The following is a 109,482-nucleotide window of genomic DNA, read 5'->3' on the forward strand; positions in this document are numbered from 1 at the left end:
CCGTTCACGCAGATCGGCATCGGCAGCTGGTACGGCAAGAAGTTCCACGGCCAGCGCACCTCGTCCGGCGAAATCTACGACATGTACAAGATGACGGCCGCGCATCCGACGCTGCCGATTCCTTCCTACGCGCGGTTGACGAACCTGGTGAGCGGCGCGGTGGTTATCGTGCGTATCAACGACCGTGGGCCGTTCCATGCCAACCGCGCCATCGACGTGTCGTACACGGCGGCGCTGAAACTGGGCCTGCTGGGCAAGGGCAGCCACGAGCTGCAGATCGAACGCATCCTGCCGGATGAAGTGGACCGCATGCTGGCCACGCGGGCCGGCGTTTCGGGCACGGTGTCGCCGCGCCTGCAGTCGCAGTCTTCGTCGCAGAAGGCGTCGTCGGGCGGCCTGGGTGGCGGTCCGCTGTTGCTGACGCCATCGACAACCTTGAGCGGCGAGCCGCTGGTGCTGGCGCCGAAGGCCATGCCGGCAGCGGCATCCTCCGATGCTGCTGCGGCGGCGGTGATGCTGACCGACCGCGCACCGGCCGATGCCGAAACGCTGGCCGCCAGCACCGCAAAGGGCGGCTTTTATTTGCAACTAGGCGCCTACTCGCGCGCCGAGAACGCGGAAGCGGTGCGCGGAAAATTGTCCGGCAAGGGATTGAATGGACTGGAAGTGACGCAGGGCGGCACCGTGTACCGCCTGTTCACCGGCCCGTTTGCGACCCGCCAGGAAGCGCTCCAGGCGGCGCAAGGGCTGCCGTCAGCGTTGCACCTCAAGCCCATCGTCGTCCAGCGCTGATCCGGTTACAGGACCGGCCACAATACGGCGGCTGTTGTCGCCACCTCAACCAGGTCGACGACCAGCATCCAGGCGGCCGACAAGCGTCCCTGCATGTATGCGCCCAGCGCCCAGAAACCTCCCATTGCCGCCGTAATCGCCAGCGCGGAACGCGCGTAGGACAGCGCCGCCGAATGCCACAGGCACCCGGCGGCGGCCATCACGCACAGGCCAAACTGCGCCGCCGCTATGCAGCGCTTCCGCGTAGTCAGCGGCGGATCGTAGCTTTGCTTGGCGGCTTCGAGGTCGAATGGCTTGCCTGGCAGTGCGAGATCGGCGGGACGCCAGCCCGGATGCATCAACCAGATCTTCACTTTATCGGACCAGCGCTTTGCCTGCCGGGAGAGGTTCAGCAAGACCCAGTACTCCGACACGATGGCCCAGGCAGGGTCCCAGCTGTTCAACGGACTGCGCGTGCCGTACACGCACGGCTCCCGTTCCTCGGCGAAGGTGCCGAACATGCGGTCCCAGATGACCAGCATGCCGCCATAATTCTTGTCGAGGTATTGGTCGTTCACCGCGTGATGCACGCGATGGTTGGAGGGCGAGGAAAACACGCGGTCGAACCAGCCGAGTTTTCCGATATGTTCGGTGTGTATCCAGAACTGATACAGCAGCACGATCAGGCCGGCCACCGCGAACTGCTCCGGCGGCACGCCCAGTAGCGCCATCGGCAGATAGAAGGCCCAGCCGATGAAGATCACCGAGCTTTCCTGCCGCAGCGCGGTGGAGAAATTGAAGTCCTGGCTTTGATGGTGGACCTGGTGCGCGGCCCACATGACGGCGCACTCGTGGCCCATGCGGTGCAGCCAGTAGTCGCAAAAATCGAACAGCACGACGGCGGCGACCCAGCCGTACCACGCCGGCCAAAACTCGGTGAGCGACACCAGGCGGACCTTGTCGAATGCCCAGGCATAGAGGCCGATCTGAAACAGCTGCGTGAGCACCGCGACGAGTTGGCTGATCAAGCCCTGACTGAGGCTGCTCAGCGCATCGTTGAGGCGATACGTATTGCGCCGTTTCGCCCACCCATACGCGAATTCCGCCACCATCAGCAGGAAAAATACGGGGAAGATCAGGACGATGAATTGTTCCATATAGAAGGCGGCATTGAAAGTAAGCCGATAGTTTGCCAGATTATTTTGAATGCGGCTGGAGGCTAATCCGCCGACAGCAATTGCGCCAGCCGCTCGGTGCGGAAGCGCTCGACGACAAATTCCACGAAGGCCCGCGTCTTGGCCGGCAGTAGCTTCTGCGCCGGATAGTAGATCGATACGTCGCCGCCATCCACATGCCAGCCTGGCAGCACGCGCACCAGCGTCCCCGCTTCCAGATGCGCGAGCGATTCCGAGTAGTTGATCAAGGCGACACCCAGGCCCAGGGCCGCCGCGTCGCAGGCTGCGCCGGGATCGCTCATCGTCATGCGGACGCGCAGCGTGATGGGCGCCTGCTGCTTGCTGCGATTGGTCAGCGCCCACGGACGTATCCGCCCCGTTTGCGGTGAGCGGATCAGAATGCCGTCATGCTCATGCAGGTCGGCGGGCGATTTCGGCGCGCGATGTTCGGCCAGGTAGGCCGGCGACGCCACCAGCACCCGGTTGGCCGGCGCCAGTCTGCGGGCCACCACGCCGGGCGACAAGTCGATCCCGCCGCCCAGCGCGGCGTCGAAGCTTTGCGCGATCAGGTCCACCGGGCGATTGTCGAAAGCCCAGTCGGGCGAGATGGCGGGATAGCGCTGCAAAAAATCGCCCAGCATCGGCACGATGTACTGGCGGCCAAAGTTGACCGGCATGCTGACCCGCAGCGTGCCGGCAGGCTGGCCGCCGGCGCTGGCCAGGTTGGCGACCGCGTTCTGTATCGTCGACAGGCTGCCGCCCACTTCATCGAGGAACTGCTGTCCCGCCTCCGTCAGCGACAGGCTGCGCGTGCTGCGCTGGAACAGGCGCACCCCCAGCCGCGCCTCCAGTCGCGCGACGTTCTTGCCGACGGCGGCTGGCGTCAGGCCGAGCCGGCGCGCGGCTTCGGAGAAGCTGCCCGCGTCCGCGCTGCGCACAAAACACTCGATGCTGATCATGGTTTCCATGGTTTTCATTTTAAACCAATTGGATCAACTGCTTATAGCAATTACCGTCTAGTCACGACATAATCCGAGGCGGATACTGAAGGCTCCAAATCACCAACAGGAGCATCACATGAACAACGGTAAAATCGCATTTGTACAAGGCGGCTCGCGCGGCATCGGCGCGGCCATCGCAAAACGGCTGGCGCGCGACGGCGCCACCGTCGTGTTGACGTATTCCAGCTCGGCCGACAGGGCCGCGCAAGTCGTGGCGGAGATCGAGGCCGCTGGCGGCAAGGCGCAAGCCGTCAAAGCCGACAGCGCCGACGCCTCCGCGCTGAAGGCCGCCATCCGCAACGCGGCGGAAGCCCACGGCCGCATCGACATCCTGGTCAACAACGCCGGCGTGCTGGCGATCGCGCCGCTGGAAGACTTCACGCTGGAGGACTTCGACCGCACGCTGGCCGTCAACGTGCGCAGTGTGTTCGTGGCGACCCAGGAAGCCGCGCGTCACATGGGGCAGGGCGGACGCGTGATCACCATCGGCAGCACCAATGCCGATCGCGTGCCGTTCGCCGGCGCCGCGACCTACGCGATGAGCAAGTCGGCGCTGGTCGGCCTGACCAAGGGCCTGGCGCGCGACCTCGGCCCGCGCGGCATCACCGTCAACAATGTGCAGCCAGGCCCGGTCGATACCGAGATGAACCCGGATGGCAGCGATTTCGCCGGCGCCCTGAAAGCCATGATGGCCTTGCCGCGCTATGGTTCGGTGGAGGAGATCGCCGGTTTCGTGTCGTACCTGGCGGGGCCGGAAGCCGGCTACATCACCGGCGCCAGCCTGTCGATCGACGGCGGCTTCGGCGCGTGATGCGGCAGCGCGGCGGCCTTGGGGGACCATGTGCTACATCAATGGTCCCCCCGAGTTCGCTGGCTAGACTGGAATTCCACTAACGATGGAGGTAATCATGGAAATCCAGGACGATACCGATGCACTGCGCAAACTGTTTGCTGAAATGAATCCGGACTCGGGCGAGGTGGAGTCGGTCCACCGGGCCGAGTTGGATCCGGAGATGGCGCTGGCGCTCATGGCCAATCCCAAGGCCGCGCTCAAGGCGATGAATATTCCGGTCAGCACCGAGTCGCGGGTGGACCTGACGATGAAGAACCGCGCCGACCGCGCAACGATGGAACTGGGCTTCACGTCCATGGCGCGGCTGCGGCGTATCTTCATCATCGTGATCCACTACCGGAACTGCGATTCTGACATTATCATCATCGCTACCCGTTAAGCGATCACTCCAGGGCGGATTGGGACGCACAGATAGATGAAAGCGAATTTTGATGGAGATTCTTGAAGCTACCCAGTCCGAACTTGGGGATGTCGCGAGCTTGTATGCCGAAGCAGGCTATGGCGCCGCAATCGATCCGGCGGATATCGTCATCGTCGCGAAAGATTGTGGTGCGTTGGTTGGTGCGGTCCGCCTTTGCACCGAAGAGGGAGTCACGGTCCTGCGTGGCATGCAGATTCGAGGCGCGTTTCAACGGCAGGGCATCGGCGCCCGATTGCTGGCGGCTTGCCTGCCTGTCCTTGAAAGGCGGCAGGCGTTCTGTTTGCCGTATGCGCATCTGGTTGGCTTTTATTCAGCCGCCGGTTTTGAGCTGGCGGTCGACGCTGAGCTACCGGATTTTCTCAAGCGTCGCCGCGATGTCTACAACGCCCAAGGCCAGAACGTCGTCGCCATGCGGCGGCGCTGATCTTACTTGCAGGCGTGGCTTTGCGCGTTCGGATAGCCGGCGCGCAGTTGTTCCAGTTTGGCCTTGAGTTCCATGTCCACGTCGCGGAACTGGAAGGCCAGCAGTTTGCTGCCGCTCATGCGCGGCGCCACGCGCGCGGTGCGTACGCCTTGCTTCATCAGCGCCGCCAGCTGGTTCTGCGCCGCGCCTTCGGTCTTGAACACGCCCAGCGAAATCCCCCAGCGCAGCGGCGAGTTGTCGTTCATGATGAAGTAGTTGGTCACGCCCAGCGCGCGCAGTTCGGCCGCTTTCTTGTCGGCGCCTTCCTTGCTGCCCTGCGGCGGCATATAAACGATATAGCTCGATACCTCGGTGCCCGGCAGGTTGTGGCGCGACTGGCGGTCGCCCAAATTCAGCGGCGCCAGCTGGGTTTCGAAACGGCGCGCGTCGGCCAGCACGAAGCTGCCGATTTCCACGCAGGCCAGCACCTCGGGCGCCGGCTTGGCCGCCGCGGCGGCGCTGGCTGCGGCGGCCGTCGCGGCCGAGGCGTCGTTGGCCTTCTCGGCGGAGATGATGGCCAGCTTGCCGGCGTTGAGTTGGTTGAGCATGCGCTCCGGCTCGCGCTCGTTGCCGCTGAAATGGCCGAGATAACCTTTGCCGTACGCGAACAGCGCGGCATTGATGGCGACCAGCGACCAGAAAATAAATTTCAGCACGAAGCTTCCCTTGCGAGCTTATTCGGCGCTGCCGGCGGCAGCATGCAAACCGATTAACACGATGTTCTCGACGATACGGTAGGGCACCTTCAGCATCGGCGCGATATATGGCGCCGCGCCGCCGGAAATGATGCACTCGCTGGCGCCATGCCGCGCGTACGCATGCTCGATGGCGCCGCTCTGCGCGGCCAGGCAGCCGCTCAGGATGGCGTCGTCGGTATTGTCGGCGAATCCGTCCGGCAGCTTACCGTCTTGCGCAATTTGCGGCAACTGCGCCGTGTTGCGCGCCAGTGAGCTGGCCATCAGGCCCAGTCCCGGCAGGATCATCCCGCCCAGGAACATGCCGTCGGCCGTGATGGCGTCGATGGTGGTGGCGGTGCCGCAGTTGGCGACGATGACTTCGCGCCCGGCCGCCAGCGTGTGGCCGGCGATGGCGGCGGCGAAGCGGTCGCACCCCAGCTGCGCGGGATTCCGGTAGCCGTTGGTCACGCCGGCCAGCGCCGGCAAGGAGGCAAACCATTCGATGGCGTGCTCCGGCAAGATCATGGCGGGGAAGGTCCGCTGCAGCACATACTCCAGCTGCACGCGCAGGGCGCCGCCGGCCACGTTGGCGATGACGATGCGGTCGACGCCGCGGTCGGCCACCGCTTCGCTCAGGTGCAGTTCCAGCTGCTGCAGGTCGGCGTGCATGACGGCGCCGTGGGCGATCCATGTGCCGGGCGCCGTGCCCAATTCGGCCAGCGCCCATTTGACGCGGGTGTTGCCGGCGTCGATCAGTAGAATCATGATAGTCCGATAGAGGTGGCGAAGGTTGACGATAAGCGCAGCGAGACATCACCGGACAGCACTTCGGCGCGGCCCTGCTCCGTGTCGAGCATCAGGCGGCCGATGGCGTCGACGCCGGCGGCGCGGCCCTGCTGCAGCACTTTGCCGTTGTCGAGAATGACCACGTCCTGGCCGCGCCACGCATGCAGCGCGTTCCAGCGCTCGGCGAAGGGGGCGAAGCCGGTGTCGTCGAATTCGGCCAGCACGGCGGCCAGGCGGCTGAGCAGCGCGGCCATCAGCTGGTTGCGGTCCATCTTGGCCAGCCATGGCGCGGCGGCCACTTCGCGGCCGATCTGCGCTTCCAGCTCGTCCGGCATGATCAGGTTGATGCCGACGCCGATCACGGCCCAGATGGCGTTGTCGTGGCGCGAGGTCTGGGTCTCGACCAGGATGCCGGCCAGTTTTTTACCGTCGCGCAGCAGGTCGTTGGGCCACTTGATCTGCACCGGCACGCCCAGCGAGGCGATGGTCTCGGCCAGCGCGACGCCGACCGCCATCGGCAGGCCGGACATCCGGTGCAGCGGTCCCTTGAAGCGCCAGGCCAGCGAGAACATCAGCGCGGCGCCGGGCGCGGACAGCCAGCTGCGGCCCGCGCGGCCACGGCCCGCCGTCTGGTTGTCGGCGATGCGCAGCACGGGGCCGGCCAGCGTGTCGACGCGGGCCAGCAGGTCGGCGTTGGTGGAGCCGGTTTCGGCGACGGTTTCTATCGCCACGTGCGTGGCGCTGGTGGCGCAGTGGCCGTGGATGGCGGCGGCGTCGAGGCTCATGGCGCGGCCTTGCGTGGCTTGTGCGGCGCCTTGGCGAAGGCCAGGTCGTACAGTGCATTCGGCAGCATGCGCAGCACCTTGGCGACGATGCCCATCTGCCACGGGATCACCTTGTAGCTGCTGCCGGCGGCGATGGTGCGCGCGGCCTTGGCGGCGAATTTGTCGGGCGCCATCAGGAAGGGCATCGGGTAGGGATTCACCTGCGTCATCGGCGTGTCGATGTAGCCGGGGCAGATGGTGACGACGCGGATGCCGTGGGGCTTGAGCTCCAGCCGCAGCGATTCGCAGTAGCTGATCACCGCCGCCTTGGAGGCGCTGTACGCTTCGGCGCCGGGCAGGCCGCGTATGCCGGCCACGCTGCCGATGCCGACCAGCCGCGCCGGCCGGCCCTGCGTTTTCATCTGCTCTTTCATCGCCGGGATGAAGGGCGCGAAGGTGGCGGCGGTGGCCACCACGTTGGTGGCGATGACGGCTTCGAACACGGGGATGTCTTCGGCGAACTCGGTGAGCGTGCCGACCGAGATACCGGCGTTGGCGATCACGACGTCGATGCCGCCGGCGTGCGCCATGAAGGCTTGCGCGGCGGCGGCGATGCCGGCGTGGTCGCGCACATCGGCCGCGTAGGCGCGGTGGCGTTCAGGGTTGGGAAGGGAGGCGATCAGCTGGTCCAGCATCTCGCTGCGGCGGGCCAGCAGGCCCAGTGTGGCGCCTTGCGCGGCGTATTCGGCGGCGAGGGCCGCACCCAGGCCGCTTGAGGCGCCGGTGATGAAGACCCGCTCCGGCCCGGCGCCTTGCTTGTTCATCTTTATTTCTTTTCCGCTTTCGCCTTGGCGACCAGGAAGTCCATCACCTGCACGGCCTGCGCGTGCAGCTCGGCTTCGGTGGTGGCGGACTTGGAGCCTTCGTTGGCCATGGTCGGCGAGGTGACGTATTTGCCGTCGATGGCGATCATCGGCCATGAATCGACGCCGTAGGCATCCATCATCGATGCCGAGCGGCGCACGCTGCCGGCCACGCCCAGGCCGCGATAGGTCTCGATGAACTTCTGGCGGTCCACACCCTGCTTGGCGACGAAGTCGAACGCCATCTCGTCGCGGCTCATGCGGTTATGGTTGACGTGCATCTCGGTGAAGATCTTGGTGTGCATGGCGTCGGTCAGCTGGCCCATGGCGCTCAGCGTGAAGAACATTTTCTCCTGCGGCAGGTCGGTGCCGCTGCGCGAGATGTGCACGCGCTTGAAGACGATGTTGTCGCCCTGTTTCTTGACCCACGCCGACAGCGTCGGATCGAAGGCGAAGCAGTGCGGGCAGGCGTAGTCGAAGAACTCGATGACTTCGACCTTCTTGCCGCTGTCGACCGGCTGCGGCGTGGCCAGCGTCTTGAATTCGACGCCGTTCTGCGGCGCGGCCGGGGAGGCCGACGACAGGGTAGCTACGCTCAACATCAATGCACCAACCACGAATTTCATGAATCGCATCTGGATACTCCTGGCTTATTTTTGATTGCGCACGACTGCGACGTCGACGCCGTTTTCAGACAACTTGCTACGAACCTTGTTCATCGTTTCGACCTGGTTGAAGGGGCCAAGGCGCACGCGATGCAGCACGCCGGTGTCGGTGGCGCGGTCGGAGACGTTGGCCTCGAAGCCCAGCAGGGCAAGCTTGGCGCGGGCGCTTTCGGCGTCGGCGATCTCGCGGAAGGCGCCGGCCTGCAGGTAGTAGATGAATTTGTCGTCGCCGCTGTCGGCCGCCGGCTTGGCTGGCGTTGGCGCCACGTTGGCCGCACCCGGGGTGACGGCGGCGGTGGCAGCGGGGGCGGCCTTCGGCTTCTCGGCCGGAGCCGGCGCCGGAGCGGCCGGCGCGGGCGTGCCCTGGATCTTGTCGACCACCGCCTGCAGCGGATCGGCCGGAGGCGGCGCTTTTGGCGGTTCCTTCGGCGTGTCCTTGGCAAAGTCCTTGGCCGCTTCGCGCACCGCGTCCTTGTTGCCGTACATAGGCTTGTTCGGATCGGCGGCCTGTCCCGCGGTCGGTTCCACCGCCTTGCTGCTACGCCCCTTGTCGGTGAAAGGCGTCGCGCCCTTGTTGATCACCAGGGCGACGACGACCGCGATCGCCAGGCCGATGATCAGGCCGATGACGATGCCGATGATGGTGTTGCCGTGCTGGCGCGAACGTGGGGTAAGGCGGGAGCGGAAATTCATTGTGCGGGATGTCCTTCGCAATTACATTTTGTTGGGAGCGGAGACGCCGATCAGCGCCAGGCCGTTGCGCAGCACCTGGCGGGTGGCGACCATCAGCGCGATACGGGCGGCCTTCAGTGCCTCGTCGTCCACCAGCACGCGCTCGGCGAAGTAGAAGCTGTGCAGGTTGGCGGCCAGGTCGCGCAGGTAGAACGCGATCTGGTGCGGACCCAGCTCCGCTTGCGCGCGCGCCAGTGTTTCAGGGTAGGCGGCCAGGGTGGCCAGCAGCGTCGCTTCGGTCGGCGCGGTCAGCGGCGACAGGTCGACGTTGGCCAGCGAGGCTTCGTCGCCGGTCCACTGTTCCAGCATGCGGCAGATGCGCGCGTGGGCGTACTGCACGTAATACACCGGATTCTCGTCCGAGGTTTTCAGCGCGACGTCGACGTCGAACACGAATTCGGTGTCGGCCTTGCGCGAGATGAGGAAGAAGCGCACGGCGTCGCGGCCTTTTTCGATGTCGCCGCCGCCCGACCATTCGATCAGGTCGCGCACGGTCACGTAGGAGCCGGCGCGCTTGGAGATCTTGACCTCTTCGCCGCCCTTCATCACGGTGACCATCTTGTGCAGCACGTAGTCCGGGTAGCCCTGCGGGATGCCGACGTTGACCGCCTGCAGGCCGGCGCGCACGCGGGCGATGGTGCCGTGGTGGTCCGAACCCTGGACGTTGATCGCCTGGGTAAAGCCGCGCTGGAACTTGACGATGTGGTAGGCCACGTCCGGCACGAAGTAGGTGTAGGTGCCGTCCTTCTTGCGCATCACGCGGTTCTTGTCGTCGCCGTAGTCCTCGGTGCGCAGCCACAGCGCGCCTTCTTCCTCGTAGGTCTTGCCGGATTTGTTGAGCATGTCGACGGCCGCGTCGACCTTGCCGTCGGCGTACAGCGACGATTCGAGGTAGTAGTTGTCGAACTTGACGCCGAAGGCTTGCAGGTCGATGTCCTGCTCGTTGCGCAGGTAGGTCACGGCGAAGTGGCGGATCGATTCGATGTCTTCGACGTCGCCCGAGGCGGTGGCCGGCGAGCCGTCCGAGGCCGATACGGTTTTCTTCAGCTTGAAGTCTTCGGCGATGTCGGCGATGTAGTCGCCGTTGTAGGCCGATTCGGGCCATTGGGCGTCGCCCGGCTTGTAGCCGCGCAGGCGCGCCTGCACCGAGTTGGCCAGCGTCTGGATCTGCACGCCGGCGTCGTTGTAGTAAAACTCGCGGGTGACCGCGTAGCCCTGGGAGCCGAACAGCGACGACAGCGCGTCGCCCAGCGCCGCCTGGCGGCCGTGGCCCACGTGCAGCGGGCCGGTCGGGTTGGCGGAGACGAATTCGATGATGACGCTCTTGCCCTTGCCGGCATCGGCGGTGCCGAAGGCCGCGCCTTGGGCCAGCACGGTCTTGACCACGGCCTGCTTGGCGGCGGCGCTCACGCGCAGGTTGATGAAGCCCGGGCCGGCGATGTCCGCCGATTCCACCAGGCCCTTGCCGGCCGGATTGGCCAGCAGCGCGTCGACCACTTTGGTGGCCAGTTCACGCGGGTTCATTTTCAGCTGCTTGGCCAGTTGCATGGCGATGTTACAGGCCACGTCACCATGCGACGGGTCGCGCGGGCGCTCCAGCACAACGTTGGCGGCGACTTCGGTGCCGGCCAGGATGGGGGCGAGGGCGGCCTGGAACAGGGCGGTGATATCTTGTTTTTGTTGGGCGAGCATGAGCAAATTGGCGGCTGAACCGCGAGTATGAATACATCCGAAAGCGAAAACGGCCGGCGCGCTGGCACCGGCCAAACAGCGGTAATTATACTGGTTTGCCGCAGCCGGGTCACCGCAGCGGGGCGCGATCGTTACAAGCGTTACAATCAGCTTCGTCCCCTAGTCATATGCACTGCTGTATACTGCGCGATCACGCCCGCACGCCAGACCTGGAATTAGCATATGAACAAGCGCCCGACGCTCTCTTTGAAGTCCCCCGCCAAGGCGGCAGCGCCCAAGCTGCGCGCCAGCCATGCGCGCGACCTGAAACCGGCGCTGCAAACCAGCTTCCAGACCGGCCTCAAACCCGATTCGCTGGCCTATAGCCTGATCGGCGCGGCCCAGGCCGTGGCCCAGGTCCGCACCGGCACCAACCTGCCGCAGGCGCTGGCCCAGGTCTGGGCCAAGGGCGACGCCACCCCGCAGGCGCGCGGCGCGATGCAGGACATCGCCTACCGCTGCATGCGCCAGCTGGGCCAGAGCGAGGCGCTGATCGGCCTGATGGCGCCCAAGGCGCCGGAGCCGCTGGTGGCGGCCCTGCTGGCTTGCGCGCTGGCGCTGATGACGGCGCCGGACGAGGTCCAGCCCTACGAGGAATTCACCGTGGTCGACCAGACCGTGACGGCGGCCGACGCCCATCCGGACACGGCGCGCGCCAAGGGCATGGTCAACGCCGTGCTGCGCCGCTTCCTGCGCGAGCGCAAGGCGCTGCTGGAGTCCGCGCTGATGCAGCCGGTGGCCAAGTGGAACTACCCGCAATGGTGGATCGACGCGGCCAAGGCGGCCTGGCCGCAGGACTGGCAGGGCGTGCTGGCGACCGGCAACAGCGCGCCGCCGCTCACCCTGCGCATCAACGCCCGCAAGACATCGATGGAACAATACCTGGCCACGCTGGACGCGGCCGGCATGGCGGCCACCCAGATCGGCCCGTACGCGGTGCGCCTGGCCAAGCCGGTCGGCGTGAGCTTGATTCCCGGCTTCGCCGACGGCGTGGTGTCGGTGCAGGACGCCGGCGCCCAGCTGGCCGCGCCGCTGCTCGATGTCCAGGACGGCATGCGGGTGCTGGACGCCTGCGCCGCGCCCGGCGGCAAGACCTGCCACATCCTGGAGCTGGCCGACGCCCGCGTGACCGCGCTGGACGCCGATCCCAAGCGCCTGGCGCGGGTCGGCGAGAACCTGGAACGCCTCGGCCAGCAGGCCACGCTGCGCACCGCCGACGCCCAGAGCGCCGGCTGGTGGGACGGCGTGCCCTTCGACCGCATCCTGGCCGACGTGCCGTGCACCGCGTCCGGCATCGTGCGCCGCCACCCGGATATCCGCTGGCTGCGCCGCAAGGGCGACACGCTCCAACTTGCAACACTTTCGTCCAAAATCCTCGACAACCTTTGGCAGATGCTGGCACCGGGTGGTAAATTGCTATTCGTGACATGTTCCTTGTGGCCGCAGGAATCCGAGGCGCAGGCGGCCGCGTTCGCAGTACGCAACCAGGCCGTGCGGCTCGACGCGCCGGGCCAGTTGCTCCCCGCCGGTGGCACAGGGCAGGATCACGATGGCTTGTTCTACGCGCTGTTCCAGAAAAATGCGTAACCGCTTTGCCTGTTTAGTTGCCGACTTAGGCGCCTCTTTGCTACCGACGGACCTTTTGAGCACCGGCCCCCACGTGACATCACGATTTTTCCGCCTCCTGATCGGACCCTTGCTGCTGATGATGGCCTGCCTGCTGCCGCAGACGGCGGCCGCGGCCGACGGCGTGGAAATCCGCCGCTGGCAGATCGAGGCGAGCGACGAGGGCTACCGCCTCAACGCCAAATACAGTTTCGAGCTGACCCACGACATGGAGGACACGCTGCAGTACGGCGTGACCCTGTACTTCACCACCGAGATCGAATTCACGCGGCCGCGCTGGTACTGGTTCGACGAGAAGGCCATCGTCAAGCGCCAGACCATCAGCCTGTCCTACAACGTGCTGACCCGCCAGTACCATGTGACGGTGGACGGCAACGTGCGCCAGACCTTCTCGTCGCTGGACGACGCGCTGTTCCTGATCCGCAGCCCCAACCGCTGGCTGGTGGCGCAGCGCGGCCAGCTGGAGGTGGGCAAGACCTACAACGTCAAGCTGAGCATGGGGCTGGACCCGAACTATGTGTCCAAGCCGCTCAAGGTCACGGCGCTCAACAGCAATGCGTGGCGCCTGGCGTCCGACAAGAAAATCTTCCAGTACAAGGCGGAGTAAGTGAGCACTGCCTTGCGGTACTTCTCCGTCGTCGGCGGCGCCATTGTCAGTATCCTGCTGTTCCTGCTTGCTTCGGCGTCCGACAATTCCGGCTTCTTCGACCGCTACTACGCCTGGCTGCTGGGCCTGAACGCGGCGGTGGCCGGCGCGCTCTTGCTGCTGGTGGCGGTGTCGCTGTTCCGCCTGTACGGCCGCTACAAGAGCGGCAAGTTCGGCTCCAAGCTGATGACGCGGCTGGTGCTGCTGTTCGCCGCCATCGGCGTGCTGCCGGGGCTGGTGATCTTCCTGGTCTCGGTGCAGTTCGTCTCGCATTCGATCGATTCGTGGTTCAACGTGCCGGTCGAGGAGGCGCTGGAGTCCGGCATCAACCTCAGCCGCGCCGGCCTGGACGCGGCCCTGAAGGAACTGACGGCCACCGCCAGCCAGACCGTGCAGCAGCTGTCCGAACAGCCCTACGGCACCGAGCGGGCCGCCCTGGCCGGCCTGGTCAAGGAGCATGGCGGCATGCAGAACGCCATCATCGTCGACGGCGACGGCGGCCTGATCATCAGCGCCCGCGCCAGCCGCAGCGGCAACCTCAGCGCCGACCTGCCGACCCGCGAGATGATGGCCAAGGCCAAGGACGGCGACGGCTACGGCGCGCCCGAGGGCGGCAGCGAGCTGCGCAGCAACCTGATCAACGCGCCGGTCAATCCGCAGGACAACGCCACCCAGCTGCGGCTGCGGGTGGTGATGGCCATCCCGGACCGGGTGCAGGCCAACGGCACGCACCTGGCGCCGCGCTACCTGCAGCTGATCCAGCTGGCGCCGGCCCAGCTGGCCGCCGACGGCGAGACCATCCGCAGCGCCTATTCGGACTACAAGGAACGCTTCGTGGCGCGCGTGGGCCTGCGCAAGATGTACATCGTGACCTTGACGCTGACCCTGCTGCTGGCGGTGTTCGGCGCCATCGCCAGCGCGTTCCTGATCGCCAGCGACCTGGCCCAGCCGCTGCTGCTGCTGGCCGAGGGCACGCGCGCGGTGGCCGAAGGAGACCTGTCGCCGCGCCCCATCGTCGCCACCTCGGACGAGCTGGGCACATTGACGCAATCGTTCAACACCATGACGCGCCAGCTGTCGGACGCCCGCAGCGCCGTCGAGCGCAACCGCGCCGCGCTGCAGAACGCCAAGGCCCACCTGGAATCGGTGCTGGCCAATATGTCGGCCGGCGTGATGGTGCTGGACCACGAGTTCCACCTGATCAGCTGTAACGACTCGGTCGAGCGCATCCTGCAGCAGGCCGGCGTGACAATGATCGGCCAGAAGCTCGACGAGATCGAGGGCCTGCAGGAATTCGGCGGCGCCATCGTGGCGGCGTTCGCGGCGCAGAGCGCGCAGTCGGCGGCCGGGCGCAACCTGCAGCGCATGCACTGGCAGCGCCAGATCGAGGTGCCGCGCCGCTCGGCCAGTCTGGACGACAACGACCTGACCCTGCTCACGCGCGGCTCGCGCCTGCCGGTCGAGGGCGGCGGCAGCGGCTACCTGGTGGTGTTCGACGATATTTCGGACGTGATCTCGGCGCAGCGTTCGATCGCATGGGGCGAGGTGGCGCGCCGATTAGCGCACGAGATCAAGAATCCGCTGACGCCGATCCAGCTGTCGGCCGAGCGTTTGCAGATGAAGTTGGACGGCAAGCTGTCGGGGGCCGACAATGAATTGCTCAACAAGGGCACGGCCACCATCGTCAACCAGGTGGCGGCGATGAAGCGCATGGTCGACGATTTCCGCGACTACGCGCGCACCCCGCCGGCCGTGCTGGAACCGCTGGACCTGAACGCGCTGGTCGAGGAGATCCTGCACCTGTACCTGCGCGGCGAGGGCGACGACATCATCCATCCGCAGCTCACGCCCGGCCTGCCGCTGGTGATGGGCGACGCCACCCAGCTGCGCCAGGTCATCCACAACCTGCTGCAGAACGCGCAGGACGCCATGGCCGAGCTGCCGCCCGGTTCGCCGCAAGCGCGCATTGACGTGATCAGCGAAGCCATTCATTATCAGGGCGCGGACGGCACCACGCGCACGGCGGTGCGGCTGGCGATCTCCGACAACGGTCCGGGTTTCGCGCCCAAGATCCTGGCGCGGGCGTTCGAGCCGTACATCACCTCGAAGGCCAAGGGCACCGGCCTGGGCCTGGCGATGGTGAAAAAAATTATCGATGAACATGGCGGACGGATCGATATCCAGAACCATGTCGATAGAAGTGGCGCGTCGGTATTGATTTTGCTGTTAAAGTTAGCACCGGCGTCGCAAAATACCTGAGAAGCACTGATTAAAAAAATCATTGCCGGCCATGAGCCGGCGAAATGAGGAAGGCAAGGGAAGATGGCAAACATTCTGGTAGTGGACGATGAAATGGGTATCCGCGAGTTGCTCTCGGAAATCTTGAGCGACGAGGGACATGCGATACAACTGGCGGAAAACGCCCAGCAGGCGCGCGAGGCGCGGGCCGGCGGCGCGCCCGACCTGGTGCTGCTCGATATCTGGATGCCGGATACCGATGGCGTCACCTTGCTCAAGGAATGGCAGCGCGACGGCTTGCTGACCATGCCGGTGATCATGATGTCGGGCCATGCGACTATCGATACGGCAGTCGAGGCGACCCGCATCGGCGCGCTCAATTTCCTGGAGAAGCCGATCGCGCTGCAAAAGCTGCTCAAGGCGGTCCAGCAGGGCCTGACCCGCGCGCAGGAAACCGTGCGCGCGCCGGCGTTGGCGCCGCGTCCGGTGGCGGCGGCCCAGCCCGAGGAAGCGCAGGGCTTCAACCAGCCCAACCCGGCGGCGGCGATCTCCGTGCGCGGCGGCGCCACCGTGGCCGGCGCCGACAACCACATGTTCAACCTGTCGTTCGACCTGCCGCTGCGCGAGGCGCGCGACGCCTTCGAGCGCATGTACTTCGAGCACCATCTGGGCCGCGAAGGCGGCAGCATGACGCGCGTGGCCGAGAAGACCGGCCTGGAACGCACCCACCTGTATCGCAAGCTCAAGCAATTGGGCGTGGAGCCGGGCAAACTCGCAAAAAAGGGCGTCTGAGCCCGTGACCGGACCCATGTCCACCGGCGCAGCCCCAGTCAAGCGGGCGCCGGTGTCGACCTGGCTGGTGACGGGCTCCCGCGCCGCCGAGCGCGAAGCTGCCATCGCGGCACGCCTGGAAACGGGCGTGTCCTGCGTCGCTATCCTGGAAGGCCTGGCCGACGGCGGTTCGGCGCTGGCCTTCGACGATCCCATCCCCTACGATCCCGCGCCGCAAGTGTTGCGTATCGCCCCCGGCTGCCTTCATTGCAGCGGGAATCTCATTTTGCGAGTAACATTGAACCGAGTGCTGCGCCATCCACCCGCGCGGCTCTACATCAGCCTGGCATCCGCCGAGCACCTCGAACTGCTGCGTTCCTGGTTGTCCGAGGCGCCCTACGGTGACTTGCTGGATTTGCAATCCGACATCGCGGCCTAAGCCCCGCCCGCTGATCGGCCTTGATTTGGCCTTGAATCGTCCGCTTTCAGCCCCATTTCGGTACTGAAGGCGCAACCGAGTAGTGTTACGCCCCCTTGTGAAAGGAAGCAACATGAACCTCATCTATAACAGCGAGCAATATAGTGTTGTCGAATTTGGCGCGGACCGTACGCTGGACGCGCTGCGTTTCGGCGGCTACGAGATTGTCGACAAAGGCGGCAAGCGCGAGATCTTCATCAACGGCATCCTGGCGCAGCATTTCCGCCGCGACGTCAACGAGTTGATCGCGGGCGAGCCGACCATGGCGGAAATCGATGAATTCCTGGGCAGTTACGATGAGCTCATGAGCCAGCCGGTGCTGCTGCACTAAGCAAAGCAGGCGGCGCATGGTATGGTTCTGCTGTAACAACAGAGAACCCGACCATGTGCCAACTTCTAGGAATGAACTGCAATGTCCCGACCGACATTGTGTTCAGCTTTACCGGCTTCGCCATGCGCGGCGGCCAGACCGATACCCACCACGACGGTTGGGGCATCGCCTTTTTCGAGGGCGCCGGCGTGCGCCACTTCGTCGACCACCAAGCCGCGATCGCCTCGCCCATCGCCGAGCTGATCAAGCGCTACCCGATCAAGTCCACCAACGTCATCGCCCACATCCGCAAGGCTACCCAGGGCCAGGTGGCGCTGGAAAACTGCCATCCCTTCGTGCGCGAGCTGTGGGGGCAGTACTGGGTGTTCGCCCATAACGGCGACCTGAAGGAGTTCGCGCCCGTGCTCAACGGCGGCTACCGCCCGGTTGGCAGCACCGACAGCGAGCTGGCCTTCTGCTACATTTTGCAGCACCTGCGCGCCCGCTTCGGCGAGCAGCGTCCGCCGCTGGCCGAGCTGCGTGCCGCGCTGGCCGACATGACGCGGGAAATCGCCGGCTACGGCACCTTCAACATGCTGCTGTCGTCCGGCGGCGAACTGTTCGCGCACTGCTCGACCAATTTGTACTACCTGGTGCGCCAGTATCCGTTCGATACGGCCAAGCTGTCGGACGAGGATGTCAGCGTTGATTTCTCGCAGGTGACCACGCCCAACGACCGCGTGGCCATCATCGTCACCCAGCCCCTGACCACCAACGAGCAGTGGACGGCCTTCGCCGCCGGCGAGCTGAAACTGTTCATTGACGGCGTTCCGCAGGCCGAAAGCTGAGCCAAATTATCCAAGACAGGGCTAGACATTGCTGTCAGAATATTAGTACGGCGAAATATCAGCCCCATGTTTTGTACTGACAGAAGCGATGATCGATCTTACCCTACACGATACCGGCCCCCGGAGCCTGCGCGTGCGCGAGTTCTATCTGGGGCGCCAGCCTATCCTGGACCGCAATCAGACCGTGTTCGGCTACGAGTTGCTTTTCCGCAACGCTCCGGTCGGCCCGGCGCACATCACCAATGAATTGTCGGCCACGGCCGCGGTGATCGCGCACGCCTCGCAGCTGGGCATGGAAAAGACCATCGGCGACGCGCTCGGCTTCGTCAATGTGGATGCGGACGTGCTGATGACCGACATCTTCTCCTTCCTGCCGCGCGAAAAAGTGGTGCTGGAAGTGGCCGAAAGCATGCCGCTGACGCCGCAGGTGCTGGCGCGCATGACGGACCTGGCCGGCCACGGCTTCCGTTTCGCGCTGGACGACTTCAGCGGCGAGGGCGCCAACATGGCCGCGCTGCTGCCGTTGACCGACTATGTGAAGATGGACATGCGCGCGCTGCCGCCGTCCACGCTGGCCAGGCTGGCGCCGCGCTTCCAGCAGGACAAGAAGAAGCTGGTGGCGGAAAAGGTCGAGACGCGCGAAGAATTCAAGAGCTGCCTGGACCTGGGCTTCGACTACTTCCAGGGCTATTACTTCTCCAAGCCGGTCATCATGAGCGGCAAGAAGCTGTCGCCGTCGCAGCTGGCGGTGATGGAGCTGATGACCCTGGTCACCTCGGATGCGGACAACCAGGAAATCGAGCGCGCCATCAAGCGTGACGTGTCGCTGGCGCTGAACCTGCTGCGTCTGGTGAACACGCCGGCGGTCGGCGCGCGCCAGCGTATCGATTCTCTGAGCCAGGCTGTGACGATACTGGGCCGCCGCCAATTGCAGCGCTGGCTGCAGATCATGCTGTACGCCGAGCCGAGCAAGCGCGGCCACAGCATGACGCCGCTGCTGATGCTGGCGACCACGCGCGGCCGCCTGCTGGAGCTGTTGGCCGGCAAGCTGCGCCCCAGCCACCGCCATGTGGCCGATATCGCTTTCACGGTCGGCATCATGTCGCTGATGGACACGCTGTTCGGCATGCCGATGGCCGAGATCCTGGCGCAGATTCCGGTCAACGACGAGGTGTCGCAAGCCTTGCTGCACCGCGCCGGCTTTTTCGGCGACCTGCTCAAGCTGGCCGAATGCATCGAACGCATCGAGGACATGGACGACCAGATCATGCCGGCGCTGAACGACCTCGCCATCTCCACCGATGAACTGGTGGAGCTGGAGATGTCGGCCTTCGAATGGAGCGACAACGTGGTGCGCTACGCCTTGTAACGCACCACCGGATCAGCTCACCACCTGCGGGCGGGTCACGTTGCGTGGCCCGCGCCCGGCCAGTGCTTGTGCAGCTCGGGATCGGTCTGCATCTCCCACAGCGCCAGCACCACCACGGCGATGCCCACCACCACCGAGTTCCACATCAGCTCGCGGTTGTCGGCGATCCGCAGCACCCACGGGGACACCGCGATCCATATCCCCACCAGCAAATTCAGCACCACAGCCCAGAAGTAGGTCTTGTACAGATCGAAGGCCGCCAGGATCGCCACCACCGCGCCGGAAATGAACGCGGTCCACGCCTGGATCGACGGTATCGGATATGCAAACACCCACGGTGAAATAAAGAACCACAGCCCTAGCAGCAGGATCACCTGATCCTGCCAGCGTTTGACGGTTGGATTGGTTGCCATATGCGCCTCCCTGGTCACAAGTCAAAATGCCGCCGGCTGGCGACGTTCATTCTTAGGCCGCCCGCAAACGTAAAAGTTCACTCTCCCGCGTCGATGGGCTTGCCATAAAAGTATCGCACCGCTATGCTTGCCGCTTATCGAAAATACACGACGGGATGGCGTATGGCATCGGTTTTACTCAGCGTGAATCAGGTCTCCAAATCGTATGGCGCGCGCAAGGCGGTTGACGGCGTGTCGTTCCAGGTGCAGCAGGGCCAGACCGTCGGCCTGATCGGCCCCAACGGCGCCGGCAAGTCCACCACGGTCGGCATGATCTGCGGCCTGCTGCGCAGCGACAGCGGCGGCATCGTCATGGATGGCGAGGCCATCGGCCAGGGGCCCAGCGAGGCCAAGCGCAAGATCGGTTTCGTGCCGCAGGACCTGGCGCTGTACGAGGACCTGTCGTCGCTGGAAAACCTCAAGCTGTTCGGCGCGCTGTACGGTCTCAAGGGCGCGCTGTTGAAGCAGCGCTGCGAGCAGGCGCTGGCGCTGGTCAATCTGGCCGACCGCGCCAACGACAAGCCGTCCACCTATTCCGGCGGCATGAAGCGGCGCCTGAACATCGCCGCCGCGCTGCTGCACGATCCGCAATTGCTGATCCTGGACGAGCCCACCGTCGGCGTCGATCCGCAAAGCCGCAACGCCATCTTCGATACGCTGGAAACGCTGAAGGCGCAGGGCCGCTCGCTGATCTACACCAGCCACTACATGGAGGAAGTGGAGCGGTTGGCCGACCACATCGTCATCATCGACCACGGCAAGGTGCTGGCCGATGAAACCCCGGCCGCGCTGTACCGCCGCTTGCCGGCGCAGGCCGCCTTGCACGCCGAGCTGTCCGCCGCGCCTTCGGCCGCGCTGCTGTCGGGCGTGCGGGCGCTGCCCGGCGTGACCGGCGTGCAGGGCGAGGGCAACGCGCTCGACATCGGCCTGGCCGACGCCACGCACGCGCCGGTCGCGCTGGCCTGGCTGGTGGAGCAGGGCGTCACGCTGCTGCACTTCGCCACCGCCAAGACCTCGCTGGAAAACATCTTCCTCAACCTGACCGGCCGCAGCCTGCGCGACTGATAGGAATACCATGACTGCATTGATCGCCCTGGTCCGCAAGGACCTGATCCTCTATATCAACGACAAGCGCGCGCTGATGCTGCACCTGCTGATGCCGGTCATCCTGGCGGCGTTCTTCGGTTCGCTGTTCGGCGGCGGCTCGGAAGCCAAGACCAGCAAGATCGACGTGGGCCTGGTGCAGCTGGACCAGTCCGACAGCGGCAAGAAAATCGCGGCCGGCCTGAAAGCCGACAGCGCGCTCAATATCGTCGAGCTGAGCGCCGACGACGCCAAGGCCAGGGTCCGTGCCGGCAAGCTGCCGGTGGCGGTGGTGATTCCCGCCGGCTTCGGCGAACAGGCTGCCGACGCGCTGTTCGGCGGCCAGAACAAGCCGCAGCTGCCGGTCTACTACGACCCGTCGCAATCGACCGTGCTGGCCATGGTCAAGGGCCTGTTGACGCAGCAGGTGATGCAGGTGACCAGCGCCGCCGTCATCAGTCCCAAGGGCACCAGGACCACCGAGAAGCAGCTGGCCGCGCTGCGCGCCCGCACCGACAACAACCCCGACAATGCGCAGTTGAGCGACTTCCTCACCAGCCTGAAGAAATTCCAGGACCAGCGCGCCGCCGCCGAGGCCGAAAAGGAAGCCGCCGCCAAGGCCAGCGGCAAGCCGGCGCCGGCCGCCGAGCCGGTCGGCATGACCATGCCGTACACCACGCAGGACCAGGCATTGAGCAGCGGTCCGAAGTACAACGGCTATGCGCACTCGTTTGCCGGCATGGGCGTGCAGTTCATCCTGTTCATGGGCATCGACATGGGCGTGGGCATTCTGCTGGCGCGCCGCACCGGCGTCTGGAACCGCCTGCTGGCGGCGCCGGTGTCGCTGACCACCGTGCTGGGCGGGCGCGCCATCTCCGGCGCCCTGATCGCGATGGGCCTGATGTGCGCGATGTTCCTTTGCGCCATGCTGATCTTCAAGGTCGAGATCGGCAGCCTGGGCGGCTTCCTCGGCCTCGCGGCCAGCTTCTCGCTGATGACGGCGGCGTTCGGCCTGCTGATCGCCGCCTTCGGCAAGACGCCGGAAGCGGCGCGCGGCATCGCCACCTTCGCCACGCTGATCATGGTGATGCTGGGCGGCGCCTGGGTGCCGTCGTTCGTCTTCCCGGAATGGGTGCAGCAGTTCACGCTGGTGGTGCCGACCCGCTGGGCGATCGACGGCTTCGACGCCGTCACTTGGCGCGGCCTGGGCCTGGAAGGCGCGCTGATGCCGATCGCCGTGCAACTGGGCTTCGCGGCCGTGTTTGGCGGTATCGCCGGTTGGAAATTCCTTCGCGACCACAAGTAGCATGCCATGCTAAAGTTTCCGTAAATCAATCCGATACATAAGGATACAAACCGTTTCGTGAGTTTTTTGAATGGCGTTATCCGTCAGAGCCCTGATCGCGCATTGCGTGAACCAGGTGATCCGTCAGTACTACCCTGAGCAATATTGTTCGTTGTGCCATGTTTACGCCGTTATCGGCTCCAACCTGGCCAGCATCGTGCTGGGGCGGGTGTACCGGCCGGTGGCGGGACTGGCCGCGGTCGATTGCGGCGGCGGGCAGTTGATGCGCATGATGGATAACTCGGCCTTCGCCAATCCGGCCGGCGGCTCCTATCACTGCTGGATCGAATCGGCCGACGACCTGATCGCCGAGTGCGAGGTGATTGATTTGACGTTCCGTCACAACCACGTCTACGCGGTCAAAAACGGCTACGGCTGGCAGCGCGAACTGCCGCCGGATTTCCTGTGGGGCCCGCGCAGCGGCATCGTGGTGCAGGCGCCGCCCGACGCGATTCCGTCGGCCTTCCCGGACGGCACCGTATGGCTGCATGAAACCGACGAGGGCTGGCAGTGGATGACGCAGCAATTGCTGGCGCATCAGAACGCCTTCGTGGCGCTGACGGCGGAGGCACTGAAACTGTTCCAGGCCAGCCTGCCGCCGCAGTCCACATTGCTGGCGCAGCCGGCCAGCGCGCCGGCCGCCATGGCGATGGCCGAACTCTGAATCAGGACAGGTTGGGCGCCAGCCAGCGTTCCACCTCGGCCTTGTCCACGTGGCGGCGGGCAGCCATGTCATTCACCTGATCCTCGCCGATTTTCCCCACCACGAAGTACTTCGATTCCGGGTGCGCGAAGTAGAAGCCCGACACCGCCGCGCCGGGATACATCGCGTACGACTCGGTCAGCACCATGCCGATTTCCTCGGCCTGCATGGTGTTGAACATGTCGCGCTTGACGGTGTGCTCCGGGCAGGCCGGGTAGCCTGGCGCCGGGCGGATGCCGACGTACTTCTCGGCGATCATGTCGTCGTTGCTCAGCGCCTCGCCGGCGGCATAGCCCCACAGGTCGGTGCGCACGCGCTCGTGCAGGTATTCGGCGAAGGCTTCGGCCAGGCGGTCGGCCAGGGACTTGAGCATGATCGACGAGTAGTCGTCATGCGCGTCCTCGAAGCGCTGCTCGTACTTCTCGATGCCCAGGCCCGCCGTCACGGCGAACATGCCGATGTAGTCCTTGATGCCCGACTCTTTAGGCGCGATGAAGTCGGCCAGGCACTGGTTCGGACGCTGCACGCCGTCCACCACCGGCTTGACGCCTTGCTGGCGCAGGCCGTAGTAGGTGAAGTCCACCGTGCTGCGGGTGTCGTCGGTGTAGATCTCGATATCGTCGTCGTTGACGCTGTTGGCCGGCAGCAGGGAGACCACGCCGTTGGCGGTCAGCCAGCGGCCGTCGATCAGCTTCTTCAACAGCGCCTGGCCTTCGGCATACACCTTGGTGGCCGCTTCGCCCACCACTTCATCCTTCAGGATGGCGGGGAAGGGGCCTGCCAAGTCCCAGGTCTGGAAGAACGGGCCCCAGTCGATGTACTTGGCGATGGTCGCCAGATCGACGTTCTTGAACTCGCGGCGGCCGATGAACTTCGGCTTGACCGGCGCGAACGACAGTTTCATCTTGTTGGCGCGCGCGTCCTTCAGCGACAGCATCGGCAGCGCCTTCTTGTTGGCGTGCTGCTCGCGGATGCGCACATAATCCTGCTCGATCTCGTCGATGTACTGCTGGCGGCTTTCGGGCGTCAGCAGCGACTGCGCCACCGACACAGAACGCGATGCGTCCGGCACGTACACCACCGGGCCCTCGTAGTTGTGGGCGATCTTGACGGCGGTGTGCGCGCGGCTGGTGGTGGCGCCGCCGATCAGCAGCGGGATCTTCATCATGCGGAAATGCTCGTCGCGCTGCATTTCCTTGGCCACGTGGGCCATCTCTTCCAGCGACGGCGTGATCAGGCCGGAGAGGCCGATGATGTCGGCGTTTTCCAGCTTGGCGCGCGCCAGGATCTCGGAGCAGGGCACCATCACGCCCATGTTCACCACCTCGAAGTTATTACACTGCAGGACCACCGAGACGATGTTCTTGCCGATGTCGTGCACGTCGCCCTTGACGGTGGCGATGACGATCTTGCCCTTCGGTTTGGCGACGATGCCGGTGCGCGCTTCCTCGGCCTTCTTCTCTTCCTCGATGTAGGGGATCAGGTGGGCCACGGCCTGCTTCATCACGCGCGCCGACTTGACCACCTGCGGCAGGAACATCTTGCCCTGTCCGAACAGGTCGCCGACGATGTTCATGCCGTCCATCAGCGGGCCTTCGATCACGTGGATCGGACGGCCGTTGGCGGCCAGCACCTGCTGGCGCATTTCCTCGGTGTCCTCTGTGATGAACTGGGTGATGCCGTGCACCAGCGCGTGCGCCAGGCGCTTTTCGACCGGGGCGTTGCGCCATTCGAGGTTCTGTGCGTCCTGCTTGCCGGCGCCGGCCTTCAGCGTGCCGGCGATGTCGATCATGCGTTCGGTGGCGTCCTCGCGGCGGTTCAGCACCACGTCCTCGACGCGCTCGCGCAGCTCGGCCGGCAGGTCGTCGTACACGCCCACCATGCCGGCGTTGACGATACCCATGGTCATGCCGGCCTTGATGGCGTGGTACAGGAACACGGTGTGGATCGCTTCGCGCGCCGGGTCGTTGCCGCGGAAGGAGAACGACACGTTGGACACGCCGCCGGAGATCTTCGCGTGCGGCAGGTTGTCCTTGATCCAGCGGGTGGCGTTGATGAAGTCCACCGCGTAGTTGTTGTGCTCTTCGATGCCGGTGGCGATGGCGAAGATGTTCGGGTCGAAGATGATGTCTTCCGGCGGGAAGCCGACCGTGTTCACCAGCAGCTTGTAGGCGCGCTCGCAAATTTCGATCTTGCGTTCGAAGGTGTCGGCCTGGCCTTTTTCATCGAAGGCCATGACGATGACGGCGGCGCCGTAGCTCAGGCACAGCTTGGCCTGGCGGATGAACTCCGCTTCGCCTTCCTTCATCGAGATCGAGTTGACGATGGACTTGCCCTGCACGCACTTCAGGCCCGCCTCGATCACCGACCATTTGGACGAGTCGATCATGATGGGCACGCGCGAGATGTCCGGTTCGGAGGCGATCAGGTTCAGGAAGCGCGTCATGGCGGCCTGCGAATCGAGCATCGCCTCGTCCATGTTGATGTCGATGACCTGGGCGCCGTTTTCCACCTGCTGGCGGGCCACGCTGAGCGCCTCGTCGTACTGCTCGTTGAGGATCATGCGCGCGAAGGCCTTGGAGCCGGTGACGTTGGTGCGCTCGCCGACGTTGACGAACAGCGAGTCGTCGTCGATGGTGAACGGTTCCAGGCCGGACAGGCGCTGCGCCACCGGCACGTGCGGCACGGTGCGCGGCTTGACCGGGGCGAGGATCTCGCCGATGGCCTTGATGTGGTCCGGCGTGGTGCCGCAGCAGCCGCCGGCGACGTTGATGAAGCCCGCCTCGGCGAACTCCTTCAGCAGCGCGGACGTATCGGCCGGCAGCTCGTCGAAGCCGGTGTCGCTCATCGGGTTGGGCAGGCCGGCGTTGGGGTAGATGCAGACGAAGGTGTCGGCGATCTGCGACAGCTCTTCGGCGTAGGGGCGCATCAGCGCCGCGCCCAGCGCGCAATTGAGGCCGATGGTCAGCGGCTTGGCGTGGCGCACCGAGTTCCAGAACGCCGGCACGGTCTGGCCGGACAGGATGCGGCCGGAGGCGTCGGTCACGGTGCCCGAGATCATCAGCGGCAGGCGCGGCACGCCGGGGTTCTCTTCGTAGAATTTGTCGATCGCGAACAGCGCGGCCTTGCAGTTCAGGGTGTCGAAGATGGTCTCGACCAGCAGCACGTCGACGCCGCCTTCAATCAGGCCCTTGGTCTGCTCGTGGTAAGCGTCGACCAGCTGGTCGAAGGTGATGTTGCGGGCCGCCGGGTCGTTCACGTCCGGCGAGATCGACGCGGTCTTGGGCGTCGGCCCGAGCGCGCCGGCCACGAAGCGCGGCTTGTCGGCGCTGGTGTACTTGTCGCAGGCTGCGCGCGCCAGCTTGGCCGCTTGCACATTCATCTCGTAGGCCAGGTGACCCATGTGATAGTCGTCCTGCGCGATGGTGGTGGCGCCGAAGGTGTTGGTTTCGATCAGGTCGGCGCCGCCGGCCAGGTAGCGCTCGTGGATCTCCTGGATCACTTGCGGCTGGGTCAGCGTCAGCAGCTCATTGTTCCCTTTGACGAACAGCTCGCGCGCGCCGCTGTCCGCTGGCGCCGTGAAGTCGATGAACCGGCCATTGGGGCCGCCGCGGTAAGCGGTTTCGTCCAGCTTGTACTGCTGGATGATGGTGCCCATCGCGCCGTCGAGGATCATGATGCGGCGCGCAAGGATCTCGCGCAGCTGGGCATCGGTCTTGGACATGACGGGGCGGGACACGTTGTTATTCATTTGTTACTTTCTGAGGTCGTGGGCGAGCGCGCCGGGGATTGCTGGCGGCCTAAAATTATACGGCATCACGGAACTTGCTTCAGCGGACCGCCGCAGCGCAGCAACAATCTGCCAAATTTGGTTGTTTTTACATCGCGCAGCTTTGGCGAGATCTTGTGCCAAGGTGTCTGACGCGTACCGCTGATCCACCGCAAGCGAACATCCCGCCGCCACGCGCACACTTCGATGGCGCGCGCATGTGCTGCGCGTTCTATACTGTGACGGAGCGGCTATGCTCTATGAATGGGACGAGGGGAAAAATCAGCGCAATATCAAGAAGCATGGGGTCAGCTTTGAAGACGCTTCCGCCATCTTTGAGCATACAACGCTTACCTATTTTGACCCCAATGCCGGGCACGACGAGGACCGCTACATCGCCATCGGACTCAGCGGCGTTCGCATGTTGACGGTTGTTTTTACAGAGCGGGGCGACGATACCGTCAGAATTATCTCGGCCAGAAGATCGTCGCCATCCGAGGAGAAGCGATATGAACGAGGCTATTGATTTCAGCGATATTCCCGAGCTTGATGACGAGTCTTGCAAGGACGGGAGGATGCGGCCGCCGCTGACGCAAAAAGACACGATACTTTTGGATCACGATATCTACGAGTGGTTCAAAAGTAAGGGGCCGGACTATCAGCAGCGGATTAATTTACTTTTGCGTAGCCACATGAAGCAGTAAAGGTCCGGACGAAGCCGCCTATCTCGGCTTTGCGCCGGCGAAGAACATTTCGTTGGCGCGCTTGACCATCGCGCGGATTTCCGGCGGCGACAGCGGGGGCGGGTTGCGCTGATAGAGGCGCACGTCGGCCTCCGCCGTCAGCAGCGCCAGGAACTGTTGTGCGGTCACTTGCGGATCCGCCCGGCGGATGTCGCCGCGCTCCATGGCGCCCGACAGCACCACGGCCAGCGTTTCGACCGAAGTCCTGGGGCCGGCGTCGTAGAACAGCTGGCCGACATCGGAGCGGCCCGCTTCGGCCACCACCATGCGGTAGACCGCCAGCGCGCTCTTGTCGTTGCCCATCACGCCCAGCATCCGCTCGCCGAAATGCTCCAGCGCCGCCTCCAGCCCGGCCAGGCTGGTCGGCGCGGTCGACAATTCCCGCGTCGCGTCGGCCAGGTGGCCGGTGGCGCACGATTCCACTACCGCCATGAACAGCGCTTCCTTGGACGGGAAGTAGCCGTACAGGGTGACTTTCGATCCTCCCCAGCGCTTCGCCACCTCGCTCATCGTCGCGCCTTCATAACCTGCCTCCTGAAACAGCGCATCGGCTGCCTCGACGATGGCCTGGCGGCGCGCCTCGGTACGTACCTTCATTCCTGCTCCATATCTGAACCCCGTCGTACATTTTATGCGCAAAACACGCTTGACAGTAGTGGCTGATCATTCAATACTGTACTCATGTGTTCAGTTTTGGAAATCCTGGACGTCCGCCTTCCTTCTCCCTTAAATAAGGTCTCGCCATGCACTCATCGCTCAAATTGCAGCTTCCGCTCGTCCTCGTCCTGTGCGGCGCCGTCGCCGGTTGTGCCACCACCCAGCCGGTTCCATACGGCGGACTGGCGTCCGTGGAGCAGCTGCGCCCCAACGCCGGCGACAAGACCGGGCGCGTGCCCTACAGCTATTCCACGGCCGTCACGCTGCGCGATTATTCGAGCATCATCATCGATCCGGTGCAGGTCTATCGCGGCCAGGACAGCCAGTTCGAAGAGGTGACGGACGACGAGAAGGCCATGCTGGCCGCCTACATGCAGGGCGAGTTCGAATCCCGCCTGCGCAACCGCCTGCGCATCAGCCGCGACGCGGGCTGGAAAACGCTGCGCCTGAAGCTGACGCTGACCGGCGCCAAATCCAGCACGCGCTTCCTCAGCACCGTCTCGCGCTTCGACCTGGTCGGCGGGCCATACAACATCGTCCAGAGCATCCGGGGCAAGGAGGGCGCGTTCACCGGATCGGTGAGCTATGCTGTGGAGCTGTACGACGCCAGTACCAACCTGCTGGTGAGCGCCTACATCGCCAAGCAGTATCCAAGCCCGATGAACATCCCGGCCAGCCTGGGCACGATGGACGCGTCCAAGGCCGGCATACGGAACGGCGCGGACGAGCTACTCGCCGCGTTCAATTGAAACCATCTATACTTGCCGTTTGAAAAATTGAGGACATCCAATGCGCATTTCCCTCCCACTCCGCCTGATCGCCGCCGCCGGCGCGCTGGGCCTGGCCCTGCAGGCTAACGCCGACAGTTTCGTCTCCTCGGCATCGAGCGCCGGCTCGGCGTCCAGCGGCAGTATTTCCGATTCGCTGAACGGTTCAAGCAACAGCTCGGGCGGCGACAAGCGCAAGGTCGCCGACGGCGAGTACCGCATCATCCAGATCGCCGCCACGCCGGACCGCGCCGACCGCACCCGCGTCACGATGCAGGCGAACGATCCGCAGCAGCGCGTGGTGCTGGATCTGCCGCAGGTTACCTTCGACAAGCAGGGCCTGGCCGTCGGCGACGCGATGTACGCGCAGAACCGCGCCTACGGCATCGAGTTCGGTCGCGGCGATACGCACCAGCCGTTCTACCTGGTGCTGGCCGACGAGTGGTACGGCGAGCTGGCTTCGCGTCCGGTTTCTCTTTGAGGCCAGTCCGCGCGCTGGCGCTGGCCGCGCTGGCCTGCGCGGCGCTGTGCGCGGCGGGGGCGGCGCAGGCCGGCGGCTCGTCCGGCGCGTCGCGCTTCTGCGATCGCGGCCAGCCGCTCACCGCCGCCGAGCAAGACCGCCTGTTGCGCTTTGCCGCCGTGCTGCGCGAGGAGCTGGCGGATGTCGGCGACGGCGTGGCGCTGGTCAGCCGCTCGGGCCTGGACTTGTCGCGCTTCGATATCCGTTACTCGCATGCCGCGCTGGCGTGGCGTTCGGACACCGGCGCCTGGTCGGCGCGCCAGCTGTACTATGCCTGCGATGAAAGCCGTCCGCGCATCTTCGACCAGGGGCTGGCCGGTTTCGCGCTCGGCACGGACGATCCGGCGCTGGGTTATCTCTCCATCGTGCGCCTGCCGGCCGAGGCGATCGCGCCGTTGCGGCCCGCGCTGCTCGACGGCCCGCGCGTGCAGCATCTGCTGGCGGCCAAATACAGCGCCAGCGCCTACGCGTTCAGCGTGCGCTATCAGAACTGCAATCAGTGGGTGATGGAGATGCTGGCCGCCGGCTGGGGCGATCTGGCCGACGGCGACGACCTGCGCGAACGTGCGCAGGCCTGGCTGCGCGAGGAGCGCTACACGCCGCAACCGGTGCAGGTGGGCTCGCGCTTTTTGATGCTGGCGTCGCACTTCGTGCCGTTGCTGCATCTGGACGATCATCCGGACGAGGACCGCTCGGCGATGCAGCTGCGTGTTAGTTTGCCCTCGACGGTGGAGGCGTTCGTGCATCAGCGTTATCCGGCCAGCACGCGCGTGGAGCTGTGCCATGACGATGAGCAGGTCGTCATCCATCGCGGCTGGACGCCCATCGCCGCAGGCTGCAAGCCGGGCGAGGGCGACCAGGTAGTATCGCTACGAGATTAAGCGATCTCGGTGATCAGATTCGGGCGCGAACGGCGCACCTTCTTCAGGTTGACCAGCCAGTCGCCTTCCGGCTGGCGGTAGCCGATCGGCAGCAGCACCACGCTGCGCAGCTTGCGCTCTTTCAGCGACAGGATCTCGTCGACGGCGGCAGGATCGAAGCCTTCCATCGGCGTCGCGTCCACGCCTTCAAACGCGGCGGCCACCATCGCCACGCCCAGCGCGATGTAGGCCTGGCGCGCGGCGGCGTCGAAGTTGGCCTGCTCGGTGCGCGCGGCCACGATGCCCAGCAACTGCTTGCGATAGGCTTCCCAGCCTTCGTTGATGAAGCCGCGCTGCTCGTTGGTCAGGTCGAACATCATGTTGACGCGGTCTGCGGTGATGTTGTCCCATGCCGCGAACACCAGCAGGTGCGAGCTCTCGCTGATCTGCGCCTGGTTCCAGCCCACCGTCTGGATCTTGGCGCGGATTTCCGGGTTGGTGATGACGAAGACTTCGAACGGCTGCAGGCCGCTGGAGGTCGGCGCCAGGCGGATCGCTTCCAGGATGCGTTCCAGTTTTTCGTCGGCCACCTTCTTGGCGGGATCGAACTTCTTGGTGGCGTAGCGCCAGTTAAGCTTGTCAATTACATCGGTCATGTGTGAACTCCAAGTGATAAATCGTTAATGCGCCCCCAGCCAGCAAGCTCTGGAGTACCGATCTATAATAAGTTTCAAGCTAACTTGAGAGTCAAGGCAGAAATGAAAATTGGTGAATTGGCCCGCATATCGGGTTTGGCCCCCTCCACGATACGGTTCTATGAGGAGCAGGGTTTGCTGTCTCCCGCCTCGCGCACCGCCAGCGGTTATCGCGAGTACGCCAGCAATGCCACCGAGCGGCTGTATTTGATCCAGGCGTCGAAGCGGCTGGGATTCTCGCTTGATATCATCCGTGGCATGTTCACGGAAAGCGGGCAGTGTTCGAAACCGAAGACGCTGGCGCTGACGGAGATCCGCCTGCGCGAGATCGAGGAGCAGCAGGCCATGCTGGCGCAGCAGCGCAGCGACCTGCTGGCGCTGCGCGTGCTGCTGCAGGACGACAGCGTCAGCGCGCCGTGCCGGAAGAATTTTGCGGTGAACTAAGCGTCATCGCTCGCGCATCGTCCAGGCGGTCGTTCCCCCAGAACATGGCGTCGCCGACCAGGAAGGTGGGTGCGCCGAAGATGTGGCGGGCCTTGGCCTGCTCGGTGCGTTCGCGCAGCCTGGCCTTGTTCTCGTCGGTCTGCGCGGCGCGCAGGATGGCCGCGGCGTCCTGGCCCAGCGCGGTCAATATCACCGCCATGCATTGTTCGCTGCTGATGTCGCGGTCCTCGGCGAAGTTGGCCAGCATGGTGCGTTCGCAGAAGTCGGTCATCCACGGCTGTTCTTCGCACAGGATGCCGATGCGCGCGGCCAGCAGCGAGTTGCGCGGGAAGGTGGACGGCTGCCGCCATGGCAGGCCGTATTTGGCGCACTGGCGCGGCATGTCTTGCCACACGTAGGCGCCTTTGTCCTTTTGCAGAACGAAGGGCGAGTTGTTCCAGCCGGCGTCCTTGAAGATGGGGCCGAGCAGGAAGGGACGCCACACCACACCCTCCGGCGCCAGCTGGCGGATGCGCATCACGCTCAGGTAGCTGTAGTTGCTGGCGAAGTCGAACCAGAATTCCATTTTCATTTTTATCTCCCTTGGTAGATCAGCAGGCAGCGGATTTCGATGCTTTCCCTTGGTGGCGCATCCGGTGGTGCGTCCGCATGCTCAAACGCGGCGTGCGGCGTGTAGCGGGCCACCGGGCCGGGCGCGGAATCGAACTGCTTGAACACCAGTACCTCGTCGCGCGTCATCGTCGGGAAGTAGGACCATGCGTGATCCGTATTGTGCACCGCCTGGTAGATTTCGCCGTTCCGCTCGGGATAAAAAATGTCGCTGGCCACCAGGTCGGCGGGCGTGGCGCTGCGGGCGTCGCACAGGGCCAACGGTGCGTCGAGCACCGGATGGCGGATCGGACGCCACAGGTTGACGATGCTGTAGCGCTGGACCTGCGCGGTGTCGTCTTGCAGTTCAAGCTCCAGCCGGCGCCGCGCGGATGCGGGCGTGAAGTCGCAATGCACGCGGCCCGCCGCGCCGGGGCGCTGGCCTTCGATGCGGCCGAACGCCTGCGGCGTGCCGGGCATGCGCTTGCGCACCAGATGGTCGAACACGAAGGCCTGGCTGGCGCCGGTCAGCGCCAGGGCCAGTTCCGCCACTTCGGGATAGTAGAGCCGCACGACTTCCTCCTTGTCGGTGAAGTCGCGCACGGCGCTGGTGGCTGGGCGCAGCAGGTAGCCTTCGCGGTCCAGCGACAGCTGCGCGTCGGCGCGGGCATCGCGTATCGTCACCGGCACGCGCTCGTAGCTGGCGTTCTGCCACGGTTGGCCGTCGGGCGGCGGGTACATATAGGTGTATGGACGCTCCGGCGTCGGGCATAGATACTCCAGCGTGGCGGTGGTGGTGTGTGTCATCGCGTTCTCCCTGAAAGCTCCATTGAATCCGATCGCCGTGCCGCGCTCAAACGATATATCCGGCGGTTTCGCATTCCTGTTTCGCATGCGTGATACATTCATGGAATGGCTAATCGTCTTCTGGATCTTCCTCCGCTGGACTTGCTGCGCAGTCTGGTCGCAGTCGGGCGCCGCATGAGTATCACGCTCGCCGCGCAGGACATGTGCGTGACGCAGTCGGCGCTCAGCCGCCAGATACAGGCGCTGGAGGCCACGCTCTGCTATCGCGTGCTGGTGCGCGGCCATCGCTCCATCGAGTTCACGGCCGAGGGGCGGCGCCTGTTCCGCCATGCCGACGCGATGCTGGAGCAGCTGGGCGAGGTGGTGGCCAGCCTGCGGCCGGGCTATGCGCGCCAGGCGGTGACCATCAGCGCCAGTATCGGTGTGACGGCCTTGTGGATACTGCCTCGCTTGAACGCCTTCCAGCAGGCCGCGCCGCACATTGATGTGCGGGTGGCGGCCAGCAACCGCTTCGTCGACCTGGAGCGCGAGCAGGTGGATTTGTCGCTGCGCTATTGCCGGCCGCAGGATGCGCCGGAGGGCGCGCTGCGCTTGTTCGACGAGGCGTTGGTGCCGGTGGCGCATCCGGCGCTGGCGGTGTCCGCGATCGAGGATGCGGTGCAGTTGCGCAAGCAGGTGCTGCTGGAGTTTGACGATGTATCACGCCCGTGGCTGCAATGGCACGCGTGGTTGCGCGGCGCCGGCGCGGGGCGGGTCAAGCCGAAGGGCGTGCTGCGCTTCAATCAGTACGACCAGGTGGTGCAGGCGGCGTTGGCGGGGCAGGGCGTGGCGCTGGGCCGGCTGGAACTGGTGCGGCCCTTGCTGGAGCAGGGCAAGCTGGCGCTGGCCAGCGCGCTGCCGGCGACGGCTAGCGATTACGCGTATTGGCTGATCGCCCGCGGCGCGCTCAGCGCGGATGCGGTGGTGGTCCGGGATTGGATCGTGGAGGAGGCGGCGCGCAGTGGCGGTCCGCTCAACGCCCGTCGCGCGGCGCGACGCAAGGCACGCGCCGGCTGAGTTATCAGGCGAAGCTCAAGCCTTCGAGCGGGAAGCCTTTGATGAATTCCGTCGCAGGCAGGCGTTTGCCGCCCGGCTTTTGCAGCTCGGTCAGGCGCAGCGAGCCGCTGCCGCACGAAACCACGATGCCATGCTGCGCATCGGCGGCCAGCACCTGGCCTGCCGGCGCCTTGCTATCGGCTTCCAGCACCTCGGCGCCCCACAGCTTGACGTTGACGCCGTTGACCGTGCCATGTGCGCCAGGGAAGGGATTGAAGGCGCGGATCTTGCGGCCGATCTCCACCGCCGGTTGCGAGAAGTCCAGCGCCGCTTCTTCCTTGCTGATCTTGGCGGCGTAGCAGACGCCCGCTTCCGGCTGCGTCACCGCTTCCAGCTGGCCGTGCTTCATCTTGCGCAGCGCTTCGACGATCATCTTGCCACCCAAAGCGGCCAGCTTGTCGTGCACCGTGCCGGTGGTGTCCTGCTCGCCGATGGCGATGCGCTCGATCAGCAGCATCGGGCCGGTGTCCAGGCCTTCTTCCATCTCCATGATGGTGATGCCGGTTTCGCTGTCGCCGGCCTCGATGGCGCGGTGGATCGGCGCGGCGCCGCGCCAGCGCGGCAGCAGCGAACCGTGGATGTTCAGGCAGGGCTTGATGTCCAGCGTGGCGCGCGGCAGGATCAGGCCATAGGCCGCCACCACCATCACGTCGTACGGCGTGGACAGCAGGCGCGCATGCGCTTCCTTCGCCTGCTCGGCGCGCACCGGATCCTTGCTGTCGGTGCGCAGCGACAGCGGCTGCAGCACTTCGATGCCCTGCGCCAGCGCGTACTGCTTGACGGCCGACGGCTGCAGGTGCATGCCGCGTCCGGCCGGGCGGTCCGGCTGGGTCAGCACCAGCGGAATCTCAAAGCCTGCTTCGTGCAGGGCTTGCAGCGCGACTGCGGCAAATTCCGGCGTGCCGGCGAAGATGACTTTCATGCGGTTTCCCTGTGTGGCTTAGAAGCGGCGGCCGGCGGCGCGCAGCTGTGCTTCGCGCGCCATGCCGCGCTCTTCCTTGACCAGCTTGGCCTTGATGCGGTTGCGCTTCAGCGGCGACAGGTATTCGACGAAGACCTTGCCCAGCAGGTGGTCCATCTCGTGCTGGATGCAGACCGCCAGCAGGCCGTCGGCTTCCACTTCGAATGGCTGGCCCTTGACGTCCAGCGCGCGCACCTTGATCTGGGCGTGGCGTTCGACGCCGTCGTAGATGCCCGGCACCGACAGGCAGCCTTCGTCGTAGACCTGCTTCTCTTCGCTGGCCCAGATGATTTCCGGATTGATGTAGGCGACCAGCGCGTCCTTGGTTTCGGAGATGTCGATCACGACCAGCTGCTCGTGCACGTCGACCTGCGACGCGGCCAGGCCGATGCCGGGCGCTTCGTACATGGTCTCGGCCATGTCGGCCACCAGCTGCTCCAGCTTGGCGTCGAAGACGGTGACTGGCTTGGCGACTTTATGCAGGCGCGGATCGGGGTAACGCAAAATATTTAAGATGGCCATATGCTGTGACTGTGTTGATAACTATGTGAAAACTAAGTGACTGCCTTGATAACGCGCGCCGCACCGTGGGCGTCGTCGCCGTCATTTTCCCGATCAAAAACGCAACAGCCGCGCCGGCTACCGTTGCGCGGTTTCTCTTGCTAGTTCAGGGTTTTATGGGCAGAATTTGATTCAATTTAGCAAGCCTTTTCCGTCGAAGGGCGCTTCTTGCTAGCGTGTGCCTGCGCAGTTGTTTGCGCATTTACTGGATCTACTAATGAAAAATTTTAGCACAGTCGGCACCCGCTTAGTATTGGCGGCGCTTTTTTCGGGCTGGACGGCGGCCTCCGCCGAGCCAATCAAATGTGAATTCCGCGCCGACGCGCCGGACCAGCACCAGGTGGTCAAGGGCGATACGTTGTGGGATATTTCCGGCCGCTTCCTGGAGCGCCCGTGGTGCTGGCCCACCGTCTGGGGCATGAACCGCGAGGAAATCGCCAATCCGCACTGGATCTATCCGGGCCAGATCATCTGGTTCGACCGCGCCGCCGGCCGCCTGCGCCTGGGCAACCGGATCGAGGCCAGCGACGGCAGCAACAGCGCCTCCAACCTGCGCCTGAAGCCGCAGCTGCGCACGGAGGGCCTGGGCAAGGATGCCGTGACGTCCATCCCGGCCGGCGTGATCGAACCCTTCCTGACCCAGCCGCTGATCATCGAAAACGACGAACTGGCCGGCGCGCCGCGCGTGGTGGCCACGCAGGACGGCCATGTGTTCCTCGGCAAGGACGACAAGGCCTATGTGCGAGGCGACCTCAAGGGCGGCAGTTCGTTCCAGGTGTTCCGTCCCGGCAGCCCGCTGAAGGATCCGGTGACCAAGGCCATTATCGGCTACGAGGCGTTCTACCTCGGCACGCTGAAGTTGCAGGCCGAAGCCCAGCCGGGCAGCGGCAGCGATGTCCACACCTTCATCGTCGCCAGCGCCAAGGAAGAGATGGGCAAGGGCGACCAGCTGCGCGCGATTCCGCCGATGCCGATGCAGAACTACGTGCCGCATCCGCCCGAGCAGAAGGTGGGCGCGCGGGTGGTGGCCATTTACGGCGGCGTCACGCACGCCGGCCAGAACCAGGTGGTCAGTATTAATCGCGGAAAGCTTGATGGACTCGACATCGGCTCCGTGCTGCAGTTGTACCATGCGGGGAAGACTGTCAGCGACACCACGGCCGCCAAGAGCTGGCTGGGCATGCGCGAACAGCAGGTCAAGCTGCCGGACGAGGAAGTGGGCAGCTTGTTTATCTTCCGCGTGTTTAAGCATATTTCCTACGGCTTGATCATGCAGGTGTCGGCGCCGGTGGAAGTGGGCGACGTCGCCAAGTCGCCGGAGTGACCCGCGCCGTGCAAGCCACGGATACCCCCAACATCCCGTTCCAGCCAGTCAGCGCCGCCGCGCTGGCCGGCTGGCTGCGTTTGCAGATGACGGACGGCGTCGGCCTGGGCAGCGCCCACCGGCTGCTGGAGCGCTTCGCCACGCCCGAGGCGGTGTTCAGCGCCGGGCGCGAGGCCTTGCTGGGAGAGGTCAAGCCCGCTCAGGCCGACGCGCTGCTGCAAGCGCCGTCCGCCGAGCTGGCGGCGCTGGTGGACGCCACGCTGGCCTGGCAGCAGCAGCCGGGCAATCTCCTGCTGAGCTACGACCATCCCGATTATCCCGAAGCGCTGCGCCACATCGCCGCCGCGCCGCTGTTGTTATACATCAAGGGCCGGGCCGAGTTGCTGGCGCGGCCGTCGCTGGCGGTGGTGGGCGCGCGCAATGCCAGCGCGCAGGGCGTGCTGAACGCCGAGCGCATGGCGCAGGCGCTGTCCGAGGCGGGGCTGACCATCGTGTCGGGGCTGGCGCTGGGCATCGACGCGGCGGCCCACACCGGCGGGCTGAACGGGCCGGGCAGCACCATCGCCGTCATCGGCACCGGGGCCGACCGCATCTATCCGGCCCGAAACAAGGCGCTGGCGCGCCGCATCGCCGAGGAGGGCTGCATCGTCAGCGAATACGCGCTGGGCACGCCGCCGCTGCGCGACAACTTCCCGCGCCGTAACCGCGTAATCAGCGGCCTGGCGAGCGGCGTGCTGGTGGTCGAGGCGGCCGCCAAGTCCGGTTCGCTGATCACGGCGAAGCTGGCGGGGGAGCAGGGCAAGGAGTTGTTCGCCATTCCCGGTTCCATCCACGCCACGCTGGCCAAGGGTTGCCACAAGCTGATCCGCGAGGACGGCGCCAAGCTGGTCGAATCGGCGGCCGACATCCTGACCGACCTGGGCCGGCTGACGCCAGGTGGGCCCGGTTGCCGGCCGTTGTTGGACGACACCTTCGTCGACCGCGTGCTGGACGCGCTGGGCGACCATCCGGCCGCGCCCGACCTGCTGGCGTTGCGCCTGAACCAGTCCGCCGCCGAGCTGCAGGGGCAGTTGCTGGCGCTGGAACTGGCCGGGCTGGTCGAGCGTTTGCCGGGCGGTATGTTCCAGCGCTTGCGCAGGTAATTGCCTGAAAAAAAGGCGATCTGTGCGGCACTTGTGCGCGATCTGTTTTAGCTGATAGAGTAGAGCCATGTTCGACATCCTTGTTTATCTCTACGAGACCTACTACCGTCCCGATGCCTGCCCTGAACCGGCGGCACTGGCCAAGAAACTGTCGGCGGTCGGTTTTGACGATGTCGAGATTTCCGAGGCGCTGGTCTGGCTCAACGACCTGACCGCCATGGCCGGGGTGGAACATACGCTGACCGCCGCCTCGACCGGCACCCGTTTCTACGTGGACGAGGAGCAGGACGTGCTCGGATCGGCCGCCATCGGTTTCATCCAGTTCCTGGAGTCGGCCAAGGTGCTCACGCCGCTGCAGCGCGAAATCGTCGTCGAGCGCGCGCTGGCGCTGGAAGAGGCGCCGGTGTCGCTGGGCAAGCTCAAGGTCATCGTGCTGATGTTGCTCTGGAGTCAAGGCAAGGAGCCGGACGCGTTGATGTTCGACGACCTGTTCGGTTCCGATGAAGACCAGGCGCCCCGCCTGTTGCACTAATATATACGCGGCCGCGGGGCCGCACTTCCTCTAAAGTAACAATTTACGCAACAATCGGTCGTGCGATACGCCGTATTGCGGCCGTATTGCGCTGTTTGCTTGCGGTGTGGCCGGCAAGGCGCTTATCATTTGCGCTTTGACAAGACTGTCACGTGCCGGCCTTGCCTTCGGCGCCGCAAAAGTGCAGACTGCGACGCGATCCATGTATGATGCGCATGCTGCACCCACCCAAAGTGTTAAAAAACGAGATACAAAATATGACCAAAACCCTCATCATCGCCGAGAAGCCTTCTGTCGCGAACGACATCGCGAAGACGCTTGGCGGCTTCACCAAGCACGATGAGTACTTTGAATCCGACGAGTACGTGCTGTCCTCCGCCGTCGGTCACTTGCTGGAGATCGCCGTGCCGGAAGAGCACGACGTCAAGCGCGGCAAGTGGAGCTTTGCCCACCTGCCGATGATTCCGCCGTATTTCGCGCTGAACCCGATCGCCAAGACCGAGGCGCGCCTCAAGGTGCTCAACAAGCTCATCAAGCGCAAAGACGTCACCACCCTGATCAACGCATGTGACGCGGGCCGCGAAGGCGAGCTGATTTTCCGTTTGATCGCGCAGAACGCCAAGGCCAAGCAGCCGGTCAAGAGGCTGTGGCTGCAATCGATGACGCCGGGCGCGATCCGCGAAGGCTTCACCCATCTGCGCAGCGACGAGGACATGATGCCGCTGGCCGACGCGGCCCGCTGCCGCTCCGAGGCGGACTGGCTGATCGGTATCAACGGCACCCGCGCGATGACCGCGTTCAACTCGAAAGAGGGCGGCTTCTACCTGACCACCGTGGGCCGCGTGCAGACGCCGACCTTGTCGATCGTGGTCGAGCGCGAGGAAAAGATCAAGAAATTCGTGGCGCGCGACTTCTGGGAAGTGCGCGCCGAGTTCGTCTGCGCGGCCGGCGTCTACGAAGGCCGCTGGCTGGACACCAAGTTCAAGAAGGACGAGACCGACCCCGAGAAGCGCGCCGAGCGCCTGTGGAGCAAGGCCGCGGCCGACTCCATCGCGCTGGCCGTGCGCGGCAAGCAGGGCAACGTCACCGAGGAAGCCAAGCCGACCACGTCGATGGCGCCCGCGCTGTTCGACCTGACCAGCCTGCAACGCGAGGCCAACTCGCGCTTCGGCTTCTCGGCCAAGAACACGCTGGGCCTGGCGCAGGCGCTGTACGAAAAGCACAAGGTGCTGACCTATCCGCGTACCGATTCGCGCCACCTGCCGGAAGACTACATGCCGACCGTGATGCAGGCGCTGGAAGTGGTCAAGGAAAATCCGAACTACCACCAGTTCGCCAAGCAGATCCTGGACAAGAAGTGGGTCAAGCCGAACAAGCGCATCTTCGACAACACCAAGATCTCGGATCACTTCGCGATCATCCCGACCACCATCGCGCCGAAGAACTTGTCCGAGCCGGAACAGAAGCTGTACGACCTGGTCACGCGCCGCTTCATGGCCGTGTTCTTCCCGCCTGCCGAGTTCCAGGTCACCACCCGCTACACCGAAGTGGCCGGCCATCAGTTCAAGACTGAAGGCAAGGTCATGACCAACCCGGGCTGGCTGGCGATCTACGGCAAGGAAGCCTCGTCGGACGACGACAAGGAAGGCAACGCCAACGGCAACCTGGTACCGGTCGCCAAGGGCGAGAAAGTGCTGACCGACACGGTCAACGCCAACGGCCTGGTCACCAAGCCGCCCGCACGCTACACGGAAGCGACGCTGCTGTCGGCCATGGAAGGCGCGGGCAAGCTGGTCGAGGACGACGAGCTGCGCGACGCGATGGCCGGCAAGGGCCTGGGCACGCCGGCAACGCGCGCCGCCACCATTGAAGGTCTGCTGACCGAGCGCTACCTGCTGCGCGAAGGCCGCGAACTGATGCCGACCGCGAAAGCGTTCCAGCTGATGACGCTGCTGCGCGGCCTGGGCGTGAACGAGCTGACCGCGCCGGAGTTGACCGGCGAGTGGGAATACAAGCTGTCGCAGATGGAGAAGGGCAAGATCTCGCGTGAAGAGTTCATGCGTGAGATCGCGCAGATGACGCAGGTGATCGTCAAGCGCGCCAAGGAATACGACAACGATACGATCCCGGGCGATTACCACACCCTGCACACGCCGTGCCCGAACTGCGGCAGCGTGGTCAAGGAAAACTATCGCCGCTTCGCCTGCACCAAGTGCGATTTCTCGATGAGCAAAACGCCGGGCAGCCGTCAGTTTGAAATCGAGGAAGTGGAACAGTTGCTGAAGGACCGGACCATCGGCCCGCTGCAAGGGTTCCGTTCGAAGATGGGACGTCCGTTCGCGGCCATCCTGCGCATCGTGCGCGATGAAGAGATCAAGAACTTCAAGCTGGAGTTCGACTTCGGCCAGAACGACGATTCGGAAGATGCGGAACCGGTCGACTTCACCGGCCAGACCGCCTTGGGCCCTTGCCCGAAGTGCGCCGGTGGCGTGTACGAAATGGGCCTGGCGTATGTTTGCGAAAACAGCGTCGCCAAGCCGAAGACGTGCGACTTCCGCAGCGGCCGCATCATCCTGCAGCAGGAAATTTTGCCGGAGCAGATGGCCAAGCTGCTCAACGAGGGCAAGACCGATCTGCTGCCGGGCTTTGTTTCGCAGCGTACCCGTCGTCCGTTCAAGGCCTTCCTGACCAAGGGCAAGGACGGCAAGATCAGCTTCGAGTTCGAAGAGCGCAAGGCCAAAGCGCCCGCCAAGGGCAAAGCGGCAGCGGTAGCGGACGAGGGCGCGGACGGTGCGGCGGAAGGCGCGGCGCCAGCGAAGAAAGCGCCGGCCAAGAAGGCCGCAGCAGCGAAGGCTCCGGCCAAAGCCGCCGCGGTTAAAAAGCCGGCGGCCAAGAAGGTGCCAGCGAAGAAAGCGGCGCCTAAGAAAGCTGCCGCCACCGCTGAGTAATCTTCAGCGGCACCAAAAAAAACGGGACCTTGATGGTCCCGTTTTTTTGCTGCGGCAGGCTTTTTTGACCGCAACGATGGCATTTGCGCCACAGTCCAAACTGCGCATATCAATTCTCGCGACGCTATGTTAATGCGCAGAGGGTTTTGCCTCGCATTTGGTCACTGGATGCCGATGGCGCATAAAAGTGACGGTTTGATCATATTGTTTATTCCATTTGCAAGCGCTACGATCTCCGGTTGAGCTTTCGGTTACGCTGCTGCATTCGCCGTGCGGCCGGAGTTCGTACGGAGAAAAAATATGCAGAACATCATTCCAAAACTGACTTTCAGCGCCTTGATGGCGGCCGCTTCTTTCGCCCAGGCCAGCACCTTCATCGACACGCCAGCGTTCAGCATTTCCTATGTCGACGGTTCCAAACCCTCGCAGTGGAATATCGGCCTGATGGACACGACAGCCGGCTCGGCCACCTTCGACATGAGCACTCTGAACCGACAACTCGGCAACGCGTACGCCGGGCCGAACGGCACGCTGGAGAACGAGGCCAGCGCCTACCATTACAGCGTCTTCCACATCGATGTCCACGACGGCTACAAGATCAACAACCTGATGTTCTCGGGCGTGGCGAGCGGGATGCACCACTCGTATTGGCAGCCGGGCGAGCAACCGGGCTTTGCCGACAACAGCCTGGACCTGCGCTGGAACGTCACCGGCGCGGAGGGCGGCAACCGCGTCCTGCTGAGCGACAAATCCCTTGATGGCGGCTACACCTTCCGCTCGGAGTTTGGCGCGGTCAACTATGGCAACTCGTTCGATGTTGCGCTGAATGGCTGGGTCTGGGCCTACGTTGTTCAGAGCGCGGACGGGAAATGGGGACCGACATCGCAGGCGGCGGCAAGCATCCACAACACCGCGTTGACGATCGACTACGCGGAAATCAAGTCGCCGGTGCCTGAGCCGACCAGCGGTGCGATGCTGCTGGGCGGGCTGGCGCTCCTGGCCTGCGTAGCCCGCCGCCGCGCCGCCAAATAAAGTTGGGGTCAAGTCTGACATTCGGACACGAGCTCTGCCGTAGCGCGATGCTACGGCAGAGCTCGTGTCCGAATGTCAGACTTGACCCCACTTGCCTGGCTTCATGGGGACTTCGATCAGTTCGCCTGCTTGCCATTGCAGCGCTTGCTCTTTGTCGAGCACGACCGCAGGCGGCAGCGTGGGTAGGCTGGAGGCGATGGGCAACCATTGTTGATCCTGGCGGCGGTAGACGGTGATTTCGCAGGCGCCGCTTGGGCTGCCGCAGGCCCAGGCCATCCAGTCGTCGCTGATCAGCAGATAGGCCAGCCGGTCGCTGTGCGGATCTTGCAGCCGCATGCCGTGCATCGCGCCGGATGGCTCGCGGTACCAGTCTTCTTCGTAGCTGTTGTCGAGGCCGGTTTCGTGGACGTGGTCGGCATCGTCGAAGCGCATCCAGCCGGCGTCGAGCTCGCCACTGATGGCGGGATAGGCGATAGCGGGATGCCAAGTGCAGCGCTCGCCTTCCACCACGGTCTCGCCGGCGAAGCCGTTGATGCCGGCGCGGCCTACCGGAATGCGCAAGTCGATGTGGTAGCGCTCGGCCTGGAGCCACCATACCTGCGTGGTCAGGTCGCTGCTGCCGTTGCTGCGCCAGATGCCGCGGCGGCGCCACAAGCCTACGTATTCGGATGGAACCATGTCACTTCAAGTCGTCGGTGTAAAAATACACCGTACCACGAATCGCGCTGGCGGGCACATGCAGCGCGTCGGCCAGAGACTGCGCGGTTGGCTCTTGCAGGGACGACTTGTTCAGCTTGATGGCCGCGGTCGACGCGCCGCTCTCTGCAGTGTAGGAAACGATATGGTCGAAATCCGGCCGGCTGTCGATCCGCTTGACCAGGTAGCGCTGCCGGCCGCTGCCGATCTGCATGTAGCTGGCGCCGGCATTGGTCTTGTGCGCAGACGACAGTTGGCGGTACATCAGCACCTTGTCGACCACGATGGTGGAGGCGGGGAACTGCGTCTTGCCGCCTTGCTCGAAATGGCCCAGCACCAGGTCGGCCTTGAACTGCTTGAGCGGCGCGGCGCTTGCCGGCGACAGGCGCGACAGCTCGAACTTCTCCGGCGCGATGGTCCACAGCGCGGTCTTGCCATCGAGCCGACTGCGCAGCGCGGCTTCGGTGGCGTTATCGGCCACATGCACTTGCAGGATCACCTGATAGTCGTGCGGCGCGTGGAACATCGGTAGGTGCGATGCGTACAGGCCTTCCTTGCCGCCGAATAGCGCCATGCCATGCTCGCCATACGTGGCGTCCGCCGCGCCCGCGCTGCCGGCGATCAGGGACAATGCAAGCAGCGTGCCCCTCATGCCTTCACCAGCAGCTTGCCGCGATGCTCGCCGGTGAATAGCGAGTTCAGCGCGGCCGGCAATTGCTCGAAACCGTCGATCACCGTTTCCTCGAACACGATCTCGCCGGCCTTCACCCACGGCGCGACGATGCGTATCATCTCGTCCATCCGGTGCAGATAGTCGCGCGCCAGCATGCCCTGGATCGTGGCGCGCTGGTACAGCATGTGATGCAACAGACGTGGGCCCAGTTCCGGCGTCTCCAGGCCGCCGCTGTACTGGCTGATCTGGCCGCAGATGACGATGCGCGCGCGGCGGTTGATGAGCGGGATGATGGCGTCCGTCACCATGCCGCCGACGTTATCGAAATACACGTCCACGCCGCCGGTCAGCCGCTTGATTTCCGCGCCCAACGCATCGGCGTCCGCGTAGGCCTTGTAGTCGATGGCCCAGTCGGCGCCGAGTTCGTTGCGCAGCCAGTCGCACTTGGCCTGGCCGCCGGCGATGCCGAGCACGCGCGCGCCGTGGCGCTTGGCGAACTGCACCACCAGCGATCCCACAGCGCCCGCCGCGCCGGACACCACCACCACCTCGCCCGCGTGCGGCTTGCCCGATTCGGTCAGGCCGAACCATGCGGTGCGGCCCGGCATGCCGAGCACGCCGAGCGCGGTGGTCACCGGCGCCAGTTCGGGATCGATGCGCTTGAGGCCGCTGGCGTGGACGCGTGCGTGGGTCTGCCAGCCGGCGTAGCTCTGCACCCAGTCGCTGGCGGCGAAGCCGGGCGCGTTCGACGCCAGCACCTGGGCCACCACGCCGCCCTGCTGCACGGTGTTGAGAGGATGCGGTTCGGTGTCGTAGGTCGGTTTGCTGGACTGGCCGATGCGCATGTACGGGTCGACGCTGAACCAGCGCGCTTCGATCAGCACTTCGCCGTCGCCCAGCGCGGTCGACAGTTGTTGTTCCACGAGCTCGTAATGCTCGGCCGTGATTTGGCCGGCTGGCTGCCGGCGGTAGATCCATTGTTTTTGGGTGAGGGTAGTCATGCTCAGATGGTAAGATGCTCTTCGTATCCAGTAAAGCAACTTAAATTCACCTTTTGTATCCTGTTTGGACATCATGAATCTTTCCGACCTGCGCGTTTTTGTCAGCGCCGCCCGGCGTCCGTCGCTGGGCGCGGCCGCGTTGGAGCTGCATTTGACGCCGTCGGCCGTGTCCAAGGCGCTCAAGCGGCTGGAGGACAGCCTGGGCAAGTCGCTGTTCGACCGCAGCGCCAAGCAGCTAGTGCTGAACGACAGCGGCCAACTGTTGCTGGCGCGCGCGCAGACCCTGCTGGCGCTGGCCGACCAGGCCAAGGCTGACTTGATGGGCGAACGCGCCGCCGTCGATTGCCGCGTCGCCGGCCCGGCCATCCTGCTGTGGCGGCACGGCCAAATGTTGTCGCAGGCGCTGCGCGCCTATCCGGAAGCGAGCCTGCGGATGCAGGCGATGTTCGAGGATGAGGCGCTGGCGGCGTTGCTGCGCGGCGATATCAACGCCGCCATAGTCACTGGCGACGTCATCGAGGGACGCGGCGAGCATTGGTCGGACGAATGGCAGGTCACGCCGCTGGGCAGCGTGACCCTGCATCTGGTGGCGGGGCAGCAGCATCCACTGGTGGCGTCGCTGCCGCCGGCGCCGTTGCTGGAGGCGGATACGGCGCAGGTGCTGGCACATGATTTCGCCTGCCCGTCGCGTTCGCTGTTCTGTGGCGTGCAGCGCGGCGCGCGTTCCGACGGCTGGCGCGATGATCAACTGCCGCGCAAGATCCGCTACTGGACCGACGATCTGCAACTGCTGCTGGCGCTGGTTAAATCCGGCGAGGCCCTGGCCTACCTGCCGGACTTCGCGCTGGCCGACCCTGAGCTGCGCCGCATCCACGTGATCGACTGCGCTTTCGAATGCGTGGAGCAGGTGGCGTTGGTGTGGAACCGCGCCAAGGCCAGCGCTTGGCAGCGCGAACTGGCGGACTCGCTTGCGGGATACAACTCGTAACTTTTCTTACGGGAATGCGGTCGTCTGCCGCCGGGGCGGTCGCGTTAATTGCTCAAGACGCTGATGAACAGCGATCTGCCCACCACTAGAAAAGGAAACACAATCATGAAAACCAAATCCCTGATGATCGCCGGCGTGCTTTCCATGATCAGCGCCGCAGCCTTCGCGCAAACCAATCCAGTGGCACAAGTCCATCGCGACAATGCTCAGATCCGCCAGGACGTCAAAGAGATCCACCAGGACACCCGTGAAATCAAGCGCGACAACGCGGTGATCGCGGCCAAGCAAACGCAGGTGGCGGCAGGCGAGCAGCAGCTGAAGGCGGAGCGCGGCGAACGTAACGCGCTGGCCCGCGCCGAGCACGTCGATGTGAAGAAGGGCGACCTGGCCGGAGCCCAGCAGCTGGACCAAGGGCGCCGCGCCGAGCAGCAGAACATCAAGGTGGAAAAACAGGCCATCAAGCATGACGAGAAAGTGATCGCCCATCGCAGCGCCGACAAGCACCAGGAGCAACTGGCGCGCCGCGATGAGAAGCTGGAGCGCCACGCCGACAAGGTCAAGCGCGACCATGACGCTGCCAAAATCTGATTGCTGAAATATCAAGCAAGCCGGGCGCCTCCAAACCGCCCGGCTTTTTTGCGCTTGCGCCACTTGAGGCGAGGAACTATATTGAACTTATCATGACAGTCGCCCTCAACTCCGTTAGTGCAAGTCCGGCTTACCAGCCGTATGTGCCCGTCGTCTCCAGTACGGCGGCGGGGAGCTTGTCGTCGGCGGCCGTCAGCCTGTCGGCGGAGTCGGCCGTGGTGGCCTCGCTGGGCGGATCGACCGGCGCGGCGGTCTACACGCCGTCCGGTTTGCTGGATACCTTGCAGCAGGCCGGCACCGCGACCGAGCCGGTGACTGTTCCCACCGAGGGCAGCAATGTCGACACCTCGGCCACGGCGCAGCAAGCGCAGGATCAGGCCATTCTTTCCTCTTTGGCCTCGGCGCCGTCCGCGTCGGGCGTCTACACCGGCGCCGGCACGGTTGGCGGGCTGTCCGAGCAGGCCTCGGCCAATTGGGCGGAGCTGCTCAAAGCCAATCCCAACCTGGCCGGCACCGTCATCGCCGATTCTTTCAACTCTGGACTAGTCAGTTCCCTGCAAGTCACCGCCTAATAAAATTGGGGTCAAGTCTGACATTCGGACACGAGCTCTGCCGTAGACGCGCGTCTACGGCAGAGCTCGTGTCCGAATGTCAGACTTGACCCCACCGTTTCGGCAGAGCTCGTGTCCGAATGCCAGACTTGACCCCACCGGTTTTATTGGGTTTGCAGCTCCACGTTGATCATGTTGTCGTCCGGCTTGCGGTCGATGAGCTTGTTGTCGGGATCGATGCCGGCCTTGCCTGGACGGCCGTTGATGATGACCGTGTACAGATTGTCCTTGCGCTCGATGAGCTTGCGCTCGCGGTACAGGCTGTTGCCGTCCTTGTCGTCGATGCCGATGTCGATCCAGTCTTTCAACGGCGTGTCCTTTTCCGCGCCCTGGTCGGTGGCCCGCACCTTGGCCGCGCTGACCGCGAACGTGACCTCGTATTTGCCGTCCACTAGCTTGCGCGCGGTGGCCGAGATCGCATGGTTTTCGTACAGCACGATGCTGTTGAACAGGTCGTCGATCAGGTAGGCCTGCTCGGGTGGCGTGATCTTGCGCAGCGCGTCGATCAGCACCGTCACGCTCGGATATGGCCCGTTCGCGTGGCCGAACCGCCCCAGCACGTCCTTGAGCGCGCCGTTGACCTTGGCCTCGCCCAGGATGTCCTGCAGCTGGTACATCGCCAGGCTGCCCTTGCGGTACTGGATGTAGGCCTGGTTCTCGTTCTCTGCCAGCGGCAGTTCCTTCTTGCGCTCCAGCGCGCGGCCCAGCAGATACTGGTCGAGGTCGTAGTGCAGGAAGCGGCGCATCTTGTCCGCGCCGTAATTCTTCTTCATCACCATCAGCGCCGAGTATTCGGCCAGCGTCTCGCTCAGCACCGTGCTGCCGCGCGTGTTGCCGCCCACCAGCTGATGGCCCCACCATTGGTGCGCCACTTCATGCGCGGTGACGTAGAACGGGTAGTCGATGTCCTTGGGATTCCGGTCGTTGACCTTGGCGATGAAGCCGAACGCTTCCGAATACGGGATCGTGGTCGGGAACGATTGCGCGAACGTGGCGTAGCGCGGGAACTCGACAATGCGCACCAGCTTGTGCTGGTACGGCCCGAAGTTGCGCGTGTAGTAGTCCAGCGATTCCTTGATGCCCTTGTCCATGCGGTCGAGGTTGTACTCGTGGCCGGGATGGTAGTAGAGCTCGATGCCCACGTCCTGCCACCAGTCGCGCTTGACCAGGTAGCGCGCCGACTGGATGGCGTAGTAGTTCAGGATAGTCTGGTCCATCTTGTAGTGGTAGTAGTGCCGTCCCTGCTTGCTCCATTCCTTGACCAGCGTGCCCGGCGCGATGGCGATCTGGTCGGCGCTGGTGCTGATGGTGGCGTCGAGATTGATCCAGTCGGCGTCGTTGCTGACGGCGTTGTTGGCCAGGCCGGACGGGTCGTCGCGCGGCAGCATGCGCTCGCGCGCCGGCAGCTTGTGCTTGCGGCGGTCGCGCGGGTCGCTCAGTTCCATCGCCTGCTGGTAGCCGATGTGCGGCAGCACGCCGTTGTCGAAGAAGGTGCCGTTGCCGATCACCGGTGTGTCCTGGCCCATGCCCAGGATGCCCTCGGGGATGAAGCCGACGTCGAATTCCATCGTCAGCTGCGCGCCCGGCGCCAGCGGCTTGGCCAGCTTGTAGCTGTAGAAGCCGAGGTCGTCGTCCTGGATGCCCGGCCGCGCGTCCTGGCTGAAGCGTACCTTGAATTGCGTGGCGGTGTTGTCCTGGTAGATCAGCACGTCGCTGATCGGCTGCTTGGTCTTGTTCTCCAGCAGGTAGCGGCCCTTGACCACCAGGCTGCGCTGGGTCGGCACGATGGCGACGTCGAGCTTGACGTCGGTGATGCGCGGTTGCGGCACCACGGCGAATTTCTTGTACTTGCGTTCGTAGTCGGCGTGCTCGGCATCCTTCTGGTAGGCCGATTTGAAACAGTGGGCGACGTGGGTGTTGTAGAACACCACGCTGCCGGCGCCGACAAAGATCAGCAAGCCGGCCGCCACCGTGCTCAGCACCGGCACCGTCAGCGCGTGGCGCGCCAGTTGCAGGCGCTGGCGCCAGCCGTCGTTGGTGCCGCGCGCCCAGAACAGCAGCGACAGCACCACCAGCAGCAAGGCCGCGCCGGCCCAGTACAGCTCGAACCAGCGCTCGCGCGCCAGGTAGTGGCCGTAGCCGTTCATGGCGGAATACACAAAGCTCGGCATGGTGCCGTAGATGAGCATGGGGTCGTCGACGCCCACCGTGCCCAGCGTGATGCTGGCCAGGTAGTAGACGATCATCGCGAAGTAGGCCAGGTATTTCTGGTTGATCAGCACCTGCAGCGCGATCGCCAGCACGGCCGACAGCGCGTAGCCCGGCAGCTGCAACAGGAACAGGTTGTACAGGTAGAGGCCGGGCTCGAGGATGAAATAGCCTTTGACGATCTGGATCGCCATGCCGCACAACATCACCACCACCATCAGCATGGCTTGCAGGCCGATCAGCGCGATCAGCTTGGACAGCATCGGCAGCCAGCTCGGGATGGGCAGCGCGTCCAGCATCTGGCCCATGCGCGCCTCGCGCTCGCGCCACACCAGCTCGCCCGCGTAGAAGGTGGTGATGACGAACATGAACAGCGCGAAGGTTTCCGACACCGACTCCAGCACCAGGTAGGTGACCGGATAGGTGATGGTGCCGAAGATGGAACCCATGTCCAGCGCGCTGGCGAGCATCATCAGCACGCCGGCCAGCACGATGACCAGGAAGTAGATGTTCTTGGTGGTTTCGCGCAGGTTCAGCCAACTCATCTTGAACAGCAGCGAGGCCAGGCTGCGCGAGGCGAAGTCGGGCTTTTCCTGCGTGCTGGTGGACTGGGCCGACAGGTGCAGCGGCGTCTCGCCCTCGCCGCGGCTGGTGCTGCCGGAGCCGCTGTCGATAGTGGCGATGAAGTGGAAGCGCCAGTAGCCCAGCAGCAGGCCAGCCAGCGCGAACGAGCACCACAGCACGCGGTTGAGCAGGTACACGCCCTCCGGCCAGAACATGCGGGTGTTGCGCTCGAAGATGGGCCAGTATTCGGTCAGGCGGATCACGGCGGTGGTGCCGAAGGGATCGATCAGCGCGGCCAGCGTCTTGTAGTCGAGGTCGCGGGCGAGGCCTGGCGCGACGATGTAGCCGATCAGCATGACCACGCTGGAGATGTAGACCGGCAGCATGCGCCGCGTCAGCGCGGCCAGGATGAAGAACACGGCGCCGAAGATGAACAGGTCGGGCAGGATGACGATCAGGTAGGGGATCAGGTAGCCCAGCAGGCCCGGCTGGCCCAGGCGCTCGGGATCGATGCCGGGGATGTAGCTGCCCAGCCAGACGCCCAGCACGATGCTGGTGAAGATGATGGCCAGCGTGAAATAGGCGCCGAGGAAGCGGCCGAACATGTACTGGTGCTTCTTGATCGGCGCGCTGAAGAAGAAGTGCTGCATGTCGTATTCGAAGTCCTGCTGCACCGAGCGGCCCATCATGGCGGCCATGACCACCACGCCCAGCGAGGCCAGCACACTGGTGGTGAACATCAGCGAGCGGGGCGAATCGATCAGCTGGCTGCCGAAGGCGACCGCGGTGCCCTTGAAGACGCCGCCGGCGGCGGCCATCCACAGCATCGACAGCGCCAGGAAGCCGAGGAAATAGACCCAGGTGGACAGCAGCTTGAGGCGCTGGCGCGCTTCAAAGTAGGCGATGGAGAACATGCGGCCGCCTTAATCGCAGGTGGCCGCGGCGTTGTGGCGGCCGGCGATGGTGGCGAAGTAGACATCCTCCAGGTCGCCGATGGCTTCCTCGAAGCCGTCGCCGGGATCGGTCTCGCTGTAGACGTGGATGAGGGTGCGGCCGGACAGCAGGCGCGACGAGATGACCGGGTGGCGCAGCTGGAACGACGGCAGGTCGCGCTTGTCGATGAAGCGGGCCCAGATCTTGTCGCTGACCTCGTGGATCAGTTCCTGGGTCGGGCCGCACAGCAGCAGGTGGCCCTTGTTGATGATGGCCATGTTGGCGCACAGGTCGGCCACGTCGCTGACGATGTGGGTGGACAGGATCACGGTCTTGTCGTCGCCGATGTCGGACAGCAGGTTGTGGAAGCGCACCCGCTCCTGCGGGTCGAGGCCGGCTGTCGGCTCGTCGACGATGATCAGCTTGGGGTCGCCCAGCAGCGCCTGGGCGATGCCGAAGCGCTGGCGCATGCCGCCGGAAAAGCCGCCCAGGCGCTGGTTGCGCACCTCGAACAGGTTGGTCTGCTGCAGCAGGCCGTCCACCACCTCGCGCCGGCGGCCGCGGTTGGACAGGCCCTTGAGCACGGCGAAATGGTCCAGCAGCTCGTAGGCGGTCACTTTCGGATACACGCCGAAGTCCTGCGGCAGGTAGCCCAGCAGGCGGCGCACCTCGTCTTTTTCGTCCAGCACATCGATGTCGTCCAGGAAGACGGAACCGGAATCGCATTCCTGCAGGGTCGCCAGCGTGCGCATCAGCGTCGACTTGCCGGCGCCGTTGGGCCCGAGCAAGCCGAACATCCCGGCCGGGATGGTGAGCGAGATGTTGTCCAGCGCCACGACGCCATTGCCGTAGGTCTTGGACAAGTTGCTGATACGTAATTCCATGCTAACTCCTGAATGATTCTGCCGGTGCCTGGCCGGCGTTTCTGCACGGCCATACACTTTTCACATGATGGCATTGTATTGAATTTGCCCTGGACATGGGGCGCCATTGCGATGGGCGGCGCAATCCGCGCGCCAGAGTGCAAAAACAGCGTACCAGACGGCAGCACAATTCAGGCTGGTTGAATAGACAACTTATTCAATTCCTAAACAAAACCTGCTCGCGGTTGAACCACCAGCGGCACACGGCCAGCAGGGCGCCGGCGGTCAGCGTGGTCGACAGCAGAATGACCCAGAACATGCTGTAGTCCATCGTGCCCTTGACCAGCTCTTTCATTGCCAGGGAGACATTGGTCAGCGGCACCATCGCCCACTTCCAGTTCAGCTCCACGCCGGGCAGCAGGGCCACCAGGGTCGGCAGCACGGTGACCAGGATCAGCGGCGAGATCAGGCCGGCCGCCTCCTTGTAGCTCTTGGCGTAGACCGAGATCGACAGCAGGATGGCGGCGAAGATTGCGGCTGTCGGCACCAGCATCAGCGCCACCATGGCCAGGTCCAGCGGGCCGATGGCGCGCACCATCTGCGCCAGGTCGCTGCCGATCACCGGGCCGAAAAAGGTCAGCAGCACGCCCATGCTGGCGATCATCAGCAGCGCCGAGGTCAGGCCCACGGTGAACAGCATCAGGAACTTGGCCATCACCAGCGCGCTGCGCGAGACTGGCGCCAGCAGCAGGGTTTCCAGCGTGCCGCGCTCCTTCTCGCCGGCGCCGGTGTCGATCGCCGGATACATCGCCGCCAGCAGGCACACCATCAGCAGGATGTAGGGCAACATGCCGCCCACCACCGCGCCCATCTGCTCGCGCTTGTCGGCGGTGGAATGGTCCTCCAGCGTGATCGGGTCCAGCGCGAAGCGCAGCTGCTCCTGGTTGAGCTTGAGCGCGGACAGCGCCTGCTCGCGCAGCAGGCGGTTCTGGCCGCCGATCACCGACATCACGCGCTTGCGCGTCAGGTCCACGGTCGCGGCGCTGTTGTAGTGCAGCGCGATCACGCCTTGCTGCTGCTGCGCCAGGTTGGCCTCGAAGCCGGCCGGGATCACCAGCGCGAACTTGATGCGGTCCTCGCCGATGGCGGCCTTGATGTCGGCAGGACTGGCCAGCACCACCTCGCGGAAACCTTTTTCCTTGGCGAAGCGTTCGGCCAGGTGGGGCGCCTGGTCCTTGCCGAAGATCGAGTAGGCCATCTCGGCCTGGCTGGCCTGCTTGAACATGCTCGACGAGACGTAGCCGAAGCCGGTCAGGATCAGCGGCATCGCGAACACGGGAATGAACACGGTGAAGAAAAAAGTGCGGCGGTCGCGCGCCAGCTCCAGCAATTCCTTGATGTAGATGATCCACATGGCTCAGGCCTCCCGGTTGATGACGCCGACGAAGGCGTCGTACAGGTCGGCGCTGCCGCCCAGGTGGCGCAGCTCGTCGACCGTGCCGTGGAAGGCGGTCTTGCCGTGGTTGATGACGCACACGCGGTCGCACAGCTTTTCCACCTCGTGCAGGTGGTGCGTGGAGAAGATCAGCGGCACGTGCAGCGCCTTGTAGCTGGCGATGAAGTCCAGCAGGATCTTGGCCGACATCACGTCCAGCCCGGTGGTCGGCTCGTCGAGGATGACGATCTGCGGCTCGTGCACCACGGTGCGGGCGATGGAGCATTTCTGCTTCATGCCGGTGGACAGCTGGTCGGCGCGCTTGTTGCCGTATTCGGTCATCTGCAGCAGTTCGAACAGCTCGTCGCAGCGGCGCTTCAGGTAGGGCGGGCTCATGCCGTGCAGGCGGCCGAAGTATTCGACGTTTTCGCGCGCGGTCAGGCGGCCGTACAGGCCGGTGGTGCCGGACAGGAAGCCGATGTGCTGGCGCGCGGCCAGCGGATCGCTCAGCAGGTCGATGCCGTTGGCGTGGATGCTGCCCGCGTCCGGTTTCAGGGCGGTCGACAGCAGGCGCAGCGTGGTGGTCTTGCCGGCGCCGTTGGGACCGAGCAGGCCCAGCACCTCGCCGGGCGCGCAGCGGAAGCTGACGTCGCGCACCGCGTGGAACCAGCCGTCGTGCTCGCGTGGATCGCGCGCCTGGGCCGGCTTGCCGCCGCGCGAGGCCATCCGGAAGCGCTTGGCGAGACCCCTGACCTCGATCATTGTTCTGTCCTTGTTAAGAAAATTTCAAGAGTAGCATGTAAAAAATCTTACGCGCAAGCTACTGGTTGTACAAATGTCTTGCTATAGTCAGATATGGGAGAAGAACAAAAAATGCATCCTCAACTGCAGGAAAAGATCTTGGCCGTGACCCACTGTGGCGTGGACCGGCGCGAGTCCACCGGTTTCTTCCGCGTGGCGCTGGGGCTGTATTACCTGTCCGGCCTGATGACCAAGGAAACCCTGGACTTCGACAAGCTGGACCGCGAGTTCAACCGCTTCATCTACCACAGCATCGGCAAGGGCCACAGCATCACCAGCATCCTGCAATACATGAGCGGCGAGAAGGTGGTGCCGGTGGTGGAATCCAAGCGTTTCCTGCGCGCGTTCGCCGAGCACTGCCCGGAAGTGCCGATCGAGAACATCCCCTTCCTGCTGGGCCTGAACCTGAGCGTGGCGAAGGACATTTCCAAGATCGATGTGCGCGGCCCGGTGGCCGACTACATCGAACGCCAGCGCCAGTTGCGCGAGGCGGCCGAGGCAAATTGAGGCGGCGGCCTTTATAATATTGCTTTCGTTTTGAATGCGAGTTTGCCCATGGCCGCCTACCACCACACCCCGCTGGACCGATTGATCGCCGGCGCCGACAAGGCGCTGCGCGTGATCACCGGCGTCGCCTCGGCTTCGCGGCCGACGCCGGCGCTGCACGCGGCCGATGCCCAGATGAGCGAGGCGGAAACACGCCACAGCGCCGGGCTGATGCGCGTGAACCATGTGGGCGAGGTGTGCGCGCAGGCGCTGTACAACTCGCAGGGCCGCTTCGCCAAGACCGAACAGATGCGCGCGCAGTTCGAGCAGGCGGGCAGGGAAGAGGAAGACCATCTGGCCTGGACCGCGCAGCGGCTGGGCGAGTTGAATTCGCACATCAGCGTGCTCAATCCCTTGTTTTATGCGGGCGCGTATGCGCTGGGCACGGTGGCGGCGGTGCTGGGCGATGCGCGCAGCCTGGGCTTTGTGGTGGAGACGGAACGGCAAGTGGAGGCGCATCTGGCCAGCCACCTGGACAAGCTTCCGCCGCAGGACGCCAAGTCGCGCGCCATTGTCGAGCAGATGCGGATCGATGAAATCGAACACGGCGTCGCCGCGCAGGCGCTGGGCGCTGCGCAGACGCCGGCCCCGGTGCAGGCGGTGATGGCGGTGATGGGCAAGATAATGACCAGCACCGCCTACTACATCTAAAGTAGTCGTTTCAAAAAGACCGCAGCGTCGTTGTGGCGCCTTGCCGTGCATTCGCACTGTCTGCGGCGCCACGCCTAGCTGCGCTCATTTTGAAACAACTACTTACGCTTCGATAATCTCGAACGAGTGCGTGATCTCGGCAGTCTTGCCGAGCATGATGGACGCCGAGCAGTACTTGTCGTGCGACAGCGTGATCGCGCGTTCCACCGCCTCAGGCTTCAAGTCCTTGCCGGTAACGGTGAAGTGGAAGTTAATCTTGGTGAACACTTTCGGCTCGGTGTCCGCGCGCTCGGCGGTCAAGGTGCACTCGCAGCCGCGGATGTCGGCGCGACCCTTTTTCAGGATCAGCACCACGTCATAAGCCGTGCAGCCGCCGGTGCCCAGCAACACCATTTCCATCGGACGCGGCGCCAGGTTGTGGCCGCCACCCTCGGGCGCGCCATCCATGTTGACCATGTGGCCGGAACCGGTCTGGGCCAAGAAACTCATGCCCGACGGGCCATTCCAGCTGACTTTGCATTCCATCGTCTTCTCCGTTAAAAATCGTTGCGCGTATTGTAAAGGAGTCCGGCCGGACTGGCTTGCATGAGGTTTTTTTCCTTGCCGTGGGCGCGCCGGGATCGCATAATTTGTTGACACAGATCAAGGAGTCGGCGATGAGTCATGCTATCGAGTACCTTTGTTCCTACGGCGAATTGACGGCGCCGGGCACGACGCCGACGGGGCCGCTGGCCGACGATTTCACACTCAATTCGCCGGTCGGCGTGCATGCCGATAGTTACGGACGGTTGTGGGTGTGCGACACCGGCAACAGCCGCGTGCTGGTGTTCTCGGCCGACCTGTCCACGCTGCTGCACGTGATCGAAGGCCCAGGCGACGACACGCCCGAGGCGCCGCGCCTGCTGATGCCATTTCATGTTTGCCCCCATCCCACGCACCAGCTGATGTACTGCACCGACATGGGCCACGGCCGAGTCGTGGCCTACGCCTACGACGAGGACGAGGTCTGGTTCAGCTACGCCTTCGGCCAGGGCGACAGTCGCTACCTGCCGCTGTCCGATCCCAACGGCATCACGGTGGTGCGCGAGCGCGACGGCGCCGACTACCTGTATGTCTGCGACGAGTTCTTCCACACGGCCGACGACCTGGCCAGCCGCTGCGTGAAGTTCACGCTGGAGGGCGAGTTTGTCGCGCAGTTCCGCCACGTGGCCGGGCCGGGCGTCCGCCATGAACTGCTGTGGCCGCAAGGCCTGGCCAGCGACGGGAAGGGAAATCTTTATCTCGCCAACACCGGCCACTACGAGGTGTTGAAGATCAGCACCGACTGGCCCATCGTCGACGAATGCGTGCAGGCGCCGCACGACACGGTGATGCTGCACCAGCATGGCAAGCCCGGCGGCATCGGCAAGTTCAACGTAATGCGCTCGGTGTGCGTGATCGGCGACCGCGTGTTCGTGCCGGGGCATATCGAGAACGCCATCACGATCTATGATCTCGACGGCGAACAGGTCGGCGTGGTCAATGGGCTGCTGCCCTTGTGGAACCATACGCTGGAGCCGGTGCATTCGCTGTCCGACCTGGTCTACGGCGCGCTGGAGGACGTGGTGTTTGTCGGCCCGTACCAGGTGTGCGCGGCGGAGGACGAGCCGGACGTGTATTTCATCAGCGAGCCGTTCGCGTCCAGCGTGATCAAGGTGCGCATTCCGCGCGCGCGGGGCGAGGAGGATGCGCTGCTGATCGAGTCGGTCGGCCACCGGCGCGATGACCAGAACCGGCTGCGCTCGACCTCGCAATTCAACTGCATGACCTCGGTGATCGGCTTCAAGCGCGAGCGCCGCCTGCTGCCGCGCGACGCCACCGTGGGCGGCAACTGGATCGACTACTGGGCCAGGGCCACCACCAGCATCTACAAGTTCTGGTACGACCAGTTCCGCACGCAGCTGGGCTTCGATCCGCTGGCGCGCATGGAGAACGCCTCGCTGAACATCGATTCCGGCAATTGGTGCATGAAGACCTTCAGCACCGAGAGCGATCCCTACCGCCAGTTGCAGGATATGATGCGCGGCTTCTTCGTGCCTGGCGACCTGGCGATGGACGTCTACTACCCGCACACGCCGCCGCTGGGGCAGATCTGTCCGGGCACGCCCATTGTGTTCGTCACCAACTTCAACCTGTGCACGGTGACCATGTACCAGTTCAACCCGGCCGGCTACCTGATTAACTACGGCGTGCCGTTCGGTCGCGAGGGCATTGGCGGCGAGGGCACGTTGAAGGCGCCGCAGGGCATCGCCGTCAACAGCCAGGGCGAGATCTACATCGCCGATTCGCTCAACAACCGCATCTCGATGTGGCAGATCCAGCCGACCGGCTATGTGGAGTTCCGCAAAAACTTCCGCTGGCGCGACGACGACGGCTTCACGCCCTGCGACATCGCGATCGACGGCCAGGACCGGTTGTTTGTGTGCGACCAGTTCAACAACTGCCTGCGCGTGTTCGACCGCGAGGGCAACAGCCTGTGGAGCTACGGCCATCTCGGCTATTGCGACGATGTCGATGTCGACTACGAGAACTTCATGCTGCCGGCCAGCGTGTGCATCGACGGCGACCGGCTGATCGTCAACGACCTGGTCAACCGCGCGCTGAAGATGTTCCGGATCGGCGACGATACGCTGTATTACGAGTCCGGCATTTCCGTGTTCAAGAAATACCCGGACGCGGGCGGCGTCTGGATGCCGTACTTCATCTACGCCGACCGTGGCCGCCTGTACGTGCCCGACACGACTTTCAATGTGGTCAATGTTTTCAGCTACCAGGCCGCCGCGCCTGATTCCGTCGGGATTGCGGCTTGACTCGGTGGGCGGTTCCAGCTTATACTTGTCGGCTTTCCGTTCGCTCAGGAAAGTAAATAAGAAGGCCGAGTCCGCTGAAGCCATGGCGGAACCACCATTTGAGCGTGTTTTATTATTTAGGAAGTCAACATGAAAACTTTTTCCGCTAAGGGCCATGAAGTCCAGCGCGATTGGTTCGTGATTGACGCGACGGACAAAGTCCTCGGACGTGTTGCCAGCGAAGTGGCACTCCGACTGCGCGGCAAACACAAGCCAGAATTTACTCCTCACGTCGACACCGGCGATTTCATCGTCATCGTCAACGCAGGCAAACTGCGCGTGACCGGCACCAAAGCAACCGAGAAGACCTACTACCGTCACTCGGGCTACCCAGGTGGCATCTATGAGACCAACTTCCTGAAAATGCAACAGCGTTTCCCAGGCCGTGCTCTGGAAAAAGCCGTCAAAGGTATGCTGCCGAAGGGCCCACTGGGCTACGCAATGATCAAGAAGCTGAAAGTGTACGCTGAAGGTTCGCACCCGCACGCTGCTCAGCAACCTAAAGCACTCGAAATCTAAGGAACTGACATGATCGGTAACTACAATTACGGCACCGGCCGTCGCAAGAGTGCAGTAGCTCGTGTGTTTATCAAAGTTGGCACTGGCCAAATCATCGTTAACGGCAAGCCAGCGGCTGAGTACTTCTCCCGCGAAACCGGCCTGATGGTTATTCGTCAACCACTGGAACTGACCGGCAACGTTGAGCGTTTTGACATCAAAGTCAACGTTCACGGCGGCGGCGAGTCCGGCCAGGCAGGTGCTGTGCGTCACGGCATCACCCGCGCCCTGATCGACTACGATGCAGCGCTGAAGGGCGATCTGGCACGCGCCGGCTTCGTTACCCGCGATGCACGTGAAGTTGAACGTAAAAAAGTTGGTCTGCGCAAAGCACGTCGCGCAAAACAATTCTCGAAGCGTTAATTTTTACGCTGTGGTGCGCTGCTTGCGGCGCGCCCTCAAAAAAGCCGCCGGCCTTGTGCCGGGCGGCTTTTTTGCTATCTGGCAGCAGTAATACGGCTGTCGCATATGCCTGATAAAATGGCAGTCCCCTCCACGCATTACCTCATTCAAGGAAAGAACATGATCAAAGTTGGCATCGTCGGCGGCACCGGATACACCGGAGTGGAATTGCTGCGACTGTTGGCAGTCCACCCTGATGTGCAGCTGACGGCTATCACGTCGCGCAAGGAAGATGGCTTGCCGGTTGCCGATATGTTCCCTTCGCTGCGCGGCCGCGTGAACCTCGCCTTCTCGTCGCCCGACAAGGCCGACCTGAGCCAGTGCGACGTGGTGTTCTTCGCCACCCCGCACGGCGTGGCCATGGCCCAGGCGCCCGAGCTGCTCAAGGCCGGCGTCAAGGTGATCGACCTGGCGGCGGATTTCCGCATCAAGGACAAGGCTGTCTTTGAAAAATGGTACAAGATCGACCACACCTGCCCGGAGCTGCTGGAAGAAGCCGCCTACGGCCTGGCTGAACTGAACCGCGACGCCATCAAGGGCGCGCGCCTGGTCGCCAATCCGGGCTGCTACCCGACCACCATGCAGCTGGGCTACTACCCGCTGCTGAAAGCCGGCCTGATCGACGCCGGCGCGCTGATCGCCGACTGCAAATCCGGCGTGTCCGGCGCCGGCCGCAAGGCGGAGATCGGCACGCTGTTCTCCGAGTCGAGCGACAACTTCAAGGCCTACGGCGTGGCCGGCCACCGCCACACGCCGGAAACCTCGGCGCAGCTGCAGAAGTTCACCGCCGACAAGGTCGGCCTGGTGTTCACGCCGCACCTGGTGCCGATGATCCGCGGCATGCACTCGACCCTGTACGGCCGCCTGACCAAGGACGTCAGCAACGAACAGCTGCAGGCGCTGTTCGAAGAGCAGTACAAGGACTCGCCGTTCGTCGACGTGATGCCGTTCGGTTCGCATCCGGAGACCCGCTCCACGCGCGGTTCCAACATGCTTCGCCTGGCGCTGCATCGTCCGGACAACGGCAACACCGTGATCGTGCTGGTGGTGCAGGACAACCTGGTCAAGGGCGCGTCCGGCCAGGCGGTGCAGTGCATGAACCTGATGTTCGGCCTGGAGGAAACCACCGGCCTGACGCAGATCGCGCTGCTGCCGTAAATCAAAGTGCGGCGGGGCGGGGATAGTAGATTAGGAATTCCCGCCCACCCTGCCAGCAGAAAGCCGCACATGATCGCCATGGACAGCCTGATCGGCGCCACCACCCGCGTGCAAGGCAACTTGTTGTTTCGCGGCGGCATGCGCATCGATGGTGAGGTGGTCGGCAATGTTGTCGCGGAGGCAGGATATCCGAGCTATCTCGTCGTTGCCGAGCATGCCCGTGTGGAAGGCGAGATACATTGCGACCACCTGGTCGTCAATGGCGAGGTGAAAGGTTGTGTTTTCAGTGGGGATTTGCTTGAAATCCAGCCGAGCGCCCGTATCATTGGGGATGTCAGTTATAAAGTGCTGGAAATGCACGGCGGCGCACAGGTGTTGGGCACATTGACCCATCGCGACAGCTCCGGCGTGGAGCCGCTTTTGGCGGTCTCTGGAGCATGATTTACGCCAACGGTCTATAATGGATCAAATGTTTTCACGTAGGAGTCTGAAATGAATGCTGTCGCCGAATCGCAAGAAGTAATTCCATCGCCCATCATCTTCACCGACAGCGCGGCGCAAAAAGTCGCCCAGCTGATCGAGGAGGAAGGCAATCCAGATCTGAAATTGCGCGTGTTCGTGCAGGGTGGCGGCTGTTCCGGCTTCCAGTACGGCTTCACGTTTGACGAAATCGTCAACGAAGACGACACCACCATGATCAAGAACGGCGTCCAGCTGTTGATCGACTCGATGAGCTACCAGTACCTGGTCGGCGCGGAAATCGACTACAAGGACGACCTGGAAGGCGCGCAATTCGTCATCAAGAACCCGACCGCTTCGTCGACCTGCGGTTGCGGCTCGTCGTTCTCGGTGTAAGTTGCTGTAGTCCGGCCCCGGCCGGCTGCGATCAACGGCGGACAACTCCGGTTGTGCCGCCGTTTTTGTTTTAGCGCGGGTAGAGCGCGCCCAGCACGCGGTCGCCCGAGGCGCCCGTCACGCTCGGCAGGTTGCCCGCCAGCCGCTCGGTGAAGCGGTAGCCCAGCCAGGCGAAGGCCATCGCCTCGACACGGTTCGGCGCCACGCCCAGCGCCTGGGTCGACGCCACCACCACGTGCGTGCCCAAGGCCATGCCCAGCTCATCCATCAGCACGCCGTTGTAGGCGCCGCCTCCGCACACGTAGACCGCGTCCGCGCCGGCGCCATGGGCTTGTATCGCCTGCGCCAGCGTGAGCGCCGTCAGCCGCGTCAGCGTGCGTTGCACGTCTTCCGGCGCGGCGGCGGGGAAGGACGCCAGGTGCCGGTCCAGCCAATTGATGTGGAACAGGTCGCGTCCGGTGCTCTTGGGCGCCGGCAGCGCGAAGTAGGGCTCGGCCAGCATATTGGCCAGCAGGCCGGGGATTTCCTTGCCGCTGGCCGCCCAGGCGCCATCCTGGTCGAATTCCTTGCCCTGGTGGCGGCCGATCCACGCATCCATCAGCACATTGCCCGGTCCGGTGTCGAAGCCGGTCACCTGGCCGTCGGCCAGCACGCTGATGTTGGAGATGCCGCCGATATTGGCCACCACCCGTGTCTGCCCGGCCTTGCCGAACAAGGCCTGGTGGAAGGCCGGCACCAACGGCGCGCCCTGGCCGCCGGCGGCGACGTCGCGGCTGCGGAAGTCGGCGACCACGTCGATGCCGCACAGCTCGGCCAGCAGGGCCGGGTTATTGGTCTGGCGCGTAAAGCCCAGCTCGGGACGGTGGCGGATGGTCTGGCCATGCACGGCCACCGCGCGGATGTCCTGCGCCTGCAGCGAGACGTCGTCCAGCAGCGCCTGCACGCAGTCGGCGTAGTGCCGCGCCAGCTGGTTGGCGGCCAGCGCCTCGCGCTCGATCTCGTTGTGGCCGGCGGCCTGCAGCGCCATCAGCTCGGCGCGCAGCGCGGGCGGGAAGGGCACGTAGGCGGCCGCCAGCGTGTCGATGGCGTCGCCGGTGAAGCGCGCCAGCGCGCCATCCACGCCGTCCAGGCTGGTGCCGGACATCAAACCGATATACAAAGACATAGCCGCACCCCGAAACTGAAAAACGTATTTTGCCTGAGCCGGCCAGCGCTGTCGCACACGGATAAAAAAACAGGCCGCGGAGGCGGCCTGTAGGGGTGTAGCTTAATTCGTGTAGCTTGCTGCGCGTGGCTTACTTCGCCGCGACGCGGGTGCCGCCGGAACCGCCCGGCTGCAGCAGCGCGAAGCGGTGCGACATGTCGGCGGCGTAGGTCTTGAAGCGCGACATCTCGGCGGCCGTCAGCGGCGCCTGGGCTTGCACGTTCATCGTGCTTGGATCCTTGGCTTCACCGCCGACGCGGAATTCGTAGTGCAAGTGCGCGCCGGTCGACCAGCCGGTGGTGCCGACGTAGCCGATCACGTCACCCTGGCTGACCTTGGTGCCCTTCTTGATGCCAGGCGCAAAGCGGCTCATGTGGGCGTAGGCCGTGGTGTAGTTGGCCCAGTGCTTGATCATGACGAAGTTGCCGTAGCCGTTCTGGGTGCCGGCGAAATCGATCACGCCGTCCCCCGAGGCGCGGATAGGCGTGCCGGTGGGTGCAGGGAAGTCGATGCCTTTGTGCTGTTTCCACTGGCCGGAAATCGGATGCACGCGCATCGCGAAGCCAGAGGAGATACGGGAGAATTCAACCGGAGATTTGAGGAAGGCTTTCTTGAGGGCTTTGCCGTCGAAGCTGTAGTAGCCGCCGCCTTGTTTGCTTTGTGGATCTTCGAACCAGACCGACTGATACGTCGTGCCCTTGTTGGTGAATTCGCCGGCCAGGATGCGGCCCGCTCGCACAAACTCGCCATCCTGCCAGAACGTCTCGTAGACCACGTTGAAATGGTCGCCGCGCTTCAGGTCGCCGCGGAAGTCGATGCTGGTCGAGAACATCTCGACGATCTGCTTGACGATGGTGTCCGGCAGCTTGGCGCCGTCCTCGCTGGAATCGGTCGCCGCATACAGCGTCGAGGTGATGGTCCGTGCATGCATTTCCACGCGGCGCTCCAGCTTGGCCGCTTCTTCTTCCGCGACAAAGCCGTCGCCCTTGCGGGTGACCTTGATGTTCTTGACCGGAATGTCCTTGCCGTCCACCACGACCGCGCGTAGCCATTGCAGGTTGCCTTCGTCGTCGGTCTGCGCCTGGACCCGTTTGCCGGTCTTGAGCTGCATCACGCCTTTCGCCACTTTATCTTTTTTGATAAAGTTCTCGGCCGCCTCGTCGTCGACGCCGAGACGGGTCAACAGCGCGGCCAGCGTGTCGCCGGCGCGGATTTTTTCTTCGTGGACGAAGTGTTCGTTGGAGGATTGCTGTTCCAGCGCGGAGATCTGCGAGCTGAGGTCCGGCAGTGCGACCGATTCCTGCACCGATTTGACCGGCAGGTCGGAGGCGTCCGGGGCGAGCGGCGCCACGCCGGCTGCACCAAAAGCACACACTGCAAGAAACAATGCAGACGCGCTGATGATGCGCGCCTTGCGCGTGGAACCTAGCAGACTGAACAAGCGTGAGCTTGTGAATTTATGTATTTGGTTCATGCAATCAGTTAAAATTTGCCGCTTGAACTATTCAGGAACGTTTTATTTCTTCTAATTGTTATTAAAGTTCGTTTTCGTACGGCAAGATTGATGGATCGAGGATTATATCAAACTCCTGAAGCCGCCTACCTTTTTCTCAAAAATACCGCAAAAAATTATGACTACCTCTTCTTCGACACCGCCGGCTCCCTCTAAAGTACTGCCGTTGACCGACAGCGTCCTGGAGGCACTCGCCATCACCAAACGCGGTGTCGACGAGTTGCTGATTGAAAGCGAGTTCGCGCAAAAGCTGGCGCGCTCGGAACAAAGCGGCGTGCCGCTGCGCATCAAGCTCGGCCTGGATCCTACCGCACCTGACCTGCACCTTGGCCACACTGTTGTGCTCAACAAGATGCGCCAGCTGCAGGACCTGGGCCACCAGGTGATCTTCCTGATCGGCGATTTCACCTCCATGATCGGCGATCCGTCCGGCCGCAACGCCACCCGTCCGCCGCTGACGCGCGAGCAGGTCGAGCAGAACGCCATGACCTATTTCAAGCAGGCCTCGCTGGTGCTGGACCCGGCCAAGACCGAAATCCGCTACAACTCCGAATGGTGCGATCCGCTGGGCGCGCGCGGCCTGATCAAGCTGGCCTCGCACTACACGGTCGCCCGCATGATGGAGCGCGACGATTTCAGCAAACGCTTCAAGAGTGGGACTCCGATCGCGGTCCATGAGTTCCTGTATCCCTTGATGCAGGGCTACGATTCGGTCGCTTTGAAGGCAGACCTTGAGCTAGGTGGAACAGACCAGAAATTTAACTTGCTTGTTGGCCGGGAGCTGCAGAAGGACTACGACCAGGAACCGCAGTGCATCCTGACCATGCCGTTGCTGGAAGGCCTGGACGGCGTCGACAAGATGTCCAAGTCCAAGAACAACTACATCGGCATCACCGAGCCGGCCAACACCATGTTCGCCAAGATCATGAGCATTTCCGACGTCATGATGTGGAAATACTTCGAGCTGCTGTCGTTCCGCTCGATCGCCGACCTGGCCGCGCTCAAGGCCACCGTCGACGGCGGCGCCAACCCGCGCGACGCCAAGGTGGCGCTGGCGCAGGAAATCGTGGCCCGCTTCCACTCGCAGGCCGCGGCCGAAGAGGCGCTGAACGACTTCGTCAACCGCTCCAAGGGCGGCATTCCCGACGACGTGGCGGAAATCACGCTGCCGGGCGCGCCGGCCGGCATCCAGCAACTGCTGAAATCGGCGGGCCTGTGCGCGTCGGTGTCGGAAGCTGGCCGCATGATCGACCAGGGCGGTGTGCGCATCGACGGCACCGTCGTCAGCGACAAGGCCGTGAAGATCGAGGCCGGCACCTTCGTGCTGCAAGTGGGCAAGCGCAAGTTCGCGCGCGTCACGCTGACGGCATGATCGGCCTGCTGCAACGCGTCAGCGGCGCCAGCGTGGTGGTCGACGGCGCCACCGTTGGCGCCATCGACGCCGGCCTGATGGTGCTGGTGTGCGCCGAGCGCGGCGACACGGAGAAGGAGGCCGATGCGCTGCTGGCCAAATTGCTGGGCTACCGCGTGTTCGCGGACGACGCCGGCAAGATGAACCGCAGCGTCACCGACGTCGAGGGTGGCCTGCTGCTGGTGCCGCAGTTCACGCTGGCGGCCGACACCAAGTCCGGCACGCGGCCCTCGTTCACGCCGGCCGCCGCGCCCGCCGACGGTCTGCGCCTGTTCAATTATTTTGTCGAACAGGCGCGCCATAAGCATAAAGTGGTGCAGACCGGCCAATTTGGCGCGGATATGAAAGTGTCGCTGACCAACGATGGTCCGGTGACGTTCTGGCTACAGACAAACGCAAAATAACACCGGCGGTTGGAGACGAGCATGAAACTTTCGAGCGACAGCTTTCGCAACGGCAGCGCGATTCCGGCGGAAAACGCTTTCGCAGCGCTGGGCAAGGACGGGCAGGTGAGCCTGTCGGCCAACCGCAATCCCCACCTGGCGTGGCGCGACGTGCCGGCCGGCACCGAATCGCTGGTGCTGCTGTGCATTGACGGCGACGCCCCGCAGGACGCCACCGACGTCAACCGCGCCGGCCACACCTTGCCGGCCAGCCTGCCGCGCGGCGATTTCTTCCACTGGAGCCTGATCGACATCCCGGTCAGCGTGCAGGCGATCGCCGAGGGCGCGCTGTCCGACGGCGTGACCGCGCACGGCAAGCCCGGTCCGGCGGCCACGCTGGACGGCTTGGCATTGCGCCAGGGCGTGAACGACTACAGCGGCTGGTTCGCGGCAGACCCCGCCATGGCCGGCGACTATTACGGGTATGATGGCCCCTGTCCGCCGTTTAACGATGAGTGTGTCCACCATTACATGTTCCGCATCTACGCGCTGGACACGCCCCGCCTGGAACTGGAAGGGCGCTTCACCTGCGCCGACGTGCTCAACGCCATCCACGGCCACATCGTCGACGAAGCCCAATTGATCGGCACCTACACGCTGAACCCGGCCCAGGCCGCCCAGGCGCGCCGGTCCAGAAAAAAGATTGCATGAAGAACAGCACCATTTTGTTGATACGCCACGGCGAGACCGCCTGGAACGCCGTGCGCCGCCTGCAGGGCCACACCGATATCCCGCTCAACGACGAGGGCTCCCGCCAGGCCGCCGCGCTGGCGCAGGCGCTGGCCGCCGAGCAGGTGGACGTGCTGGTCTCCAGCGACCTGCAGCGCGCCATGCAGACCGCGCAAGCCGTGGCCGACCAGTACGACGGCCTGCGGGTGCAGACCGACGAGCAGTTGCGCGAGCGTTGCTACGGCGTGTTCGAAGGCATGCTGTACGCGGAGATCGAGCGCCAGTACCCGGCCGAGTACGCGCTGTGGCAGGCGCGCGATATCGACGCCGTCATGCCATCCGGCGAGCGCGAGGCGGAAAGCTTCCGCCAGTTCTACCAGCGCGCCACCGGCGGCATCGCCGATTGGGCGCGGCGCCACCCGGGCCGCACCATCGCCATCGTCGCCCACGGCGGCGTGCTGGAGTGCGCCTACCGCGAGGCGGTCGGCATGTCGCTCGACAGCCCGCGCGACTTCCAGGTCAAGAACGCCAGCATCAACCGTTTCACGTGGTCGGACGGTAAGTTGGCGCTCACCAGCTGGGGCGAAGTAGATCACCTGAGCCTGGCCGCGATGGACGACATCGTGTGATGTCAAGACTGCACAGGTGTCGTCCACATAAAAAATAGTGCTTATTAATTGAGCACCCCTTCGGTTAAAATAGAGGGTTCCTTCATCACGTTCAGGTATCGCCAGTGCAAATCGGCCCTCATTTACTGCGCAACAACGTTTTCGTCGCCCCCATGGCCGGCGTCACCGACCGCCCGTTCCGCCAGCTGTGCAAACAGCTCGGAGCCGGCTATGCGGTGTCCGAGATGGCGGCCTCGAATCCGCGCTTGTGGGCGACCGAAAAAAGCTCGCGCCGCACCGATCACACCGGCGAGATGGAACCAAAGGCGGTGCAGATCGCCGGCGCCGATCCGCAGGACCTGGCCGATTGCGCCCGCTTCAACGTCGAGCGCGGCGCCCAGATCATCGACATCAACATGGGTTGCCCGGTCAAGAAGGTGTGCAACGCCTGGTGCGGTTCGGCCCTGCTGCAGGACGAGGTGCTGGTCCGGCAGATCGTCGAGGCCGTTGTCGGCGCGGTGGACGTGCCCGTCACGCTGAAGTTCCGCACCGGCTGGGACCGTGCCCATAAAAACGCGCTGAACATCGCGCGCATCGCCGAGGACGCCGGCATCGCCATGCTGACCCTGCATGGCCGCACCCGCGCCGACGGCTACACCGGCGACGCCGAGTACGACACCATCGCGGCGGTCAAGCGCTCGGTCGGCATTCCGGTGGTGGCCAATGGCGACATCACCTCGCCGGAAAAGGCCCGGTTCGTGCTCGACTACACCGGCGCCGACGCCGTCATGGTCGGCCGCGCCGCCCAGGGCCGTCCGTGGATCTTCCGCGAGATCGACCATTACCTGCGCACCGGCACCCATCTGCCGGCGCCGTATGTGGACGAAGTGCGCGCCCTGATGGATGAGCACCTGCGCGCGCACTATGCTTTCTATGGCGACTATCTGGGCGTGCGCACGGCGCGCAAGCACATCGGCTGGTATGTGCGCGACCTGCAGGGCGGCGAGGAATTCCGCCAGAAAATGAACCTGCTGGAATCCACCGAAGAACAACTGATTGCCGTCGATCAATTTTTCGAATCCCAGTGGAGACACGGCGAGCGGTTACAATACCGCCTCCCGGAAGAATTGGAAGCAGCATAAGACGGCGTAGAGAGCCTAAAAAAGTCGGATCAGAAGGGTAAGCGCCGGGGCCACAAGCCCGCGCGGCGATTTGCCAGCGTCAACAGATTAAAAGCGAACGATATAAAATGAGCAAAGAAAGTATCCAGGAAGTAGTCCAGAAGAGCCTCGAAGATTACTTCAACGACCTGGGCGAGCAGCAGGCTTCGAACATCTACGACATGGTCGTGCTGACCGTGGAAAAACCGATCCTGGAAGTGGTCATGACGCGCGCCGACGGCAACCAGTCGCACGCCGCGCAGATGCTGGGCATCAACCGCAACACCTTGCGCAAGAAACTGCAAGAACACGGCCTGTTGTAACAGCGCGCGTTTTTCCGGCATGAGTGGCTGGGGACGGCCGCCGTTGCCGCACCCGCAATACCGAATACGTCGTACCTCTATTCAACCACTAGCCCTCTCAAGCCATGATTAAACAAGCTCTCATCTCCGTCTCCGACAAAACCGGTGTGCTGGACTTCGCCCGCGCGCTGTCCGCCATGGGCGTCAACATCCTGTCGACCGGCGGCACCGCCAAACTGCTGGCCGACAACGGCGTGGCCGTGACCGAAGTGGCCGACTACACCGGCTTCCCGGAGATGCTCGATGGCCGCGTCAAGACGCTGCACCCGAAAGTCCACGGCGGCATCCTGGCGCGCCGCGATTTCCCGGAGCACGTGGCCAAGCTGGAAGAACACAACATCCCGACCATCGACATGGTGGTGGTCAACCTGTACCCGTTCCAGGCCACGGTCGCCAAGGACACCTGCACGCTGGAAGACGCGATCGAGAACATCGACATCGGCGGCCCGGCCATGTTGCGCTCCGCCGCCAAGAACCACAAGGACGTGGTCGTCATCTGCGATCCGTCGGACTACGGCGTGGTGCTGGCTGAAATGAAGGCCACCGACAACGCCCCTGGCTACGTCAGCTACGATACGCGTTTCACGCTGGCCACCAAGGTCTACGCGCACACCGCGCAGTACGACGGCGCCATCGCCAACTACCTGACCAGCCTGGACGCGACCCGCGCCCACGCCAGCCGCAACGCCTATCCGAAGACGCTGAACGTGGCGTTTGAAAAAGTGCAGGACATGCGCTACGGCGAGAACCCGCACCAGTCGGCGGCGTTCTACCGCGACATCGTCAAGACCGAGGGCGCGCTGGCCAACTACCGCCAGCTGCAGGGCAAGGAACTGTCGTTCAACAACATCGCCGACGCGGACGCCGCGTGGGAATGCGTGAAGAGCATGGGCAGCTTCGACCAGAGCGCGGCCTGCGTGATCGTCAAGCACGCCAATCCGTGCGGCGTGGCACTGGGCGCCAACGCGGCCGACGCCTACAAGCGCGCGCTGCAGACCGACCCGACCTCGGCTTTCGGCGGCATCATCGCCTTCAACGTCGAAGTGGACGCGGCTGCCGCGACCGAGCTGGCCAAGCTGTTCGTCGAAGTGCTGATCGCGCCGGTGTTCACGGCTGAAGCCAAGCAGATCCTGTCGGCCAAGCAGAACGTGCGGTTGCTGGAGATCCCGCTGGGTAACGGCGTCAACGCCATGGACTTCAAGCGCGTCGGTGGCGGCCTGCTGGTGCAGTCGGCCGACTCCAAGAACGTGCTGATCGGCGACCTGAAGGTGGTCAGCAAGCTGCAGCCTACGCCGCAGCAGCTGCAGGACCTGATGTTCGCCTGGCGCGTGGCCAAGTACGTCAAGTCCAACGCCATCGTCTTCTGCGGTAACAACATGACCCTGGGCGTGGGCGCAGGCCAGATGAGCCGTATCGACTCGGCCCGCATCGCCTCGATCAAGGCGCAGAACGCCGGCCTGTCGCTGACCGGTTCGGTGGTGGCGTCGGATGCCTTCTTCCCGTTCCGCGACGGCCTGGACGTGGTGGTGGACGCGGGCGCGACCTGCGTGATCCATCCAGGCGGCTCGATGCGCGACCAGGAAGTGATCGATGCCGCCGACGAGCGTGGCGTCGTCATGCTGTATACCGGCACCCGTCACTTCCGCCATTAATACCTGAGTAGTTTGCACAGTGCGGCGGACGCATCCGCCGCACTGTTTTTATATACAGCATTCAATGTTCCCGGTTACAATCCGGGAATGATTATTCTCGGCATCGACCCCGGCTTGCGCACGACCGGCTTTGGCGTCATCCACAAGCAGGGCGCCAAGCTGCGCTACATCGCTTCCGGCACCATCAAGAGTGGCGAGGGCAGCCTGCCTGTGCGGCTGAAGGTGATCCTGGACGGCGTGGCCGAGGTGGCCCGAACCTACCAGCCCGACTACGCGGCCATTGAGCAAGTCTTCGTCAACGTCAATCCACAATCAACTTTGCTGCTGGGCCAGGCGCGCGGCGCGGCCATCTGCGCGCTCGTGTCGGCCGAGCTGAGCGTGGCCGAGTATTCGCCGACGCAGGTCAAGCAGGCGGTGGTGGGCACCGGGCGCGCGGTCAAGGCGCAGGTGCAGGACATGGTGGCGCGGCTGCTGTCGCTGCCCGGCCTGCCCGGCACCGATGCGGCCGATGCGCTGGGCGTCGCCATCTGCCACGCCCACAGCCGCGAAACGCTGACCCTGATCGCCGGCGCCGGCAAGGGCACGACCACGGCGGCCAGCGGCCCGCTGGCCGGCCTGCGCATGAAAAACGGCCGCCTGGTCGGGTAAACATTCCTCTTTAAAGGCTACAACACGATGATCGGTCGTCTCTCCGGTATTCTGCTTGAAAAAAATCCGCCGCAACTGCTGGTTGACTGCGGCGGTGTCGGCTACGAGGTCGATGTGCCGATGAGCACCTTCTACAACCTGCCCGGCGTGGGCGAGAAAGTGGTGCTGTTCACGCACCAGGCGATCCGCGAGGATGCGCATCTGCTGTTCGGCTTCGGCAATGCCGAGGAGCGGACGGTGTTCCGCCAGCTGATCAAGATCACCGGCGTGGGCGCGCGCACCGCGCTGTCGATCTTGTCGGGCATGTCGATCGCCGATTTGGCGCAGGCGGTGACGCTGCAGGAATCGGGCCGCCTGATCAAGGTGCCGGGCATCGGCAAGAAGACCGCCGAGCGGCTGCTGCTGGAGCTGAAGGGCAAGCTGGGCGCGGACATCGGCGCCGGCGGCGCGCACGCCGTGCCGGACTCGCAATCGGACATCCTGAACGCGCTGCTGGCGCTGGGCTACTCCGACAAGGAAGCCTTGCTGGCGTTGAAGACCGTCCCGGCCGGCAGCGGCGTCTCGGACGGCATCAAGCAGGCGTTGAAGGCGCTGTCCAAAGGCTGATCCGCCTCAATCGAATCGCAGGCGGCCCCGCCTATGCTCGACCAACGAGCCAAGCGGAGCCGCCGATCATGGACCAGCCGGCGCAGGAACTCTTGCCAATTTGCGAGGTCACATACTTGCGCAGAAGGGCTGTGTCATTGGTGCTACGGTTTTAATGGGCTAGGATTACTCTGCACAGCTGGCCCTTGCGGATGCGGCGCTTTCAGCGCTACGGAGGCAACATGGACACATCGAATATTGGTGGCGAAGAAGGTTCGGGTTCGGATTCGAATGCCTCACCGCGTCAGAAGCCCGATATCTCAGCCGGGCTCGTACAGCTGAGAGCATCGTTGCAAGCCTGGAGGCAGTTGATCGATGAAGGCAAGGTAGAATCACTGATATTGAAAATCGATTCGCCGCCGGAACTGGCGGGCGTCCCTAATCGCATACTGACCGAACCAGAATTGCAGCAGCTAATACTGAGCAAAAAACTGCAAAGCGATTACATGCAGCGAATACGGAAAACCCCGAGACTTGATTAAATAGGCAACCAGCAACTGCATGAGCATCCAGACCGACAGCTTCACCGAACAACGCATCATCGACGCGGCGCCGTCGTCGCCGAATGAGGAGGCGATCGAGCGCGCTTTGCGCCCCAAGCATCTCGATGAATATGTCGGCCAGTCCAAGATCCGCGACCAGCTGGAAATCTTCATCGCCGCCGCCCGCAACCGCAAGGAGGCGCTGGACCATACGCTGCTGTTCGGCCCGCCCGGCCTGGGCAAGACCACGCTGGCCAACATCATCGCCCGCGAGATGGGCGTGAACCTGCGCCAGACCTCCGGCCCCGTGCTGGAGCGCCCCGGCGACCTGGCCGCCATCCTCACCAACCTGGAAGCCAACGACGTCCTGTTCATCGACGAGATCCACCGCCTGTCGCCGGTGGTCGAGGAGATCCTGTACCCGGCGCTGGAGGACTACCAGATCGACATCATGATCGGCGAAGGCCCGGCCGCGCGTTCTGTCAAGCTGGACCTGCAACCGTTCACGCTGGTCGGCGCCACCACCCGCGCCGGCATGCTGACCAACCCGCTGCGCGACCGCTTCGGCATCGTCGCCCGCCTCGAGTTCTACAACACCGAGGAACTGACCCAGATCGTCACCCGCAGCGCCGCGCTGTTGAAGGCCAACATTGCCCCCGACGGCGCGATCGAAGTGGCCCGCCGCGCGCGCGGCACGCCGCGTATCGCCAACCGCCTGCTGCGCCGCGTGCGCGACTATGCCGAAGTCAAAGGCAACGGCGACATCACCAAGTCCGTGGCCGACGCCGCGCTGGTCATGCTCGACGTCGACACCGTCGGCTTCGACGTCATGGACCGCAAGTTGCTGGAGGCGGTGCTGTACAAGTTCGGCGGCGGCCCGGTCGGCATCGGCAACCTGGCGGCGGCCATCGGCGAGGCGGCCGACACCATCGAGGACGTGCTCGAACCCTACCTGATCCAGCAAGGCTACCTGCAACGCACGCCGCGCGGCCGCGTCGCCACGCCGGCCGCCTACAAGCACTTCGGCGTCACGCCGCCGCGCACCAATCCCAACGGCGAACTGTGGGACCTGTGATGCAGATCTGGGTCGATGCGGACGCCTGTCCGGCGGTCATCAAGGATATCCTGTACCGTGTGGCGGACCGCGTGCCGTTGCAGGTCACGCTGGTGGCCAACCAGCTGCTGCGGGTGCCGCCTTCGCGCCACATCCGCTCGGTGCAGGTGCCGTCCGGCGCCGACGTGGCCGACCAGGAAATCGTGCGCCTGCTGGAGCCCGGCGACCTGGTGGTCACCGGCGACATCCCGCTGGCTTCGGACGTGCTGAAAAAGGGCGGCTACGCGCTCAATCCGCGCGGCGAGTTCTACACCAACGACAACATCGCGCAGATGCTGACGATGCGCGCCTTCATGGACGAGCTGCGCGGCAGCGGCGTCGACACCGGCGGCCCTACCGCCTTCAACCAAAGCGACCGGCAGAACTTCGCCAACAGCCTGGACCGCCACATCAGCAAGATACAGCGCAAGGCTTGATTCATTTGGGCAGGCGCAGGGTGGGCACGAACCGGGTCAGGTAAATGCTCACGCAGCCGCCGATGAGCAGCAACATGAGTTGCAACCAGAGCTTGTCCACGCGCCACATCGAATAGCCCAGCGACGCCCACATGAAGACCAGCACCCACACCTTGCCGCGCAAGGGAATGCCCTTGCCGTTCTCATAGTCGCGCAGGTATTTGCCGAACACGCGGTTGGTCTGCAGCCAGTGGTGCAGGCGCGTGGAGCCGCGCGCGAAGCAGGCCGACGCCAGCAGCAGGAAGGGCGTGGTCGGCAGCAGCGGCAGGAAGATGCCGAGCACGCCCAGCACAACGGCCAGGCAGCCGACCAGGTTCAGGAATATTTTCATCGTCTCAGGCGTGATGTGTACCGCGCCATTATCCACGCCGCCGGCCCGGACGCGAAGCGCTTAGTCGGCGGCGGGGGGATAGTCCTTACACCGGATACAAAAAATATAAAAATGAAATCATTGTAATGGCAACGAGATGTCATGTGACTAACACGTGCCGCGCATCGGTGCGGCATCCATTCACATAACAAAGGAAGACATCAGATGAAACCTTACACTCTCGCCAAGGCCGTGCTGGCCGCATGCGTTGGCCTGTCCGCCTGCGCCGCCCAGGCGGCCGACGTCACCTTCACTTTCACCAACACCGCGCCGGCCGGCGGAGTCGGCGTCGCTCCCCTGTGGCTGGGCCTGCACAACGGTGGCTTCGACAGCTTCGACGTCGGCAGCGCCGCCTCGGTGGCGATCGAGCGCGCCGCCGAGGACGGCAACGCCAGCGTGCTTACGTCGAACTTCGCCAGCCAGGTCGCGGGCGGCCTGCAGACCACGCTGCCGAACGGTCCGCGCTTTCCCGGCGCCAGCAGCACCTTCACGCTGCACAACGTCGACCTGAACGGCGCCAACCGCTACCTGAGCTACGCCGCGATGGTCGTGCTCAGCAACGACTTCTTCATCGGGAACGACAACGCCAAGGCGATCGACCTGTCGTCGCTGGCGGGTGGGGGCAAGCTGTCGCTGGCGCTGGGCGGCGCCGGCCATGTGTATGACGCAGGCACCGAGCAGAACAACTTCGCTTACTCGCTGGCGAATGGCGCCTACGGCATCGGCGGCGGCCAGAGCGCGGCCAACCAGGGCATCGACGAGCACGGCGTGGTGCATGTCGCGACTGGCAATCCCTATCTGAGCTTTGTCGATGACGGCCACTACGTGCCGGCCAACTTCGACTGGACCGCGCTGAACTTCAACAACCAGCAATCCATCGGCCGCCTGGACATCTCGGTGACGGCCGTGCCGGAGCCGGAAACCTACGCGATGCTGTTCGCCGGCCTCGGCTTGCTGGGCGTCGTCGCGCGCCGCCGTCAGGGGCAGGGCAAGGCTGCTGCTGCTGGCGATATCGCCTGAGTCCGGGCCGGGCGGCGTCAATCCATGCCGGCCTTGCCGGGTGCCCAGTACGCCTTGCTTTGACGCCGCCCGGCTGCCGCACCCTGCTGGCGCAGTAGCCGGCTCATGTGCTGGATCGAGCCGGCCTTCCCGGTCAGCACGATCTCCGCCGAAGGATGCGACTGCAGCAGTGCCGACATGTGCGCGTCCAGCTCGTTGAAGTGCTCGCCGCCCTCGAGGCGGACGCAGAGGTGGGCGTCATCCAGCCCAAGCTGCCGGATGACGGGCGCCGCCTCGGCCAGAGCGGAGACCTCAAGCACCGTCTGCAGTGGCGATGCCTGGCTGGACAATGCCACCGCCAGGCCCATCGACGTTTCATCTCCGAACAGAATGGCGCGCCCGCGCGGCTGCTGCAGCCGCAGCGATCTGCGTGGACCGAAGACGGTGCAGTCGTCGCCCTTGCGCACCAGGCGCGCCCAGTGCGTGCCGGGGCCGTCCGCGTGCAGATAGACCAGGATGCGCGTGCGTCCGCTTGTCGCATCCCAATCCATCGGCGTGTAGGTGCGTTGCACCCATCCGCCCAGCTGGACCTGGATCTTGTCGCCCGGCGTCCAGGCGATGTTGCGCAACGCGTCGCCGCCCAGCGTGATGAGGCGGAAGGCGGGGCCGATATCCTCGACGTGCAGCACCTGCGCGTTGCGCGTAAACAGTTTCAGTACCGCCGCTTCAAGCCGGCCAGGGCGCCGCTGCAGGGTTGGCGGGAGGATGTCGTTCATTGTTCAGGCTCCGTAAATATTCAGGTTGATTGAGGGCGCGTCCATGCTGATGCAGACGGGCCTTGCGCCGGAATATTGTGGGAGTCGCCACGCCAATGAAAAAACCCCGCAAGTTGACGTGCAACTGCGGGGTTCGGTTTGGTTCGCGCGGAGGTGCTTATTCCTGGCGCACCCACACCTGCGAGCGGCCCAGCATCGGCACGCCGATGTAGCCGCGCACGCTCAGCTTCTTGCCGCCGTCGGTCAAGTGCATCTTGCTGCGATAGACCTTGCCGTTGTCCGGATCGAGGATCTCGCCGCCGTTGTATTCGTCGCCGTCCTTTTTCAGGCCGGTCATGATCACCAGGCCGATGACCGGCTGGTTCTTGCGAGCGTCTTCGCACTTCTCGCATTTGGGATTCTGGTCTTCGGTCGGCGCACGGAACAGCTGCTCGATCTTGCCTTGCAAGACGCCGTTGTTGTCGGTGATGCGTATCAGCGCTTTCGGCTTGCCGCTAACGTCGTCGATGTTTTTCCACAGGCCGACCGGGGAGCTGTCGTCGGCGAAGGCCGGGGCGATGGACAGCGCGGCGGTGATGATCAAAGCGAGAAATTTCATGTGCAGTCTCCAAGGTTATTTTATCCATCGAGTGTAGCAAAAAAATGACCGGTCGTACTATTTTCTCGAGAATTATACATATTGTCTAAAATAAGATAATATGTGCGAATGAAAAAGACGCCCGAACAACAGAATCTCTTGGAACAGATGAAGCAGGTCGCAGACGGCTTAGGCAAGACCCTGGCGCCGTTCTGCGAGGTGGTGCTGCACGACCTGACCAATCCCGAGCACGCCATCCTGGCGATCCACAACAACCTGTCCGGGCGCGAGGTCGGCGCGCCGGCCACTGAACTGGGCCTGGCGCGCGCCGCCGATCCCGACGTCGCCCAGGTCATCGCCAACTATCCGAACACCTTCGCCGACGGCCGCCGCGCCAAGAGCACGTCGATCGGCATCAAGGACAGCCAAGGCCAGTACGTGGCCGCGCTGTGCATGAACGTGGACCTGACGGTGTTCCGCAGCCTGAACACGCTGCTGACCCAGTTCAGCGCGGTCGACAACGATTCCGCCGTGCGCGAAACGCTGGAGCCGGCCGGCGCCGACGCGCTGCGCGCCCGCATCGACCAGTTCGCCGCGCGTCTGGCCACCACGCCGCGCGCGCTCAAGGCCGAGGAGCGCAAGGCGCTGATGCGCGAGCTCAAGGAATCTGGACTGAGCGACGTGCGGCGTGGCATGGACATCGTCGCCAACTACCTGAACGTCTCGCGCGCCACGGTGTACAACGATGTCCGCGATGGCCAATAACCCCGCCCATCTGCTGTTGCTGGACCGCGACCAGGCCGCCGCGCTGCTGCGGCCGGACGACGTGCTGGCCGCCGTGCGCGAGTCCTTCCTGCTGCACGCCAGCGGCGACGGCCGCAACTTCCCGCTGGTGCGCGAGGCGCTGCCGGCCGGCGTGTTCGGCATCAAGTCCGGCGGCGCGGCGCCGCTGGATTTGCTGGGCATGAAGGCGGCCGGCTTCTGGCCGGGCAACCGCAGCCACGGCGCGGACGGCCATCAGGCCACGATCATGTTGTTCGATCCAGCCACCGGACGGCCGCAGTGCCTGATCGACGGTAACGCCGTCACCACTGAACGCACGGCGGCTGCTGGCGCGCTGGGTCTGCTGGCGCTGGCGCGTCCGGACAGCGAGACGCTGTGCGTGTTCGGCACCGGCGTGCAGGGCAGCGCGCATGTGGACTACGCGTTGCGCGTGCTGCCGGGCCTGCGGCGCGTGCGCTACCTGACTTCCGACGGCCGCCGCGATATGGCCTTTGAATCGCGTTTCGCGCAGCGCTGCGACGTCGCGCCCGCAGCCGGCGCCGATGCGGCTGTGGCCGACAGCGACATCGTCATCACCGCCACCACCGGACGCGGCTCGCTGTTCGCGCCGCAAGCGGTGCGCCCCGGCACGCATCTGAATTGCGTCGGCAGCGACACGCGCGGCAAGCGCGAACTGGCGGAAGGCATGCTGGCGCTGGCCAGCGTCTGGGTCGACGACCTGGCGCAGGCGCTGGCCATCGGCGAGCTTCAGTGGGCGCCGCAGACGCTGGTGAAAGAGTTCGGCGCGCTGCTGGCGGAGGGCTCGTCCGCGCGTCACGGCGTCGCGGCGGACGCTATCACCATCTTCGACATGACGGGCATCGCCCTGCAGGATCTTTCGGTGGCGCGCATGCTGCGGCAGCGCGCCTTGGCAACCGGTACAGGCACCAGCGTGGCCTGGCCATGGTAATCACAAGGACTAACATGAACGACTTGATACTCCCCACCTACGCCGATGTGGTCGCCGCATCGGAACGCATCGCCGGCCACGCGCACCACACGCCGGTGGCCACCTCGCGCACCGCCAACGAGGAGCTGGGCGCCGAGGTATTCTTCAAGTGCGAGAACATGCAGCGCATGGGCGCCTTCAAATTCCGCGGCGGCTACAACGCGCTGGCGCGCTTCACGCCCGAACAGCGCCGCGCCGGCGTGGTGGCGTTTTCGTCGGGGAACCATGCGCAGGCGATCGCGCTTGCGGCCAAGCTGCTGGGCATTCCAGCCACCATTGTCATGCCGCTCGACGCGCCGGCTTCGAAGGTGGCCGCCACGCGCGGCTATGGCGCGCAAGTGGTCACCTACGACCGCTACACCGAGGACCGCGAGCAGATCGGCCGCGACCTGGCACAGAAGCACGGGCTGACACTGATCCCGCCATACGATCACGCCGACGTGATCGCGGGGCAGGGTACGGCGGCCAAGGAATTGCTGGAGACGGTCGGGCACCTGGATGCGTTGTTCATCTGCCTGGGCGGCGGCGGTTTGCTGAGCGGCTCGGCGCTGGCGGCGCGCGCGATCTCGCCATCGACCCGCATCTACGGCGTGGAGCCGGAGGCGGGCAACGACGGTCAGCAATCGTTCCGCAGCGGCAGCATCGTGCATATCGAGACGCCGAAGACCATCGCCGACGGTGCACAGACGCAGCACCTGGGCAATCTGACTTTCCCGATCATCCAGCGCGACGTGGACGACATCCTGACCGTCAGCGACGAGCAGCTGCGCCACGAGATGCGCTTCTTCGCCGGCCGCATGAAGATGGTGGTGGAGCCGACCGGCTGCCTGGGCTTCGCCGCCGCGCGGGCGATGAAGGATCAGCTGCAGGGCAAGCGTATCGGCGTGATCATCAGCGGCGGCAACGTCGACATCGACCGCTACGCCGAGCTGTTGCGCCACTGATCAGGCGTATTTTTTCTGTTTGAAATCGCGCAGCACCTCGTGCGCCGCGTTGTGGCCCGGCGCGCCGGTCACGCCGCCGCCGGGGTGGGTGCCCGCGCCGCAGGTGTACAGGCCGGCGATGGGCCCGCGATAGTCGGCGTGGCCCAGCATCGGCCGCGCCGAGAATAGTTGATCCAGTCCCAGCGCGCCGTGGAAGATGTCGCCGCCGACCAGGCCGAAGGTGCGTTCCAGGTCGAGCGGGCTCATGATCTGCCGGCCCAGCACGGACTGCTTGAAGTTGGGCGCGTAGGTGTTCACGGTGTCTATCATCAGGTCGGCCACGGTGTCGCGGTGCTGGTCCCAGCTGGCGCCGTCGGGCAGCTGCGGCGCCACGTGCTGGCAGAACAGGCTGGCGACGTGCTGGCCGGGTGGCGCCAGTGTCGGGTCCAGCGTCGAGGGGATCAGCACTTCCACGATGGGCTTGCGCGCCCAGCCCAGCGCGCGGGCGTCGTGATAGGCGCGTTCCATGTAGTCGAGGCTGGGCGCGATGATGATGCCGCTGCCGTGATGCTCGGCCATTGTCTTGCCGGGCAGGCAGCTGAAGTCCGGCAGTTCCGACAGCGCCACGTTCATGCGGAAGGTGCCGGAGCCGCAGCGCCAGCCTTCCATGCGGCGCAGGAAGTCGGCGGGCAGGGCGGCGGCGTCGACCAGTGAGGTGTACAGCAGGCGGGGATTGAGGTTGGACACCACCACCCGCGCATCGAGCCGCTCGCCGTTGGCGGTGACGACGCCGACCGCGCGGCCCTTATCCAGCAGCACTTCGCGCACGCCGCAGCCGGTGCGGATCTCGACGCCGCGCGCCTCGGCCGAACGGGCCATCGCCTGCGTGATGGCGCCCATGCCGCCGATGGCGTGGCCCCACGCGCCCTTCTTGCCGTTGACCTCGCCGAATACGTGGTGCAGCAGCACGTAGGCGGAGCCGGGCGTGTAGGGGCTGGCGTAGTTGCCGACGATGCTGTCGAAGCCGTAGGCGGCCTTGATCGGCGCGCTGTCGAACCAGCCGTCCAGATAATCGCCGGCTGATTTGGTGAACAGGTCCAGCAGCTCGCGCTGGGTGGCGACCGGCAGCTTGCGCATGCGGTTGCCCAGGCCGCCGGCCTTGATCAATTCGGGCAGGGCGCTGAGCCAGCTGCCCTGGACCAGGTTGGGCGGCGTTTGCAGCACGGTTTCGCGCAGCAGTCCGGCGGCGGTTTCAAGATGCTGGGCGTAGGCTTGCAGGCGGCTGGCGTCGCGCTGGGAGAACTTCGCCACTTCGGCCTCGGTCTGGCCGGCGCCGATTTTCAGGTAGCGGCCGTCGTCCAGCGGCAGGAAGTTCGACAGCGGGCGCTCGACGATGTGGAGGCCGTGTTTTTTTAGCTCCAGGTCGTTGATCACTTTTGGATTGAGCAGTGAGACGGTGTACGCGGCCACCGAATTGCGGAAGCCGGGATGGAATTCCTCGGTCACGGCCGCGCCGCCGACCACGTTGCGCTGCTCCAGCACCGTGACCTTCAGGCCGGCGCTGGCCAGATAGTGGGCACACACCAGGCCGTTATGGCCGCCGCCGATAATGATCACGTCGCGCATCGATAATCTCCTTGGGTTCAGAAGCATCATTGTGCGGACGGTGACGTCAAATTGCATTGCGCAGGCCGACGAATTGCGGGAATATACTGAGCAAAATGACGAATATTTTGGCAAAAGGAAATAATGGACGACATCGATCAGCAGTTGCTTGCCCTGTTGCGTGAAAACGCGCGCGCCACCACGAGCGAGCTGGCGCGTAAGCTTGGGCTATCGCGCACGACGGTGCAGAGCCGGATCGAGCGGCTGGAGCGATCCGGAATCGTGATTGGCTACACGGTACGCACCAGCGCTGACTATCGTGCCGGGCTGGTGCGGGCGCTGGTGATGATCACGGCCACGCCCAAGCTCACGCCCGGGATCGAAAGCGCCTTGCGCAAGTTCGCCGCCGTGCGGACATTGCATTCGGTGAACGGGATCTACGACTTCATCGCCGGCGTCGAAGCCGGATCGGTGGAAGAGCTCGATGCCGTGGTGGACCGCATAGGCGCGCTCGACGGTGTGGAGCGCACCACCACCTCAATCCTGATGACGACCCGCATCGATCGCTAAAGTGGTGCCACCAAAATGGGGTCAAGTCTGACATTCGGACACGAGCTCTGCCGTAATCGGGCGTTTACGGCAGAGCTCGTGTCCGAATGTCAGACTTGACCCCATTTCAGTGTTGAGCTCGTGTCCGAATGCCAGACTTGACCCCAAATTGTTTGGAGGTAAAAAAAGCCGCGCGGCTTGCACCGGGCGGCTTTTGATTTGCTGCTGAGCTTATCAGGCGGTAGGCAGTTTGGCGAATTGTTCGCGCATCTTGTCCAGCGTGGCGGAGAAGTTGGCGACGCGTTCTTTTTCTTGCGCTACCACTTCTGCCGGCGCGCGGGCGACGAAGCTTTCGTTCGACAGCTTGCCGTTGGCCTTGTTGATCTCGCCTTCAACGCGGGCGATCTCTTTCGACAGGCGCTCACGCTCGGCCTTGACGTCAATCTCCACCTTCAGCATCAGCTTGGTCGTGCCGACGATCGATACGGCGGCCGGCGATTCCGGCAGCGCGTCGACGATCTGCACTTCGGACAGCTTGCCCAGCGACTGGATGTACGGTGCGAACACTTCCATCGCCGCCTTGTCGGCCGCGTTGGTCGGCTCGACGATCAGCGGCACGCGCAGCGATGGCGCCAGTTGCATTTCGCCGCGCAGGTTGCGGGTGGCGTCGGTCAGCGCTTTCAGCTGCTGCATCCAGGCCTCGGCCGACTCGTCGATGGCGGCGGTGTTGGCGATCGGGTAGGGCTGCATCATGATCGAGTCACCAGTCTTGCCGGCCAGCGGCGCGACGGCCTGCCACAGCGCTTCGGTGACGAACGGGATGACCGGATGCGCCAGGCGCAGCACCACTTCCAGCACGCGCAGCAGCGTGTGGCGGGTGGCGCGTTGCTGGCCTTCGGTGCCGCTCTGTACCTGCACCTTGGCCACTTCCAGATACCAGTCGCAATACTCGTCCCACACGAACTTGTAGATGGTCGAGGCGATGTTGTCGAAGCGGTAGTCTTCGAAGCCCTTGGCCACGTCCAGCTCGGCCTTTTGCAGCAGCGAGATGATCCACTTGTCGGCATTCGACAGGTCGGCCACGCTGGCGCTGCAATCCTTGCCCTCGGTGTTCATCAGCACGAAGCGGGTGGCGTTCCACAGCTTGTTGCAGAAGTTGCGGTAGCCTTCGGCGCGGCCCAGGTCGAAGTTGATGTTGCGGCCCAGCGAGGCGTACGAGGCCATCGTGAAGCGCACCGCGTCGGTGCCGTAGGCGGCGATCCCTTCCGGGAACTCCTTGCGCGTGGCCTTGGCGATCTTCTCGGCCGCTTTCGGGTTCATCAGGCCGGTGGTGCGTTTCTCCACCAGCGCCTCGACGCCGATGCCGTCGATCAGGTCGATCGGGTCCAGCGTGTTGCCCTTGGACTTGGACATCTTCTGGCCGGTCGAGTCGCGCACCAGGCCGTGCACGTACACCGTTTCAAATGGCACTTTTCCCGTGAAGTGCGCGGTCATCATGACCATGCGCGCTACCCAGAAGAAGATGATGTCGAAGCCGGTCACCAGCACCGACGATGGCAGGAAGGCCTTGATGTCAGGCGTTTCCTCAGGCCAGCCGAGCGTCGAGAACGGCACCAGCGCGGACGAGAACCACGTGTCGAGCACGTCGTTGTCGCGGCGCAGCGGACCGGTGCTGCCCTTGGCGGCGGCCTGCGCGATGGCTTCGGCTTCGGTCTTGGCGACGAAGATGTTGCCGGCGTCGTCGTACCAGGCCGGAATCTGGTGGCCCCACCACAGCTGACGCGAGATGCACCAGTCCTGGATGTTGTTGAGCCACTGGTTGTAGGTGGTGCTCCAGTTTTCCGGCACGAACTTGATCTCGCCGTTGGCGACCTTGTCCAGCGCGGTTTCGGCGATCGATTTGCCCGGGAAGAAAGTGCCTTCCGGCGCCGGCTTGCTCATGGCGACGAACCATTGGTCGGTCAGCATCGGCTCGATGATGACGCCGGTACGGTCGCCGCGCGGCACCATCAGCTTGTGCGGCTTGACTTGTTCCAGCAGGCCCAGCGCGTCCAGGTCGGCCACGATCTGCTTGCGCGCCACGAAGCGGTCCATGCCGCGGTAGGCGACCGGCGCTTCGTCGTTGATCTTCGCTTCCAGGGTCATGATGGTCAGCAGCGGCAGCTTGTGGCGCTGGCCGACGGCGTAGTCGTTCAGGTCATGCGCTGGCGTGATCTTGACGCAGCCGGTGCCGAATTCCTTGTCGACGTATTCGTCGGCGATGATCGGGATTTCGCGGTCGGTCAGCGGCAGCTTGAGCATCTTGCCGACCAGCGGCAGGTAGCGCTCGTCGGTCGGGTCCACCGCCACGGCGACGTCGCCCAGCATGGTTTCAGGACGGGTGGTGGCGACGGTCAGCATGCCGCTGCCATCGGCCAGCGGGTACTTGATGTACCACATCGAGCCGTCTTCCTCTTCCGACACCACTTCCAGGTCGGAGACGGCGGTGCCCAGCACCGGGTCCCAGTTGACCAGGCGCTTGCCGCGGTAGATCAGGCCCTGTTCGTGCAAACGCACGAAGACGTCGGTGACGACTTTCGAGCGCGGCTCGTCCATCGTGAAGTATTCGCGCTTCCAGTCCGGCGAGGCGCCCAGGCGGCGCATCTGGCCGGTGATGGTGGAGCCGGATTTCTCTTTCCACTCCCACACCTTCTTGACGAACTCTTCGCGGCCCAGGTCGTGGCGCGAGATTTTCTGCGCGTCCAGCTGGCGCTCCACCACGATCTGCGTGGCGATGCCGGCGTGGTCGGTGCCGGGGATCCAGGCGGTATTGTGGCCCAGCATGCGATGGTAGCGGGTCAGGCCGTCCATGATGGTCTGGTTGAAGGCATGGCCCATGTGCAGGGTGCCGGTCACGTTCGGCGGCGGCAGCTGGATGCTGAACGAAGGTTTGCCGGCGTCGAGGGTGGCGGTGTAGTAACCGCGCTGTTCCCACTCGGTACGCCAGAATTGTTCAATGTCGGCAGGCTCGAAAGACTTGGCTAATTCCATGATTTGGCAGATTAAATTTGGAGAAACAACCATTATAGATGACGCGGCAAGCCATGAGCAGATCGCCGCTTGTTAAACTCTGGACATTTCCCGCCTAGATGTCGAATTCCGCAAGTTTTTTGACTCGCCCCGCCGAAGAGCATACCGTTGCCCGTCCCAACAGTGTTTTTTTGACATGGAGACGGAAATGACAACTCGACTCATTGCTGTGCTGGTCGCTGGCTTACTGGCCGGCGCATCGGCTTCCGCGCTGGCCCAGTCCGACAAGATCTGGATCAGCGTCGGCGACGCCGCCTATGCCCAATTGCAGAAAGTGGCGCCGCAGGCGCTGGCGCGCGAGAGCCGCGCCAGCTTCGCCGCCCGGCCCGGCCACGAGCGGGTCCACCTGGTCGAGGTCGACGAGCAGCAGATGCTGGCGCTGTCGGCCGCCGTGCACCGCAAGCTGCGCCGCTGCGGCGGCTTCATGTTCCACGCCAGCGAGGCGGCCGGCATCGCCGCGCTGACGCCGTCCAAGGCCAGCGCCGCGCAGCAACTGGCCGTGGCGCGGCCGTCGTACGTGATCGACCAGCAAGCCGTGGTCAATCCCATGCTGACGCAAATGCAGGCCAGTAACATCGGCCAGACCATCGTCGACATGTCGTCCTACACCAACCGCTACTACACCACCAACAACGGCGTGAACGCGTCGAACTGGCTGATGCAGCGCTGGGCCACGATGGCCGCCGGCCGCAGCGACATCGCCGTGACCCAGTACACGCACGCCTCCTGGCCGCAGAAGTCGGTGATCCTGACCATCACCGGCACCGACAACCCGAACGAAGTGGTGGTGCTGGGCGGCCACCTCGATACGATCAACCAGGCCGGCACCGGCGAGACCACCAAGGCCCCAGGCGCCGACGACGACGCTTCCGGCATCGCCAGCCTGACCGAGGTGCTGCGGGTGATGATCGCCAGCGGCTACAAGCCGCGCCGCACGATCAAGCTGATCGGCTACGCGGCCGAGGAGGTGGGCCTGCGCGGCTCGCAGGACATCGCCCAGAACTACAAGGCCAACAACGTCAACGTGGTCGGCGTGATGCAGCTCGACATGACCAACTACAAGGGCTCGGCCGACGACATCTACCTGTTCACCGATTACACCGACAGCGCCCAGAACACCTTCGTCGGCAACCTGATCACGACCTACCTGCCGACCCTGAAGGTCGGCCACGACCAGTGCGGCTACGCCTGCTCCGACCACGCGTCATGGAACTCGGCCGGCTACTGGACCTCGATGCCGTTCGAGACTGCCATGGGCGAGGACGATCCCTACATCCACACCGCCAACGACACCTACGCCAACACCGGCAACCAGGCCGACCACGCGCTCAAGTTCGCGCGCATGGCGCTGGCCTACGCGGTCGAGCTGGGCAGCGACGGCCCGGGTGTGACGCCGCCGGCCGACCATACCGAGACCTACACCGGCACCTTGACCAGGGGCCAGACCCGCGCCTACGGGCCGTTCGCGGTGGCGGGCGGCGGCAGCTTCAAGGCCGCGCTCAGCGGCAGCGGCGACACCGACCTGTACGTGCGCAAGGCCGGCGCGGCCAGCACCACCAGCTACGACTGCAAGTCCGACGGCCCGACCAGCACCGAGAGCTGTACCGTGTCCTACGCCGCCAACGGCAACGCCTACGTGCTGCTGAACGGCTACGCCGCGTCCAGCTACACGCTGACCGTCACCTATCCGCAGCAGTGAGGAAGGCGGGCGGCCGGCTTGTTGCTGCCGCCCCATATCGGGTATTCTTGAACGATACATAACAGGAGATCCCGATGCCCAGCTTTGAAACCGTCACCCTCAGCGTGGAAGACCACATTGCCACCGTGCGCCTGAACCGCCCGGAAAAACTCAACGCCATGAACCTGGCGATGTGGAACGACATCCGCAGCGCCTTCCAGCACATCGACGCGACGCCGGAGATCCGCGTGGCGATCCTGGAGGGCGAGGGCAAGGCCTTCACCGCCGGCATCGACCTGCAGATGATGATGGGCCTGGGCGCGCAGATCCGCGACGAGTGCGATGGCCGCACGCGCGAGAACCTGCGCCGCATCATCCTCGACCTGCAGGACACCTTGACCAGCCTGGAGCGCTGCCGCAAGCCGGTGCTGGCCGCCGTGCACGGCGCCTGCGTGGGTGGCGGCATCGACCTGATCTGCTGCGCCGACATGCGCTACTGCGCGGAGGACGCCTGGTTCAGCATCAAGGAAATCGACATCGGCATGACCGCCGACGTGGGCACCCTGCAACGCCTGCCGCGCCTGATCGGCGAGGGCATGGCGCGCGAACTGGCCTACACGGCGCGCAAGGTCGACGCCGCCGAGGCGAAGGAGATCCGCCTGGTCAACCGCGTGTTCGAATCGCCCGAGGCCTTGCGCGCCGGCGTGCGCGCGATCGCGGCCGACATCGCGGCCAAGGCGCCGCTGGCGATCCGCGGCGTGAAGGAAATGATCAGCTACGCGCGCGACCACTCGGTGGCGGACGGCCTCAACTACAACGCCACGTGGAACGCGGCCATGCTGATGTCGGCCGACCTGCAGGAAGCCATGATGTCCGGCATGAGCAAGCGCCCGCCTGTGTTCAGGGACTAGCGACCAATCGCCGCGCCGGCGGCGCTACCGCCCAGCGCGGCCTGGGCCAGCGCGTCGAGTTCGCGCTGCATGGTGGCGATTGGCGGCGGCTCAGGTGCGTCCACCCACCAGGCCATCGCCTCGACCACGCCGCCGGCCACGAAACGCGCCACCCACGGATGCGCCGCCGACGGGTGGGCCCGCCGTTTCAGTTCGATTTCCACCAGCTGGCAGACCATCTGCCTGAAGCGGCGCGCGACGCCGTGTCCGCCGCGCCTGCCGATGGCGGCGCGGAAGACGTCGCGCTGCTGCGCCATATGCTCCAGCAGGCCGGCCAGGAAGTGGCCGTCCGCGTGCTGCACCTCCGCCGTCTGCGCCGCGATCATGTCGCGCAAATCGTTCAGCCCTTCCGACAGCAGCTCGTCCTTGCTCTGGTAGTGCACGTAGAAAGTGGAGCGGCCCACGTTCGCGTGGTCGCAGATTTCCTGGATGGTCATCTGGTCCCAGCCGCGCAGCGCCATCAGCTCCAGCATCGCGTCGCGCAGCGCGGCCTTGGTCTTGAGGACGCGGCGGTCCGGTTCGGGTGGGCGGTCGGTCATGGCGTTCCTGGACATTAAGCGGCGGATTGTCTGCTAGCGGACATCGGCCCGGCCTGCGCGCTGTCGCGGAGAGCGGGCGGGGGCGATCATGGACACCTGTCCACCTCAGGAGTGTAATCCATGTCCTCTTCCCATGTTGCCGCGCGCTGGCCGCGCTATCTGTTTTATCCGCTCGCGCTGGCCGCCACGCTGGCCTTCATCCACGCCTCGGTCGGCGGCTGGCTTGGTCCGCTCGGCAAGGCGTATCCGGCTTACCTGGCGGCCATGATCGCGACGATGGTGACGCTCGAACGCCTGATGCCGATGCGCCGCGAGTGGAACATGACCAAAGTGTCGTTTTTCACGCGCGATCTGCCGATGCTGGTCGTCAATGGCGCGACCATCGCCGCCACCACCTGGGCCGTGACCTGGCTGGCCACTCATCACCGCGGGCTGCCTTTATTGCGCAGCAGCTTGCCCTGGCAGGCCGAAGCCGTTTGCGCGGTGCTGTTGTCGGATTTCCTTTGGTATTGGGTGCACCGCTACAGTCATGAGGGACGCGGCCCATTGGCGCGCTGGCTGTGGAAGACCCACGCGATCCACCACCTGCCCGGCGAGGTCTACGTGTTCATGCACGTGGTGGGGCATCCGATCAACAGCGCCTACGTGCGCGTGCTGTTAATGCTGCCCGCCATCCTGTTCGGCTTTTCGCCGGAGGCCGTGTTCGCGGCGTCGGTGTTCAACGGCTTCCAGGGGCTGGTGTCGCACTTCAATGTCGACGCCAGGGCGGGCTGGTTCAACCGCCTGCTGACCGGCACCGAGCTGCACCGCTTCCACCACAGCGCCAACCGGGACGAGGCTGGGAACTACGGCGCCACCGTCTCGATCTGGGACCAGTTGTTCGGCACCTTCCGCCTGCCGGCCGCCGCGCCGAGGCAGCTCGGCGTCGACGACCGCGCCCAATATCCCGGCGACCGCCAGTGGGGACGACTGCTGGGCTTGCCCTTCAAGTAGCAGGGCAGGCTGGTGCTTACCCGGTGTAAGGGTACTCGCGGAGGATGTTCATGTTCAGACTCCCTCGGCAAACAAAACAACGGCCATATGCCAACTGATATTACGCCGTTTTGATCGTTTGAGGGGCGTCAGCGGAGCCGGCCCACCGGCTTGCCCCTCAAGTAAAGCAGGGCAAGCCGGCGTGGCGTGCTTACGGCTTCAGGCTGAAGTTGACGTTGCTTTGGTTGGTCAGCGAGATGTCGACCAGCGGCAGGCTGGCCGTGGTGTAGCCCTCGGCGGACGCTTCGGCGATGTATTTACCAGCTCCCGGCAGCACGGTGGCGGCGCTGGCGAATTGCAGCGGCAGCGTGGCGCTGTACACCGCGTACTGTGGCGCGCTGACCGGCAGGCCGCTGAGCGTGTAGCTGCCGCTGGCCAGGTCGGCGCCGCGGTACTTGACGGTGACGGTCGGCCCGGCCACAAAGCTCTGCTTGGCCGCGACATAAGCCGTGGCGGTGCTGCTGGCCGGGGTCAGCGTGACGGTGCCGCCGATACTGCCGGTGACGCTGGCCGGCAGCGTGATCGGCGCGGCGGACGTGCTGATGGCGACCGTGGCCGAGGTGCTGGTCACCGGCACCGCGCCCACCACGGCGGCGGCGCTGTCGTCGGCCGTGACCACCACGTCGTAATTCCCCAGCGGCAGCCGGCTCAGCGCGAATTCGCCGGTGGTGGCGTTGGGCGCGGTGGCGCTGACGATGGCGCCATTCTGCTGCGCCGACACCATCACGTGGCGGCTCAGCAGCGCGGTCGAGACAAAGCCGCCGATGCCGTTGAGCGTGGTCGGGATCACCTTCACCACCGGCTTCAGCGCGTACTTGCCGTTGCCCTTGGTGACGACGGATTTGCAGGCGTCGAAGTCCAGCACCAGGTCGACCCGTTGGCCGGCCGCGACGTCAAAGGAGTTGACCAGCTTGATGCCGCTCTGCACCGCGCTCGGCGTGTCGAGCGACACCTCGGCGGTGCTGCCGCTGACCACCACCGAGTTGGCCATGCCGGTGCCGGTGTTGGGGTCGAGCACCAGCCGCAGCTGGTTGTAGTGGCCCGCGCTCAGCGAGGTCTGGCCCAGCGCCTCCAGCGCGCCGTTGGTCAGGTTGAGCAGGTTGATCTTGCGGGCCGGGCTGAGCGTGATGTCGGTCCAGCCGGCGTCGGTGTCGCTGGCCGTGCTGCTCTGGTTGACGCGCACCTTGTTGACAGTGACGTTGACGGCGTCGAAGCCGCACGACGGCGCGTCCGTCATCGACACGGACAGCGTGCCCAGGGTGCTGTCCGGCGTGCTGCCGCCTCCGCCGCCGCCACCGCCGCCGCAGGCGCTCAGCCCGGCTGCGGTGAAGGCCGCGAGCGCGGCCAGGTAAAGAGTTGGGTGTGCTGGCTTCATGATGAATCTCCCGATAGTCGCGCGTTGGGCGCTTGTTGTGGCGACGGTGGTGTCGCTGTGAGGATATTCTGCGTTCCTTTCAGAAACTATTATGTGTGATGCCGCACATAGCGCGCGGCTTTTACATCTGTTACAGATGGGTTAGCTCTACGCGCCATACCAGGTATTGTGGTTTTTTTCACGTGGACGTTGTCCGCGCGGCGCGGCCGGGCGTATAATCGGCCCCGCTGCCGCAAGGTGGCACACGCTAGGGGTCCTGCGCATTGCGATGCGCGGGTGAGAAATACCCTCCGAACCTGATCTGGATAATGCCAGCGAAGGGAAGCTTAGGACATCGCCGCCACCTCTCGTTGTATCTGTGGAACGGCGCCGTCCAACCTCCTTTGCTGGCTCCTGTAGCTAACGAAGGAGCCAAATGAACGCCAATCCCAAATTCCTCTCCGCCACCGCCACGGTGGACGAGGCAGCCATCAAGCCGTTACCGAATTCCCGCAAGGTCTACGTCGAAGGCAGCCGCCCCGACATCCGTGTGCCGATGCGCGAAATCACCCAGGCCGACACGCCGGCCTCGTTCGGCTTCGAAGCGAATCCGCCGATCTACGTCTACGACACCTCCGGCCCGTACACCGATCCGGACGCGGTGATCGACATCCGCTCCGGCCTGGCCGCGACGCCGCGCCTGCCGTGGATACTGGAGCGCGACGACACCGAGGAACTGGACGGCCCGACCTCCGAATATGGCCAGGCCCGCCTGGCGGACCCCGCGCTGGCCGAGCTGCGCTTCAACCTGCACCGCAAGCCGCGCCGCGCGCGTGAAGGGAAGAACGTCACGCAGATGCACTACGCGCGCCAGGGCATCATCACGCCGGAGATGGAATTCGTCGCCATCCGCGAGAACCTGCGCCGCCAGGAATACCTGCAGAACCTGAAGGACTCCGGCCCGATGGGCCAGCGCCTGGCCGACCTGATGGGCCGCCAGCATCCTGGGCAATCGTTCGGCGCCAGCATCCCGGCCGAGATCACGCCGGAATTCGTGCGCGAGGAAATCGCCCGTGGCCGCGCCATCATCCCGGCCAACATCAACCACCCGGAAATCGAGCCGATGATCATCGGCCGCAACTTCCTCGTGAAGATCAACGCCAACATCGGCAATTCGGCTGTTACTTCGTCGATCGGCGAGGAAGTCGAGAAGATGACCTGGGCCATCCGCTGGGGCGGCGACAACGTCATGGACCTGTCGACCGGCAAGCACATCCACGAAACGCGCGAATGGATCATCCGCAACAGCCCGGTGCCGATCGGCACGGTGCCGATCTACCAGGCGCTGGAAAAGGTCAACGGCAAGGCCGAGGACCTGACGTGGGAAATCTTCCGCGACACCTTGATCGAGCAGGCCGAGCAGGGCGTCGACTACTTCACCATCCACGCCGGCGTGCTGCTGCGCTACGTGCCGATGACGGCCAAGCGCCTGACCGGCATCGTCTCGCGCGGCGGCTCGATCATGGCCAAGTGGTGCCTGGCGCACCACAAGGAATCGTTCCTGTACACGCACTTCGAAGAGATCTGCCAGATCATGAAGGCTTACGACGTGTCGTTCTCGCTGGGGGACGGCCTGCGGCCTGGTTCCATTTACGACGCCAACGACGAAGCGCAACTGGGCGAGCTGAAGACCCTGGGCGAACTGACCCAGATCGCCTGGAAGCACGACGTGCAGGTGATGATCGAAGGCCCGGGCCACGTGCCGATGCAGCTGATCAAGGAGAACATGGACCTGCAACTGGAACAATGCCACGAGGCGCCGTTCTACACGCTGGGACCGTTGACCACCGACATCGCGCCCGGCTACGACCACATCACCTCCGGCATCGGCGCCGCGCAGATCGGCTGGTACGGCACGGCCATGCTGTGCTACGTCACGCCCAAGGAACACCTGGGCCTGCCGGACAAGAACGACGTCAAGGATGGCATCATCACCTACAAGATCGCCGCCCACGCGGCCGACCTGGCCAAGGGGCATCCGGGCGCGCAGATCCGCGACAACGCGCTGTCCAAGGCGCGCTTCGAATTCCGCTGGGACGACCAGTTCAACATCGGCCTCGATCCGGACAAGGCGCGCGAATTCCACGACGAGACCTTGCCCAAGGACTCGGCCAAGGTGGCGCATTTCTGCTCGATGTGCGGGCCGCATTTCTGCTCGATGAAGATCACGCAGGAAGTGCGCGAATTCGCGGCGGCCAACGGCGTGTCGGACGGTGCGGCGCTGGAGCAGGGGATGCAGGTCAAGGCGGTGGAGTTCGTCAAGAACGGCGCTGAGCTGTACCGCAAACTGTGAGGCCGGCATGATCGACATCGAACTGAACGGCGCCCCATACCGGGTGCCGCCGCGGCAAACGCTGGACCAGTTGATCGACGCGCTGTCGCTCAGTGGGCAGGCGTTGGCGCTGGCGGTCAACCGCGCGGTAGTGCCGCGCCAGCAATGGCCGCAGCGCGAGCTGCAGCCACAGGACCAGGTCGACATCGTCCGCGCCATCGGCGGCGGCTAAATTAAATTGGGGTCAAGTCTGACATTCGGACACGGCCTCTGCTGTAGCGGGCCGCTACAGCAGAGGCCGTGTCCGAATGCCAGACTTGACCCCAAAAGATAGAAGGAAATAAATATGACTACGTCAACCCAAGACCTGCTGACCATCGCGGGCAAGAGCTATAAGTCGCGCCTGCTGGTGGGCAGCGGCAAGTACAAGGACCTGCAGCAGACCCGCGAGGCGACCGATGCCGCCGAGGCGGAAATCATTACCGTGGCGATCCGCCGCGTGAACATCGGCCAGGATCCGAAGGCGCCGAGCCTGCTGGATGTGCTGCCGCCGTCGCAGTACACCATCCTGCCCAACACCGCTGGCTGCTACACCGCCAAGGACGCGGTCTACACGCTGCAGATGGCGCGCGAGCTGCTCAACGGCCACAAGCTGGTCAAGCTGGAAGTGCTGGGCGACGAGAAGACCCTGTTCCCGCACATGCCGGAAACCCTGCTTGCCGCCGAGGCGCTGGTCAAGGACGGCTTCGACGTCATGGTCTACTGCAGCGACGATCCGATCCAGGCCAGGATCCTGGAGGACATCGGCTGCGTCGCGGTGATGCCGCTGGCCTCGCTGATCGGTTCCGGCATGGGCATCCTCAATCCGTGGAACCTGTCGCTGATCATCGAGCAGGCCAGGGTGCCGGTGCTGGTCGATGCCGGCGTCGGCACGGCTTCGGACGCGGCCATCGCCATGGAGCTCGGCTGCGACGGCGTGCTGATGAACACGGCCATCGCCGGCGCGCGCGATCCGGTGCGCATGGCGCGCGCCATGAAGCTGGGCGTGCAGGCCGGCCGCGAGGCCTTCCTGGCCGGCCGCATCGCCCGCAAGTTCGCCGCCTCGCCGTCCTCGCCAATGGCGGGCCGGCTGGCATGAGCGAGCGCTTGTCTTCGCAAGTGGCGGCGCAGCTGATGGCCCAACTGGTGGCGCGCCCGTGCGTGCTGGTGTTCGCCGGACTCGATCCGTCCGGCGGGGCCGGCATCGCCGCCGACCTGCAGGCGGTGGCCGGGCAGGGCGCGCACGCGCTCACCGTGGCCACCGCGCTGACGGTGCAGGACAACGACCGCGTCTACGGCGTGCAGCCGGTCGACGGCGCCATGGTGCTGCGCCAGGCGCAGGCGCTGGTCGGCAAGATGACGGTGCGCGCGGTGAAGATCGGCATCCCCGGCAGCGCGTCCAACGCGCTGGCCATCGCCGAGATCATCACCCGCCTGCGCCAGCGCCAGCCGGAGCTGCCGGTGGTGCTGGACCCGGTGCTGGCCAGCGGCCACGGCGATCTGCTCTCGCGCGATGACGCGGTGCAGGCGCTGGCGCCGTTGCTGCCGCTGGTTACACTGCTCACGCCCAACGGCCCGGAGGCGCTGGCGCTGACCGGCTTCGACGAACCGTCCGCCCAGGCGCAAGCTCTGCGCGCGCGCGGCTGCCGCCATGTGCTGATCACCGGCGGCCACGATGCGGGCAGCGGCGAGGAGGTGGTCAACCGCTGGTTCGGCCCCGGCGCGGCGCCGCCGCAGCGCCTGTCCGATCCCGCCCCGCAGGATTCCCGCGACTGGCACTGGCCGCGCCTGGACGGCGAATTCCACGGCAGCGGCTGCACGCTGGCGTCGGCGGCCGCGGGCCAGCTGGCGCTCGGCATGTCGATGGAACGCGCGCTGGAACTGGCGCAACAGTACTGCTATCGCGCGCTGCGTGGCGCCTACACGGTGGCCGCGGGCCAGCGCATCCCGCACCGCCTTCCCCTGATTTAACCGAGAGCACATCATGCAAGGACTTTATTTGGTTACGCCCAACTGGGACGACACCGGCCGGCTGCTGGAGCTGACCGAGCGCGCGCTGGCCGCCGCCCAGCACGCCCAGCCCGGCGTGGCGCTGCTGCAGTACCGCCACAAGGAGGCCGGCCCGCAGCAGCGGCTGGATCAAGCCGGCGCGCTGCTGGCGTTGTGCCGGCGCTACGGCGTGCCGTTCATCGTCAACGATTATGTCGACCTGTGCCAGCAGACCGGCGCCGACGGCGTCCACCTGGGCGGCACCGACGCCGAGGTGGCGCAGGTGCGCGCCCTGCTGGGCCAGGACAAGATCATCGGCGCCTCGTGCTACGGCGACCTGCCGCGCGCGCTGCAGGCGCAGGCGGCAGGCGCCAGCTACGTGGCGTTCGGCGGTTTCTACCCGTCGCGCGTGAAGCAATACGCGGTCACTACCAAGATGGAGATCCTCGACCAGGCGCGCGCGGTGATCCATGTGCCGACCGTGGTGATCGGCGGCATGACGCCGGAAAACGCCGCGCCGCTGGCCGCGCGCGGGGCGTCCATGGTGGCGGCCATCAGCAGCGTCTACCAGGCGGACGATCCGGGCGCCGCCGTGGCCGCGTTCCTCAGGCTGTACGCGGGCGATAAAACAGCCACATAAAACGCTAGCGGCTTGGAGGGATTTCCGCCTTATAATTGGGGCGTTAGCTTAAGCCTAAGGTGGCCGCCACATGAATGTCCCTTCCAGCCAGAAGCGTCTGATCCTGATCGTCGACGATGACCCATTGCTGCTCGATTTCCTGGGCGAGGTGCTGGGCCACGCCGGCTACGACATCCTCAAGGCCTCGTCCGCCGAGCAGGCCCTGCAGCAGATCGCCCAGCGCGAACCGGACCTGGCCCTGCTCGACATCCACATGCCCGGCATGAACGGCCTGGAACTGGCCAAGCAGCTGCACGCGACCAGCTCGGTGCCGTTCATGTTCCTGTCCGGCCGCGGCGACGCCGACGCCGGCAAGCAGGCCGCGTCCTACGGCGCGGTCGGCTTCCTGGTCAAGCCGGTCGACGAGAAGCACCTGATGCCGGCCTTTGCCGCCGGCCTGGCGCGCGCCGACGAGATCCGCCAGCTGCGCCGCACCGAGCTCAATCTGAACGCCGCGCTGGCCGCCGGCCGCGAGACCAGCCTGGCCGTCGGCCTGCTGATGTGCAAATTCCAGACCGACCGCAACACCGCCTTCGAGGTGCTGCGCGACCACGCCCGCTCCAACCGCCGCAAGGTCAACGAGGTGGCCGACCAGCTGCTGGCCGCCGAGGAAATGTTGAACAGCTTGCACGCCGCCTTCAGCCAGCGTCTGAAAAAGTAAACGCCGGCGGCATTTTTGTCGGCATTTTCTTGCTTTACATCACCTTTAATGTAGACTGTGTCTATAGCGGCAGGCCGGTCCTGCCCGCTTTGTGTTAGTGCGGCGGGGCCTCCAACCTGCGCCTGCCGCCTCTTCGGCCGCCTGTCCCCTGCGACCGTCATCGTTCCTTCGGCCCAACTCCGCCGACTCCCGCGTTGCCATGAGCGCCCCGTGCTGCCGGCACCGCATTCCTATCAGTTTTGTGTGCGGAGACACTTATGACCACCGATTTTTCCCAGGATACCTACCGTCCCTTCAGCGAGCAGGATGTCGGCGCCGCGATCGGCTTTTCGGTGTTTGCCGAGGCGCCGCGCGTGCTGCACGTGGACGCCGACCTGGACACCGCGCTGGTGCTGTCGATGCTGCTGGTGCCGGAGACCCAGGTCACCCACGTGGCCTCGCTGGCCGCGGCCGAGTTGATGCTGCTGGAGCGCAGCTTCGCGATGGTGGTGATCGATCCCGACCTGCCCGACGGCGACGGCACCAGCCTGGTGATGCAGCTGCAGCAGCGCCACCCCCATGTGCGCGTGCTGACGTACTCGGCGCGCCATCCCGAGCGGCACAACGCCGGCGGCGCCTTCCTGCCCAAGCCATGGACCTCGCCGCGCCAGCTGTGGCGCACGGTGTCCGAGCTGCTGGGCATCGGCGCGACGATGCCGGCCGAACCGCAATAATCGTCCGCGCCACAGATCGTCCCCGGCTTGCTATCATGGCGAACCACCGGAACGGCCCGCCGTTCCGGTCTCCCGAACAACGCAGCCACAGGACGAACAATGAAAACCAAAGCAGCCATCGCATGGCAGGCGGGCAAACCGCTGACGATCGAGGAAGTGGAACTGGGCGGCCCGCGCGAAGGCGAGGTGCTGGTCGAGATCAAGGCCACCGGCATTTGCCACACCGATTACTACACCCTGTCCGGTGCCGATCCGGAAGGCATCTTCCCGGCCATCCTCGGCCATGAGGGCGCGGGCGTGGTGGTCGACGTCGGCCCCGGCGTCAAGTCGCTCAAGAAGGACGACCACGTCATCCCGCTGTACACGCCCGAATGCCGCCAGTGCAAATTCTGCCTGTCGCAGAAGACCAACCTGTGCCAGTCGATCCGCTCGACCCAGGGCCGCGGCCTGATGCCGGACGCCACCAGCCGCTTCTCCATCGACGGCAAGCCGATCTACCACTACATGGGCACCTCGACCTTCTCCAACTACATCGTGGTGCCGGAGATCGCGCTGGCCAAGATCCGTGAGGACGCGCCGTTCGACAAGGTCTGCTACATCGGCTGCGGCGTCACCACCGGCGTGGGCGCGGTGCTGTTCACGGCCAAGGTCGAGGCGGGCGCCAACGTGGTGGTGTTCGGCCTGGGCGGCATCGGCCTGAACGTGATCCAGGCGGCCAGGATGGTGGGCGCCGACAAGATCATCGGCGTCGACATCAACCCGGCCCGCCAGGAAATGGCGCGCAAGTTCGGCATGACCCACTTCATCAATCCGAAGGAAGTGGAGAACGTGGTCGACGCCATCGTCCAGCTGACCGACGGCGGCGCCGACTACAGCTTCGAGTGCATCGGCAACACCACCACCATGCGCCAGGCGCTCGAGTGCTGCCACAAGGGCTGGGGCCAGTCCATCATCATCGGCGTGGCGGCGGCGGGGCAGGAGATCTCCACCCGTCCGTTCCAGCTGGTCACCGGCCGGGTGTGGAAGGGTTCCGCGTTCGGCGGCGCGCGCGGCCGCACCGACGTGCCGAAGATCGTCGACTGGTACATGGAAGGCAAGCTCAATATCGACGACCTGATCACCCACCGCCTGCCGCTGGAGCGCATCAACGAGGGCTTCGACCTGATGAAGAGCGGTGAATCGATCCGCTCGGTGGTGATCTACTGACGATCTACTGACGTCCATCGCGGCGGAATGCAGCTGGCTCCGGTCAACGTGCATTCCGTCGCAATCCGCAGGCGTTCAGCGAGGTGTTTGACTACAGTGGAGTCATGGAAGCAAGGCCCACCACTGAAGGAGAAACATCATGAACGTACTGAAAAACATGGAACTGATCTTCGTCGCCAGCGCAGTCATCCTGTGCGCCACCGGCTACGCCAGCGCCGAAGTGCGCACCACCCCGGCCATCGACGCCGGCTCGGTCAAGATGGCGGTGGTGGACGGCGTCAAGATGCCAGTCGTCACCATCAGCGCCAAGCGCGCCCACTGATCCCGGCCGGATGCATGTAGAAAAAAAGTTCTAGACATCGACATCTAGATAATTTATTCTACATCCATCAACTGGGGAGTGCGGCATGGAAGCGATACTCGGAATACGCAGAATTTCACGGCAGGCGGGGCGCGCATGAACGGCGTCCTGGCCGCCCTGGTGCCCGCCGTCGGCTGGGCGCTATTGCACTTCATCTGGCAAGGGCTGCTGATCGGCTGGGCCGTGGCGCTGGCGATGTTCGCGCTGCGCCGCGCCCGCCCGCAGACCCGCTACGCGGTCGCTTGTGCCGGCATGCTGCTGTGCGCGGCGCTGCCGCTGGCCAGCATCCCGATGCAGTTGTCGGACGCCGGCGCCGGCGCGGATTCGCCGCGGATCCTGCGCGTGCTGGCGGGGCAGGGCGCCGGCGCGGTTGATGCGGGCGGCCAGGGCGCCGCTGCCGCTTCGGGCCAGGGTGCCGCCGCTGCCGCCGTCGTGCCCGCCCTGTTCGGCGAGGGCACGCTCTCCACCTTTGAAAACGTCTTGCGCCGCCAACTGCCGTGGGTGGTGGGCCTGTGGCTGGCCGGCGCGGCGCTGATGTCGCTGCGTCTCGCGCTGGGGCTGCGTTGGGTTGCCGAGCGCACCAGCGCCGGCGCCTACACCGTCAATCATTACTGGCAGCGGCGCCTGTCCGAGCTGGCGCGCCGCTTCGACATCGATCGCCATGTGCGGCTGGGCGTGGCCGATCTGCTGGACAGTCCGATCACGGCCGGATGCTGGCGTCCCATCGTGCTGGTGCCGGCCGCGCTGGTCAGCGGCATGCCGCCCGACCTGCTGGAAGCGCTGCTGGCGCACGAGCTGGCGCACATCAAACGACATGACTACCTGGTCAACCTGATTCAAAGCGCGATCGAGATCGTGCTGTTCTATCACCCTAGTGTTTGGGCCCTGTCACGCAGGATACGGATCGAGCGGGAACAAATCGCCGACGACCTCGCGGTGGACATGCTCGGCCAGCCCCAGAGGCTGGCGAAGGCCCTGTCGGAACTGGATCGGTTTCAGTTCGACACCACACAACTAGTCCACGCGGCTCACGGAGGAAATCTCATGTCTCGTATCAAACGCCTGCTGCGTCCCGATGTTGAACCGGTCAGCTGGAAAATGGCCCTGCCCTTGATGGGTCTGTTTGCCGCCGGCGCGGTGTTCTATGCCCACGCCGCGCCGCCAGCGCCGGCTATTGATGCCGCCGCGCCGGTCAGCGAGGTGGCCGAGGTCGCGTCAGCCGATCCGGTGGCGCCGCCTGCCGCGGCGGCCGAAATGGCCATGGCGGCGGCGCCCGCCGCGCCGGCCGCTGAGGCGGCACAGGCTGAACCTGCCCCAGCCGCTGCGCCTGCCGAACCGGCTGCTGCGGCAGCACCCGCCGAACCGGCACCCGTCGCCGAACTGACGGCACCAGTTGCGCCGCCGAAGCCGCCCAAACCGGCCAAACCGCCGCGCGTGTTGGCGGCGGCTCCAGCGATGCCGGCCTTACCGCCTGTGCCGGCGCTGGCCGCACCTGCGGCGCCAGCAGCGCCGGAGGCACCTGCCGCGCCCCCCGCACCACCGGCCCCGCCGGCCGGCGTGCAAAGCTATCACTTTGACCGCTACAGCTCCCCAGGTCGCGACGGCCAGCGATCCGGCTACGCGCTGGTCCATGCCAACAAGGAGAACATCACCGTCTCGGCCGCGCACCAGGACCTGTCCAAGATCGAGAGCGCACGCCGCGCCATCAAGGGCGACTTCATCTGGTTCCGCGATGGCGACAAGACCTACCTGATCCAGGACCCGGCCATTATCGCCAAGGCTGACGAAGCCTGGGTTCCCGCCAACCGCATCGGCGAGAAAATGGACGCGCAGGGCAAGAAAATGGATGCCCAAGGCAAGGTCATGGACGCGCTGGGCCGGCAGATGGAAAAACTGGGCCGGGATACCGAAGGCAAGGCCCAGCTGGACATGGATCGCCAGCAGCGCCTGATTGAACGGGTCGGCCGGCAGCAGGAAGCGATCGGCCGCCGCATCGAGCTGGCCGCGCGCGAGCTGGGCGACGACCCGACCCCGGAGAAGCTGCGCCGCTTCCACGAACGCCAGGCCGCGCTGCAAGCGGAAATGGCGCCCCTGCAAAGCCAGATCGCGCAATCCCAGCGCGAGCTGGCGCCGCAGCTGGCGAAAATCCAGGCCATGCAAGAGCCGATGCAAGCGCTGAGCAAGCAGATGTCGGAAGCCGGCAAGCCGATGGCTGAGCTGGGCCAGGCCATGGGCGAGCTGGGCCGCGAACAGGCCAAGGCCAGCCGCGAAGCCGAGCGCACCATGAAAGAGCTGATCAAGGACGCCGTCAAATCCGGCAAAGCCGTACCAGCCCCGTCCGCATAAAATTGGGGTCAAGTCTGACATTCGGACACGAGCTCTTCTGTAGGCGGCGCCTACAGAAGAGCTCGTGTCCGAATGTCAGACTTGACCCCAGAGCTACGGCAGAGCTCGTGTCCGAATGCCAGACTTGACCCCAAGTGGTTGGGGGCCAAGGCCGGTATAATCACGGGATGCACAATCTTCTTCATAACCTCAACGACGAACAACTCGCCGCCGTGACCCTCCCGGCACAAAGCGCCCTGATCCTGGCGGGCGCCGGCTCCGGTAAAACCCGCGTCCTCACTACCCGCATCGCCTGGCTGATCCAGACGGGCCAGGTGTCGCCGTCCGGCATCCTGGCCGTGACCTTCACCAACAAGGCCGCCAAGGAAATGATGACGCGTTTGTCGGCCATGTTGCCGATTAATACACGCGGCATGTGGATCGGGACCTTCCACGGCCTGTGCAACCGCTTGCTGCGCACCCATCACCGCGACGCCGCGCTGCCGCAGACTTTCCAGATCCTCGATAACCAGGACCAGCTGTCGGCCATCAAGCGCCTGATCAAGGCCAACAATATCGATGACGAGAAGTTCCCGCCGAAAGAGGTGATGTACTTCATCAACGGCGCCAAGGACCAGGGCCTGCGCGCCGACAAGATCGAACCCTACAACGCCGACGAGCGCAAGAAGTGCGAGCTCTACCAGCTGTACGACGACCAGTGCCAGCGCGAAGGCGTGGTCGACTTCGCCGAGCTGCTGCTGCGCACCTACGAGCTGCTCAGCCGCAACCAACCGCTGCGCGAGCACTACCAGCAGCGCTTCAAGCACATCCTGGTCGACGAGTTCCAGGACACCAATGACCTGCAGTACAAGTGGCTCAAGCTGCTGGCCGGCCACGGCGAGCGCGACGGCGGCAGCGCGTTGTTCGCGGTCGGCGACGACGACCAGAGCATCTACGCCTTCCGCGGCGCCAACGTCGGCAACATGAGCGCCTTCGAGCGCGAGTTCAAGGTGCAGAACCTGATCAAGCTGGAACAGAACTACCGCTCCCACGGCCACATCCTGGACGCCGCCAACGTGCTGATCGCTAACAACAGCAAGCGCCTGGGCAAGAACCTGCGCACCGACGCCGGCCACGGCGAGCCGGTGCGCGTGTACGAGGCCAGCTCCGACCTGGCCGAGGCGCAGTGGATCATCGAGGAAACCAAGAACCTGATCGCCGACGGCGCCGCCCGCAGCGAGATCGCCGTGCTGTATCGTTCCAACGCGCAGTCGCGCGTGATCGAGCATGCGCTGTTCTCGGCCGGCATCCCGTACCACGTGTACGGCGGCCTGCGCTACTTCCAGCGCGCCGAGGTCAAGCACGCGATCGCCTACCTGCAGCTGATGGACAATCCGCACAACGATTCGGCCTTCCTGCGCGTGGTGAATTTCCCGACGCGCGGCATCGGCCTGCGTTCGATCGAGGCCCTGCAGGCGGCCGCCGACCAGCACCACATTTCGCTGTACGCCGCCGTGCCCTACGTGGCGGGCAAGGCCGGCTCATCGCTGGGCGGTTTCGTCAAGCTGATCGAGGGCGCGCGCTTTGAAACGCAGCAGATGGCCCTGCCCGAACTGGTGCGCGTGGTGCTGGAGGCGTCCGGCCTGCTGGCCCACTACCAGACCGAGAAGGAAGGCGCCGACCGCATCGAGAACTTGGAGCAGATGGTCAGCGCGGCCACGCAGTTCGTGTCCGAGGAGGGTTTCGGCCAGGGCGCGCCCGCGCACCTCGGCCCACAGGCGCAAGCACAGGCCGGCGCGCCCATCGTCAACGAGGACGGCTTCGAGATCCTCGACGCCGATGCCGCGATGCCGACCGTGATGTCGCCGCTGTCGGCCTTCCTGTCGCACGCCTCGCTGGAGGCCGGCGACAACCAGGCCACCGCCGGCCAGGAGGCCGTGCAGATGATGACGGTGCACTCGGCCAAGGGGCTGGAGTTCAACAACGTCTTCATCACCGGCCTGGAGGAGGGCTTGTTCCCGCACGAGAGCAGCTCGCGCGAGCACGACGGCGTGGAAGAGGAACGCCGCCTGATGTACGTGGCGATCACGCGCGCGCGCCAGCGCCTGTACATGTGCTTTGCGCAGACCCGCATGCTGCACGGCCAGACCCGCTACAACATGAAGTCGCGCTTCTTCGACGAGTTGCCGGAGGAGTCGCTGAAGTGGCTGTCGCCGAAGGTGCAGTCGCACTGGTTCGCCAACAAGAAGTCGTCGTGGGACGAGGCGCCGCTGGTCGGCTCGGACAACGCGATCGCGCAGAAGATCGCGCAGAAGTCGCCGGGCAGCGGCTGGCGCATCGGCGAGTCCGTCGCGCACGGCAAGTTCGGCGAGGGGGTGATCGTCAACATCGAGGGCAGCGGCAGCAACGCCCGCGCGCAGATCAACTTCGGCAGCCACGGCATGAAGGTGCTGGACCTGAGCATCGCCAAGCTGGAGCGGCTGGGCCGCTAGCACGTCGTTCCGCATCGGCGGACCGCCGCGCAGGCGGGAACCCATGCTGAATTGGCATCGCACGCGGCCTATGGATTCCCGCCTGCGCGGGAACGACAAGCTTATGGTGCGGGCTTTGTGGCCGGCGGCGCGCTGGCCTCCGGCATGCCGAAGATCTGGCGGTAGCAGGCGTACAGCGTGCAATGCATCAGGACCACCATCATCAGGAAGATGGTGAAGATCACCATCACCTCCAGCTGCGCCGAGTCCAGCAGCAGCACCGGCACCGCCGCGCCCAGCTGGAACATCAGGAACAGCACCACGGCCGCCATCAGGAAAGCCTTGAACTCGCGGCACACCGTCACCACGCTGAAGAACAGCGCCTTGGCCAAGGTCATCTTCTGCCAGTAGATCAGCGGCGCGGCCAGGCTGCTCAGCATCCAGCCCAGCATGTAGATCCCCGACGAGACAAACAACGCGCTGCGCGAATTCTCCAGCAAGTCCTTGTCCATCGGGATCTGGCGCGTGGCCATCTTGATCAGCACGCCGTCGTCCAGCCAGCTCAGCACCGCCAGCGCGAGCAGCATCACCAGCAGGTACAGCACGCCCAGGCCCAGCAGCGGCTTGCGCACCGGCTTGCGGAAACCGCTGAACACCAGGTTCGGCAGCGCGCGTTTGTCGTGGTCGACGTCGGCGCAGGCTTGCAGCAGGGCGATGGTGAACATCGGCGCCAGCAAGGTCGGCGCCACCGAGCCGAGGAGGGGCACCACCAGCGAGAAAAAGGACAGGAACATGCAGCAGAAGAACAGCGCCATCAGCGCGCCCGGCTGCTTGCTGAACAGCTGCATCGCTTGCTTGACCCAGTGCCAGCCGGTCCGTGCGGGAAGTCGGCTCATCCGCGCAGTCCCGGCGCCGGCGTGGCGATGCGCTCGCGCAGGATGCGCTCGAAGTGGGTCGGATCGTGCGGCGTCAGCATCTCCGCCTCGCGCGGCTGGTGGAAGTCGTACAGGCGCGACAGCCAGAAGCGCAGCGCCGCCGCCCGTAACATCGGCTGCCAAGCGGTCTGCTCGGCGTCGGTGAACGGACGCACGGCGTGGTAGGCGTCCAGCATGGCGCGCACGCGGGCGGCGTCCAGCACGCCGCTGTCGAGATCGATGCACCAGTCGTTGACGGTGACCGCCACGTCGAACAGCCAGGTGTCGCAGCCGGCGAAGTAGAAGTCGAAGAAGCCGGTCAGGCGCTCGCCGTCGAACATGACGTTGTTGCGGAACAGGTCGGCATGCACCGGGCCGCGTTGCAGCTGGCGGTAGGTGTCGCAGATGGCGAACGCTTCCTGGAAGTGCATCTCGGCGCGCAGCAGGTGGGCGCAGCTGTCGTCCAGGAAGGGCAGCACGTGCGGCGTGGTCTCGTTCCACCAGTCCAGGCCGCGCAGATTGGGCTGCACCAGCGGATAGTCGACCGCCGCCAGGTGCATGCGCGCCAGCATGGCGCCGACAGCGGCGCAATGCACCGGCTGCGGATCCATCTGCGACTTGCCTTCGAGCTTGGTGACGATGGACGCCGGCTTGCCGTGCAGGGCGACGATCAGCTCGCCCTGGTCGTTGGCGATGGGCGCCGGCACCAGCACGCCGCGGTCGGCCAGATGGTGCATCAGCTTGAGGTAGAACGGCAACTGCTCGAAGGACAGGTTCTCGAAGATCGTCAGCACGAACTCGCCGCGCTCCGTCGTCAGGAAGAAGTTGCTGTTTTCAATGCCGCTGGCGATGCCTTTGAGCGCCAATGGCTGGCCGAGGGGAAACTGATCGATCCACGGGGTAAGGTCATCCAGGCTGACCGGGGTAAACACTGCCATGAGAAAACTTGATGAGGTTCGGTGAGCGGCGCCGCCGTCGAGGCGGGCGCCGGGGGACGCCCGCGCAGGGCGGGCGCGCGCGTTATTTCACGGCGGGAGGCGGCGCGGCGGTGTCCGTCGAGCCTTCCTCTTCCGTGGTCTTTTTCTTTTTCTTGCCGATGTCGAACTCCATCACGGTCCATTGCGGGCCGCGGTTGGCGCCCCCCATCGCATCGCCGGGTAGGGCGGTGCCGGCCGGGCGGTTCGGCTTCAGCGTGTAGGTGCTTGGACCGCTTTTGACGGTCGCTTCCACCACTTGGCCGCTGTTGTCGCGTTTTTCGGTGATCTTGTTTTCCGGCGACGGCTTGGCCGTCACCGTGATCGGATCGTCCGCCACTTCCTCTATCTTTTCCAGTTTTGGCGGCGCCTGGCTCGGAGTCGACTGGGCAAACGCCGTGTGGGCGCTGAGCGTCAGGAGGAGGGCAGGCCAGAGGGTAGAGGTGCGCGTCATGATGATTCGCCTTAGAAGGTGAAAACGGCTGTGAAAAGCCGTCAAATTTTTATGTATGATCCATTGTAACAAACAGACACGCTTCGCTGTTTTTAAAAGCCGATTTCCCACGGCGCTGTTGGGGTATTGCCAATTTGAAAAGACCGTGGCGGGCGGGCGAAACCGGGCCAAAACCTGCGATAATGCGCCATTCGTGGCCTTGCCGCCATTGTTGCGCGGCGCCCTCACCCATATCTAGTGTCTATGCAAAATACCCTGCTGTTAGTTGACGGTTCCAGTTACCTCTACCGCGCCTTCCACGCGCTGCCCGACCTGCGCAGCCCGGACGGCCATCCGACCGGCGCCATGCACGGCATGGTCAACATGTTGCGCCGCCTGCGCGCCGACTATCCGGCCGCCTACATCGCCTGTGTGTTCGACGCCAAGGGCAAGACCTTCCGCGACGATATGTATCCCGAGTACAAGGCCACGCGCGCCTCGATGCCGGACGACCTGCGCCTGCAGATCGAGCCCATCCACGAGGCGGTGAAGGCCATGGGCTGGCCCATCCTGATGGTCGAGGGCGTGGAGGCGGACGACGTCATCGGCACGCTGTCGGTGCAGGCCGCGCAGGCCGGCATGAACGTGGTGGTGTCCACCGGCGACAAGGACCTGGCCCAGCTGGTCAACGACAAGGTCATGCTGATCAACACCATGACCAACGAGAAAATGGACGAGGCGGGCGTGCTGGCCAAGTTCGGCGTGCCGCCCAACCGCATCATCGACTACCTAACCTTGATCGGCGACACAGTCGACAACGTGCCGGGTGTGAACAAGTGCGGTCCGAAGACCGCGCTCAAGTGGCTGACCGCCTACGACTCGCTGGACGGCGTGATCGCCAACGCGGCAAACATCACCGGCGCGGTCGGCGAGAACCTGCGCAGCGCGCTGGAGTGGCTGCCCAAGGGCCGCGAACTGATCACCGTGAAGCTGGACTGCGACCTGTCCGCGCACATGGCGACGATCAGCGAATCGCTGGTTGCGCGCGAGGAGGACAAGGAAACCTTGCTGGCCTTTTTCGGCAAGTACGGCTTCAAGACGCTGCTGCGTGAGCTGGGCACGCCGTCGGCGCCGGTCGGCGCGCCGGGCAAGGCCGCGGCTGCTGCGGCCGCCGCGCCTGCCGCCGGCGGCGCCGTCTCCGCCAACATGGACATGTTCGGCGAAGCGCCCAAGCTCAGCACCAACTACGAAACCGTGCTGACCGACGAACAGCTGGACAAATGGATCGCCCTGATCGACGCCGCCAAACTGACCGCGGTCGACACCGAAACCACCTCGCTGGAGCCGATGACGGCGCAGATGGTCGGCATCTCGCTGTCGGTGGAGCCGGGCGTGGCCTGCTACATCCCGGTGGCGCACAGCTACCAGGGCGTGCCCGAGCAGCTGTCGCGCGAGCACGTGCTGGCCAGGCTGAAGCCGTGGCTGGAAGACGCCACCAAGCTCAAGGTCGGCCAGAACCTCAAGTACGACAGCCACATCTTCGCCAACCACGGCGTAACGCTGCGCGGCATCGAGCACGACACGCTGCTTGAATCGTATGTCTTCGAATCGCACCGTACGCACGACATGGACAGCCTGGCGCTGCGCCACCTGAACCACACCACCATCCCGTTCGTGGACGTGTGCGGCAAGGGCGCCAGCATGATCACCTTCGACAAGGTGGAGATCGGCCGCGCCACCGAATACGCGGCGGAGGACGCTGACATCACGCTGCGCCTGCACCAGGCGATGATCGGCGAGGTGGAGAACGACGCCAAGCTGAACTTCATCTACCGCAACATCGAGTTGCCGACCGCCGTGGTGCTGCAAAAGATCGAGCGCAACGGTGTGCACATCGACGCCGAGCTGCTCAACATCCAGTCGGCCGAGCTGGGCGCGCGCATCGCCGAGCTGGAAGCCAAGGCGCACGAGCTGGCCGAGCAGCCGTTCAACCTCGGCTCGCCCAAGCAGATCGGCGAGATCTTCTTCGACAAGCTCAAGCTGCCGGTGGTGAAGAAGACCCCGAGCGGCGCCCCGTCCACCGACGAGGAAGTGCTGCAGAAGCTGGCCGAGGACTATCCGCTGCCGAAAGTGCTGCTGGAATACCGCAGCCTGTCCAAGCTGAAGTCGACCTACACCGACAAGCTGCCGAAAGGGATCAACCAGGACACCGGCCGCGTCCACACCAACTACGCGCAGGCGGTGGCGGTGACGGGCCGCCTGGCCTCCAACGATCCCAACCTGCAGAACATCCCTATCCGCACCAAGGAAGGCCGCCGCATCCGCGAAGCCTTCATCGCGCCGCCGGGCAGCCACATCGTCTCGGCCGACTATTCGCAGATCGAGCTGCGCATCATGGCCCACATCTCGGAAGACGAGAACATGCTGCGCGCCTTCGCCGAAGGCGTCGACATCCACCGCGCCACCGCCGCCGAGATCTTCGGCGTGCCGCCGGAGGAAGTCAGCAGCGAGCAGCGCCGCTACGCCAAGGTGATCAACTTCGGCCTGATCTACGGCATGAGCGCCTTCGGCCTGGCCAGCAACCTGGGCATCGAGCGCGGCGCGGCGCAAAGCTATATCGACCGCTACTTCGCGCGCTTCTCAGGCGTCAAACAATACATGGACGACACGCGCCTGCAGGCCAAGGCGCGCGGCTACGTCGAGACCGTGTTCGGCCGCCGCCTGTGGCTGCCCGAGATCAATTCGCCGAACGGCCCGCGCCGCCAGGGCGCCGAACGCGCCGCGATCAACGCGCCGATGCAGGGCACGGCGGCCGACCTGATCAAGCTGGCCATGGTGGCTGTGCAGGACTGGCTGGAAAAGGATAAGCTGCAAACCAAGATGATCATGCAGGTGCACGATGAACTGGTGCTGGAAGTGCCGGACGCCGAACTGTCGCTGGTCAAGGAAATGCTGCCGAAGCTGATGGCCGGCGTGGCGGAGCTCAAGGTTCCGCTGATCGCCGAAGTCGGCGTCGGCAAAAACTGGGAGGAAGCACACTAAGCGTGTGCTTCCGCGAACTGACTACGGAGGATTCGCATGGATGATTTAAGGCAGGATGCAGAGAGTTTGCTGACCAAGACCAGTCTGTCGGACGGCGTTGACCGTCGCGACTTCCTGAAGGTGGCGCTGGGCACGGGCTTCGCGGCCGCCGCCATGCCGGTGGTGGCGCAGAACGTCATCAAGACCGACACCGCCGGCCTGACCGCCGGCACCATCACCCTGACGGTAGACGGCGTGCAAGTACCTGTGTACCGCGCCCAGCCCGAAGGCAAGACCAACCTGCCAGTGATCCTGGTGGTATCGGAAATCTTCGGCGTGCACGAGCACATCGCCGACGTCGCCCGTCGCTTCGCCAAGCAGGGCTACCTGGCGCTGGCGCCGGACCTGTTCGTACGCCAGGGCGACCCGCAAAAGGCCGCCTCGATCGCCGAACTGCAGCGCGACATCATCTCCAAGACGCCGGACGCGCAAGTGATGGCCGACCTGGACGCGACCGTGGCCTGGGCCAAGGCCAACGGCGGCAACGGCGACAAGATCGGCATCACCGGCTTCTGCTGGGGCGGCCGCATCACCTGGATGTACGCCGCGCACAACCCGAGCATCAAGGCCGGCGTGGCCTGGTATGGCCGGCTGGTGGGCGAGAGCAATCCGGTGACTCCCAGGCACCCAATTGATATCGCTGGATCTCTGACCGTGCCGGTGCTCGGCCTGTACGGCCTGAAGGACACGGGCATCACCCAGGACTCGATCGCGGCCATGAAGGCGGCGCTGGCCAAGGGCGCGAACAAGTCGACCTTCGTGGTCTACCCGAACTCCGGCCACGCCTTCAACGCCGATTACCGCCCCAGCTACGTCGAGGCGGACGCCAAGGATGGCTGGAGCCGCGCGCTGGCGTGGTTCAAGCAGCATGGCGTGTCCTGAGCGCTGATTTACCGGCCTTTTGGCCAAAGATGAGCACAAAACCGGGCCGGGCGGTAAAATAACGCCCCCGGCCCGCGCGCAGCGGCACGGTCCCTGCTACAAGAGGCTATAACATCGATCCCGTACTCATCTCCATCCTACTGGCCACCACGGTTGCCGGCGTCGTCAGCATCACCGCTGCCGCGGTGTTCTCGTTTACGCTGCTGTCCAAGGTGGTGGAGCGCATGGTCAGCCTGTCGGTGGGCATCATGCTGTCGACCTCCCTGCTGCACGCCTTGCCTGAAGCGTTCGAATCGCAGGCCAGCGCGCGCAGCCTGTTTGGCACGCTGCTGGGCGGATTGCTGGCCTTCTTCCTGCTGGAGAAGATGGCCATCCTGCGCCACTCGCACCACCACGAGGGCGACGGCCACCACCACCATCACGGCCACGACAAGCGCGAGGCGGGCAAGGCCGGCTGGATGATCCTGGTCGGCGACGGCATGCACAACTTCACCGACGGCATCCTGATCGCGGCGGCCTTCCTAGCCAATCCCGAGCTGGGGCTGGTGACGGGGCTGGCCATCATCGCGCACGAGATACCGCAGGAGATCGGTGACTTCATCGTACTGCTCAACGCCGGCTTCACACGCACGCGGGCCTACGTCTACAACTTGCTGTGCAGCCTGTTGTCGATCGCCGGCGGCCTGCTGGGCTACTACACGCTGGACCGCGCCAGCAGCCTGATCCCGTATGTGCTGGTGTTCGCGTCGTCGGGCTTCATCTACATCGCCGTCAGCGACCTCATGCCGCAGATGCAACGCCGCGCCACGCTGCGCGAAACCATTCCGCAAGTGCTGCTGATCGCACTGGGCGTCATCATCGTCCTATTCCTGACCCACGGCCACTGACGCCGCTCAACCCGGCGCGCCTTGCACCATGCGGCGCCGGGAGTATCATGGCGGTCATGGACAGCAAACCCGATAAGCAAGCTGAAGCATTCACCGCGCTCACAGCGGAGGATCGAGCTCGCCTAGAGCGGTTGGCTGCGCTTGCTCAACTGAGTCCGGAACTACTTTGGCCGGACGTCTGGCGCTACGGGTTTGACGATGTTGAGGAAGGGATACTGGCGGACCTGGAAGCCGACGAGTACTTTAAACACAACGCCGGTATCGATAACGCCGAAGTTATGGCGGAAGCACGTCAGCTGATCGCCATTCATGGCAAGCGGAAACGCCGGATCGGGTAGTCTT

110 protein-coding genes, 1 pseudogene and 1 riboswitch (2 of these 112 cut by a window edge) are annotated in these 109,482 nt (G+C 64.7%); of the genes and pseudogenes, 74 read left to right on the forward strand and 37 right to left on the reverse strand.

The features are described from left to right. Nucleotides 1-792, forward strand: partial view of a septal ring lytic transglycosylase RlpA family protein gene (locus ACUJB0_RS09445; RefSeq protein ID WP_444845003.1) — the 3' portion only. 360 nt of this gene lie to the left of the window's left edge; the window shows 792 of its 1,152 coding nt (coding positions 361-1,152); its start codon lies off the left edge, out of view; its stop codon occupies nt 790-792. A 5-nt stretch (nt 793-797) separates the two neighbouring features. Here the strand turns inward: ACUJB0_RS09445 and ACUJB0_RS09450 are convergent, their stop codons facing one another. Both ACUJB0_RS09450 and ACUJB0_RS09455 read right to left on the reverse strand, forming a co-directional pair. Next, nucleotides 798-1,928 (reverse strand): sterol desaturase family protein, encoded by a 1,131-nt coding sequence (locus ACUJB0_RS09450; protein WP_444845004.1) that lies wholly within the window; start codon nt 1,926-1,928, stop codon nt 798-800. A gap of 62 nt (nt 1,929-1,990) precedes the next feature. Next, nucleotides 1,991-2,914 carry a LysR family transcriptional regulator gene (locus ACUJB0_RS09455; protein ID WP_444845005.1) on the reverse strand — a complete coding sequence of 308 codons (924 nt, stop codon included), beginning with the start codon at nt 2,912-2,914 and terminating at the stop codon, nt 1,991-1,993. A gap of 109 nt (nt 2,915-3,023) precedes the next feature. On the opposite strand from ACUJB0_RS09455, the gene ACUJB0_RS09460 reads away from it, so the two are divergent. From ACUJB0_RS09460 to ACUJB0_RS09470, 3 genes are all read left to right on the forward strand, one after another. Then, nucleotides 3,024-3,758, forward strand: coding sequence for a 3-oxoacyl-ACP reductase family protein (locus ACUJB0_RS09460; protein WP_444845006.1), 735 nt, complete (start codon nt 3,024-3,026; stop codon nt 3,756-3,758). Between the two features lie 97 nt (nt 3,759-3,855). Further along, a complete protein-coding gene (locus ACUJB0_RS09465) occupies nt 3,856-4,179 on the forward strand; it encodes a hypothetical protein (RefSeq protein ID WP_161083947.1) in 324 nt (107 codons plus the stop codon). 52 nt (nt 4,180-4,231) lie between these two features. Beyond that, nucleotides 4,232-4,645 carry a GNAT family N-acetyltransferase gene (locus tag ACUJB0_RS09470; protein ID WP_444845007.1) on the forward strand — a complete coding sequence of 138 codons (414 nt, stop codon included), beginning with the start codon at nt 4,232-4,234 and terminating at the stop codon, nt 4,643-4,645. Between the two features lie 2 nt (nt 4,646-4,647). On the opposite strand, the gene ACUJB0_RS09475 is transcribed toward ACUJB0_RS09470, so the two are convergent. The 7 genes from ACUJB0_RS09475 to argS are packed head-to-tail and all read right to left on the reverse strand — an operon-like array spanning nt 4,648 to nt 10,863. After that, on the reverse strand, nt 4,648-5,340 hold the full coding sequence (locus tag ACUJB0_RS09475) for an SPOR domain-containing protein (protein ID WP_444845008.1): 693 nt from the start codon (nt 5,338-5,340) through the stop codon (nt 4,648-4,650). A gap of 18 nt (nt 5,341-5,358) precedes the next feature. Next, nucleotides 5,359-6,126, reverse strand: a complete 768-nt coding sequence (locus ACUJB0_RS09480) for a type III pantothenate kinase (protein WP_117012836.1) — start codon at nt 6,124-6,126, stop codon at nt 5,359-5,361. After that, a complete protein-coding gene (locus ACUJB0_RS09485) occupies nt 6,123-6,932 on the reverse strand; it encodes a biotin--[acetyl-CoA-carboxylase] ligase (RefSeq protein ID WP_444845009.1) in 810 nt (269 codons plus the stop codon). Before ACUJB0_RS09485 ends, ACUJB0_RS09480 begins: the two co-directional genes overlap by 4 nt. Then, nucleotides 6,929-7,735: an SDR family oxidoreductase gene (locus ACUJB0_RS09490; protein WP_444845010.1), complete on the reverse strand. Its 807-nt coding sequence runs from the start codon at nt 7,733-7,735 to the stop codon at nt 6,929-6,931. Before ACUJB0_RS09490 ends, ACUJB0_RS09485 begins: the two co-directional genes overlap by 4 nt. A gap of 2 nt (nt 7,736-7,737) precedes the next feature. Continuing rightward, nucleotides 7,738-8,409 carry a thiol:disulfide interchange protein DsbA/DsbL gene (locus ACUJB0_RS09495; protein WP_444845011.1) on the reverse strand — a complete coding sequence of 224 codons (672 nt, stop codon included), beginning with the start codon at nt 8,407-8,409 and terminating at the stop codon, nt 7,738-7,740. Nucleotides 8,410-8,424: 15 nt separating this feature from the next. Next, entirely contained in the window at nt 8,425-9,132 is a 708-nt protein-coding gene (locus tag ACUJB0_RS09500) for an SPOR domain-containing protein (protein ID WP_444845012.1), read from the reverse strand. A gap of 21 nt (nt 9,133-9,153) precedes the next feature. Next, complete coding sequence (argS, locus tag ACUJB0_RS09505; RefSeq protein WP_444845013.1) at nt 9,154-10,863, reverse strand: arginine--tRNA ligase; 1,710 nt, start codon at nt 10,861-10,863, stop codon at nt 9,154-9,156. 222 nt (nt 10,864-11,085) lie between these two features. Here argS and rsmB point away from each other — a divergent pair, with 222 nt between their 5' ends. The 8 genes from rsmB (at nt 11,086) to ACUJB0_RS09545 (ending at nt 19,188) form a co-directional block, all read left to right on the forward strand. After that, entirely contained in the window at nt 11,086-12,489 is a 1,404-nt protein-coding gene (gene rsmB / locus ACUJB0_RS09510) for a 16S rRNA (cytosine(967)-C(5))-methyltransferase RsmB (RefSeq protein ID WP_444845014.1), read from the forward strand. Then, nucleotides 12,482-13,135: a DUF4390 domain-containing protein gene (locus ACUJB0_RS09515; RefSeq protein WP_444845015.1), complete on the forward strand. Its 654-nt coding sequence runs from the start codon at nt 12,482-12,484 to the stop codon at nt 13,133-13,135. Before rsmB ends, ACUJB0_RS09515 begins: the two co-directional genes overlap by 8 nt. Then, nucleotides 13,136-15,433, forward strand: coding sequence for a sensor histidine kinase (locus ACUJB0_RS09520; RefSeq protein ID WP_444845016.1), 2,298 nt, complete (start codon nt 13,136-13,138; stop codon nt 15,431-15,433). A gap of 63 nt (nt 15,434-15,496) precedes the next feature. Continuing rightward, nucleotides 15,497-16,204: a response regulator gene (locus tag ACUJB0_RS09525; protein ID WP_444845017.1), complete on the forward strand. Its 708-nt coding sequence runs from the start codon at nt 15,497-15,499 to the stop codon at nt 16,202-16,204. Between the two features lie 4 nt (nt 16,205-16,208). Beyond that, the gene (locus ACUJB0_RS09530) at nt 16,209-16,622 is read left to right on the forward strand and encodes a GTPase (RefSeq protein ID WP_444845018.1); all 414 of its coding nucleotides are present in this window, start codon (nt 16,209-16,211) and stop codon (nt 16,620-16,622) included. A 112-nt stretch (nt 16,623-16,734) separates the two neighbouring features. Then, nucleotides 16,735-16,992 carry a BTH_I0359 family protein gene (locus ACUJB0_RS09535; protein WP_117012847.1) on the forward strand — a complete coding sequence of 86 codons (258 nt, stop codon included), beginning with the start codon at nt 16,735-16,737 and terminating at the stop codon, nt 16,990-16,992. Nucleotides 16,993-17,045: 53 nt separating this feature from the next. Further along, complete coding sequence (locus ACUJB0_RS09540) at nt 17,046-17,819, forward strand: class II glutamine amidotransferase (RefSeq protein ID WP_444845019.1); 774 nt, start codon at nt 17,046-17,048, stop codon at nt 17,817-17,819. Between the two features lie 88 nt (nt 17,820-17,907). After that, a complete protein-coding gene (locus ACUJB0_RS09545) occupies nt 17,908-19,188 on the forward strand; it encodes an EAL and HDOD domain-containing protein (protein WP_444845020.1) in 1,281 nt (426 codons plus the stop codon). 35 nt (nt 19,189-19,223) lie between these two features. Here the strand turns inward: ACUJB0_RS09545 and ACUJB0_RS09550 are convergent, their stop codons facing one another. Further along, on the reverse strand, nt 19,224-19,601 hold the full coding sequence (locus ACUJB0_RS09550; protein ID WP_161083932.1) for an SPW repeat protein: 378 nt from the start codon (nt 19,599-19,601) through the stop codon (nt 19,224-19,226). A gap of 162 nt (nt 19,602-19,763) precedes the next feature. Here ACUJB0_RS09550 and ACUJB0_RS09555 point away from each other — a divergent pair, with 162 nt between their 5' ends. The 3 genes from ACUJB0_RS09555 to ACUJB0_RS09565 all read left to right on the forward strand — a co-directional run bounded on the left by ACUJB0_RS09555 (nt 19,764) and on the right by ACUJB0_RS09565 (nt 22,732). After that, complete coding sequence (locus tag ACUJB0_RS09555) at nt 19,764-20,705, forward strand: ABC transporter ATP-binding protein (protein WP_444845021.1); 942 nt, start codon at nt 19,764-19,766, stop codon at nt 20,703-20,705. Between the two features lie 10 nt (nt 20,706-20,715). Continuing rightward, nucleotides 20,716-22,029, forward strand: coding sequence for an ABC transporter permease (locus ACUJB0_RS09560; RefSeq protein WP_444845022.1), 1,314 nt, complete (start codon nt 20,716-20,718; stop codon nt 22,027-22,029). Between the two features lie 70 nt (nt 22,030-22,099). Continuing rightward, the gene (locus tag ACUJB0_RS09565) at nt 22,100-22,732 is read left to right on the forward strand and encodes a hypothetical protein (protein WP_444845023.1); all 633 of its coding nucleotides are present in this window, start codon (nt 22,100-22,102) and stop codon (nt 22,730-22,732) included. A gap of 1 nt (nt 22,733) precedes the next feature. Here ACUJB0_RS09565 and metH read toward each other — a convergent pair whose 3' ends face one another. Further along, entirely contained in the window at nt 22,734-26,495 is a 3,762-nt protein-coding gene (gene metH / locus ACUJB0_RS09570) for a methionine synthase (RefSeq protein ID WP_444845024.1), read from the reverse strand. Between the two features lie 298 nt (nt 26,496-26,793). On the opposite strand from metH, the gene ACUJB0_RS09575 reads away from it, so the two are divergent. Together ACUJB0_RS09575 and ACUJB0_RS09580 are read left to right on the forward strand one after the other, a co-directional pair. Beyond that, the gene (locus ACUJB0_RS09575; protein ID WP_444845025.1) at nt 26,794-27,066 is read left to right on the forward strand and encodes a BrnT family toxin; all 273 of its coding nucleotides are present in this window, start codon (nt 26,794-26,796) and stop codon (nt 27,064-27,066) included. Then, entirely contained in the window at nt 27,050-27,244 is a 195-nt protein-coding gene (locus ACUJB0_RS09580) for a BrnA antitoxin family protein (protein WP_444845026.1), read from the forward strand. Before ACUJB0_RS09575 ends, ACUJB0_RS09580 begins: the two co-directional genes overlap by 17 nt. Before the next feature lie 18 nt (nt 27,245-27,262). On the opposite strand, the gene ACUJB0_RS09585 is transcribed toward ACUJB0_RS09580, so the two are convergent. Further along, on the reverse strand, nt 27,263-27,880 hold the full coding sequence (locus ACUJB0_RS09585; protein WP_444845027.1) for a TetR/AcrR family transcriptional regulator C-terminal domain-containing protein: 618 nt from the start codon (nt 27,878-27,880) through the stop codon (nt 27,263-27,265). A 146-nt stretch (nt 27,881-28,026) separates the two neighbouring features. Here ACUJB0_RS09585 and ACUJB0_RS09590 point away from each other — a divergent pair, with 146 nt between their 5' ends. From ACUJB0_RS09590 to ACUJB0_RS09600, 3 genes are read left to right on the forward strand one after another with little or no spacing between them, the layout of a single operon-like run. Continuing rightward, entirely contained in the window at nt 28,027-28,689 is a 663-nt protein-coding gene (locus tag ACUJB0_RS09590) for a DUF3313 domain-containing protein (protein WP_444845028.1), read from the forward strand. Nucleotides 28,690-28,729: 40 nt separating this feature from the next. Continuing rightward, nucleotides 28,730-29,188 (forward strand): hypothetical protein, encoded by a 459-nt coding sequence (locus tag ACUJB0_RS09595; RefSeq protein ID WP_444845029.1) that lies wholly within the window; start codon nt 28,730-28,732, stop codon nt 29,186-29,188. Next, a complete protein-coding gene (locus tag ACUJB0_RS09600; protein ID WP_444845030.1) occupies nt 29,185-30,108 on the forward strand; it encodes a DUF2145 domain-containing protein in 924 nt (307 codons plus the stop codon). The genes ACUJB0_RS09595 and ACUJB0_RS09600 overlap by 4 nt, the downstream gene beginning before the upstream one ends. Here ACUJB0_RS09600 and ACUJB0_RS09605 read toward each other — a convergent pair. Continuing rightward, nucleotides 30,105-30,743, reverse strand: coding sequence for an NAD(P)H-dependent oxidoreductase (locus tag ACUJB0_RS09605; protein ID WP_444845031.1), 639 nt, complete (start codon nt 30,741-30,743; stop codon nt 30,105-30,107). The two genes, ACUJB0_RS09600 and ACUJB0_RS09605, sit on opposite strands and share 4 nt — an antisense overlap. A 102-nt stretch (nt 30,744-30,845) precedes the next feature. On the opposite strand from ACUJB0_RS09605, the gene ACUJB0_RS09610 reads away from it, so the two are divergent. After that, the gene (locus ACUJB0_RS09610; protein WP_444845032.1) at nt 30,846-31,226 is read left to right on the forward strand and encodes a MerR family transcriptional regulator; all 381 of its coding nucleotides are present in this window, start codon (nt 30,846-30,848) and stop codon (nt 31,224-31,226) included. Here ACUJB0_RS09610 and ACUJB0_RS09615 read toward each other — a convergent pair. Beyond that, the gene (locus tag ACUJB0_RS09615; RefSeq protein WP_444845033.1) at nt 31,189-31,797 is read right to left on the reverse strand and encodes a 2-hydroxychromene-2-carboxylate isomerase; all 609 of its coding nucleotides are present in this window, start codon (nt 31,795-31,797) and stop codon (nt 31,189-31,191) included. The two genes, ACUJB0_RS09610 and ACUJB0_RS09615, sit on opposite strands and share 38 nt — an antisense overlap. Before the next feature lie 2 nt (nt 31,798-31,799). Next, nucleotides 31,800-32,621 (reverse strand): CmcJ/NvfI family oxidoreductase, encoded by an 822-nt coding sequence (locus tag ACUJB0_RS09620; RefSeq protein WP_444845034.1) that lies wholly within the window; start codon nt 32,619-32,621, stop codon nt 31,800-31,802. 105 nt (nt 32,622-32,726) lie between these two features. On the opposite strand from ACUJB0_RS09620, the gene ACUJB0_RS09625 reads away from it, so the two are divergent. After that, nucleotides 32,727-33,677, forward strand: a complete 951-nt coding sequence (locus ACUJB0_RS09625; RefSeq protein ID WP_444845035.1) for a LysR substrate-binding domain-containing protein — start codon at nt 32,727-32,729, stop codon at nt 33,675-33,677. Between the two features lie 4 nt (nt 33,678-33,681). Here ACUJB0_RS09625 and fmt read toward each other — a convergent pair whose 3' ends face one another. Together fmt and def are read right to left on the reverse strand one after the other, a co-directional pair. Continuing rightward, nucleotides 33,682-34,638, reverse strand: a complete 957-nt coding sequence (gene fmt / locus ACUJB0_RS09630) for a methionyl-tRNA formyltransferase (RefSeq protein WP_444845036.1) — start codon at nt 34,636-34,638, stop codon at nt 33,682-33,684. 18 nt (nt 34,639-34,656) lie between these two features. Continuing rightward, the gene (gene def / locus ACUJB0_RS09635) at nt 34,657-35,199 is read right to left on the reverse strand and encodes a peptide deformylase (protein ID WP_117012862.1); all 543 of its coding nucleotides are present in this window, start codon (nt 35,197-35,199) and stop codon (nt 34,657-34,659) included. A gap of 256 nt (nt 35,200-35,455) precedes the next feature. On the opposite strand from def, the gene ACUJB0_RS09640 reads away from it, so the two are divergent. The 5 genes from ACUJB0_RS09640 (at nt 35,456) to ACUJB0_RS09660 (ending at nt 42,216) form a co-directional block, all read left to right on the forward strand. Then, complete coding sequence (locus ACUJB0_RS09640; protein WP_444845037.1) at nt 35,456-36,562, forward strand: LysM peptidoglycan-binding domain-containing protein; 1,107 nt, start codon at nt 35,456-35,458, stop codon at nt 36,560-36,562. An 8-nt stretch (nt 36,563-36,570) separates the two neighbouring features. Further along, complete coding sequence (gene dprA / locus ACUJB0_RS09645) at nt 36,571-37,704, forward strand: DNA-processing protein DprA (protein WP_444845038.1); 1,134 nt, start codon at nt 36,571-36,573, stop codon at nt 37,702-37,704. Nucleotides 37,705-37,771: 67 nt separating this feature from the next. Continuing rightward, the gene (locus tag ACUJB0_RS09650) at nt 37,772-38,236 is read left to right on the forward strand and encodes a Smg family protein (RefSeq protein WP_161083914.1); all 465 of its coding nucleotides are present in this window, start codon (nt 37,772-37,774) and stop codon (nt 38,234-38,236) included. A gap of 257 nt (nt 38,237-38,493) precedes the next feature. After that, nucleotides 38,494-41,184: a DNA topoisomerase III gene (locus ACUJB0_RS09655; RefSeq protein WP_444845039.1), complete on the forward strand. Its 2,691-nt coding sequence runs from the start codon at nt 38,494-38,496 to the stop codon at nt 41,182-41,184. A 300-nt stretch (nt 41,185-41,484) separates the two neighbouring features. Continuing rightward, nucleotides 41,485-42,216, forward strand: coding sequence for a PEP-CTERM sorting domain-containing protein (locus tag ACUJB0_RS09660; protein ID WP_444845040.1), 732 nt, complete (start codon nt 41,485-41,487; stop codon nt 42,214-42,216). Nucleotides 42,217-42,291: 75 nt separating this feature from the next. Here ACUJB0_RS09660 and ACUJB0_RS09665 read toward each other — a convergent pair whose 3' ends face one another. Genes ACUJB0_RS09665 through ACUJB0_RS09675 form a run of 3 tightly spaced genes read right to left on the reverse strand, consistent with a single transcriptional unit; the run spans nt 42,292 to nt 44,586 of the window. After that, nucleotides 42,292-42,894, reverse strand: coding sequence for a hypothetical protein (locus ACUJB0_RS09665; RefSeq protein ID WP_444845041.1), 603 nt, complete (start codon nt 42,892-42,894; stop codon nt 42,292-42,294). 1 nt (nt 42,895) lies between these two features. Then, complete coding sequence (locus ACUJB0_RS09670) at nt 42,896-43,564, reverse strand: hypothetical protein (RefSeq protein ID WP_444845042.1); 669 nt, start codon at nt 43,562-43,564, stop codon at nt 42,896-42,898. Further along, nucleotides 43,561-44,586 (reverse strand): NADP-dependent oxidoreductase, encoded by a 1,026-nt coding sequence (locus ACUJB0_RS09675; RefSeq protein WP_444845043.1) that lies wholly within the window; start codon nt 44,584-44,586, stop codon nt 43,561-43,563. Before ACUJB0_RS09675 ends, ACUJB0_RS09670 begins: the two co-directional genes overlap by 4 nt. Before the next feature lie 73 nt (nt 44,587-44,659). Here ACUJB0_RS09675 and ACUJB0_RS09680 point away from each other — a divergent pair, with 73 nt between their 5' ends. The 3 genes from ACUJB0_RS09680 to ACUJB0_RS09690 all read left to right on the forward strand — a co-directional run bounded on the left by ACUJB0_RS09680 (nt 44,660) and on the right by ACUJB0_RS09690 (nt 46,734). Further along, the gene (locus ACUJB0_RS09680; protein WP_444845044.1) at nt 44,660-45,574 is read left to right on the forward strand and encodes a LysR family transcriptional regulator; all 915 of its coding nucleotides are present in this window, start codon (nt 44,660-44,662) and stop codon (nt 45,572-45,574) included. A gap of 105 nt (nt 45,575-45,679) precedes the next feature. Beyond that, nucleotides 45,680-46,162 carry a hypothetical protein gene (locus tag ACUJB0_RS09685; RefSeq protein ID WP_444845045.1) on the forward strand — a complete coding sequence of 161 codons (483 nt, stop codon included), beginning with the start codon at nt 45,680-45,682 and terminating at the stop codon, nt 46,160-46,162. 92 nt (nt 46,163-46,254) lie between these two features. Then, nucleotides 46,255-46,734, forward strand: a complete 480-nt coding sequence (locus ACUJB0_RS09690) for a hypothetical protein (RefSeq protein WP_444845046.1) — start codon at nt 46,255-46,257, stop codon at nt 46,732-46,734. A 143-nt stretch (nt 46,735-46,877) separates the two neighbouring features. On the opposite strand, the gene ACUJB0_RS09695 is transcribed toward ACUJB0_RS09690, so the two are convergent. From ACUJB0_RS09695 to ACUJB0_RS09710, 4 genes are all read right to left on the reverse strand, one after another. Continuing rightward, a complete protein-coding gene (locus tag ACUJB0_RS09695; protein WP_444845047.1) occupies nt 46,878-50,459 on the reverse strand; it encodes an ABC transporter permease/M1 family aminopeptidase in 3,582 nt (1,193 codons plus the stop codon). A 9-nt stretch (nt 50,460-50,468) separates the two neighbouring features. Then, the gene (locus ACUJB0_RS09700; protein WP_444845048.1) at nt 50,469-51,362 is read right to left on the reverse strand and encodes an ABC transporter ATP-binding protein; all 894 of its coding nucleotides are present in this window, start codon (nt 51,360-51,362) and stop codon (nt 50,469-50,471) included. Nucleotides 51,363-51,558: 196 nt separating this feature from the next. Next, the gene (locus tag ACUJB0_RS09705; RefSeq protein ID WP_444845049.1) at nt 51,559-52,755 is read right to left on the reverse strand and encodes an ABC transporter permease; all 1,197 of its coding nucleotides are present in this window, start codon (nt 52,753-52,755) and stop codon (nt 51,559-51,561) included. 3 nt (nt 52,756-52,758) lie between these two features. Then, nucleotides 52,759-53,538 (reverse strand): ABC transporter ATP-binding protein, encoded by a 780-nt coding sequence (locus ACUJB0_RS09710; protein WP_444845050.1) that lies wholly within the window; start codon nt 53,536-53,538, stop codon nt 52,759-52,761. Between the two features lie 111 nt (nt 53,539-53,649). On the opposite strand from ACUJB0_RS09710, the gene ACUJB0_RS09715 reads away from it, so the two are divergent. Continuing rightward, the gene (locus ACUJB0_RS09715; protein WP_444845051.1) at nt 53,650-54,084 is read left to right on the forward strand and encodes a hypothetical protein; all 435 of its coding nucleotides are present in this window, start codon (nt 53,650-53,652) and stop codon (nt 54,082-54,084) included. Between the two features lie 48 nt (nt 54,085-54,132). Next, nucleotides 54,133-54,774 (forward strand): 2-polyprenyl-3-methyl-6-methoxy-1,4-benzoquinone monooxygenase, encoded by a 642-nt coding sequence (coq7, locus tag ACUJB0_RS09720; RefSeq protein WP_444845052.1) that lies wholly within the window; start codon nt 54,133-54,135, stop codon nt 54,772-54,774. A 102-nt stretch (nt 54,775-54,876) separates the two neighbouring features. On the opposite strand, the gene ACUJB0_RS09725 is transcribed toward coq7, so the two are convergent. Next, complete coding sequence (locus tag ACUJB0_RS09725; protein ID WP_161083897.1) at nt 54,877-55,299, reverse strand: OsmC family protein; 423 nt, start codon at nt 55,297-55,299, stop codon at nt 54,877-54,879. Nucleotides 55,300-55,430: 131 nt separating this feature from the next. On the opposite strand from ACUJB0_RS09725, the gene ACUJB0_RS09730 reads away from it, so the two are divergent. The 6 genes from ACUJB0_RS09730 (at nt 55,431) to erpA (ending at nt 60,635) form a co-directional block, all read left to right on the forward strand. Beyond that, nucleotides 55,431-57,623: an NHL repeat-containing protein gene (locus ACUJB0_RS09730; RefSeq protein ID WP_444845053.1), complete on the forward strand. Its 2,193-nt coding sequence runs from the start codon at nt 55,431-55,433 to the stop codon at nt 57,621-57,623. Nucleotides 57,624-57,752: 129 nt separating this feature from the next. Next, on the forward strand, nt 57,753-58,181 hold the full coding sequence (gene rplM / locus ACUJB0_RS09735; protein ID WP_008445136.1) for a 50S ribosomal protein L13: 429 nt from the start codon (nt 57,753-57,755) through the stop codon (nt 58,179-58,181). 9 nt (nt 58,182-58,190) lie between these two features. Next, nucleotides 58,191-58,583, forward strand: a complete 393-nt coding sequence (gene rpsI / locus ACUJB0_RS09740; RefSeq protein ID WP_008445137.1) for a 30S ribosomal protein S9 — start codon at nt 58,191-58,193, stop codon at nt 58,581-58,583. Between the two features lie 159 nt (nt 58,584-58,742). Further along, entirely contained in the window at nt 58,743-59,780 is a 1,038-nt protein-coding gene (gene argC, locus ACUJB0_RS09745; RefSeq protein ID WP_161083895.1) for an N-acetyl-gamma-glutamyl-phosphate reductase, read from the forward strand. Nucleotides 59,781-59,849: 69 nt separating this feature from the next. Further along, complete coding sequence (locus ACUJB0_RS09750; protein WP_161083894.1) at nt 59,850-60,221, forward strand: bactofilin family protein; 372 nt, start codon at nt 59,850-59,852, stop codon at nt 60,219-60,221. Nucleotides 60,222-60,272: 51 nt separating this feature from the next. Then, nucleotides 60,273-60,635 carry an iron-sulfur cluster insertion protein ErpA gene (gene erpA, locus ACUJB0_RS09755; protein WP_117012885.1) on the forward strand — a complete coding sequence of 121 codons (363 nt, stop codon included), beginning with the start codon at nt 60,273-60,275 and terminating at the stop codon, nt 60,633-60,635. A 70-nt stretch (nt 60,636-60,705) separates the two neighbouring features. On the opposite strand, the gene ACUJB0_RS09760 is transcribed toward erpA, so the two are convergent. Then, nucleotides 60,706-61,800 (reverse strand): anhydro-N-acetylmuramic acid kinase, encoded by a 1,095-nt coding sequence (locus tag ACUJB0_RS09760; protein ID WP_444845054.1) that lies wholly within the window; start codon nt 61,798-61,800, stop codon nt 60,706-60,708. 130 nt (nt 61,801-61,930) lie between these two features. After that, entirely contained in the window at nt 61,931-63,313 is a 1,383-nt protein-coding gene (locus ACUJB0_RS09765; RefSeq protein ID WP_444845055.1) for a M23 family metallopeptidase, read from the reverse strand. Nucleotides 63,314-63,470: 157 nt separating this feature from the next. On the opposite strand from ACUJB0_RS09765, the gene tyrS reads away from it, so the two are divergent. The 12 genes from tyrS (at nt 63,471) to ACUJB0_RS09825 (ending at nt 72,962) form a co-directional block, all read left to right on the forward strand. Continuing rightward, entirely contained in the window at nt 63,471-64,724 is a 1,254-nt protein-coding gene (tyrS, locus tag ACUJB0_RS09770; protein WP_161083891.1) for a tyrosine--tRNA ligase, read from the forward strand. Continuing rightward, nucleotides 64,721-65,167, forward strand: a complete 447-nt coding sequence (gene dtd, locus ACUJB0_RS09775) for a D-aminoacyl-tRNA deacylase (protein ID WP_444845056.1) — start codon at nt 64,721-64,723, stop codon at nt 65,165-65,167. Before tyrS ends, dtd begins: the two co-directional genes overlap by 4 nt. Before the next feature lie 21 nt (nt 65,168-65,188). After that, complete coding sequence (locus ACUJB0_RS09780) at nt 65,189-65,857, forward strand: YbhB/YbcL family Raf kinase inhibitor-like protein (RefSeq protein ID WP_444845057.1); 669 nt, start codon at nt 65,189-65,191, stop codon at nt 65,855-65,857. Then, nucleotides 65,854-66,504 (forward strand): histidine phosphatase family protein, encoded by a 651-nt coding sequence (locus ACUJB0_RS09785; RefSeq protein ID WP_444845058.1) that lies wholly within the window; start codon nt 65,854-65,856, stop codon nt 66,502-66,504. Before ACUJB0_RS09780 ends, ACUJB0_RS09785 begins: the two co-directional genes overlap by 4 nt. Before the next feature lie 104 nt (nt 66,505-66,608). Continuing rightward, nucleotides 66,609-67,625 (forward strand): tRNA dihydrouridine synthase DusB, encoded by a 1,017-nt coding sequence (dusB, locus tag ACUJB0_RS09790; RefSeq protein WP_176361286.1) that lies wholly within the window; start codon nt 66,609-66,611, stop codon nt 67,623-67,625. Nucleotides 67,626-67,732: 107 nt separating this feature from the next. Then, nucleotides 67,733-67,966, forward strand: coding sequence for a helix-turn-helix domain-containing protein (locus ACUJB0_RS09795; protein ID WP_008445162.1), 234 nt, complete (start codon nt 67,733-67,735; stop codon nt 67,964-67,966). A 104-nt stretch (nt 67,967-68,070) separates the two neighbouring features. Beyond that, nucleotides 68,071-69,657, forward strand: coding sequence for a bifunctional phosphoribosylaminoimidazolecarboxamide formyltransferase/IMP cyclohydrolase (gene purH, locus ACUJB0_RS09800; protein ID WP_444845059.1), 1,587 nt, complete (start codon nt 68,071-68,073; stop codon nt 69,655-69,657). A gap of 87 nt (nt 69,658-69,744) precedes the next feature. Beyond that, the gene (ruvC, locus tag ACUJB0_RS09805) at nt 69,745-70,305 is read left to right on the forward strand and encodes a crossover junction endodeoxyribonuclease RuvC (RefSeq protein ID WP_444845060.1); all 561 of its coding nucleotides are present in this window, start codon (nt 69,745-69,747) and stop codon (nt 70,303-70,305) included. Nucleotides 70,306-70,332: 27 nt separating this feature from the next. Next, nucleotides 70,333-70,911 (forward strand): Holliday junction branch migration protein RuvA, encoded by a 579-nt coding sequence (ruvA, locus tag ACUJB0_RS09810; protein ID WP_444845061.1) that lies wholly within the window; start codon nt 70,333-70,335, stop codon nt 70,909-70,911. Between the two features lie 221 nt (nt 70,912-71,132). After that, nucleotides 71,133-71,432 (forward strand): hypothetical protein, encoded by a 300-nt coding sequence (locus ACUJB0_RS09815; RefSeq protein ID WP_444845062.1) that lies wholly within the window; start codon nt 71,133-71,135, stop codon nt 71,430-71,432. A gap of 19 nt (nt 71,433-71,451) precedes the next feature. Continuing rightward, the gene (gene ruvB / locus ACUJB0_RS09820) at nt 71,452-72,507 is read left to right on the forward strand and encodes a Holliday junction branch migration DNA helicase RuvB (RefSeq protein WP_444845063.1); all 1,056 of its coding nucleotides are present in this window, start codon (nt 71,452-71,454) and stop codon (nt 72,505-72,507) included. After that, the gene (locus ACUJB0_RS09825) at nt 72,507-72,962 is read left to right on the forward strand and encodes a YaiI/YqxD family protein (protein WP_444845064.1); all 456 of its coding nucleotides are present in this window, start codon (nt 72,507-72,509) and stop codon (nt 72,960-72,962) included. Before ruvB ends, ACUJB0_RS09825 begins: the two co-directional genes overlap by 1 nt. Before the next feature lies 1 nt (nt 72,963). Here the strand turns inward: ACUJB0_RS09825 and ACUJB0_RS09830 are convergent, their stop codons facing one another. Further along, a complete protein-coding gene (locus ACUJB0_RS09830) occupies nt 72,964-73,332 on the reverse strand; it encodes a YbaN family protein (protein WP_444845065.1) in 369 nt (122 codons plus the stop codon). Nucleotides 73,333-73,536: 204 nt separating this feature from the next. Here ACUJB0_RS09830 and ACUJB0_RS09835 point away from each other — a divergent pair, with 204 nt between their 5' ends. Further along, complete coding sequence (locus ACUJB0_RS09835; protein ID WP_444845066.1) at nt 73,537-74,391, forward strand: spondin domain-containing protein; 855 nt, start codon at nt 73,537-73,539, stop codon at nt 74,389-74,391. Nucleotides 74,392-74,408: 17 nt separating this feature from the next. On the opposite strand, the gene ACUJB0_RS09840 is transcribed toward ACUJB0_RS09835, so the two are convergent. After that, the gene (locus ACUJB0_RS09840; protein ID WP_444845067.1) at nt 74,409-75,146 is read right to left on the reverse strand and encodes a siderophore-interacting protein; all 738 of its coding nucleotides are present in this window, start codon (nt 75,144-75,146) and stop codon (nt 74,409-74,411) included. Between the two features lie 157 nt (nt 75,147-75,303). Continuing rightward, complete coding sequence (locus tag ACUJB0_RS09845; RefSeq protein WP_161088123.1) at nt 75,304-75,744, reverse strand: DUF2147 domain-containing protein; 441 nt, start codon at nt 75,742-75,744, stop codon at nt 75,304-75,306. Between the two features lie 108 nt (nt 75,745-75,852). Here ACUJB0_RS09845 and ACUJB0_RS09850 point away from each other — a divergent pair, with 108 nt between their 5' ends. The 3 genes from ACUJB0_RS09850 to ACUJB0_RS09860 are packed head-to-tail and all read left to right on the forward strand — an operon-like array spanning nt 75,853 to nt 78,438. Further along, complete coding sequence (locus ACUJB0_RS09850) at nt 75,853-76,488, forward strand: helix-turn-helix transcriptional regulator (protein WP_161083877.1); 636 nt, start codon at nt 75,853-75,855, stop codon at nt 76,486-76,488. Then, entirely contained in the window at nt 76,469-77,455 is a 987-nt protein-coding gene (locus ACUJB0_RS09855) for an ornithine cyclodeaminase family protein (RefSeq protein WP_444845068.1), read from the forward strand. Before ACUJB0_RS09850 ends, ACUJB0_RS09855 begins: the two co-directional genes overlap by 20 nt. Nucleotides 77,456-77,469: 14 nt before the next feature. Continuing rightward, nucleotides 77,470-78,438: a threo-3-hydroxy-L-aspartate ammonia-lyase gene (locus ACUJB0_RS09860; RefSeq protein ID WP_444845069.1), complete on the forward strand. Its 969-nt coding sequence runs from the start codon at nt 77,470-77,472 to the stop codon at nt 78,436-78,438. Here the strand turns inward: ACUJB0_RS09860 and ACUJB0_RS09865 are convergent, their stop codons facing one another. Then, a complete protein-coding gene (locus ACUJB0_RS09865) occupies nt 78,439-80,043 on the reverse strand; it encodes a phytoene desaturase family protein (RefSeq protein WP_444845070.1) in 1,605 nt (534 codons plus the stop codon). 123 nt (nt 80,044-80,166) lie between these two features. Here ACUJB0_RS09865 and ACUJB0_RS09870 point away from each other — a divergent pair, with 123 nt between their 5' ends. Beyond that, on the forward strand, nt 80,167-80,592 hold the full coding sequence (locus ACUJB0_RS09870) for an Lrp/AsnC family transcriptional regulator (protein ID WP_161083873.1): 426 nt from the start codon (nt 80,167-80,169) through the stop codon (nt 80,590-80,592). Nucleotides 80,593-80,805: 213 nt separating this feature from the next. Here the strand turns inward: ACUJB0_RS09870 and ACUJB0_RS09875 are convergent, their stop codons facing one another. Then, nucleotides 80,806-83,601, reverse strand: a complete 2,796-nt coding sequence (locus tag ACUJB0_RS09875) for a valine--tRNA ligase (protein ID WP_444845071.1) — start codon at nt 83,599-83,601, stop codon at nt 80,806-80,808. Between the two features lie 187 nt (nt 83,602-83,788). On the opposite strand from ACUJB0_RS09875, the gene ACUJB0_RS09880 reads away from it, so the two are divergent. Together ACUJB0_RS09880 and ACUJB0_RS09885 are read left to right on the forward strand one after the other, a co-directional pair. Next, nucleotides 83,789-85,339, forward strand: coding sequence for a M28 family metallopeptidase (locus ACUJB0_RS09880; protein WP_444845072.1), 1,551 nt, complete (start codon nt 83,789-83,791; stop codon nt 85,337-85,339). A gap of 74 nt (nt 85,340-85,413) precedes the next feature. Continuing rightward, nucleotides 85,414-86,229 (forward strand): crotonase/enoyl-CoA hydratase family protein, encoded by an 816-nt coding sequence (locus ACUJB0_RS09885; RefSeq protein ID WP_444845073.1) that lies wholly within the window; start codon nt 85,414-85,416, stop codon nt 86,227-86,229. Here ACUJB0_RS09885 and ACUJB0_RS09890 read toward each other — a convergent pair. After that, nucleotides 86,226-86,807, reverse strand: a complete 582-nt coding sequence (locus ACUJB0_RS09890; RefSeq protein WP_444845074.1) for a TetR/AcrR family transcriptional regulator — start codon at nt 86,805-86,807, stop codon at nt 86,226-86,228. The two genes, ACUJB0_RS09885 and ACUJB0_RS09890, sit on opposite strands and share 4 nt — an antisense overlap. A gap of 120 nt (nt 86,808-86,927) precedes the next feature. Here ACUJB0_RS09890 and ACUJB0_RS09895 point away from each other — a divergent pair, with 120 nt between their 5' ends. Further along, entirely contained in the window at nt 86,928-87,800 is an 873-nt protein-coding gene (locus ACUJB0_RS09895; protein WP_444845075.1) for a sterol desaturase family protein, read from the forward strand. Between the two features lie 190 nt (nt 87,801-87,990). On the opposite strand, the gene ACUJB0_RS09900 is transcribed toward ACUJB0_RS09895, so the two are convergent. Further along, complete coding sequence (locus ACUJB0_RS09900; RefSeq protein ID WP_444845076.1) at nt 87,991-89,214, reverse strand: DUF4382 domain-containing protein; 1,224 nt, start codon at nt 89,212-89,214, stop codon at nt 87,991-87,993. A gap of 239 nt (nt 89,215-89,453) precedes the next feature. Next, nucleotides 89,454-89,554, forward strand: a riboswitch (TPP riboswitch). A 75-nt stretch (nt 89,555-89,629) separates the two neighbouring features. Here ACUJB0_RS09900 and thiC point away from each other — a divergent pair. From thiC to ACUJB0_RS09955, 11 genes and pseudogenes are all read left to right on the forward strand, one after another. Beyond that, nucleotides 89,630-91,546 (forward strand): phosphomethylpyrimidine synthase ThiC, encoded by a 1,917-nt coding sequence (gene thiC / locus ACUJB0_RS09905; protein WP_444845077.1) that lies wholly within the window; start codon nt 89,630-89,632, stop codon nt 91,544-91,546. Between the two features lie 7 nt (nt 91,547-91,553). Then, nucleotides 91,554-91,757 (forward strand): sulfur carrier protein ThiS, encoded by a 204-nt coding sequence (gene thiS / locus ACUJB0_RS09910; protein WP_161083866.1) that lies wholly within the window; start codon nt 91,554-91,556, stop codon nt 91,755-91,757. Between the two features lie 114 nt (nt 91,758-91,871). Beyond that, a complete protein-coding gene (locus ACUJB0_RS09915) occupies nt 91,872-92,663 on the forward strand; it encodes a thiazole synthase (protein ID WP_161087753.1) in 792 nt (263 codons plus the stop codon). Further along, nucleotides 92,660-93,535: a bifunctional hydroxymethylpyrimidine kinase/phosphomethylpyrimidine kinase gene (gene thiD / locus ACUJB0_RS09920; RefSeq protein WP_444845078.1), complete on the forward strand. Its 876-nt coding sequence runs from the start codon at nt 92,660-92,662 to the stop codon at nt 93,533-93,535. Before ACUJB0_RS09915 ends, thiD begins: the two co-directional genes overlap by 4 nt. A gap of 13 nt (nt 93,536-93,548) precedes the next feature. Continuing rightward, nucleotides 93,549-94,193 carry a thiamine phosphate synthase gene (gene thiE, locus ACUJB0_RS09925; protein ID WP_444845079.1) on the forward strand — a complete coding sequence of 215 codons (645 nt, stop codon included), beginning with the start codon at nt 93,549-93,551 and terminating at the stop codon, nt 94,191-94,193. A gap of 70 nt (nt 94,194-94,263) precedes the next feature. Beyond that, entirely contained in the window at nt 94,264-94,893 is a 630-nt protein-coding gene (locus ACUJB0_RS09930; protein ID WP_161088138.1) for an ANTAR domain-containing response regulator, read from the forward strand. A gap of 257 nt (nt 94,894-95,150) precedes the next feature. Further along, the gene (locus ACUJB0_RS09935; protein ID WP_161088139.1) at nt 95,151-95,606 is read left to right on the forward strand and encodes a DNA-binding transcriptional response regulator; all 456 of its coding nucleotides are present in this window, start codon (nt 95,151-95,153) and stop codon (nt 95,604-95,606) included. A 99-nt stretch (nt 95,607-95,705) separates the two neighbouring features. Beyond that, on the forward strand, nt 95,706-96,812 hold the full coding sequence (locus ACUJB0_RS09940; protein WP_161099873.1) for an S-(hydroxymethyl)glutathione dehydrogenase/class III alcohol dehydrogenase: 1,107 nt from the start codon (nt 95,706-95,708) through the stop codon (nt 96,810-96,812). A gap of 139 nt (nt 96,813-96,951) precedes the next feature. Further along, nucleotides 96,952-97,134, forward strand: coding sequence for a hypothetical protein (locus ACUJB0_RS09945; protein ID WP_161087759.1), 183 nt, complete (start codon nt 96,952-96,954; stop codon nt 97,132-97,134). A 330-nt stretch (nt 97,135-97,464) separates the two neighbouring features. Further along, a pseudogene (locus ACUJB0_RS09950) lies at nt 97,465-98,124 on the forward strand (M56 family metallopeptidase); the annotation flags it as partial. Nucleotides 98,125-99,686: 1,562 nt separating this feature from the next. Beyond that, nucleotides 99,687-101,990: a UvrD-helicase domain-containing protein gene (locus tag ACUJB0_RS09955; RefSeq protein WP_444845080.1), complete on the forward strand. Its 2,304-nt coding sequence runs from the start codon at nt 99,687-99,689 to the stop codon at nt 101,988-101,990. A 101-nt stretch (nt 101,991-102,091) separates the two neighbouring features. Here ACUJB0_RS09955 and ACUJB0_RS09960 read toward each other — a convergent pair whose 3' ends face one another. The 3 genes from ACUJB0_RS09960 to ACUJB0_RS09970 form a co-directional block, all read right to left on the reverse strand. Continuing rightward, nucleotides 102,092-102,865: a BPSS1780 family membrane protein gene (locus ACUJB0_RS09960; protein WP_444845081.1), complete on the reverse strand. Its 774-nt coding sequence runs from the start codon at nt 102,863-102,865 to the stop codon at nt 102,092-102,094. Continuing rightward, nucleotides 102,862-103,821, reverse strand: coding sequence for a homoserine kinase (locus ACUJB0_RS09965; protein WP_444845082.1), 960 nt, complete (start codon nt 103,819-103,821; stop codon nt 102,862-102,864). Before ACUJB0_RS09965 ends, ACUJB0_RS09960 begins: the two co-directional genes overlap by 4 nt. Nucleotides 103,822-103,903: 82 nt before the next feature. Then, a complete protein-coding gene (locus ACUJB0_RS09970; RefSeq protein ID WP_444845083.1) occupies nt 103,904-104,311 on the reverse strand; it encodes a hypothetical protein in 408 nt (135 codons plus the stop codon). Between the two features lie 243 nt (nt 104,312-104,554). Between ACUJB0_RS09970 and polA the strand changes: the two genes are divergently transcribed. From polA to ACUJB0_RS09995, 5 genes are all read left to right on the forward strand, one after another. Further along, nucleotides 104,555-107,332 carry a DNA polymerase I gene (polA, locus tag ACUJB0_RS09975; protein WP_444845084.1) on the forward strand — a complete coding sequence of 926 codons (2,778 nt, stop codon included), beginning with the start codon at nt 104,555-104,557 and terminating at the stop codon, nt 107,330-107,332. A gap of 36 nt (nt 107,333-107,368) precedes the next feature. After that, nucleotides 107,369-108,253: a dienelactone hydrolase family protein gene (locus ACUJB0_RS09980; protein WP_444845085.1), complete on the forward strand. Its 885-nt coding sequence runs from the start codon at nt 107,369-107,371 to the stop codon at nt 108,251-108,253. 134 nt (nt 108,254-108,387) lie between these two features. After that, nucleotides 108,388-109,140, forward strand: coding sequence for a ZIP family metal transporter (locus tag ACUJB0_RS09985; protein WP_444845555.1), 753 nt, complete (start codon nt 108,388-108,390; stop codon nt 109,138-109,140). Between the two features lie 47 nt (nt 109,141-109,187). Further along, the gene (locus ACUJB0_RS09990; RefSeq protein ID WP_444845086.1) at nt 109,188-109,478 is read left to right on the forward strand and encodes a hypothetical protein; all 291 of its coding nucleotides are present in this window, start codon (nt 109,188-109,190) and stop codon (nt 109,476-109,478) included. After that, nucleotides 109,450-109,482: the start of a type II toxin-antitoxin system RelE/ParE family toxin gene (locus ACUJB0_RS09995; RefSeq protein WP_161082507.1), read on the forward strand. 270 nt of this gene lie beyond the right edge of the window; only the first 33 of its 303 coding nucleotides appear in the window; it begins with the start codon at nt 109,450-109,452; its stop codon lies beyond the right edge, outside the window. The genes ACUJB0_RS09990 and ACUJB0_RS09995 overlap by 29 nt, the downstream gene beginning before the upstream one ends.

This window comes from Duganella caerulea, from assembly GCF_040362985.1.
GTDB classification, from domain to species: Bacteria; Pseudomonadota; Gammaproteobacteria; order Burkholderiales; family Burkholderiaceae_D; genus Rugamonas; species Rugamonas vulcania.

What these genes read in the sequence shown, in the direction of transcription:
- ACUJB0_RS09450 (WP_444845004.1), bottom strand. Translation starts at nt 1,928, where the DNA reads ATGGAACAATTCATCGTCCTGATCTTCCCCGTATTTTTCCTGCTGATG.
- ACUJB0_RS09455 (WP_444845005.1), bottom strand. Translation starts at nt 2,914, where the DNA reads ATGGAAACCATGATCAGCATCGAGTGTTTTGTGCGCAGCGCGGACGCG.
- ACUJB0_RS09460 (WP_444845006.1), top strand. Translation starts at nt 3,024, where the DNA reads ATGAACAACGGTAAAATCGCATTTGTACAAGGCGGCTCGCGCGGCATC.
- ACUJB0_RS09465 (WP_161083947.1), top strand. Translation starts at nt 3,856, where the DNA reads ATGGAAATCCAGGACGATACCGATGCACTGCGCAAACTGTTTGCTGAA.
- ACUJB0_RS09470 (WP_444845007.1), top strand. Translation starts at nt 4,232, where the DNA reads ATGGAGATTCTTGAAGCTACCCAGTCCGAACTTGGGGATGTCGCGAGC.
- ACUJB0_RS09480 (WP_117012836.1), bottom strand. Translation starts at nt 6,126, where the DNA reads ATGATTCTACTGATCGACGCCGGCAACACCCGCGTCAAATGGGCGCTG.
- ACUJB0_RS09485 (WP_444845009.1), bottom strand. Translation starts at nt 6,932, where the DNA reads ATGAGCCTCGACGCCGCCGCCATCCACGGCCACTGCGCCACCAGCGCC.
- ACUJB0_RS09490 (WP_444845010.1), bottom strand. Translation starts at nt 7,735, where the DNA reads ATGAACAAGCAAGGCGCCGGGCCGGAGCGGGTCTTCATCACCGGCGCC.
- ACUJB0_RS09495 (WP_444845011.1), bottom strand. Translation starts at nt 8,409, where the DNA reads ATGCGATTCATGAAATTCGTGGTTGGTGCATTGATGTTGAGCGTAGCT.
- ACUJB0_RS09500 (WP_444845012.1), bottom strand. Translation starts at nt 9,132, where the DNA reads ATGAATTTCCGCTCCCGCCTTACCCCACGTTCGCGCCAGCACGGCAAC.
- argS (WP_444845013.1), bottom strand. Translation starts at nt 10,863, where the DNA reads ATGCTCGCCCAACAAAAACAAGATATCACCGCCCTGTTCCAGGCCGCC.
- rsmB (WP_444845014.1), top strand. Translation starts at nt 11,086, where the DNA reads ATGAACAAGCGCCCGACGCTCTCTTTGAAGTCCCCCGCCAAGGCGGCA.
- ACUJB0_RS09515 (WP_444845015.1), top strand. Translation starts at nt 12,482, where the DNA reads ATGCGTAACCGCTTTGCCTGTTTAGTTGCCGACTTAGGCGCCTCTTTG.
- ACUJB0_RS09525 (WP_444845017.1), top strand. Translation starts at nt 15,497, where the DNA reads ATGGCAAACATTCTGGTAGTGGACGATGAAATGGGTATCCGCGAGTTG.
- ACUJB0_RS09535 (WP_117012847.1), top strand. Translation starts at nt 16,735, where the DNA reads ATGAACCTCATCTATAACAGCGAGCAATATAGTGTTGTCGAATTTGGC.
- ACUJB0_RS09540 (WP_444845019.1), top strand. Translation starts at nt 17,046, where the DNA reads ATGTGCCAACTTCTAGGAATGAACTGCAATGTCCCGACCGACATTGTG.
- ACUJB0_RS09545 (WP_444845020.1), top strand. Translation starts at nt 17,908, where the DNA reads ATGATCGATCTTACCCTACACGATACCGGCCCCCGGAGCCTGCGCGTG.
- ACUJB0_RS09550 (WP_161083932.1), bottom strand. Translation starts at nt 19,601, where the DNA reads ATGGCAACCAATCCAACCGTCAAACGCTGGCAGGATCAGGTGATCCTG.
- ACUJB0_RS09555 (WP_444845021.1), top strand. Translation starts at nt 19,764, where the DNA reads ATGGCATCGGTTTTACTCAGCGTGAATCAGGTCTCCAAATCGTATGGC.
- ACUJB0_RS09560 (WP_444845022.1), top strand. Translation starts at nt 20,716, where the DNA reads ATGACTGCATTGATCGCCCTGGTCCGCAAGGACCTGATCCTCTATATC.
- ACUJB0_RS09565 (WP_444845023.1), top strand. Translation starts at nt 22,100, where the DNA reads ATGGCGTTATCCGTCAGAGCCCTGATCGCGCATTGCGTGAACCAGGTG.
- metH (WP_444845024.1), bottom strand. Translation starts at nt 26,495, where the DNA reads ATGTCCAAGACCGATGCCCAGCTGCGCGAGATCCTTGCGCGCCGCATC.
- ACUJB0_RS09575 (WP_444845025.1), top strand. Translation starts at nt 26,794, where the DNA reads ATGCTCTATGAATGGGACGAGGGGAAAAATCAGCGCAATATCAAGAAG.
- ACUJB0_RS09580 (WP_444845026.1), top strand. Translation starts at nt 27,050, where the DNA reads ATGAACGAGGCTATTGATTTCAGCGATATTCCCGAGCTTGATGACGAG.
- ACUJB0_RS09585 (WP_444845027.1), bottom strand. Translation starts at nt 27,880, where the DNA reads ATGAAGGTACGTACCGAGGCGCGCCGCCAGGCCATCGTCGAGGCAGCC.
- ACUJB0_RS09590 (WP_444845028.1), top strand. Translation starts at nt 28,027, where the DNA reads ATGCACTCATCGCTCAAATTGCAGCTTCCGCTCGTCCTCGTCCTGTGC.
- ACUJB0_RS09595 (WP_444845029.1), top strand. Translation starts at nt 28,730, where the DNA reads ATGCGCATTTCCCTCCCACTCCGCCTGATCGCCGCCGCCGGCGCGCTG.
- ACUJB0_RS09605 (WP_444845031.1), bottom strand. Translation starts at nt 30,743, where the DNA reads ATGACCGATGTAATTGACAAGCTTAACTGGCGCTACGCCACCAAGAAG.
- ACUJB0_RS09610 (WP_444845032.1), top strand. Translation starts at nt 30,846, where the DNA reads ATGAAAATTGGTGAATTGGCCCGCATATCGGGTTTGGCCCCCTCCACG.
- ACUJB0_RS09615 (WP_444845033.1), bottom strand. Translation starts at nt 31,797, where the DNA reads ATGAAAATGGAATTCTGGTTCGACTTCGCCAGCAACTACAGCTACCTG.
- ACUJB0_RS09620 (WP_444845034.1), bottom strand. Translation starts at nt 32,621, where the DNA reads ATGACACACACCACCACCGCCACGCTGGAGTATCTATGCCCGACGCCG.
- ACUJB0_RS09625 (WP_444845035.1), top strand. Translation starts at nt 32,727, where the DNA reads ATGGCTAATCGTCTTCTGGATCTTCCTCCGCTGGACTTGCTGCGCAGT.
- fmt (WP_444845036.1), bottom strand. Translation starts at nt 34,638, where the DNA reads ATGAAAGTCATCTTCGCCGGCACGCCGGAATTTGCCGCAGTCGCGCTG.
- def (WP_117012862.1), bottom strand. Translation starts at nt 35,199, where the DNA reads ATGGCCATCTTAAATATTTTGCGTTACCCCGATCCGCGCCTGCATAAA.
- ACUJB0_RS09640 (WP_444845037.1), top strand. Translation starts at nt 35,456, where the DNA reads ATGAAAAATTTTAGCACAGTCGGCACCCGCTTAGTATTGGCGGCGCTT.
- ACUJB0_RS09650 (WP_161083914.1), top strand. Translation starts at nt 37,772, where the DNA reads ATGTTCGACATCCTTGTTTATCTCTACGAGACCTACTACCGTCCCGAT.
- ACUJB0_RS09655 (WP_444845039.1), top strand. Translation starts at nt 38,494, where the DNA reads ATGACCAAAACCCTCATCATCGCCGAGAAGCCTTCTGTCGCGAACGAC.
- ACUJB0_RS09660 (WP_444845040.1), top strand. Translation starts at nt 41,485, where the DNA reads ATGCAGAACATCATTCCAAAACTGACTTTCAGCGCCTTGATGGCGGCC.
- ACUJB0_RS09665 (WP_444845041.1), bottom strand. Translation starts at nt 42,894, where the DNA reads ATGGTTCCATCCGAATACGTAGGCTTGTGGCGCCGCCGCGGCATCTGG.
- ACUJB0_RS09670 (WP_444845042.1), bottom strand. Translation starts at nt 43,564, where the DNA reads ATGAGGGGCACGCTGCTTGCATTGTCCCTGATCGCCGGCAGCGCGGGC.
- ACUJB0_RS09675 (WP_444845043.1), bottom strand. Translation starts at nt 44,586, where the DNA reads ATGACTACCCTCACCCAAAAACAATGGATCTACCGCCGGCAGCCAGCC.
- ACUJB0_RS09680 (WP_444845044.1), top strand. Translation starts at nt 44,660, where the DNA reads ATGAATCTTTCCGACCTGCGCGTTTTTGTCAGCGCCGCCCGGCGTCCG.
- ACUJB0_RS09685 (WP_444845045.1), top strand. Translation starts at nt 45,680, where the DNA reads ATGAAAACCAAATCCCTGATGATCGCCGGCGTGCTTTCCATGATCAGC.
- ACUJB0_RS09690 (WP_444845046.1), top strand. Translation starts at nt 46,255, where the DNA reads ATGACAGTCGCCCTCAACTCCGTTAGTGCAAGTCCGGCTTACCAGCCG.
- ACUJB0_RS09695 (WP_444845047.1), bottom strand. Translation starts at nt 50,459, where the DNA reads ATGTTCTCCATCGCCTACTTTGAAGCGCGCCAGCGCCTCAAGCTGCTG.
- ACUJB0_RS09700 (WP_444845048.1), bottom strand. Translation starts at nt 51,362, where the DNA reads ATGGAATTACGTATCAGCAACTTGTCCAAGACCTACGGCAATGGCGTC.
- ACUJB0_RS09705 (WP_444845049.1), bottom strand. Translation starts at nt 52,755, where the DNA reads ATGTGGATCATCTACATCAAGGAATTGCTGGAGCTGGCGCGCGACCGC.
- ACUJB0_RS09710 (WP_444845050.1), bottom strand. Translation starts at nt 53,538, where the DNA reads ATGATCGAGGTCAGGGGTCTCGCCAAGCGCTTCCGGATGGCCTCGCGC.
- ACUJB0_RS09715 (WP_444845051.1), top strand. Translation starts at nt 53,650, where the DNA reads ATGCATCCTCAACTGCAGGAAAAGATCTTGGCCGTGACCCACTGTGGC.
- coq7 (WP_444845052.1), top strand. Translation starts at nt 54,133, where the DNA reads ATGGCCGCCTACCACCACACCCCGCTGGACCGATTGATCGCCGGCGCC.
- ACUJB0_RS09725 (WP_161083897.1), bottom strand. Translation starts at nt 55,299, where the DNA reads ATGGAATGCAAAGTCAGCTGGAATGGCCCGTCGGGCATGAGTTTCTTG.
- ACUJB0_RS09730 (WP_444845053.1), top strand. Translation starts at nt 55,431, where the DNA reads ATGAGTCATGCTATCGAGTACCTTTGTTCCTACGGCGAATTGACGGCG.
- rplM (WP_008445136.1), top strand. Translation starts at nt 57,753, where the DNA reads ATGAAAACTTTTTCCGCTAAGGGCCATGAAGTCCAGCGCGATTGGTTC.
- rpsI (WP_008445137.1), top strand. Translation starts at nt 58,191, where the DNA reads ATGATCGGTAACTACAATTACGGCACCGGCCGTCGCAAGAGTGCAGTA.
- argC (WP_161083895.1), top strand. Translation starts at nt 58,743, where the DNA reads ATGATCAAAGTTGGCATCGTCGGCGGCACCGGATACACCGGAGTGGAA.
- ACUJB0_RS09750 (WP_161083894.1), top strand. Translation starts at nt 59,850, where the DNA reads ATGATCGCCATGGACAGCCTGATCGGCGCCACCACCCGCGTGCAAGGC.
- erpA (WP_117012885.1), top strand. Translation starts at nt 60,273, where the DNA reads ATGAATGCTGTCGCCGAATCGCAAGAAGTAATTCCATCGCCCATCATC.
- ACUJB0_RS09760 (WP_444845054.1), bottom strand. Translation starts at nt 61,800, where the DNA reads ATGTCTTTGTATATCGGTTTGATGTCCGGCACCAGCCTGGACGGCGTG.
- ACUJB0_RS09765 (WP_444845055.1), bottom strand. Translation starts at nt 63,313, where the DNA reads ATGAACCAAATACATAAATTCACAAGCTCACGCTTGTTCAGTCTGCTA.
- tyrS (WP_161083891.1), top strand. Translation starts at nt 63,471, where the DNA reads ATGACTACCTCTTCTTCGACACCGCCGGCTCCCTCTAAAGTACTGCCG.
- dtd (WP_444845056.1), top strand. Translation starts at nt 64,721, where the DNA reads ATGATCGGCCTGCTGCAACGCGTCAGCGGCGCCAGCGTGGTGGTCGAC.
- ACUJB0_RS09780 (WP_444845057.1), top strand. Translation starts at nt 65,189, where the DNA reads ATGAAACTTTCGAGCGACAGCTTTCGCAACGGCAGCGCGATTCCGGCG.
- ACUJB0_RS09785 (WP_444845058.1), top strand. Translation starts at nt 65,854, where the DNA reads ATGAAGAACAGCACCATTTTGTTGATACGCCACGGCGAGACCGCCTGG.
- ACUJB0_RS09795 (WP_008445162.1), top strand. Translation starts at nt 67,733, where the DNA reads ATGAGCAAAGAAAGTATCCAGGAAGTAGTCCAGAAGAGCCTCGAAGAT.
- purH (WP_444845059.1), top strand. Translation starts at nt 68,071, where the DNA reads ATGATTAAACAAGCTCTCATCTCCGTCTCCGACAAAACCGGTGTGCTG.
- ruvC (WP_444845060.1), top strand. Translation starts at nt 69,745, where the DNA reads ATGATTATTCTCGGCATCGACCCCGGCTTGCGCACGACCGGCTTTGGC.
- ruvA (WP_444845061.1), top strand. Translation starts at nt 70,333, where the DNA reads ATGATCGGTCGTCTCTCCGGTATTCTGCTTGAAAAAAATCCGCCGCAA.
- ACUJB0_RS09815 (WP_444845062.1), top strand. Translation starts at nt 71,133, where the DNA reads ATGGACACATCGAATATTGGTGGCGAAGAAGGTTCGGGTTCGGATTCG.
- ruvB (WP_444845063.1), top strand. Translation starts at nt 71,452, where the DNA reads ATGAGCATCCAGACCGACAGCTTCACCGAACAACGCATCATCGACGCG.
- ACUJB0_RS09825 (WP_444845064.1), top strand. Translation starts at nt 72,507, where the DNA reads ATGCAGATCTGGGTCGATGCGGACGCCTGTCCGGCGGTCATCAAGGAT.
- ACUJB0_RS09830 (WP_444845065.1), bottom strand. Translation starts at nt 73,332, where the DNA reads ATGAAAATATTCCTGAACCTGGTCGGCTGCCTGGCCGTTGTGCTGGGC.
- ACUJB0_RS09835 (WP_444845066.1), top strand. Translation starts at nt 73,537, where the DNA reads ATGAAACCTTACACTCTCGCCAAGGCCGTGCTGGCCGCATGCGTTGGC.
- ACUJB0_RS09840 (WP_444845067.1), bottom strand. Translation starts at nt 75,146, where the DNA reads ATGAACGACATCCTCCCGCCAACCCTGCAGCGGCGCCCTGGCCGGCTT.
- ACUJB0_RS09845 (WP_161088123.1), bottom strand. Translation starts at nt 75,744, where the DNA reads ATGAAATTTCTCGCTTTGATCATCACCGCCGCGCTGTCCATCGCCCCG.
- ACUJB0_RS09850 (WP_161083877.1), top strand. Translation starts at nt 75,853, where the DNA reads ATGAAAAAGACGCCCGAACAACAGAATCTCTTGGAACAGATGAAGCAG.
- ACUJB0_RS09855 (WP_444845068.1), top strand. Translation starts at nt 76,469, where the DNA reads ATGTCCGCGATGGCCAATAACCCCGCCCATCTGCTGTTGCTGGACCGC.
- ACUJB0_RS09860 (WP_444845069.1), top strand. Translation starts at nt 77,470, where the DNA reads ATGAACGACTTGATACTCCCCACCTACGCCGATGTGGTCGCCGCATCG.
- ACUJB0_RS09865 (WP_444845070.1), bottom strand. Translation starts at nt 80,043, where the DNA reads ATGCGCGACGTGATCATTATCGGCGGCGGCCATAACGGCCTGGTGTGT.
- ACUJB0_RS09870 (WP_161083873.1), top strand. Translation starts at nt 80,167, where the DNA reads ATGGACGACATCGATCAGCAGTTGCTTGCCCTGTTGCGTGAAAACGCG.
- ACUJB0_RS09875 (WP_444845071.1), bottom strand. Translation starts at nt 83,601, where the DNA reads ATGGAATTAGCCAAGTCTTTCGAGCCTGCCGACATTGAACAATTCTGG.
- ACUJB0_RS09880 (WP_444845072.1), top strand. Translation starts at nt 83,789, where the DNA reads ATGACAACTCGACTCATTGCTGTGCTGGTCGCTGGCTTACTGGCCGGC.
- ACUJB0_RS09885 (WP_444845073.1), top strand. Translation starts at nt 85,414, where the DNA reads ATGCCCAGCTTTGAAACCGTCACCCTCAGCGTGGAAGACCACATTGCC.
- ACUJB0_RS09890 (WP_444845074.1), bottom strand. Translation starts at nt 86,807, where the DNA reads ATGACCGACCGCCCACCCGAACCGGACCGCCGCGTCCTCAAGACCAAG.
- ACUJB0_RS09895 (WP_444845075.1), top strand. Translation starts at nt 86,928, where the DNA reads ATGTCCTCTTCCCATGTTGCCGCGCGCTGGCCGCGCTATCTGTTTTAT.
- ACUJB0_RS09900 (WP_444845076.1), bottom strand. Translation starts at nt 89,214, where the DNA reads ATGAAGCCAGCACACCCAACTCTTTACCTGGCCGCGCTCGCGGCCTTC.
- thiC (WP_444845077.1), top strand. Translation starts at nt 89,630, where the DNA reads ATGAACGCCAATCCCAAATTCCTCTCCGCCACCGCCACGGTGGACGAG.
- thiS (WP_161083866.1), top strand. Translation starts at nt 91,554, where the DNA reads ATGATCGACATCGAACTGAACGGCGCCCCATACCGGGTGCCGCCGCGG.
- ACUJB0_RS09915 (WP_161087753.1), top strand. Translation starts at nt 91,872, where the DNA reads ATGACTACGTCAACCCAAGACCTGCTGACCATCGCGGGCAAGAGCTAT.
- thiD (WP_444845078.1), top strand. Translation starts at nt 92,660, where the DNA reads ATGAGCGAGCGCTTGTCTTCGCAAGTGGCGGCGCAGCTGATGGCCCAA.
- thiE (WP_444845079.1), top strand. Translation starts at nt 93,549, where the DNA reads ATGCAAGGACTTTATTTGGTTACGCCCAACTGGGACGACACCGGCCGG.
- ACUJB0_RS09930 (WP_161088138.1), top strand. Translation starts at nt 94,264, where the DNA reads ATGAATGTCCCTTCCAGCCAGAAGCGTCTGATCCTGATCGTCGACGAT.
- ACUJB0_RS09935 (WP_161088139.1), top strand. Translation starts at nt 95,151, where the DNA reads ATGACCACCGATTTTTCCCAGGATACCTACCGTCCCTTCAGCGAGCAG.
- ACUJB0_RS09940 (WP_161099873.1), top strand. Translation starts at nt 95,706, where the DNA reads ATGAAAACCAAAGCAGCCATCGCATGGCAGGCGGGCAAACCGCTGACG.
- ACUJB0_RS09945 (WP_161087759.1), top strand. Translation starts at nt 96,952, where the DNA reads ATGAACGTACTGAAAAACATGGAACTGATCTTCGTCGCCAGCGCAGTC.
- ACUJB0_RS09955 (WP_444845080.1), top strand. Translation starts at nt 99,687, where the DNA reads ATGCACAATCTTCTTCATAACCTCAACGACGAACAACTCGCCGCCGTG.
- ACUJB0_RS09960 (WP_444845081.1), bottom strand. Translation starts at nt 102,865, where the DNA reads ATGAGCCGACTTCCCGCACGGACCGGCTGGCACTGGGTCAAGCAAGCG.
- ACUJB0_RS09965 (WP_444845082.1), bottom strand. Translation starts at nt 103,821, where the DNA reads ATGGCAGTGTTTACCCCGGTCAGCCTGGATGACCTTACCCCGTGGATC.
- ACUJB0_RS09970 (WP_444845083.1), bottom strand. Translation starts at nt 104,311, where the DNA reads ATGACGCGCACCTCTACCCTCTGGCCTGCCCTCCTCCTGACGCTCAGC.
- polA (WP_444845084.1), top strand. Translation starts at nt 104,555, where the DNA reads ATGCAAAATACCCTGCTGTTAGTTGACGGTTCCAGTTACCTCTACCGC.
- ACUJB0_RS09980 (WP_444845085.1), top strand. Translation starts at nt 107,369, where the DNA reads ATGGATGATTTAAGGCAGGATGCAGAGAGTTTGCTGACCAAGACCAGT.
- ACUJB0_RS09990 (WP_444845086.1), top strand. Translation starts at nt 109,188, where the DNA reads ATGGCGGTCATGGACAGCAAACCCGATAAGCAAGCTGAAGCATTCACC.